The organism is Latilactobacillus sp. VITA-14 (assembly GCF_046580785.1).
Taxonomy (GTDB): Bacteria; Bacillota; Bacilli; order Lactobacillales; family Lactobacillaceae; genus Latilactobacillus; species Latilactobacillus curvatus.
Genome location: NZ_JBJKTM010000002.1, coordinates 1 through 114,975, shown reverse-complemented (window position 1 = coordinate 114,975; position 114,975 = coordinate 1). Strand labels below are relative to the sequence as shown.

The 114,975-nt window shown below is 42.8% G+C and carries 120 protein-coding genes, 2 tRNA genes and 1 other annotated feature (1 of these 123 only partly in view); of the genes, 107 read left to right on the top strand and 15 right to left on the bottom strand.

Annotation, left to right across the window (positions count from 1 at the left end; translation table 11 throughout):
* From ACF1X7_RS01690 to ACF1X7_RS01640, 11 genes are all read left to right on the top strand, one after another.
* Positions 1-1,158, top strand: the 3' portion of a protein-coding gene (locus tag ACF1X7_RS01690) for a phage tail protein (protein WP_411162376.1). The gene continues 357 nt to the left of window position 1, outside the view; the window shows 1,158 of its 1,515 coding nt (coding positions 358-1,515); its start codon lies beyond the left edge, outside the window; it ends in the stop codon at positions 1,156-1,158.
* A complete protein-coding gene (locus tag ACF1X7_RS01685) occupies positions 1,148-1,690 on the top strand; it encodes a hypothetical protein (protein WP_411162375.1) in 543 nt (180 codons plus the stop codon). The genes ACF1X7_RS01690 and ACF1X7_RS01685 overlap by 11 nt, the downstream gene beginning before the upstream one ends.
* Positions 1,687-2,103: a collagen-like protein gene (locus ACF1X7_RS01680; protein WP_411162374.1), complete on the top strand. Its 417-nt coding sequence runs from the start codon at positions 1,687-1,689 to the stop codon at positions 2,101-2,103. The genes ACF1X7_RS01685 and ACF1X7_RS01680 overlap by 4 nt, the downstream gene beginning before the upstream one ends.
* 3 nt (positions 2,104-2,106) lie before the next feature.
* Positions 2,107-2,583 (top strand): hypothetical protein, encoded by a 477-nt coding sequence (locus tag ACF1X7_RS01675; RefSeq protein WP_411162373.1) that lies wholly within the window; start codon positions 2,107-2,109, stop codon positions 2,581-2,583.
* A gap of 11 nt (positions 2,584-2,594) precedes the next feature.
* Positions 2,595-2,951, top strand: coding sequence for a hypothetical protein (locus tag ACF1X7_RS01670; protein WP_411162372.1), 357 nt, complete (start codon positions 2,595-2,597; stop codon positions 2,949-2,951).
* Position 2,952: 1 nt separating this feature from the next.
* Positions 2,953-3,084: an XkdX family protein gene (locus tag ACF1X7_RS01665; protein ID WP_411162371.1), complete on the top strand. Its 132-nt coding sequence runs from the start codon at positions 2,953-2,955 to the stop codon at positions 3,082-3,084.
* A gap of 63 nt (positions 3,085-3,147) precedes the next feature.
* Positions 3,148-3,531, top strand: a complete 384-nt coding sequence (locus tag ACF1X7_RS01660) for a phage holin family protein (protein ID WP_069468380.1) — start codon at positions 3,148-3,150, stop codon at positions 3,529-3,531.
* Complete coding sequence (locus ACF1X7_RS01655; RefSeq protein ID WP_411162370.1) at positions 3,518-4,432, top strand: N-acetylmuramoyl-L-alanine amidase; 915 nt, start codon at positions 3,518-3,520, stop codon at positions 4,430-4,432. Before ACF1X7_RS01660 ends, ACF1X7_RS01655 begins: the two co-directional genes overlap by 14 nt.
* Before the next feature lie 138 nt (positions 4,433-4,570).
* On the top strand, positions 4,571-5,242 hold the full coding sequence (locus ACF1X7_RS01650) for a hypothetical protein (protein ID WP_411162369.1): 672 nt from the start codon (positions 4,571-4,573) through the stop codon (positions 5,240-5,242).
* Between the two features lie 7 nt (positions 5,243-5,249).
* Positions 5,250-6,392 carry a helix-turn-helix domain-containing protein gene (locus tag ACF1X7_RS01645; RefSeq protein ID WP_277851198.1) on the top strand — a complete coding sequence of 381 codons (1,143 nt, stop codon included), beginning with the start codon at positions 5,250-5,252 and terminating at the stop codon, positions 6,390-6,392.
* Positions 6,393-7,258: 866 nt separating this feature from the next.
* Positions 7,259-7,537, top strand: coding sequence for a hypothetical protein (locus ACF1X7_RS01640; RefSeq protein ID WP_076647352.1), 279 nt, complete (start codon positions 7,259-7,261; stop codon positions 7,535-7,537).
* A gap of 198 nt (positions 7,538-7,735) precedes the next feature.
* Here the strand turns inward: ACF1X7_RS01640 and ACF1X7_RS01635 are convergent.
* Positions 7,736-7,807 (bottom strand) — tRNA-Arg (locus ACF1X7_RS01635).
* A 287-nt stretch (positions 7,808-8,094) separates the two neighbouring features.
* Here ACF1X7_RS01635 and ACF1X7_RS01630 point away from each other — a divergent pair.
* From ACF1X7_RS01630 to argR (ACF1X7_RS01585), 10 genes are all read left to right on the top strand, one after another.
* The gene (locus ACF1X7_RS01630; protein ID WP_039098166.1) at positions 8,095-9,132 is read left to right on the top strand and encodes a sugar-binding transcriptional regulator; all 1,038 of its coding nucleotides are present in this window, start codon (positions 8,095-8,097) and stop codon (positions 9,130-9,132) included.
* 40 nt (positions 9,133-9,172) lie between these two features.
* Positions 9,173-10,189 carry a type I glyceraldehyde-3-phosphate dehydrogenase gene (gene gap / locus ACF1X7_RS01625; RefSeq protein ID WP_004270957.1) on the top strand — a complete coding sequence of 339 codons (1,017 nt, stop codon included), beginning with the start codon at positions 9,173-9,175 and terminating at the stop codon, positions 10,187-10,189.
* A 100-nt stretch (positions 10,190-10,289) separates the two neighbouring features.
* Positions 10,290-11,504 (top strand): phosphoglycerate kinase, encoded by a 1,215-nt coding sequence (locus ACF1X7_RS01620; protein ID WP_004270948.1) that lies wholly within the window; start codon positions 10,290-10,292, stop codon positions 11,502-11,504.
* Between the two features lie 25 nt (positions 11,505-11,529).
* A complete protein-coding gene (gene tpiA, locus ACF1X7_RS01615) occupies positions 11,530-12,285 on the top strand; it encodes a triose-phosphate isomerase (protein ID WP_004270956.1) in 756 nt (251 codons plus the stop codon).
* Positions 12,286-12,401: 116 nt separating this feature from the next.
* The gene (gene eno / locus ACF1X7_RS01610; protein ID WP_039098165.1) at positions 12,402-13,697 is read left to right on the top strand and encodes a phosphopyruvate hydratase; all 1,296 of its coding nucleotides are present in this window, start codon (positions 12,402-12,404) and stop codon (positions 13,695-13,697) included.
* A 360-nt stretch (positions 13,698-14,057) separates the two neighbouring features.
* Positions 14,058-14,195: a hypothetical protein gene (locus ACF1X7_RS01605; protein ID WP_004270949.1), complete on the top strand. Its 138-nt coding sequence runs from the start codon at positions 14,058-14,060 to the stop codon at positions 14,193-14,195.
* A gap of 1 nt (position 14,196) precedes the next feature.
* Positions 14,197-15,948, top strand: a complete 1,752-nt coding sequence (locus ACF1X7_RS01600) for a BglG family transcription antiterminator (RefSeq protein ID WP_064777004.1) — start codon at positions 14,197-14,199, stop codon at positions 15,946-15,948.
* A gap of 16 nt (positions 15,949-15,964) precedes the next feature.
* On the top strand, positions 15,965-16,423 hold the full coding sequence (locus ACF1X7_RS01595) for a PTS sugar transporter subunit IIA (protein ID WP_039098163.1): 459 nt from the start codon (positions 15,965-15,967) through the stop codon (positions 16,421-16,423).
* Positions 16,424-16,436: 13 nt separating this feature from the next.
* Positions 16,437-17,843 (top strand): PTS fructose transporter subunit IIC, encoded by a 1,407-nt coding sequence (locus tag ACF1X7_RS01590; RefSeq protein WP_064777005.1) that lies wholly within the window; start codon positions 16,437-16,439, stop codon positions 17,841-17,843.
* Positions 17,844-17,995: 152 nt separating this feature from the next.
* Positions 17,996-18,457, top strand: a complete 462-nt coding sequence (gene argR / locus ACF1X7_RS01585) for an arginine repressor (RefSeq protein WP_004270953.1) — start codon at positions 17,996-17,998, stop codon at positions 18,455-18,457.
* A gap of 114 nt (positions 18,458-18,571) precedes the next feature.
* On the opposite strand, the gene ACF1X7_RS01580 is transcribed toward argR (ACF1X7_RS01585), so the two are convergent.
* Positions 18,572-19,462 (bottom strand): RluA family pseudouridine synthase, encoded by an 891-nt coding sequence (locus ACF1X7_RS01580; RefSeq protein ID WP_052202656.1) that lies wholly within the window; start codon positions 19,460-19,462, stop codon positions 18,572-18,574.
* Positions 19,463-19,616: 154 nt separating this feature from the next.
* On the opposite strand from ACF1X7_RS01580, the gene ACF1X7_RS01575 reads away from it, so the two are divergent.
* The 5 genes from ACF1X7_RS01575 to ACF1X7_RS01555 all read left to right on the top strand — a co-directional run bounded on the left by ACF1X7_RS01575 (position 19,617) and on the right by ACF1X7_RS01555 (position 27,336).
* A complete protein-coding gene (locus ACF1X7_RS01575; protein ID WP_004270952.1) occupies positions 19,617-21,698 on the top strand; it encodes a PBP1A family penicillin-binding protein in 2,082 nt (693 codons plus the stop codon).
* 25 nt (positions 21,699-21,723) lie between these two features.
* Entirely contained in the window at positions 21,724-22,068 is a 345-nt protein-coding gene (locus ACF1X7_RS01570) for a YlbF family regulator (protein WP_004270950.1), read from the top strand.
* A 396-nt stretch (positions 22,069-22,464) separates the two neighbouring features.
* Complete coding sequence (locus tag ACF1X7_RS01565; protein ID WP_039098161.1) at positions 22,465-23,658, top strand: exonuclease SbcCD subunit D; 1,194 nt, start codon at positions 22,465-22,467, stop codon at positions 23,656-23,658.
* A 2-nt stretch (positions 23,659-23,660) separates the two neighbouring features.
* Positions 23,661-26,384, top strand: coding sequence for an AAA family ATPase (locus ACF1X7_RS01560; protein ID WP_411162368.1), 2,724 nt, complete (start codon positions 23,661-23,663; stop codon positions 26,382-26,384).
* On the top strand, positions 26,362-27,336 hold the full coding sequence (locus ACF1X7_RS01555) for a 3'-5' exoribonuclease YhaM family protein (protein WP_039098159.1): 975 nt from the start codon (positions 26,362-26,364) through the stop codon (positions 27,334-27,336). The genes ACF1X7_RS01560 and ACF1X7_RS01555 overlap by 23 nt, the downstream gene beginning before the upstream one ends.
* A gap of 52 nt (positions 27,337-27,388) precedes the next feature.
* On the opposite strand, the gene ACF1X7_RS01550 is transcribed toward ACF1X7_RS01555, so the two are convergent.
* The 3 genes from ACF1X7_RS01550 to ACF1X7_RS01540 all read right to left on the bottom strand — a co-directional run bounded on the left by ACF1X7_RS01550 (position 27,389) and on the right by ACF1X7_RS01540 (position 29,245).
* The gene (locus tag ACF1X7_RS01550) at positions 27,389-28,291 is read right to left on the bottom strand and encodes a peptidylprolyl isomerase PrsA (RefSeq protein ID WP_004270335.1); all 903 of its coding nucleotides are present in this window, start codon (positions 28,289-28,291) and stop codon (positions 27,389-27,391) included.
* Between the two features lie 199 nt (positions 28,292-28,490).
* Positions 28,491-28,814 carry a YtxH domain-containing protein gene (locus tag ACF1X7_RS01545; RefSeq protein WP_004270342.1) on the bottom strand — a complete coding sequence of 108 codons (324 nt, stop codon included), beginning with the start codon at positions 28,812-28,814 and terminating at the stop codon, positions 28,491-28,493.
* Positions 28,815-28,816: 2 nt separating this feature from the next.
* Positions 28,817-29,245, bottom strand: a complete 429-nt coding sequence (locus ACF1X7_RS01540; protein ID WP_004270325.1) for an HIT family protein — start codon at positions 29,243-29,245, stop codon at positions 28,817-28,819.
* A 210-nt stretch (positions 29,246-29,455) separates the two neighbouring features.
* On the opposite strand from ACF1X7_RS01540, the gene ACF1X7_RS01535 reads away from it, so the two are divergent.
* The 4 genes from ACF1X7_RS01535 to trmB all read left to right on the top strand — a co-directional run bounded on the left by ACF1X7_RS01535 (position 29,456) and on the right by trmB (position 33,022).
* A complete protein-coding gene (locus ACF1X7_RS01535; RefSeq protein WP_039098158.1) occupies positions 29,456-30,184 on the top strand; it encodes an ABC transporter ATP-binding protein in 729 nt (242 codons plus the stop codon).
* A gap of 2 nt (positions 30,185-30,186) precedes the next feature.
* Positions 30,187-31,392 carry an ABC transporter permease gene (locus ACF1X7_RS01530; protein WP_411162367.1) on the top strand — a complete coding sequence of 402 codons (1,206 nt, stop codon included), beginning with the start codon at positions 30,187-30,189 and terminating at the stop codon, positions 31,390-31,392.
* A gap of 135 nt (positions 31,393-31,527) precedes the next feature.
* Positions 31,528-32,322, top strand: a complete 795-nt coding sequence (locus ACF1X7_RS01525; RefSeq protein ID WP_411162366.1) for a phosphotransferase — start codon at positions 31,528-31,530, stop codon at positions 32,320-32,322.
* A gap of 58 nt (positions 32,323-32,380) precedes the next feature.
* Positions 32,381-33,022, top strand: a complete 642-nt coding sequence (trmB, locus tag ACF1X7_RS01520; RefSeq protein WP_004270329.1) for a tRNA (guanosine(46)-N7)-methyltransferase TrmB — start codon at positions 32,381-32,383, stop codon at positions 33,020-33,022.
* A gap of 552 nt (positions 33,023-33,574) precedes the next feature.
* Here trmB and ACF1X7_RS01515 read toward each other — a convergent pair.
* Entirely contained in the window at positions 33,575-33,901 is a 327-nt protein-coding gene (locus ACF1X7_RS01515) for a hypothetical protein (protein WP_069468331.1), read from the bottom strand.
* Between the two features lie 122 nt (positions 33,902-34,023).
* Between ACF1X7_RS01515 and ACF1X7_RS01510 the strand changes: the two genes are divergently transcribed.
* The 8 genes from ACF1X7_RS01510 (at position 34,024) to ACF1X7_RS01475 (ending at position 40,565) form a co-directional block, all read left to right on the top strand.
* On the top strand, positions 34,024-34,344 hold the full coding sequence (locus tag ACF1X7_RS01510) for a thioredoxin family protein (protein WP_004270331.1): 321 nt from the start codon (positions 34,024-34,026) through the stop codon (positions 34,342-34,344).
* Between the two features lie 18 nt (positions 34,345-34,362).
* On the top strand, positions 34,363-34,992 hold the full coding sequence (ytpR, locus tag ACF1X7_RS01505; protein WP_411162365.1) for a YtpR family tRNA-binding protein: 630 nt from the start codon (positions 34,363-34,365) through the stop codon (positions 34,990-34,992).
* A gap of 145 nt (positions 34,993-35,137) precedes the next feature.
* Complete coding sequence (gene asnB / locus ACF1X7_RS01500) at positions 35,138-37,042, top strand: asparagine synthase (glutamine-hydrolyzing) (protein ID WP_069468330.1); 1,905 nt, start codon at positions 35,138-35,140, stop codon at positions 37,040-37,042.
* Positions 37,043-37,245: 203 nt separating this feature from the next.
* A complete protein-coding gene (murC, locus tag ACF1X7_RS01495) occupies positions 37,246-38,580 on the top strand; it encodes a UDP-N-acetylmuramate--L-alanine ligase (RefSeq protein WP_081303857.1) in 1,335 nt (444 codons plus the stop codon).
* 97 nt (positions 38,581-38,677) lie between these two features.
* A complete protein-coding gene (locus tag ACF1X7_RS01490; RefSeq protein WP_004270349.1) occupies positions 38,678-39,376 on the top strand; it encodes a Bax inhibitor-1/YccA family protein in 699 nt (232 codons plus the stop codon).
* Between the two features lie 141 nt (positions 39,377-39,517).
* Positions 39,518-39,832: a PadR family transcriptional regulator gene (locus ACF1X7_RS01485; RefSeq protein WP_039098153.1), complete on the top strand. Its 315-nt coding sequence runs from the start codon at positions 39,518-39,520 to the stop codon at positions 39,830-39,832.
* Complete coding sequence (locus ACF1X7_RS01480) at positions 39,825-40,418, top strand: DUF1700 domain-containing protein (protein ID WP_064777010.1); 594 nt, start codon at positions 39,825-39,827, stop codon at positions 40,416-40,418. The genes ACF1X7_RS01485 and ACF1X7_RS01480 overlap by 8 nt, the downstream gene beginning before the upstream one ends.
* Entirely contained in the window at positions 40,419-40,565 is a 147-nt protein-coding gene (locus ACF1X7_RS01475; RefSeq protein ID WP_004270339.1) for a hypothetical protein, read from the top strand.
* A 50-nt stretch (positions 40,566-40,615) separates the two neighbouring features.
* On the opposite strand, the gene ACF1X7_RS01470 is transcribed toward ACF1X7_RS01475, so the two are convergent.
* Together ACF1X7_RS01470 and ACF1X7_RS01465 are read right to left on the bottom strand one after the other, a co-directional pair.
* A complete protein-coding gene (locus tag ACF1X7_RS01470; RefSeq protein WP_069468329.1) occupies positions 40,616-41,128 on the bottom strand; it encodes an acyl-CoA thioesterase in 513 nt (170 codons plus the stop codon).
* 17 nt (positions 41,129-41,145) lie between these two features.
* The gene (locus ACF1X7_RS01465) at positions 41,146-43,557 is read right to left on the bottom strand and encodes a Xaa-Pro dipeptidyl-peptidase (protein WP_069468328.1); all 2,412 of its coding nucleotides are present in this window, start codon (positions 43,555-43,557) and stop codon (positions 41,146-41,148) included.
* Between the two features lie 106 nt (positions 43,558-43,663).
* Here ACF1X7_RS01465 and ACF1X7_RS01460 point away from each other — a divergent pair.
* The 3 genes from ACF1X7_RS01460 to ACF1X7_RS01450 all read left to right on the top strand — a co-directional run bounded on the left by ACF1X7_RS01460 (position 43,664) and on the right by ACF1X7_RS01450 (position 44,600).
* Positions 43,664-43,737, top strand: a tRNA-Arg gene (locus ACF1X7_RS01460).
* Between the two features lie 80 nt (positions 43,738-43,817).
* Positions 43,818-44,144, top strand: coding sequence for a MazG nucleotide pyrophosphohydrolase domain-containing protein (locus tag ACF1X7_RS01455; protein ID WP_004270346.1), 327 nt, complete (start codon positions 43,818-43,820; stop codon positions 44,142-44,144).
* 255 nt (positions 44,145-44,399) lie between these two features.
* The gene (locus ACF1X7_RS01450; protein WP_004270328.1) at positions 44,400-44,600 is read left to right on the top strand and encodes a cold-shock protein; all 201 of its coding nucleotides are present in this window, start codon (positions 44,400-44,402) and stop codon (positions 44,598-44,600) included.
* A gap of 145 nt (positions 44,601-44,745) precedes the next feature.
* Here ACF1X7_RS01450 and ACF1X7_RS01445 read toward each other — a convergent pair whose 3' ends face one another.
* Entirely contained in the window at positions 44,746-45,468 is a 723-nt protein-coding gene (locus ACF1X7_RS01445) for an SDR family NAD(P)-dependent oxidoreductase (protein ID WP_039098149.1), read from the bottom strand.
* A 289-nt stretch (positions 45,469-45,757) separates the two neighbouring features.
* Between ACF1X7_RS01445 and ACF1X7_RS01440 the strand changes: the two genes are divergently transcribed.
* The 18 genes from ACF1X7_RS01440 to ACF1X7_RS01355 all read left to right on the top strand — a co-directional run bounded on the left by ACF1X7_RS01440 (position 45,758) and on the right by ACF1X7_RS01355 (position 65,938).
* On the top strand, positions 45,758-46,195 hold the full coding sequence (locus ACF1X7_RS01440; RefSeq protein ID WP_004270330.1) for a universal stress protein: 438 nt from the start codon (positions 45,758-45,760) through the stop codon (positions 46,193-46,195).
* A gap of 162 nt (positions 46,196-46,357) precedes the next feature.
* Complete coding sequence (locus tag ACF1X7_RS01435) at positions 46,358-47,536, top strand: serine hydrolase (RefSeq protein ID WP_411162364.1); 1,179 nt, start codon at positions 46,358-46,360, stop codon at positions 47,534-47,536.
* A 225-nt stretch (positions 47,537-47,761) separates the two neighbouring features.
* The gene (glpK, locus tag ACF1X7_RS01430) at positions 47,762-49,279 is read left to right on the top strand and encodes a glycerol kinase GlpK (RefSeq protein WP_064777015.1); all 1,518 of its coding nucleotides are present in this window, start codon (positions 47,762-47,764) and stop codon (positions 49,277-49,279) included.
* An 11-nt stretch (positions 49,280-49,290) separates the two neighbouring features.
* A complete protein-coding gene (gene glpO / locus ACF1X7_RS01425; RefSeq protein WP_411162363.1) occupies positions 49,291-51,117 on the top strand; it encodes a type 1 glycerol-3-phosphate oxidase in 1,827 nt (608 codons plus the stop codon).
* Positions 51,118-51,139: 22 nt separating this feature from the next.
* Positions 51,140-51,859 carry an MIP/aquaporin family protein gene (locus tag ACF1X7_RS01420; protein WP_004270345.1) on the top strand — a complete coding sequence of 240 codons (720 nt, stop codon included), beginning with the start codon at positions 51,140-51,142 and terminating at the stop codon, positions 51,857-51,859.
* Between the two features lie 171 nt (positions 51,860-52,030).
* Positions 52,031-52,516: a 5-(carboxyamino)imidazole ribonucleotide mutase gene (gene purE, locus ACF1X7_RS01415; RefSeq protein ID WP_004265509.1), complete on the top strand. Its 486-nt coding sequence runs from the start codon at positions 52,031-52,033 to the stop codon at positions 52,514-52,516.
* A complete protein-coding gene (gene purK, locus ACF1X7_RS01410; RefSeq protein WP_064777016.1) occupies positions 52,500-53,630 on the top strand; it encodes a 5-(carboxyamino)imidazole ribonucleotide synthase in 1,131 nt (376 codons plus the stop codon). Before purE ends, purK begins: the two co-directional genes overlap by 17 nt.
* Positions 53,631-53,645: 15 nt before the next feature.
* Positions 53,646-54,944 carry an adenylosuccinate lyase gene (gene purB / locus ACF1X7_RS01405; protein ID WP_411162362.1) on the top strand — a complete coding sequence of 433 codons (1,299 nt, stop codon included), beginning with the start codon at positions 53,646-53,648 and terminating at the stop codon, positions 54,942-54,944.
* A 110-nt stretch (positions 54,945-55,054) separates the two neighbouring features.
* The gene (purC, locus tag ACF1X7_RS01400; protein ID WP_411162361.1) at positions 55,055-55,780 is read left to right on the top strand and encodes a phosphoribosylaminoimidazolesuccinocarboxamide synthase; all 726 of its coding nucleotides are present in this window, start codon (positions 55,055-55,057) and stop codon (positions 55,778-55,780) included.
* On the top strand, positions 55,773-56,033 hold the full coding sequence (gene purS, locus ACF1X7_RS01395; RefSeq protein WP_004265547.1) for a phosphoribosylformylglycinamidine synthase subunit PurS: 261 nt from the start codon (positions 55,773-55,775) through the stop codon (positions 56,031-56,033). The genes purC and purS overlap by 8 nt, the downstream gene beginning before the upstream one ends.
* Positions 56,030-56,704, top strand: coding sequence for a phosphoribosylformylglycinamidine synthase subunit PurQ (gene purQ / locus ACF1X7_RS01390; protein ID WP_039098143.1), 675 nt, complete (start codon positions 56,030-56,032; stop codon positions 56,702-56,704). The genes purS and purQ overlap by 4 nt, the downstream gene beginning before the upstream one ends.
* Complete coding sequence (purL, locus tag ACF1X7_RS01385) at positions 56,701-58,923, top strand: phosphoribosylformylglycinamidine synthase subunit PurL (protein WP_411162381.1); 2,223 nt, start codon at positions 56,701-56,703, stop codon at positions 58,921-58,923. The genes purQ and purL overlap by 4 nt, the downstream gene beginning before the upstream one ends.
* Complete coding sequence (purF, locus tag ACF1X7_RS01380; protein ID WP_064777020.1) at positions 58,908-60,350, top strand: amidophosphoribosyltransferase; 1,443 nt, start codon at positions 58,908-58,910, stop codon at positions 60,348-60,350. The genes purL and purF overlap by 16 nt, the downstream gene beginning before the upstream one ends.
* Positions 60,347-61,369 (top strand): phosphoribosylformylglycinamidine cyclo-ligase, encoded by a 1,023-nt coding sequence (purM, locus tag ACF1X7_RS01375; RefSeq protein ID WP_411162360.1) that lies wholly within the window; start codon positions 60,347-60,349, stop codon positions 61,367-61,369. The genes purF and purM overlap by 4 nt, the downstream gene beginning before the upstream one ends.
* A 4-nt stretch (positions 61,370-61,373) precedes the next feature.
* Positions 61,374-61,991, top strand: a complete 618-nt coding sequence (gene purN / locus ACF1X7_RS01370; RefSeq protein WP_039098139.1) for a phosphoribosylglycinamide formyltransferase — start codon at positions 61,374-61,376, stop codon at positions 61,989-61,991.
* Positions 61,960-63,501 (top strand): bifunctional phosphoribosylaminoimidazolecarboxamide formyltransferase/IMP cyclohydrolase, encoded by a 1,542-nt coding sequence (gene purH, locus ACF1X7_RS01365; RefSeq protein WP_411162359.1) that lies wholly within the window; start codon positions 61,960-61,962, stop codon positions 63,499-63,501. The genes purN and purH overlap by 32 nt, the downstream gene beginning before the upstream one ends.
* A gap of 17 nt (positions 63,502-63,518) precedes the next feature.
* Positions 63,519-64,772 (top strand): phosphoribosylamine--glycine ligase, encoded by a 1,254-nt coding sequence (gene purD / locus ACF1X7_RS01360; protein WP_411162358.1) that lies wholly within the window; start codon positions 63,519-63,521, stop codon positions 64,770-64,772.
* A 77-nt stretch (positions 64,773-64,849) separates the two neighbouring features.
* Complete coding sequence (locus ACF1X7_RS01355; RefSeq protein WP_004265444.1) at positions 64,850-65,938, top strand: lactate oxidase; 1,089 nt, start codon at positions 64,850-64,852, stop codon at positions 65,936-65,938.
* Between the two features lie 88 nt (positions 65,939-66,026).
* Here ACF1X7_RS01355 and ACF1X7_RS01350 read toward each other — a convergent pair whose 3' ends face one another.
* Entirely contained in the window at positions 66,027-66,263 is a 237-nt protein-coding gene (locus ACF1X7_RS01350; protein ID WP_261384074.1) for a hypothetical protein, read from the bottom strand.
* Positions 66,264-66,522: 259 nt separating this feature from the next.
* Here ACF1X7_RS01350 and ACF1X7_RS01345 point away from each other — a divergent pair, with 259 nt between their 5' ends.
* The 14 genes from ACF1X7_RS01345 to recN all read left to right on the top strand — a co-directional run bounded on the left by ACF1X7_RS01345 (position 66,523) and on the right by recN (position 76,672).
* Complete coding sequence (locus ACF1X7_RS01345) at positions 66,523-67,134, top strand: TetR/AcrR family transcriptional regulator (RefSeq protein ID WP_004265536.1); 612 nt, start codon at positions 66,523-66,525, stop codon at positions 67,132-67,134.
* A 58-nt stretch (positions 67,135-67,192) separates the two neighbouring features.
* Positions 67,193-67,268: a sequence feature (ribosomal protein L21 leader region), on the top strand.
* 13 nt (positions 67,269-67,281) lie between these two features.
* A complete protein-coding gene (rplU, locus tag ACF1X7_RS01340; protein WP_004265609.1) occupies positions 67,282-67,590 on the top strand; it encodes a 50S ribosomal protein L21 in 309 nt (102 codons plus the stop codon).
* A 14-nt stretch (positions 67,591-67,604) separates the two neighbouring features.
* Positions 67,605-67,946 (top strand): ribosomal-processing cysteine protease Prp, encoded by a 342-nt coding sequence (locus tag ACF1X7_RS01335; RefSeq protein ID WP_039098134.1) that lies wholly within the window; start codon positions 67,605-67,607, stop codon positions 67,944-67,946.
* Positions 67,947-67,974: 28 nt separating this feature from the next.
* Positions 67,975-68,262, top strand: coding sequence for a 50S ribosomal protein L27 (gene rpmA, locus ACF1X7_RS01330; protein WP_004265556.1), 288 nt, complete (start codon positions 67,975-67,977; stop codon positions 68,260-68,262).
* A 365-nt stretch (positions 68,263-68,627) separates the two neighbouring features.
* Positions 68,628-69,185, top strand: coding sequence for an elongation factor P (gene efp, locus ACF1X7_RS01325; RefSeq protein ID WP_004265504.1), 558 nt, complete (start codon positions 68,628-68,630; stop codon positions 69,183-69,185).
* Positions 69,186-69,220: 35 nt separating this feature from the next.
* Complete coding sequence (locus ACF1X7_RS01320; RefSeq protein WP_004265607.1) at positions 69,221-69,664, top strand: Asp23/Gls24 family envelope stress response protein; 444 nt, start codon at positions 69,221-69,223, stop codon at positions 69,662-69,664.
* Positions 69,664-70,092, top strand: coding sequence for a transcription antitermination factor NusB (gene nusB, locus ACF1X7_RS01315; protein ID WP_039098133.1), 429 nt, complete (start codon positions 69,664-69,666; stop codon positions 70,090-70,092). The genes ACF1X7_RS01320 and nusB overlap by 1 nt, the downstream gene beginning before the upstream one ends.
* Before the next feature lie 161 nt (positions 70,093-70,253).
* On the top strand, positions 70,254-71,105 hold the full coding sequence (gene folD / locus ACF1X7_RS01310; RefSeq protein WP_081272986.1) for a bifunctional methylenetetrahydrofolate dehydrogenase/methenyltetrahydrofolate cyclohydrolase FolD: 852 nt from the start codon (positions 70,254-70,256) through the stop codon (positions 71,103-71,105).
* Positions 71,098-72,447, top strand: a complete 1,350-nt coding sequence (gene xseA / locus ACF1X7_RS01305) for an exodeoxyribonuclease VII large subunit (protein ID WP_411162357.1) — start codon at positions 71,098-71,100, stop codon at positions 72,445-72,447. Before folD ends, xseA begins: the two co-directional genes overlap by 8 nt.
* A 1-nt stretch (position 72,448) precedes the next feature.
* Positions 72,449-72,679 (top strand): exodeoxyribonuclease VII small subunit, encoded by a 231-nt coding sequence (locus ACF1X7_RS01300; protein WP_004265512.1) that lies wholly within the window; start codon positions 72,449-72,451, stop codon positions 72,677-72,679.
* A complete protein-coding gene (locus ACF1X7_RS01295) occupies positions 72,679-73,551 on the top strand; it encodes a polyprenyl synthetase family protein (protein WP_039098130.1) in 873 nt (290 codons plus the stop codon). Before ACF1X7_RS01300 ends, ACF1X7_RS01295 begins: the two co-directional genes overlap by 1 nt.
* Positions 73,552-73,559: 8 nt before the next feature.
* Positions 73,560-74,390: a TlyA family RNA methyltransferase gene (locus ACF1X7_RS01290; protein WP_089556888.1), complete on the top strand. Its 831-nt coding sequence runs from the start codon at positions 73,560-73,562 to the stop codon at positions 74,388-74,390.
* An 80-nt stretch (positions 74,391-74,470) separates the two neighbouring features.
* Positions 74,471-74,923 carry an arginine repressor gene (gene argR / locus ACF1X7_RS01285; RefSeq protein WP_221276709.1) on the top strand — a complete coding sequence of 151 codons (453 nt, stop codon included), beginning with the start codon at positions 74,471-74,473 and terminating at the stop codon, positions 74,921-74,923.
* Between the two features lie 48 nt (positions 74,924-74,971).
* A complete protein-coding gene (gene recN, locus ACF1X7_RS01280) occupies positions 74,972-76,672 on the top strand; it encodes a DNA repair protein RecN (protein WP_069468312.1) in 1,701 nt (566 codons plus the stop codon).
* Between the two features lie 50 nt (positions 76,673-76,722).
* On the opposite strand, the gene ACF1X7_RS01275 is transcribed toward recN, so the two are convergent.
* Positions 76,723-77,049, bottom strand: a complete 327-nt coding sequence (locus ACF1X7_RS01275; protein ID WP_004265483.1) for a hypothetical protein — start codon at positions 77,047-77,049, stop codon at positions 76,723-76,725.
* A gap of 121 nt (positions 77,050-77,170) precedes the next feature.
* Between ACF1X7_RS01275 and ACF1X7_RS01270 the strand changes: the two genes are divergently transcribed.
* The 12 genes from ACF1X7_RS01270 to ACF1X7_RS01215 all read left to right on the top strand — a co-directional run bounded on the left by ACF1X7_RS01270 (position 77,171) and on the right by ACF1X7_RS01215 (position 89,401).
* Positions 77,171-77,395 carry a YdbC family protein gene (locus tag ACF1X7_RS01270; protein ID WP_004265515.1) on the top strand — a complete coding sequence of 75 codons (225 nt, stop codon included), beginning with the start codon at positions 77,171-77,173 and terminating at the stop codon, positions 77,393-77,395.
* 71 nt (positions 77,396-77,466) lie between these two features.
* Positions 77,467-78,078: a guanylate kinase gene (gmk, locus tag ACF1X7_RS01265; protein ID WP_004265611.1), complete on the top strand. Its 612-nt coding sequence runs from the start codon at positions 77,467-77,469 to the stop codon at positions 78,076-78,078.
* Positions 78,079-78,082: 4 nt separating this feature from the next.
* The gene (rpoZ, locus tag ACF1X7_RS01260) at positions 78,083-78,340 is read left to right on the top strand and encodes a DNA-directed RNA polymerase subunit omega (RefSeq protein WP_039098128.1); all 258 of its coding nucleotides are present in this window, start codon (positions 78,083-78,085) and stop codon (positions 78,338-78,340) included.
* Positions 78,341-78,429: 89 nt separating this feature from the next.
* Positions 78,430-79,632: a bifunctional phosphopantothenoylcysteine decarboxylase/phosphopantothenate--cysteine ligase CoaBC gene (coaBC, locus tag ACF1X7_RS01255; RefSeq protein ID WP_056965826.1), complete on the top strand. Its 1,203-nt coding sequence runs from the start codon at positions 78,430-78,432 to the stop codon at positions 79,630-79,632.
* Between the two features lie 18 nt (positions 79,633-79,650).
* Positions 79,651-82,065, top strand: a complete 2,415-nt coding sequence (gene priA, locus ACF1X7_RS01250) for a primosomal protein N' (protein ID WP_411162356.1) — start codon at positions 79,651-79,653, stop codon at positions 82,063-82,065.
* Positions 82,066-82,083: 18 nt separating this feature from the next.
* Positions 82,084-83,037 carry a methionyl-tRNA formyltransferase gene (gene fmt, locus ACF1X7_RS01245; protein WP_004265521.1) on the top strand — a complete coding sequence of 318 codons (954 nt, stop codon included), beginning with the start codon at positions 82,084-82,086 and terminating at the stop codon, positions 83,035-83,037.
* Entirely contained in the window at positions 83,030-84,373 is a 1,344-nt protein-coding gene (rsmB, locus tag ACF1X7_RS01240; protein ID WP_064777029.1) for a 16S rRNA (cytosine(967)-C(5))-methyltransferase RsmB, read from the top strand. Before fmt ends, rsmB begins: the two co-directional genes overlap by 8 nt.
* 23 nt (positions 84,374-84,396) lie before the next feature.
* Complete coding sequence (locus ACF1X7_RS01235) at positions 84,397-85,143, top strand: Stp1/IreP family PP2C-type Ser/Thr phosphatase (RefSeq protein ID WP_039098125.1); 747 nt, start codon at positions 84,397-84,399, stop codon at positions 85,141-85,143.
* The gene (pknB, locus tag ACF1X7_RS01230; protein ID WP_004265571.1) at positions 85,140-87,164 is read left to right on the top strand and encodes a Stk1 family PASTA domain-containing Ser/Thr kinase; all 2,025 of its coding nucleotides are present in this window, start codon (positions 85,140-85,142) and stop codon (positions 87,162-87,164) included. Before ACF1X7_RS01235 ends, pknB begins: the two co-directional genes overlap by 4 nt.
* Positions 87,165-87,179: 15 nt before the next feature.
* Positions 87,180-88,079: a ribosome small subunit-dependent GTPase A gene (gene rsgA, locus ACF1X7_RS01225; protein WP_064777030.1), complete on the top strand. Its 900-nt coding sequence runs from the start codon at positions 87,180-87,182 to the stop codon at positions 88,077-88,079.
* 22 nt (positions 88,080-88,101) lie between these two features.
* A complete protein-coding gene (rpe, locus tag ACF1X7_RS01220) occupies positions 88,102-88,764 on the top strand; it encodes a ribulose-phosphate 3-epimerase (protein WP_035186087.1) in 663 nt (220 codons plus the stop codon).
* Entirely contained in the window at positions 88,751-89,401 is a 651-nt protein-coding gene (locus ACF1X7_RS01215) for a thiamine diphosphokinase (protein WP_069468308.1), read from the top strand. Before rpe ends, ACF1X7_RS01215 begins: the two co-directional genes overlap by 14 nt.
* Before the next feature lie 150 nt (positions 89,402-89,551).
* Here the strand turns inward: ACF1X7_RS01215 and rpmB are convergent, their stop codons facing one another.
* Positions 89,552-89,737, bottom strand: a complete 186-nt coding sequence (rpmB, locus tag ACF1X7_RS01210) for a 50S ribosomal protein L28 (protein ID WP_004265581.1) — start codon at positions 89,735-89,737, stop codon at positions 89,552-89,554.
* Positions 89,738-90,042: 305 nt separating this feature from the next.
* On the opposite strand from rpmB, the gene ACF1X7_RS01205 reads away from it, so the two are divergent.
* The 14 genes from ACF1X7_RS01205 (at position 90,043) to ACF1X7_RS01140 (ending at position 108,851) form a co-directional block, all read left to right on the top strand.
* Positions 90,043-90,405, top strand: a complete 363-nt coding sequence (locus tag ACF1X7_RS01205) for an Asp23/Gls24 family envelope stress response protein (protein ID WP_004265575.1) — start codon at positions 90,043-90,045, stop codon at positions 90,403-90,405.
* A 64-nt stretch (positions 90,406-90,469) separates the two neighbouring features.
* Positions 90,470-92,140: a DAK2 domain-containing protein gene (locus ACF1X7_RS01200; RefSeq protein WP_054644075.1), complete on the top strand. Its 1,671-nt coding sequence runs from the start codon at positions 90,470-90,472 to the stop codon at positions 92,138-92,140.
* Between the two features lie 109 nt (positions 92,141-92,249).
* A complete protein-coding gene (recG, locus tag ACF1X7_RS01195; protein WP_064777032.1) occupies positions 92,250-94,292 on the top strand; it encodes an ATP-dependent DNA helicase RecG in 2,043 nt (680 codons plus the stop codon).
* A 20-nt stretch (positions 94,293-94,312) separates the two neighbouring features.
* A complete protein-coding gene (gene plsX / locus ACF1X7_RS01190) occupies positions 94,313-95,326 on the top strand; it encodes a phosphate acyltransferase PlsX (RefSeq protein ID WP_035186079.1) in 1,014 nt (337 codons plus the stop codon).
* A gap of 151 nt (positions 95,327-95,477) precedes the next feature.
* Positions 95,478-95,720 (top strand): acyl carrier protein, encoded by a 243-nt coding sequence (acpP, locus tag ACF1X7_RS01185; protein WP_004265480.1) that lies wholly within the window; start codon positions 95,478-95,480, stop codon positions 95,718-95,720.
* Positions 95,721-95,967: 247 nt separating this feature from the next.
* Positions 95,968-97,614 (top strand): peptide ABC transporter substrate-binding protein, encoded by a 1,647-nt coding sequence (locus ACF1X7_RS01180; protein WP_064777034.1) that lies wholly within the window; start codon positions 95,968-95,970, stop codon positions 97,612-97,614.
* A 68-nt stretch (positions 97,615-97,682) separates the two neighbouring features.
* Positions 97,683-98,618, top strand: coding sequence for an oligopeptide ABC transporter permease (gene opp3b, locus ACF1X7_RS01175; protein ID WP_064777035.1), 936 nt, complete (start codon positions 97,683-97,685; stop codon positions 98,616-98,618).
* Positions 98,619-99,632, top strand: a complete 1,014-nt coding sequence (locus tag ACF1X7_RS01170; RefSeq protein WP_039098118.1) for an ABC transporter permease — start codon at positions 98,619-98,621, stop codon at positions 99,630-99,632.
* 190 nt (positions 99,633-99,822) lie between these two features.
* The gene (locus ACF1X7_RS01165) at positions 99,823-100,887 is read left to right on the top strand and encodes an ABC transporter ATP-binding protein (RefSeq protein ID WP_039098117.1); all 1,065 of its coding nucleotides are present in this window, start codon (positions 99,823-99,825) and stop codon (positions 100,885-100,887) included.
* Entirely contained in the window at positions 100,874-101,833 is a 960-nt protein-coding gene (locus ACF1X7_RS01160; RefSeq protein WP_411162355.1) for an ABC transporter ATP-binding protein, read from the top strand. The genes ACF1X7_RS01165 and ACF1X7_RS01160 overlap by 14 nt, the downstream gene beginning before the upstream one ends.
* 170 nt (positions 101,834-102,003) lie before the next feature.
* Positions 102,004-102,693, top strand: a complete 690-nt coding sequence (gene rnc, locus ACF1X7_RS01155; protein WP_004265441.1) for a ribonuclease III — start codon at positions 102,004-102,006, stop codon at positions 102,691-102,693.
* Between the two features lie 54 nt (positions 102,694-102,747).
* Positions 102,748-106,308, top strand: a complete 3,561-nt coding sequence (smc, locus tag ACF1X7_RS01150) for a chromosome segregation protein SMC (RefSeq protein WP_221276706.1) — start codon at positions 102,748-102,750, stop codon at positions 106,306-106,308.
* A 10-nt stretch (positions 106,309-106,318) separates the two neighbouring features.
* Positions 106,319-107,650 carry a signal recognition particle-docking protein FtsY gene (gene ftsY / locus ACF1X7_RS01145; protein ID WP_146955264.1) on the top strand — a complete coding sequence of 444 codons (1,332 nt, stop codon included), beginning with the start codon at positions 106,319-106,321 and terminating at the stop codon, positions 107,648-107,650.
* Positions 107,651-107,711: 61 nt separating this feature from the next.
* Entirely contained in the window at positions 107,712-108,851 is a 1,140-nt protein-coding gene (locus tag ACF1X7_RS01140) for a glycerate kinase (RefSeq protein WP_221276705.1), read from the top strand.
* 40 nt (positions 108,852-108,891) lie between these two features.
* On the opposite strand, the gene ACF1X7_RS01135 is transcribed toward ACF1X7_RS01140, so the two are convergent.
* On the bottom strand, positions 108,892-109,206 hold the full coding sequence (locus ACF1X7_RS01135) for a hypothetical protein (RefSeq protein WP_039099302.1): 315 nt from the start codon (positions 109,204-109,206) through the stop codon (positions 108,892-108,894).
* Between the two features lie 196 nt (positions 109,207-109,402).
* On the opposite strand from ACF1X7_RS01135, the gene ACF1X7_RS01130 reads away from it, so the two are divergent.
* The 8 genes from ACF1X7_RS01130 (at position 109,403) to ACF1X7_RS01095 (ending at position 113,882) form a co-directional block, all read left to right on the top strand.
* On the top strand, positions 109,403-109,744 hold the full coding sequence (locus ACF1X7_RS01130; protein WP_004265612.1) for a putative DNA-binding protein: 342 nt from the start codon (positions 109,403-109,405) through the stop codon (positions 109,742-109,744).
* Positions 109,745-109,767: 23 nt separating this feature from the next.
* The gene (gene ffh, locus ACF1X7_RS01125) at positions 109,768-111,204 is read left to right on the top strand and encodes a signal recognition particle protein (RefSeq protein ID WP_039099303.1); all 1,437 of its coding nucleotides are present in this window, start codon (positions 109,768-109,770) and stop codon (positions 111,202-111,204) included.
* A gap of 92 nt (positions 111,205-111,296) precedes the next feature.
* Positions 111,297-111,572, top strand: coding sequence for a 30S ribosomal protein S16 (gene rpsP / locus ACF1X7_RS01120; RefSeq protein WP_011374423.1), 276 nt, complete (start codon positions 111,297-111,299; stop codon positions 111,570-111,572).
* Between the two features lie 9 nt (positions 111,573-111,581).
* Positions 111,582-111,824 carry a KH domain-containing protein gene (locus tag ACF1X7_RS01115; protein ID WP_039099305.1) on the top strand — a complete coding sequence of 81 codons (243 nt, stop codon included), beginning with the start codon at positions 111,582-111,584 and terminating at the stop codon, positions 111,822-111,824.
* A 66-nt stretch (positions 111,825-111,890) separates the two neighbouring features.
* The gene (gene rimM / locus ACF1X7_RS01110; RefSeq protein WP_039099306.1) at positions 111,891-112,421 is read left to right on the top strand and encodes a ribosome maturation factor RimM; all 531 of its coding nucleotides are present in this window, start codon (positions 111,891-111,893) and stop codon (positions 112,419-112,421) included.
* On the top strand, positions 112,411-113,151 hold the full coding sequence (gene trmD, locus ACF1X7_RS01105) for a tRNA (guanosine(37)-N1)-methyltransferase TrmD (RefSeq protein ID WP_039099307.1): 741 nt from the start codon (positions 112,411-112,413) through the stop codon (positions 113,149-113,151). The genes rimM and trmD overlap by 11 nt, the downstream gene beginning before the upstream one ends.
* A 120-nt stretch (positions 113,152-113,271) precedes the next feature.
* Complete coding sequence (gene rplS, locus ACF1X7_RS01100) at positions 113,272-113,619, top strand: 50S ribosomal protein L19 (protein ID WP_004265472.1); 348 nt, start codon at positions 113,272-113,274, stop codon at positions 113,617-113,619.
* 74 nt (positions 113,620-113,693) lie between these two features.
* On the top strand, positions 113,694-113,882 hold the full coding sequence (locus ACF1X7_RS01095; protein WP_004265465.1) for a hypothetical protein: 189 nt from the start codon (positions 113,694-113,696) through the stop codon (positions 113,880-113,882).
* On the opposite strand, the gene ACF1X7_RS01090 is transcribed toward ACF1X7_RS01095, so the two are convergent.
* Both ACF1X7_RS01090 and ACF1X7_RS01085 read right to left on the bottom strand, forming a co-directional pair.
* On the bottom strand, positions 113,879-114,292 hold the full coding sequence (locus ACF1X7_RS01090) for a hypothetical protein (RefSeq protein ID WP_004265531.1): 414 nt from the start codon (positions 114,290-114,292) through the stop codon (positions 113,879-113,881). The two genes, ACF1X7_RS01095 and ACF1X7_RS01090, sit on opposite strands and share 4 nt — an antisense overlap.
* Positions 114,293-114,380: 88 nt before the next feature.
* Positions 114,381-114,740, bottom strand: coding sequence for a hypothetical protein (locus ACF1X7_RS01085; RefSeq protein WP_039099308.1), 360 nt, complete (start codon positions 114,738-114,740; stop codon positions 114,381-114,383).
* Between the last annotated feature and the right edge of the window lie 235 nt (positions 114,741-114,975).

The window sequence follows — 114,975 nt, the reverse complement described above, 5'->3', positions numbered from 1 at the left end:
TTGAAGTCGTTCTTGCAACACATGATTGATGTGCATAACCGTCAAGTTGATGCGTTTAAAAAAATCAAGCTGGGGCAAGTTACAGTGACTAGCCCGTCTGATAATGTCTACAAGTCGATTGATGACTCAAAGACGACCTACGAGACCATTAAAGATAAACTGATCACGAAGTACGGTGGTGAGATTCGACTGCGCCACGAACCGGACGGGTTATACCTCGACTACATGCCTGAGATTGCCATTCAAAGCAATCAAGAGATTCGATTAGCGAGCAATCTGCTATCCATCAAAAGGACAATTGATCCTAGTGCGATGTATTCGATTATCAAACCCCTGGGCGCACGGGCTGAAACAACGACGCAAGCCGATGAAGGTAATACCGATATTTCACAACCACGATTAACAATCGAGACTGTCAACGCTGGCAGTCCTTTTTTGGTATCACAAAAGTTGGTTGATCAGATAGGTCGTGTGGTGCATCCAGAGGTTTGGGACGACGTAAAAGTCGCGTCAATCCTGAAATCAAAAGGGCAAGCCATGCTGGACAGTCAACGGCTGATCAAAGAGCAGTTCCAAGTGAGCGCGGTTGACCTCAGTCTTTTAACAGATAAGACCATTGATACGTTTGAAGCGGGTAATTACCATCGCACAATTAATCCTTTGATGGGCATTAATGAGCGCTTGCGGATTGTCGGCCAGTCGCTGGATTTGTGTAACCCACTCAGCTCAACACTCTCAATCGGCGACAAGCTGCTAAGTCAGGAAGACTACGAGTTATCAATTAAGTTAAAAAACGAAGTCGCCATTCAAGAGATGAAAGTCAAGGTGGCACTTCAATCTACAAAAGTCACCACCCTAACCAAAGACCTAGCTGAAACCACCACGGAGTTGAACACACTAAAAACCGCCTATGACAAGCTGATCAGCGACATTGGTAACGTCGACTTAGCCACAATCAGCCAGCAATTAACTGCGCTAGAAAAGCAGACGGCCGACATGATCGAAAAGTTTGGCATGATTACCAAGTCTGTTCAGGCGTTGGAAGCATTTAAAAATGAACAAACGGAACTGAACGCAACGCAGAAAACAACTAATGAAGATTTAGTGACCCGCGTTGAAGCACTAGAAAAGAAAGGAGACGCCAAGAATGACGGGTAATTATCGAGATCCCACGCATATTGATGTACCGAATAATATCGATCCAAATCATGTATCAACAGAAGTAAAGCAACTTGCTAAATGGCTTCGGGAAAAAATGTATGGTATTGACGTCCGCGAGGCAATCGCTCGCGCGGTTGAACAAATGTCATCCGACGTCTATGACGATCAGCAAGTGGTTGATGAGTTGGAAAAACTGATTGATGAGTTAAACAAAGAATGGCTTAATACATTAAATGGATTGACCCAGGATGCAGAAGTTAAAAATGCCCGAACTGATATTAAGAATGTTGTATATACAACGTTAAAGGAGCGTCTTGATAGCGAACAAACACACAACATTACTCATCTAACGGTGGCTAATGTTGACGAGCTTCAAACGCTGAGAATCGACGGTTTGACCAAAGCAAGTACACCAGTCAAATATGCAAATGAGAAACAGGTTAATGATGCGCTTAATCCGCGTTCACAAGGATTGATGATCCAAAGTGTGAGCTTAATTAAATTAAAGAAAGTGAGTGATATTGCATGACAGAAATTTCAAAATTGATGCGCACTAATGCTGATGGGACTGAGTCACAGGTTTATCCAGAGACACACCCAGAAGCTGTGGTTGGTTTAGACGGATACATTGCAACACATGGTGGCTCAGGTGGAACTGGTGCTAAAGGAGATAAAGGCGATAAAGGGGACACTGGTTTATCGGCCTATCAAATTGCCGTTCAAGATGGCTTTAAAGGAACTGAAGCCCAGTGGCTTGCTTCATTAAAAGGAGCCACAGGAGCTACAGGTCCTAAAGGTGATACCGGCGCAGTTGGGCCACAAGGTCCAGCTGGATCAACAGCCATCGCAACACAAACCGCTAACGGTTTAATGTCGGCGGTCGATAAGAAGAAATTCGATGGGATGACTGTTATTAAACTAGTAAAAGTAAAGGATGTGTAATCCATGGCAAAATATATTGCTGAAATTCAAGATGCAAGTGGTAATACAGTCTATCCAGCTACGCAATGGGGTGCAATTACTAACCCACCAACAATCCCTGATTTAGGAAATTATTATAATAAGGCTGAGGTTGATACAAAACTTAAGACGTTAATTGCTGATACTGGATGGGTAAAAGTCACTGGTATGAATGGTTGGAAATGTGATATCAGTGTGCGCTTACGAGATGGGGTTATTTATCATAAAGGGAATTTCAGTTCGACAGCCCCGATAGGCGCGATTAGCGCAACTGTTTTTAAATATCCTGATAGTTTCGGAGATATGTCGAGTTTTAATCAGTTTAATGGTGCATGGGCTGCCATCACATCAGATGGGTATACTGATTATGGGTTCATCAAAGGAGCTACTAAAGAGTTCTTTTGCTGGATGAAAGGCACCAATGGCGAGGCATCTGTTTCCAATATTGTATTTAGATTATAGGAGGACTAAAAATGAAAGTAATATATCCAACTAATGGTATCTGGGATGGCAGCTCATCTTTAATTGATACTGATGCTGTAATGCCATCTGGTTTTACAGATGTGCAACCGATTCAGCCAGCATATGCATTAGAATTTAGAGGTGGCCGATGGGTGGAAACTGCAACTCAAGATGAGATTAATCATTGGGCAGAGACGCACAGTGATCCTGATTTCAAGTCAGAACCTAATATGGTTGATCAACTCAAATTAATGGTTGGTAATTTGGTATCTGAAAATTCCAAGAAAGACCAATCTATCAAACAACTACAGACAATGACCGGATCATTAGTGGCGCAAATTGCTGAACTCAATAAAGGAGGAAAATAATATGTATGAAATGATTAAACAATGTTATGAATGGGGCGTTTACACTGCCGAATATGTTAAAAGTTTCTTTGTCGATGAATGTCAAACTATCACGCAAGAACAATATGAACAAATTGTAGCGGCTAAACAATAGTCGCTTTTTATTTTGTAATAAGGAAGTGGAGATGTGCTGGGTTTAGTCAAAGGAGGTGGCATCATGGATATTCTATTTTCAGGTGGGGTGCCAATTATTAATTGGTGGTTCATCCTTGTTGGCGCTGATCTAATTACAGGTTACGCCAAAGCGTTGAAAATGCATAGTTGGAAATCAGCCGTTAACCTGAAAGGGTTAGTCATTAAACTGGCAACGTTATGTACAATCGTGGTTGCATCAGCATTAGATCATGTAGCACCGTATGTTGGTGTAGTGATTCCGATTAATTTAGGGCTGATCTATACGGCGATTCTAATTGCCTATGAAGGTGGCAGTATTTTAGAAAATGCCCATGATTTAGGTATCAATGTTAAATGGTTAATGAAGTATTTGGATGTTTTTACAGAACAGGTAGAGGAAAAGGGGAAAAGTAATGACGAAAAATAACTTAATAAAACTAGTAGTCGCCTTTGGGGCGGCTATTTTAGTTGCATCAAATTTAACAAGCGGCGTACAAGCCTATTCAGTGGATAATACTTATAAGCTTGCAGACAACGAAGGGTCTGCGTACAAGACTAGCAACAATTATATTATTCTGCACGATGTCGGTACCGAATCAAAAGCGTGGGAAAACGCCAGTTATTTAAAACGTGCTTGGCTGTCCACACAATCTTATGTTCAGTATTATGTTGGCGACGGTGGCAAGGTCTATTCAGGCGGTGCAGAAGGTTATCAAGCTTGGGGTGCCGGGGCGGTTGCCAACGCCGCTTCACCTGTTCAAATCGAATTAGCCCACACGTACGACAAGACCCAGTTCGCCAAAGATTATGCAGCTTATGTTAACTTAGCCCGTAACAGTGCGATCAAATACGGTATTCCGCTCACACTAGATGGTAACGGCCGCGGGATTAAGACGCACTTATGGGTCACCAACAATATTTGGGGTAACCACACCGATCCCTACGATTATCTAGCACGGTTCGGGGTGACAAAACAGAAGTTAGCACATGACTTACAGACTGGATTGCCTGAAGATGGCACCGCTGCAGTGCCATCAACACCTAAACCAGCGGTACCTGCGTCAACAAAGCCAAACAATTCTAATGAATGGGCGGAAAACTGGCACTTTACTAACGGCGACCAACCAATCCAAGCCCGCCTTGGCACGCCATCACTAAGCGCACCATACGCTGGTAAGCTACCAGCACGGACAACAATCTACTATGATCGTGTCGCAGTCCGAGACGGTTATGTTTGGTGTCACTGGACAACAGACAGAGGGGACTCAGTTTGGATGCCGGTACATCCAGTCGGCACAGCCAATAATGTTTGGGTATCATTTGACTAACATAGGACATTAAATAAGCCTAACTTACTATGATTGTGGGTTAGGCTTTTTTTGTGAATTATTTTTATGGTATATTGTTGTGAAAATTTCGCTTTCATTGTATAATTGTTGTATAGATTATTGAAAGCCGGTGTATCAGTGCAAAGAGAAGATATTTTTAGAATGCAAAAAGAGAATCCAAGAGAAAAATTAAATGAACTAATTGTCCCATCTAACAAGTTTTTGCTACGTGAAATTGTGGATAAAGCGTACCTTTTGGTAAATAAAACAAGCAAAGACACAGTGTTCATTTCAGAACAAGTAGGAACAAAAGGTTTAAGGTCTAGGATGAAAACTGAAGCGATTAAGTTTTTGATGAAGAAATATTGTGATAAAGGAATTTTACCGTTTTATTATGAAGAGAAGGCAGTTGCGACGGGCAACCATAAATACTTACTTCTGTATGACAAAGAAAGAAAGTTTCATTTAACCATTAATCAATGTAGAAACCTAAATAAACCTGCAATTCCCTCAGGCTATCGTATTCGAGAAAATCAAAATTTTCAGTCTTACTTTGATTTTGGTTCCGGAGAATATAAGACTATGGATGTCGAGGATGATAGTTTATACTTAGAATTGAATCACGGGCATCAGTCTGAAAAACCGATGTTTATTGGGTTAGGTATTCCCAAAAATAATAATGAATGGTATGGAGTTGTAGATTTGGTGAGAGAAACTCCAGTTTTATCACGGAAATTTGCAACGAGCCCTACTGAAATTAAAGGAATAGACGTTGAAACGTTTAAAGAGTCTATAAGTAATAAAGGATGATAATATTATGAATTCACCATTGAGCCAATTTAAAGGCGAAAGGTTGAAACAAGCCAGATTATTAAGAATGCTGACGGGATCTGAGTTAGCTACACTAATTTCTGATGACAGAGAGGTAAAACAACAGCAAATTTCATATTGGGAAGGCAATAAACGAGTTCCAAATTTTGAAGACATTCAAAAGCTATCTTCCGTCTTACAAGTTCCGTATCATTTTTTATTGAAGGGCGATCCACTGAGAGATGAGAATACGGCTAATTTTTTCAGACGGGGTGCTGCAGTTCCAAATAAAAATAAAAATTCCATGGAAGAGTTGATATTTTTATATAGTGATTTTCTAAAGGTTATTGGGCAATACATCAAGTTACCTAACTTTAGAGATAGTGATTTAATAATTAGTAGTGATGAATTTCATCTAATAAGCGCTGATGAAATTGAAGATTTAGTAAAATCTGTTCGTGATAGATACCAATTAGGTATTGGACCTATTTCCAACATAACTCTGTTAATGGAGAAAATGGGAATACATGTTGTATTTACAAAAGAGGGCGTTGAGGGTATAGATGCTTTAACAAAAGTTGTAAACGATCAATTCTACGTCATAATTAATACGAATGATAAGAGTGCTGTTAGAATTCGATTCAGCTTAGCGCATGAATTAGGACATGTATTTTTACATTCGAAATATCCAGAATCCGTTTTAAAATCTAGTGAAAAAAATAAAAGAATTGAAAGTGAAGCGCAGATGTTTGCTAGCCTATTCTTAATGCCAGAAGAAGGAATCTTGATGGATATGATAGCTACAAATCTGGAATTTTTAAAATCTTTGAAGTCGCATTGGTTAGTTTCTGTTCAAGCATTAGCTATGCGTGGTAAACAAATAGGGCTGTTGACTCAAAGCGGAATGACACATCTTTTTCAGCAAATAAGTAGGAATGGATGGAGAAAAAAAGAACCTTTAGACGATACGATTCCAATAGAGTACCCCACGTTCATTAAAACAGCTTTAAAGTACTTAACTTCCAAGGGAGTGAGTGTAGATGATGCTTTGTATCAGGAGGGCTTATCTTTTGAATTTTTGAATTCGCTATATCTTGCTATACAAGACGAGAAAACAGAGAACAAAGGTCCAAATTTAAGGCTGTTATAGTGGTGTTTAAACCATAATTATTTATCAAGTTGCCAATCTCACTAGTTGTGGGGTTGGCTTTTTTGTGTGCTCTCGATTTCAATATTATTAAAGCTAGATTTAGAAGTTTTCGCATAAAAATTAATTGAAAGGTGTGTTATAACCTGGGTACAGAAAGTAGGGGCTTATTGCCCCCCCTTACTCTTTACTTGTTAAGCTTTGAGATGATATCAACTATTTTATCGATTATCTCTAAGATTGTCGCAATCAATCTTAAGATTATTAGATTGTTGATTTCTATCAGGATTTTTTGTTCTAATTATTAAATCCACGACACTCAACAGGTAAGCCACTAGCAAGCAGTTTTTTTAACACGCTCTTGTATTCATCTAAATCATCGAATGGCACTGAACCAAGAGCGTTGCTCTAAGTTGCACCGAATACGTCTTCAAGGGAAAAATTGTAAACATTGTTGAACTTATTTTTGACAGTCAGTAATGAATAATTATGTTTGGGCATCTTCTTATACAAGTATTCAAACTTTACTACGTTCGTTAATAGTCAAACAATCACCTCACCAACATTATAAAATAAATGTTTGACAAAGACGAATGTATGTTCGTATAATATACTTCCAAAGGAGTGGTCAAGATGGAATATGTCAGCCTAAAAGGGACTATCAATAGCGCTGTTAAAGTAATTAGCTTCACACCATATCTTGTTCGGTTTGAACTTCATGTATTTAGCTAAAGAAGCTGCACCAATTTCAATTTTTGGCCACTTTAATAAGCGCAAGCAATTAATAGTCGATAAATACCATGTCAAGAATGTAATTCAAAAATTATCTGTTGTAAGATGAGAACAGAACAAAAGTGGGAGCGAGTCAGATGGAACAATTTGCACCAGCGCGAATCAATGAGCAATATTATTTAACTCTTAATGAGACTGGCAAAGTTGAGCTACACAAAGAGGGTATTGGGGTGGTTGGCAGTATGAGCTACTATTACACTCGGAATGACTTGCCCTTGTTTATCTGTCGGCATGAACCTAGCGCCAATTTAAGGACAATTCATGATATAATGGTGCAACTAGATGAACAGATGCAAAAGATGGTTGAGTGTGGTTGCTTAATGGTTGGCGGTCAAAACGTTGCAGTTCAAAGATAAGCTTTAACCCGTAGAAAAGAGACCGCCTAATTTAGGTGGTCTCTTTTTGAGTATGTAATAGGAAAAGACAATTATTATTGACCACATATGGAGTACAACAAAAAAGACCTGCCAACATAAAATTGACAGGTCTTTTTACATTTACCACACAAGAACCACACAAAGTGATGATAATCGTTGGTATAAAAGGTATATCTATGCGTCACCCGGGAGTCGAACCCGGATCTCAAGAACCGGAATCTTGGGTGCTATCCATTACACTAGCGACGCATTCCGCGTACTCAACAGTACAATATATTATATTAGCGGAGTTAAGCGGAAATTTCAAGTGTAAATTTTGATAAATCGCGATGAATCAACGTTTAAAAAATATTCGGAAAGAAAACGTATTTATCAACCCCAAAGCATTGCATCTGTTTTCTGCACTTGTTATAATGGTCTTGTTCAAAAGGATAAGTTACTAGTTTTAGTAAGTTGCCTTTTATTTTTTGCCAACCATGGGTCGACTAATGACACAGATGGACATTTTATGTCCCACGGAAAGTAGGCGATAGCAATTGCGCGATGAATTATCTGCAATAGAAGCGGTTGCGCCAGATTTCGTCGGTATCATTAAGAAACGTTACCAGGTGTTACAACATATCGATTGGCTCGCGCCAGTTGGCCGACGAACGCTTGCGGAACAACTGAAGATGAGCGAGCGAGTAATTAGGACTGAGACGGATTTTCTGAAAGCACAAGGTTTGCTTAATTCGTCTAAATCAGGTATGGTTTTAACCGTGAAGGGGAATGAAACCCTCGATCAGTTAAGACAAGTAATGGATCAATTCTTAGGGTTACATCAGACTGAACGTCAGTTGAGTCAAGTCTTAGGCATTGAACATTGCTTGATTGTTTCTGGCAATAGTGATGAACAACCAAAAGTCCTCACCGAAATGGGCAAATTAGTCAATAGTACGTTACAATTACTATTACCACAAGGGCAAAGTATTGTGGCAGTGATGGGCGGAACGACGATGGCTGAAGCAGCTCATGAACTTTCAACTGATCTATCGAAACAGCGCAATCTAATCTTTGTGCCAGCTCGAGGGGGAATTGGTGAAAGTGTTGATATTCAGGCCAATGCAGTCTGTGCCGAAATGGCTAAGCAGACAGGTGGTAAGCATCGGGCATTGTATGTGCCTGAACAGGTGAGTGAGAAGACGTACGCGCCTTTGTTAGAAGAACCAAGTGTTCAAGAAGTGTTAAAACTAATTGAACGAAGCCGGGGTGTTTTACACAGTATTGGTGAAGCCATTGCGATGGCTGAACGTCGTGAGATGCCGATTGAAACCATCAAGATGCTTAAAGAAAAGCATGCGGTGGGTGAAGCCTTTGGTTACTTCTTCAATGCACAAGGCGAAGTCGTGTACAAGATTCCGCGAATCGGATTACAGATTCGTGACTTATTGAATATTCCGTGTGTACTGGCGGTTGCAAGTGGTGCTTCTAAAGCCCAAGCAATCCAAGCGTACATGCACCTTGCACCTAAACAGACGTGGTTAATCACGGATGAAGGTGCCGCAAACTCGATTTTACAAGGGGCAACCCTTTAAAATAAAAAATTTTTCATTTCCTAAAGGAGGAAATTCTATTATGACTACAAAAGTAGGGATTAATGGTTTCGGGCGTATTGGTCGTTTAGCTTTACGTCGTATTTACGCAACAAACAGTGATGTATTGGAAGTTGTTGCTATCAATGATTTAACATCACCAGACATGTTAGCACACTTATTAAAGTATGATACAGCTCATGGTCAATTCAACCACGAAGTATCAGCTACAGAAAACAGCATCGTTATCGATGGCAAGAACATTCCAGTTTATGCTGAATCAGATGCACGTAATATTCCTTGGGTTAAGAATGATGGTGTTGACTTAGTTCTTGAAAGTACTGGTTTCTACACATCAGAAGAAAAATCACAAGCTCATATCGATGCTGGTGCTAAAAAAGTTCTTATCTCAGCTCCTGCTGGTGCTGTTAAGACAGTTGTTTACGGTGTTAATGATGACACAATCACAGCTGACGATAACATCATCTCAGCAGCTTCATGTACTACAAACTGTTTAGCACCTTTAGCTAAAGCAGTTAACGATGCTTTCGGTATCAAAGCTGGTACAATGACAACAATCCATGCTTACACAGCTACACAAAAATTACAAGATGGTCCTGATCGTGGTGGTAACGTACGTGCTGCACGTGCTGCTGCTGCTAACATCATCCCTCATTCAACTGGTGCTGCTAAAGCTCTTGGTTTAGTTGTTCCTGACTTGAAGGGTAAACTTGACGGCCACGCACAACGTGTCCCAGTTATCACTGGTTCATTGACAGAATTAGTTGCAACTCTTGACAAAGAAGTTACAGCTGACGAAATCAACGCTGCTGTTAAGAAAGTTACAGAAGGCAACCAATCATTTGGTTACAACGATGATCAAATCGTTTCATCAGATATCATTGGTACAGAATTCGGTTCAGTATTCGATCCTACTCAAACACAAATCGTTGGCGGTGGCGCAGGCCAAGTTGTCAAAGTTGTTGCTTGGTATGACAACGAATCAGGCTTTACTGCTCAAATGATCCGTACATTAGAAAAATTTGCTAGCTTAATCTAATTTCACTTTTGTGAACTTAGGAATGCGATAGCATTTTATAAGGCGGGAGGAGGTAAACTCCTTCCGCCTTTTTTTATGAAAATCTAGGAGGTTTGTCCACATGGCAAAACAAACAGTTGCAGATTTAAAAGATATTAAAGGCAAAAAAGTCTTAGTACGTGTTGACTTTAATGTACCAATCAAAGGCGGCGTTATTGGTGATGATAACCGGATCGTAGCTGCTTTACCAACAATCCAATACATCATCGACAATGGTGGCAAGGCAATCTTACTTTCTCACTTGGGCCGTATCAAGAGTGACGAAGATAAGAAAGAATTGACATTGAAACCAGTTGCTGCACGTCTTGGCGAATTATTAAACAAAGACGTTGCTTTCGTTGCTTCAAACGAAGGCAAAGCATTAGAAGATGCAATCAATGCGATGACTGATGGTCAAGTATTGGTTATGGAAAACACTCGTTTCCAAGACATCGACAACGACTTTGGCAAACGCGAAAGTAAAAACGATCCTAAGTTGGGCGAATATTGGGCATCATTAGGCGACATGTTCGTAAACGACGCTTTCGGTACAGCTCACCGTGCTCACGCATCAAACGTTGGGATTGCAACAGCTATGAAAGCTAATAACAAACCTGCAGTTGCTGGTTACTTATTAGAAAAAGAAATCAAATTCTTGGGCGAAGCAGTTGACGCTCCAGAACGTCCATTTGTTGCTATCTTAGGTGGCGCAAAGGTTTCTGACAAAATCGGTGTTATCGAACATTTATTAGCTAAAGCTGACAAAGTCATTGTCGGTGGTGGTATGACTTATACTTTCTACGCTGCTAAAGGTTTATCAATTGGTAACTCATTAGTTGAAGAAGATAAGATCGAATTGGCTAAAGAATTAATCGAAAAAGCTGGCGACAAATTAGTATTGCCTGTAGATAACGTTGTTGCAGACGCATTCTCAAACGATGCTAAGACAGAAATTGTTGAAGGTAACATTCCTGATGGCTACATGGCATTAGATATCGGACCTAAAGCAATTGCTGACTTCGAAAACGTCCTTAAAGATGCTAAGACTGTTGTTTGGAACGGCCCTATGGGTGTGTTTGAAATGGACAACTTTGCTAAAGGGACATTGGCAATCGGCGAATTCTTAGGTAACTTATCAGGCGCTACAACAATCGTCGGTGGTGGCGATTCAACAGCCGCAGTTAAGAAATTAGGCGTTGGCGACAAGTTAACCCATATTTCTACTGGTGGTGGCGCATCACTTGAATACCTAGAAGGTAAGACATTACCTGGTATCGCTGCTATTTCAGACAAATAATTTAAAATTAAGAGGAGATTTTCTCATGCGTAAACCAATCATTGCTGGTAACTGGAAAATGAACATGAACCCAACTCAAACAACTGAGTTCGTGAATGCTATCAAAGCCAACTTACCTAAGTTTGATCAAACAGAATCAGTTATCGGTGCACCTGCTGTTGACTTACCTGCTTTATTAGAAGCAGCTAAAGGCACAGACTTAAAAGTTGCTGCTGAAAACTGTTACTTCGAAGATGCTGGTGCATTCACTGGCGAAACTTCACCAAAAACATTGAATGAAATGGGTGTTGATTATGTCATCATCGGTCATTCAGAACGTCGTGATTACTTCCACGAAACTGATGAAGATATCAATAAAAAAGCACACGCAATCTTCAAAAACAACATGACACCTATCTTCTGTTGTGGCGAATCACTTGAAACACGTGAAGCTGGCAAAGCTGAAGAATGGGTTTCAAACCAAGTAACAGAAGGTCTTAAAGGCCTTTCAGCTGACCAAGTTAGCTCAATGGTCATTGCTTACGAACCAATCTGGGCAATCGGTACTGGTAAAACTGCTTCTGCTGACCAAGCACAAGAAATCTGTGCTGTTGTTCGTCAAACAGTTGCTAAGTTATACGACCAAACAGTTGCTGACAAAGTTCGTATCCAATACGGTGGTTCAGTTAAACCTGCAAATGTTAAAGAAATCATGGGCAAAGAAGACATCGACGGTGGTTTAGTTGGTGGCGCAAGTATGGAACCTGCTTCATTCTTAGACTTAGTTCACTTTAACGACTAATTTTTAACGCATTCCTGTTTACGAATGGCGTAAAATTAGCTAAAATAGATGTAGGCTTTGCCTGACATCCAAAAAAGCGCTAATGCTTAGCATTAGCCAAAAAAGGAGAAAATTACATGTCAATTATTACTGATATTTTAGGTCGCGAAGTTTTAGACTCACGTGGCAATCCTACTGTCGAAGTTGAAGTTTACACAGAAGATGGCGGCTTTGGTCGCGCAATCGTTCCTTCAGGTGCTTCAACTGGTGAACATGAAGCTGTTGAATTACGTGACGGCGACAAATCACGTTTTGGTGGTAAAGGTGTTTTAAAAGCTGTTGAAAACGTTAATGGTCCTCTTGCAAAAGAAATCATTGGTTTCGACGCTACAGATCAACGCGGTATCGATGCTGCTATGATCCAATTAGATGGTACAGAAAACAAAGGTAAATTAGGCGCTAACGCAATCTTAGGTATTTCATTAGCTGCTGCACGTGCTGCTGCTGACGAATTAGGCTTACCATTGTACGAATATCTTGGCGGCCCTAACGCTCACGTATTACCAACACCAATGATGAACGTTATCAACGGTGGTGCTCACTCAGATAACAAAGTTGATTTCCAAGAATTCATGATTATGCCTGTTGGTGCTAAATCTGTACGCGAAGCTATCCGTATGGGTTCAGAAACTTTCCAAGCATTGAAGAGTCTTTTATCAGCTGACGGTAAAGTTACTTCTGTTGGTGATGAAGGTGGTTTCGCACCTGACTTCGCAAACAACGAAGAACCTTTACAATACTTGATCAAAGCTATTGAAAAAGCTGGTTACAAACCAGGCGAAGATATTTCAATCGCTATCGACGTTGCTTCATCAGAATTATGGAACAACGAAGACAAGACATACAAATTACGTTGGTCAACTGGTGAAGAATTCACAACACCTGAATTCGTTAAATACCTTGAAGGCTTAGTTGCTAAATACCCAATCATTTCAATCGAAGATCCTATCGATGAAAACAACTGGGAAGACTGGGCATCAATCACTAAAGAACTTGGCGAAAAAGTTCAACTTGTTGGTGATGACTTCTTCGTAACAAACACTGATTACCTACGTAAGGGTATCAAGATGGGCGCTGCTAACTCAATTCTTGTTAAAGTTAACCAAATCGGTACATTAACAGAATCATTAGAAGCAATCGAAATGGCTAAAGAAGCTGGCTACACAGCTGTTGTTTCACATCGTTCAGGTGAAACTGAAGATACAACAATCGCTGACTTAGTTGTTGCTACAAACGCTGGCCAAATCAAGACAGGTTCAATGAGCCGTACTGATCGTTTAGCTAAGTACAACCAATTAATGCGTATTGAAGAACAATTAGGCGATACAGCTTCATACAAAGGTATCAACTCATTCTACAATATCAAAAAATAATTGAATATGTTCGTGTCGGCACATTTTGAGGTTTAACAGCCCGCGTTAAAGGATTATGTTTGTAGTCTTTTGACTTAGGGGGTTACCATTGAATATGGCGAGCAAAACATATCTAGTAAGAGCATCTTTTAATTAAGATGCTCTTTTTTTGTGCGATAAATTGACCGGATAAGGTAATGGATTGGATTAGGCTAGCAACTAAATAAACAATCCCCAGCATAACCGGTTGATTAAGAAAAGCTTATGGAGCTGTGCAATAATTACCAGAATAATCTTGCAAATAATTACGTTTGCAAGCGGATACATAAACATTAGACTATAGATAGCGTAGAGGGATTGAAACGAGGAGTTGCGATAAGCATGAACAAACGAGAACATGCTATTATTCAATATATTTTGGCCCAGCATAAAACGTACTATGTCGACATTGCCGCACAGTTACAGCTTTCAGAGCGCACCATTGCAACCACCTTGAATGATATCGAAAGAGCCCTTTAATGTGAAACTCGTTCGAAAACCGAATGACGGTATTTATTTTACCGGGGATGTCGCGACATTAGCCAATCATCTTGAAAAAAAGGCCAATGATCGTCCCCAATCCAAGGAAGAACGCTATCATTGCATTCTGGCTAAATTATTATTAGGTTCAGCATCGATTACGATTCAACAACTTTCTAATACCCTATACGTGAGTCGGAGTACGGTTGAGAATGATTTGAAAAAGGTAAAGCAAAAACTCGCGCAATTCGGTCTTCAATTGGCAATCACGCATACCGGTTTATCCTTAATCGGTTCTGAGCATCAAAAGCGGCAAGCAACGGTGGAGTTAATCAGTCAGTATTGGGGAAAACGGACTGAGGCTAAAGAGTTAAATGGGCAGTTAGTGCGCCATGTTCAATTACCGGATAATCTGAATCAACTGTTTGAACCAGCCTTGATTAAAAACATACTCACAGCTTTAACGGAATTAATTGAAAAAAGTACGCTATCATTTACTGATTACGAGTTTCAGTCGTTAGCGATTCATCTGATGATGCCAGCACCAACTGGTGGAAGCAATGGAGCCCAACCAGTGGTGACACCGTTCATTGCCGAAACACAGCTGTTAGTACAGATTTTAGAACGGCGATTTGAATTGACAATTCCGGATTTTGAACAGGAATATCTCAACCGTCATTTAGTAACGGTCCAATCGAAGGATACATCTGTTCAAACTATCCAGACCGAGTTGCGGCAATCAGTCGGGCTGCCACAACTATTACGGCAACAGCTTGCTCAATTAGCAGTTGATGAGGAATTAATTCAGGGGTTGGCGGTTCATTTAAGTTCGGCACTTCGCCGGCTTGCAATGGGATTGAGTATTAATAACCCATATATTGATGAAATTCGCCAAAATTTTCCGCAAGCCTTTGATCAAGCAGTATTACTAAAGCCGGTGCTTGAAAATCAGTATCAGATTCAAATGAATGAGGACGAATTAGCCTTTATTAGTTTACACTTTGAAGCTTTTTTTGAACGACATTCAGAAGATGCACGCTTGAGTGTTGTGGTGGTTTGTAGTGGTGGCATTGGGACATCGCAATTATTAGGGCAACGGTTGGCCAAAACGTTTGCTCAAGAATTACGGATTACTCGTATTATTGCCTTGGGAGAACTACTTGCAACCCCGATTAAGGAATCGCTAGTCATCAGTACGATTGCGATTAAAGGTTTGTCAGTGCCGGTGATTGAAGTCAGTCCTTTGTTAAATCGGCATGATATTGGAATCATTCGCCAGATGATTACTGAACAACCGACGCCTACCAATCACTTAGTAGCTTTATTGCAACCCGAACTGACAATTGTCACGCAAGAGCAGTTAACGGATCAAGGCGCAATTAAATTAATTGGTCAGCGGCTCATTGATCAAGGGTATGCAAAGCCAACGGTTGTCCAGGCAGCGCTGGCCCGAGAAGCTTTAGCAAGTACGGCACTTGGTCGAGTAGCTTTGCCGCATGCGGATTCACAATTAATTACCAAGCCAGCCATTGGGTTGCTGATTGCACCCCAAAGTATTAATTGGCAACACAACGACAAAGTGCAGCTCGTCTTCTTTATGGCCTTGAACGAAACTGTTCATGGCCAAATGCGGGCGATTTATCATGATTTAGACCAATTGATTGAAACCCCCCGTCTTTTAAAGCAAGTCGCACAAGCATCTGATGGGACGGCTGCCCTCGCCATCTTGGCACAATTGAATCAGAAAAATTAGAATGGAGTGTTACCAGATGAAAGAATTTGATGTTGAAAATATTTTTACAGATATCGTTGTTGGGGATGATAAACCGACGGCATTAGCAATACTAGCGCAATTATTTGCTGATAAGAATAGGTTAGATCGGGTTGCATTAACCGCGGGATTCAATGCGCGTGAAGCTGAGAGCACAACTGGTTTTGGGAATGGGGTGGCGATTCCACACGCGAAAGTGGCGGGATTAACTCAACCAGTTGTCGGAATTGTCACGTTTGAAACTGGTGTTGATTGGGAAGCATTAGATGACGCACCAGTTGAAATCGCGATTGTCCTAATTATGCCACTCGATGACCCTAATAAGACGCATTTAAAAGTGTTGTCGAAGTTTGCGCGCAAGTTGATGGATGACGCTTTTATTCATAATTTGAAGCAAAATCGGCATGATGCAATGGCACTCTACACGTTAGTTAACGATGAGATCGAATTTAACTAGGAGGATTTAGAAGATGAAAAAGTTTGTTGGGATTACAAAATGTCCAGTTGGGATTGCCCATACTTATATGGCAGCTGAAAAACTGCAAAAAGCCGGGCAAGCTCACGGATATGAAGTTAAGATTGAAACACAAGGCGCTTCAGGGGTAGAGGATGAATTAAGCGCCGCAGATGTGGCTGATGCCGATTTCGTGATTATTGCCGCTGACGTTGCCGTTGATGGGGAAGAACGGTTTAATGGCAAGCCAGTACTATATGCGAAGACCGCTGAAGCTATTAAAGATTCTGATACACTGATTGAAAAAGCACTAACGGCAGGTATTTATGGCAAGAATCAGCCGAAAACAGAAGCTAAACAAGAGGACAGTCATGAACAAAGTCCAATTATTAAGCAATTATTAAATGGGGTTTCCCATATGATTCCGTTTGTCGTTGTCGGTGGGTTGTTTATTGCCTTGTCAATCGCGATTGGTGGGCATCCGACTAAAGCAGGAATGGTGATTCCACCACATACCATTTGGAGTAGTATGAATCAGATTGGGACGATTGGTTTTACCTTGATGATTCCAATTCTCGCTGGTTATATCGCTTATGCTATTTCGGGGCATGCAGCTTTAGCACCCGCAATAATCGGTGCAATGGTCGCCAACAATACAGACATCCTTGGTACAAAAGCCGGGACTGGATTTATTGGTGCGATTATCGTTGGTTTTGCGGCTGGTTACTTGGTTAAATGGTTTAATTCATGGCCCGTACCAAAAGATTTACGGCCAGTCATGCCAATTTTTGTCATTCCGTTATTAGGGGTTGGGATTATCTCAGCCGTTTTAATTCTCGTTTTAGGCGTACCTATTTCATGGTTGATGACGGCACTACAAGATATGTTAACGGCCCTTTCACAAAATCCAGAAACGAGTGTGATTCTTGGCGTTGTGATTGGTGCGATGGTCGCGATTGATATGGGTGGCCCAGTTAATAAAGTGGCCTTCTTATTCGGGGTGGCATCGATTACGGCTGGACATCCACAAATCATGGGTGCTGTTGCTTGTGCCGTTGCTGTTCCATCATTGGCATTGGGGATTGCAACATTTGTTCGTCGCGATCTTTATACAGAAGAAGAAAAATCAGCTGGGATTCCAGCTATCTTAATGGGCTTGATTGGGATTACTGAAGGCGCCATTCCATTTGCAACAGCTAACCCAAAACAAGTTTTCCCAAGTATCATTGCTGGTTCAGCAGTTGCTAGTGCAGTCGGGATGGTCTTCAAAATCACCGATGCAGTGCCACATGGTGGCCCAATCGTTGGGGTGTTAGGTGCAACCAATAATATTGGTTTGTTCTTCCTCTCAATTTTGGCAGGGGTTGCTGTTGCGGTCGCAATTTTAACCACATTTAAAGTACGAAAAGCACGGAAAGCTTAATCTCAAAAGGGCGCACGAGTAATCGGCGCTCTTTTTTTGTGGGTAAAAAAGTTATGAACATGCGCTTTTTTGAATTATATAAAGCGCTGTCTATCGAATTTTGATAAAAACTGGTATAATAGAGCCAATTAAGGTAAAAAGGGGTGGCAGTCGTGAAAAAAGGAGATCGCCAAGCACGAATCGAACAAATCATTAATCAGCAAGTTATTTCGACGCAAGAGGATTTATTAGCAACGTTGAAACAAGATGGGATTGATGCAACGCAAGCGACCATTTCACGTGATATTCGGGAGATGCAAATCGTTAAGGCACGGGATGTGAACGGTGAGCTCCGCTATACGATTTTTCACGATGACGAACGCACCCAAACTCAGAAATTAAAAGATAAACTGCGTGAAGTGGCCTTGTCCATTACACAAGTGCAAATGTTAAACGTAATTAAGACGCTCCCAAGTAACGGGAATTTATTAGCAGCCTTAATCGATGATTTGGGGTACCCAGAAGTTGTCGGGACGCTGGCGGGTCACGATACGATTGTTATCATTAGCCCTAGTGAGGAACTAGCAGCCGAATTAAACGAACGTTTCGCACAACATCTAGCAACAGCGAGATAAGCAAACAAATAAGGCGTTGCGACAAAAGTAATTTTTTGTCGCAACGCCTTATTTTGTTGAGCTAAACATGTTCTGTGTTAATCCTCAGGAGATATCCGGCTGATAACTCACTCTTTAATCTACATACTGGTTAAAAATGTCTGGGATGGGGGCTGTTACTGTTCTTTGTTCATCCGTGAAGGGCTCTGTGTAGCGCAACGTTTGCCCGTGGAGTAGTAGGCGCTGTGTTGAATCGGTTGGAAAGTACAACGGATCACCCAAAATGGGATGACCATCAGCCGCCAGGTGCAAGCGAATTTGATGTGTTCGCCCTGTTTCGAGGTTGACTGCCAAGGTTGCTGCAGGTCCTTTTCGATGCAGTAATTGGTAATGGGTCACTGCGGATAAACCTGTGATGTAATCAATCGTGCGTTTGCGCTTATTGTCTGGATCGACACCAATTGGGAGGTTAATCGTTGCATGTTCCAAGAGTGTTTGTTCCGGATCGTTAGCAATAGCGATGTATTGGCGCGACATTGTTTTTTGACTAAGCTGTCGGTTTAAAATGCCGATGACGATTGGGGTTTTACCAATCAAGAGCACGCCACTGGTTGCTTGATCGATGCGGTGGACCATGTAGGCCTTTTTATCTTGTTTAGCAAGATAGGCCGCCACTTGGTTCATTAGGGTGAAGTTTTCACCAGGACCGTTCGGATGGGTTTTAATCCCCGCCGGTTTATTGACGACCAGTAAATCATCATCTTCGTATAAAACGGAAAAAGATTGCCGTTCATCAAGTTCGTAGTCTTGGACCTTAACGGAAACTTCTGAGAAGTTCATCGTAATTTGATCGCCAGCTTCAACGTGTCGGTTGAAGGCGAGATAATGTCCGTTGACCAAAATATCTTGATTAATCCGCAAGAAATGTTGCATTTTTTGCGGCACTAACCAGTGATTCAGCAGGCCGCGGACAGACATCGGACTAAAGTCGGGCGCTAAAGTCACTTTTTTTTGGTAAATTATCATTAGAGTTCAACCACCTTTAAGCTATTAGTTTAGCGAAAATTGGTGTAAAAGTAAATTTTAAAAGATTGTTAATGTCTTCGATTGGCATCAGTGTCAATTGACGAATATGCTACAATTAAACAAGATTAATTTTGACCGTAAGAAGAGGGATCGCATGAACAAGCAAGCTTCGCCGTTTTGGTTGGCGATTAAACAATTTATGAAACGCGTCTGGCGCGTGATTCGTTATGTCTGGTATCGACTACAATTGACGAGATGGCTGATTCTCGCTGTTTTAATTCTCATTTTCGCGATGAGCAGCTGGCTCACGTTTAAAGCGAAGACGGCTAACGTCGGTGAGATTAAGGCCAACTTACAAACCCCAACGGCGCTTTATGACATTAAGGATGAACGCGCGGGGACGTTATATTCGCAAAAAGGGACTTATGTCGATCTTGATAAGATATCGCCGCAGATTCAAAATGCTGTTTTGTCGACTGAAGATCGGACCTTTTATACCAATCATGGATTCAGTATTAAAGGGCTAGCACGAGCAGCAGTTGGGTTAGTGATTCATCATGGGCAGATTACCGGTGGTGGGAGTACGATTACCCAACAACTTGCCAAGAATGCCAAGTTGAGTCAGAAGCAGACGTTCTCGCGGAAGTTTGAGGAATTATTCTTAGCTGTTCAGATTACCAAGGTCTATTCCAAACAGGATATCTTAGCGATGTATTTGAATAATGCCTACTTCGGTAACGGGGTGTGGGGCGTTCAGGATGCGTCAAAACGGTATTTTGGTAAGAATGCGAGTGAATTAGATGCTAGTGAAGGCGCCGTGATTGCAGCGATGTTGCGGAGCCCTAGTTTCTATAATCCGGCTGACCATTTAGATAATGCGACTGCGCGGCGGAACTTAATTCTCGGCTTGATGGTCGATAATAACAAGTTGACGCAAGCACAAGCCGACGCTGCTAAGAAAGAGCAACTTGTCGTGACGAATACCTATGAGCAGTCGGATGGGTATCGTTATCCGTATTACTTTGATGAGGTTGTGAATGAAGCCATTAACCGCTTTGGGTTGAAAGAAGAAGACCTCGTTAAGAACGGATACAAGATCTATACTGCCCTCGACCAATCCCAACAAAGTAAGATGGAAACCACCTTTAAACAAAATTGGTTGTTCCCTGATAACGCTGCGGATGACACCTTAGTTCAAGGTAGTTCAGTTGCAATTGATCCGAAAACCGGCGGGGTATCAGCCGTCGTTGGTGGTCGTGGTGAGTATACAATCCGTGGTTATAGCCGCATTACACAGATGAAGCGTCAACCGGGATCAACCATCAAGCCATTGGCGGTTTATACGCCAGCCTTAGAAGATGGCTACCACTATGATTCATCACTTGAAGATAAGAAGCAAAGCTATGGGACTAACCACTATACACCAACGAACCCGGATAACGTTTATACCGGATCGATGCCAATGTATCAGGCGCTAGCCAACAGTACAAATGCGCCGGCGGTTTGGTTATTAAATCAAATCGGCCTCAAACGCGGCATTAAGTCGGTCGAAAAATTCGGTATTTCAGTACCCAAGAGTGACCAAAACTTGGCGATGGCTCTAGGTGGTTGGCAAGGTGGGGTTTCACCTTACCAAATGGCCAGTGCTTATACGGCTTTTGCGAATAACGGTGAATTGTCTGAAACACATTTTATTCGGAAGATTGTTGATGCGAGTGGCGCCGTGATTGTTGATAATACCGAACCATCCAAGACACGGATTATGAGCCAAAAAACAGCCAAAGAAATGACTAGCATGATGTTGGGCGTTTATAATAATGGGACTGGGCGTTATGCGAAACCCAACGGCTATCAAGTCGCAGGGAAGTCTGGTAGTACTGAAGTGCCTGATAGTTATGGCTTTGGGACCAAAGATCAATGGTTAGTCGGTTATACGCCGGATATTGTTGTTGCGACTTGGATGGGGTATGACAAGACGGATCAAGATCACTTTATGAAGAACACTAGCATTGACGGTTTAGCACCAATCTTTAAATATGAGATGCAACAACTCTTACCAACCACAGCACAGACGGACTTTGATACTGAAGATGCTCAATCGTTGGCGAAAAAAGAACAGAGTGGGACATCGAACGAATTAGTCGATTCAATTGAATCGGGCTTTAAAGATGGGATAAATAAAGCGAAAGATACAGCCAATCAATGGTATAATAATTTGAAAGGTTTTTTCAATTAAATACATGGAAAAAGGAGTCAGTACAATGACAGTTAATATTTATGATGATGCCAACCAAATGGCAACGCACTTGCAAGAATTACCACAATTTTTAGGCTTACAAAATGCCTTTGCAGCATTGAAAAAAGACGATATTGCCTTCACAATGTTTAAGAAATTCCAAACGCAACAAATGACACTTCAACAAAAACAAATGCAAGGTCAAGAATTAACGGACGACGAAATTAAAGAAATCCAAGAACTTGCTCAAAAAATTGGGGACATCGACGCAATCAAGAACTTGATGGAACAAGAACGTCAATTAAGCCAAACAATGGATGAATTAAACCAAATCATCTCAAAACCAATCGCAGATATCTACCAAGCATAGAATGCGTTTGAAACGGGTTTGGCTTTGAGGATTAACCTAAAAATGAGACTGATGGCGTATTTTGTCATCAGTCTTATTTTGTAGTTAACTGGAAAAGTCAGTTTCAAAAAGCACGTTTCAAATAAGAGTGTGACTGATTGCGGTCAGCAACTGAGCATTAATACAAAAATCGCGTTAATCCAGGTTCTAGGATTAACGCGATTTTTAAATTAAGCGGAAGTTGTTGCAACCAGAAGCACGTTTCAAACGGTGAATCGATTGATTTCGATTCACCGCTTTTTTATTGCCTAAAAACAGAACGTTTGTTCTAATCGCCTTTATCACACCGCGTGGCAATGGTATAATGAAGCTTATCTAAGCTGGTTACGACCGGCCAAAAGAATGGGGTTTTTCAAGATGAAATTTATCCATGCAGCTGACGCCCATATCGACAGTCCGTTTGTCGGATTAAAACAAGCACCGACAGCATTGTGGGAAACAATCCATGCGTCAACTTTCACGGCGTTTAAAAAATTAATTCAGACAGCCATCGATGAAGCCGTCGATTTTGTATTATTAGTTGGTGATTCATTTGATCAAGAAGCGCAGAGTTTGCCAGTTCAGAAATTTTTAAAACAACAATTTGAACGTTTGGCAGATGTCGACATTCCGGTCTATCTGAGTTACGGGAATCATGATTACTGGGATGCCAATCAAGTGCATTTTGAATTGCCCGCCAATGTCCATGTTTTTGGAGCACAAGTAGAGTCGTTTGAACTGACTACCAAAGGACATGAGAGTGTGACCATTGTAGGGTTCAGTTATGATCAACGGTGGTTGTCAGCTGATCGAGTGGTTGATTTTCCACAACGTGCCAGCACAACTTACACGATTGGGACGTTGCACGGTAGTCAAAAAGCAACGGCCGATACAGATCACTACGCACCATTTACGATTAGTGAATTGAACGCTTGCCATTACGATTATTGGGCATTAGGTCACATTCATAAGCGCCAGATTCTCCAAGAACGACCAGCGATTGTTTACCCGGGGAACTTACAAGGGCGGCATAAGAATGAACCTGGTGAAAAAGGCTTTTATTTAGTGGACACCAAAGATGGTCAGTTCGATTTAACGTTCAAACCAACGACGGTCATTGAGTGGCAACGTCAACAGTTTGAGGTGACACCTGACATGAGCTTAACTCAATTGCAAACGGCTTTGAGTGCCCAATTGATGCAAAGTGATCATGCTAGTTTAGTGGCGCTAGAGCTAACACACGCGGAGCGATTATCGAGTGACTTATTGCAACGGATTAATAATGGTGAATTATTGGCAGTCTTACAAGACCAATTGGAAAATAGTGAACCACTGCATTGGCCATACGCGTTGAAGTTGCGGTTTGCAGCACAACAGCAATTTAGTCAGATTGACCAAGCCTACTGGGACCAAGCGGCTGAAGCTATCTTGACACCGGACAATATTCTGGAAAAAGCAAAGCCGTTAATGAAGGAAAACTTTATCCGGGAAGCAATTGAAACACCAGAATTTCAAGCGGATCTCAAGGACTTAGTCACGACAATTCTACAAGAGAAGAAGATGGGGGATTAGCCATGCGAATTAAGACAATCACCATTTTGGGCTTCGGTAAGTGGCATGATCAGACGATTGATTTGAATACCGACTATCAAGTCCTTTATGGTCAAAACGAGGCGGGGAAGACAACCCTTACAGCCTTTATTAAAGGCGTGTTATTCGGCTTTGCGACCGCTAAACAACGGTATGAACAATATGTGCCCAAAAACGGCGCGCAATACGGTGGTGAATTACTGGTTAGCTATCATGATCGCGATATTGTGATTCGGCGGCTTTCCGGTAAGTTTGGGGGCGACGTAACGGTCATCGATCAAGGCCAAGAATTTGGCGCTGATTACTTAGCTGACCTCTTGGCACCAGCGGATGAAGCTTTGTTTACGCAGATTTTTGAAACGAACCAACAGGATTTAAATCAGATATTTAATCTAAAACAGGCTGATTTTTTGCAGCATTTATTGACGATTGGTGCGGTGGGGAGTCATGAGTGGCTCGACTTTGCCAAGGAACTGGATAAGGACAGTCAGAAAATTTTCAAACCCTCTGGGCGTAAGTGGCCATTGAATGTTGCTTTGAAGAATTATCCAGAGTTAGCGCAATCCGTTAACGAAGCTAGTCGTGGTTATCAAGAATATGAAACGAACGCACGTCTATTGCAGAGTACCGTTGCGACAATGACGGAACACCAAAAGCAAGTGGCTGAATTAAAACAACGCCAAGCGCAGTTGCAACATTTGCTTGATCGTTGGCCAAGTTATGCGGAATGGCAAGCACTTCAAACTAAACTTGAAAAGGCAACGCCGTTTGACTTAACGATTGACGAACAATACCAAGCATTAGTGGTCGAACGAGAACGCAATGCAAAGGCGTTAGCAGAAGCAAAATCCGAGGTAGCAACTGTTCAAGAAACATTGGATCAAACAGGTGAATTTCGATTTTATCAAGCTAATCAAGAGACGTTGGTGCCATTGTTTGAACAATTAAATGAACAGCAAAAACAAATTCAATTACTTGGATTACGGCAAAACCAAAGCGCACAACTCGCTAGCGAAAAAGCCCAATTAGCAGCGCAGTATCAATGGCAAACGGATCAACTACCAAATCCGTTGACAGATGAGCAACGCGCACAACTAGAACAAGCCGAAGCTGAAATGAATGGGGCAACCACGACCAGTCAAGTGCTGACCAAGCAACTGGCTGATTTAGAGGCGCAATTAGCCACGCAAAACGCGGCAGTTAGTCAGGTTGAACCACAAGAAACGCCAACGGCTGATGGACGTGCCAGTCAATTGAGTATGCTGATTGGCGTAGTCATATTCATGATTGGTCTTTTCTTGCCGGGCGCTCTGAAAGTCATTGCGGTCGTTGGACTAGCCGCACTTGGCTATGGTGGTTACATGATGTGGCAAAATAAACAATCTGACCATGACCAACCAGTGCAAAAACAAGCTTGGCAACAAGCGCTCGCTAAGTTGGATGTGTTGCAGGCTGAAAAGCAAACCAAGACAGCTGCCTTACAAGCACAACAAGCAATATTGCAGACGATGCACGAACAAAGCGCGGTATTATTGGCGCAAACTGGCTACGAAACGGCGATGCCAATCAGTCAAGTTTTAGCGATGCAGCATGCTTTAAGCCGGATGACTCAATTGACCATGGCACTCAAACAGCAACAAGCCGAGAATCAAGCAATCGAAGCGGCACTAAATATGTATTGGGATGCGTTTGCTTTTGCCCGTGATTGGGTGGGGGCGTTACAGGGAAGTCATGAAAAGAACTTGTCCCAGGTGAGCCAATTCAAAGCCCGGATTACCCAACTCACACAAGACCTTGCACAAAGCAACGAGAGTTACCGGTATTATCAACAACAAGTGACACGCTTAACAGACGCGATTAAAGAACAAGACGCTGCACAAACAGCATTGCTAGCAAAGGCTAACTTAACAATCGCCGCAGAATTAGCCAGTTGTGTTGCTAATGAGCAACAGCGCCGTGCTAATGAACAACGTCAAGCTGATTTAAAACGCGAATTGGCAACGGACTTGCCGGCTTTACAAGCAATCGCTAGTCAAGAACAGCTTAAGCAACAAGCCGCTCAAATTACAGAACAAGTGGCAAGTTTGACAAGTCAGTTACAAGAACAGCAACAAGCTGTTGCGCAACTACGCGTGACGCAAGCGCAACTTGTCGATAATGACAGTTATCAACAACAGCGACAGCGACAATTACAAGAACAGGCTAAGATTACTGATTTAGCCCAAGAGTGGCTCGCTAAGCAGTTAGCAATTGATTGGATTCAAGCGACACTGAAGGCCGCTTCACAAGAACGGTTCCCCCGTTTATTGGAAAAGGCAACGCAGTATTTTGCAATTCTAACCCAGAATCGGTATATTAAGATTAACTTCGATGACACACTGATGACGGTTTTACGGGCGGATCAAGTGCTTTTTGAAGTCGGTGAATTATCACAGGGGACTGCAGAGCAGTTATACATTGCGCTACGCTTTGCGTTTGCAGAAGAGGTAGCTGACGTAGTCTCATTACCTTTATTGGTGGATGATGGCTTTGTCAACTTTGATGATCAACGCCAAATCGCCGTTTGGACATTACTCCAACGACTCAGTGCGGCCAACCAAGTGATTTATTTAACGGCCAATCCGCGGACGCAAGCGCACTTTGAAGCGGATCATTGGTTAAATCTAGAGGAAGTGGGGCTGACACATGACAGCAAAGAAATTATTTGATTACCAAAACGACGAGAATCTGGATTTATTTGTACTAATTAAAACGGCGGACGTGCGGATTGCTAAAAACGGCAAGCAATTCATCGCGTTTACGTTCCAAGATCAATCGGGACAAATCGGTGGTAAATACTGGGATGCTTCTGATGAAGACGTTGCTAAATTTACGGCGGGTCAGGTGATTCATTTACAAGGTAAGCGGGAATTATACCAAAATAATCCGCAAGTTAAGATTTATAAACTGCGCTTAACGACGGGGGACGAACCGCAAACAATTGACCAGTTTATTCCTAAAGCACCGGTGCAAGTAACCGAGATGCAAGATGAATTTGGTGCGATGTTATTCGAGATTACAAACCCAAATTGGCAACGTTTGGTCCGACATTTAATGCAAAAACATCAAGCGGAATTCTTCAGTTTTCCAGCGGCTAAGACCAACCACCACGCGTTTAGTGGCGGCTTGGCCTATCATACACTTTCAATGTTGCGTTTAGCTAAGACGATTGCTGCCCAATATCCACAAATTGATGAGGCATTGCTATATGCTGGTGTTATCTTGCATGATTTAGGTAAAACGCTAGAATTGTCCGGTCCTGTTTCAACGGAATACACGGTTCGTGGCAATTTGATCGGTCATATTGTACTGGTTGATGAAGAGATAGTGCGGGCTTGTGATACATTAAAGATCGACGTGAATGCTGAGGATATGTTGCTATTGCGGCATGTTATCTTGGCCCATCATGGTTTAATGGAATATGGTTCACCTGTCCGGCCACAAGTTCTTGAAGCAGAAGTTCTGCATCAAATTGATGAATTAGATGCAAGTATCACGATGATGACCCAGTCATTACAACATGCGGAAGCAGGTCAGTTTACTGAACGGCTCTTCGCAATGGATGGGCGGCGTTTCTATCGCCCAGTCGAAGATCCTAATTTAGATCAACCAACAGAATAAATGTACAAAAAGACCCCCGCTGCTGTCGCAGCGGGGGTCTTTTTGTTAATGCTTATTTAGATGATGATTTTGAAGCTTTGCTGTTAACGCCGTAGCTTGAAAGGATGTCTGATAAATCTTTGTCCTTGATAGATACGTTAGCGTTCTTAAGTACCTTAGTGATGACTTTGTTCATCACTGTTTGGTCTTTAAGCCATGAAGCGTAAACGATGTCTGTTAATTCTTTCTTGTGATCAGCCATCTTACCTTTACCAGGGTTCTTGATCATCCGGATAACGTGGTAACCATAAGTTGTCTTAACAGGGGTTGTTGTGTATTCGTTTGTCTTTAATTTGAAAGCAGCAGTCTTGAATGTTGAGTCAAGTGATGTATCAGTACTATCGAAGACAGGTAATTTACCGCCATCTTTCTTTGTACCAGTATCAGTTGAATATTTCTTAGCTAATTCATTGAAGTTCTTTGTTGAGTTGTCTTTTGCAAGTGCATCAATGACTTCTTGAGCTGTTTCTTTCTTTTCAACTAAGATATGTTGAACTTGGACTTTTGGTTCGTATGATTTCCATTGTTTCTTCAAGTCAGCATTGGTTACTTTTTTGTTATCTTTTAGTGCTGCTTGTGTTAAGTATTGTGTTTTGATGCTGTTCTTAAATGATGTAGGTGTCATACTGCTTTGTGCAAGCACAGAGTTGAATGATGAACCGTATTGTTTTTTGTAACCATCATAAGTTTTCTTAACTTTTTTATCGATGGCTTTTGAGCCGTATTGGTTTTCAAGCGCTTTTTGCAAGATCATTTGTTGCAATTGTTGCTTGCCGGCAGATGTTTCCTTGATTTCTTTATAGTATTCGTCTTGAGTGATTTTACCACCCTTTAGGCTTGCGATAGTCTTGCTACCACAACCTGCTAGTGAAACTACCATTAATAAACTGGCAGCGGCTAATAGCCATTTCTTCATTGTATGACACATCCTTATCAAAGTATTTATGAATAAATTCGTAGTGAATTCACCAAATAATATAACACATAAACTAACTAAATTGAACGAATCGTCTAAAACTTCACAGAACTTTCAAATTTAGGTTTTACGCTAAAAACGCGAGAATCGTTGATATACTTAACCTTATCGCTTGCATACAATCTAATTTTTGGTGAATTTATTTTTTTAAGTTTTGTGTCAAACGATCAACTGATTCTTCGATTTGAGCAATTCGTGGTGCTGCTTCAAATGAAAATGTTTGCAATGCATCACTGATACCACCAAGTGATGTGACTGCAGTTGTTTTGAGTTCATTTGATAAATTTTGCGAAGCTGTTTGCAATTGAACAGCACTTTGTTGAACATCAGTTGAACTTTCTGAGAGCTCGTTTAAATAGCGGGCAATCGCTTGTTGTCGTTTGGGGCCGGTTGTAGAAGCGGTGAGAAGGGCATAAGCCGTCCCTAATAAGCCACCAACTAGTAATCCTTTTGAAAATGACATGATTAGTCCTCCAATTGTGCGTGAATACCATCTGCGATCGCTTGTAGTTGGTCAGCAGTGTAATCAGCGCTATTATCACCGAATTGCATTGCAAATGAATCATCCGCTGTGTAACGTGGAATAAGATGAATATGAGAATGAAAAACGGATTGATAAGCCACCGCACCGTTATTATTGCAGATGTTCATTCCTTGGATGGCTGGATTGCTAGCTTTAATAGCCTTAGCAATCTTTGGAATGCGACTAAAAACGGTCGCAGCTAAATCAGCATCGTATTCAAAGATGTCCGCCACGTGTTTTTTGGGTACCAACAAGGTATGACCGGGTGTCACTTGTGTGATGTCCAAGAAGGCTTTGACATCGTCGTCTTCATAGACCACTGTGTTCGGAATTTCATTTCGAACGATTTTGCAAAAGATACAATCATCCATTAATTATGCCTACTTTCTCTTATTTGAAGTCTCAATACAGCTTAATGCTATCATAAACAAGGGCTTTTCGCTACTGCCATCAGCTTTGTAAGCGGATGGAAAAATATTGAGTGGGGCATACACTCGCAGTTTACTTCGTGTTAAGATATGATATGAAAAAGGATTCACTAAAAAAGTAGTTTTAAAAACCAAAAAACGAGGCTATTGATTATGAGTTTAGAGATTAACCAATTAACGGGGGGCTACGCGCACGTCCCCGTTTTAAAAGAGGTCAGCTTTACTGTGCCAAACAATCAAGTGGTTGGTTTAATCGGTTTAAATGGGGCCGGCAAATCAACAACTATTAAACACATCATTGGATTATTGACACCACAAAAAGGCACAATTACTTTAGACGGTGTGACGTTACAGTCGAATCCCGACCAATACCGCCAAAAAGTAGCCTATGTGCCAGAAACGCCTGTCTTATACCCTGAATTGACTTTAAAGGAGCATTTAGAATTAACAATGATGGCTTATGATTTAAACGTTGAAGAGACGTGGGTTAAAGCCAATGCATTGTTAAAACGATTCCGATTAGACAATAAGTTAGACTGGTTTCCGGTTCACTTTTCAAAAGGGATGCGGCAAAAAGTGATGATCGTCAATGCATTTATGACGAATGCTGACTTGTTTATCATCGATGAACCCTTTACTGGACTGGATCCATTGGCAATTCATGATTTATTAGAAATCATTGCTGAAAAAAAAGCACAAGGAGCTGCAATTCTAATGTCGACCCATATTCTCGCAACGGCGCAACAATATGCTGATTCATTTGTGCTTTTAAATCAGGGTCGCGTACGAACGACTGGCACGCTTGAAGAATTAAAGGTTGAATTTAACATGGCTGACGCCGATCTCGACGATATTTATCTGCAGATGACGAAAGAAGGTTAACCATGCAAGCATTATGGCAAAAACGCGTGCAAAAACATATTCAAGAACAAGTGAAGTATTTGCGCCTCGTTTTCAATGATCATTTCGTGATTGCGATTATCTTTTTATTAGGAGCGTTGGGCTACACATATGCTAACGCCGTCAAAGGACTGGATCCACGAGCTTGGTGGCTAAAACCTGTATTGAGTTTAGTATTACTTGCGGCAGTTAGTTTTGGCCGCTTAGCAACACTATTAAAAGAAGCGGATAGTGTCTTCTTATTGCCAAAAGAAAGTGGCCTTGTGACGTATTTGAAATCAGCACGTTTATATAGTAGCTGGTTACCATTAATTGCAATGGCTTTTGTGACGCTTCTAGTGGCGCCACTCTTGTTAATTACTAAGACGGTCCCGGCATGGCACATAGCCGTTGCCTTGATTACATTGGTAATCATCAAAGACCGCCGCTTTTCAATCCAGTTGCGTCAGTGGTACCAAGCGGATGAAACCCAGGCAACAAAAGGGCTTTCGCTAATCCTTGATTTGGCAATAATTGCCAGTCAATTATATCAGTGGCTAAATTTAGTCGGAGTGCTTGTAGCGCTTGGACTAGCCTATTATCAGCGACAACAATTGGTGCGTGTTCAAAAGACACAGTTATTCGATTGGTTAGTGGCAGTTGGTGCAGAAGATTCTCGAATGGGACGAATTTATCGCCTCTATAACCTCTTCACGGATGTGCCAGGGCTCAGTAGTCAGGTTAAGCGTCGTCGCTATTTAGATGGCTTATTAAAGCTAATTACGGCTAAACCAGCCAATACTTACCTCTATTTATATGCGCGTGGCTTTTTGCGGGGCACAGAATTCAGCGGGTTATATATCCGGTTAGTTGTTTTAGGGGGCATCATTCTGTGCTTCAGTCACATATGGTGGTTGAGTTTGGCACTCGGACTTCTATTGATTTATCTAGTTGGTTTTCAATTATTACCGTTTTACAATCAGTATGATCAAATTATTTTCACTCATCTATACCCAGTACCAACGACCAAACGAATTCAAGCGTTCAGCCAATTAATGCGGACTTTATTATTGCTTCAGGCGTTACTCTTTAGTGTCATTTTATTAGTGACACTAGGGATGACGATTCAAGTTGGTTTAAGTGTTTTAGCATTGTTCGTGCTCGTGATTGGCTTTGTTCAATTCTATTTGCCTAAACGGTTGGGGGCATAGTCCCTGTGACACGCATGCTTTCCTACTTGACGACTACTGGCTAATTATTATATGATACCTTTAGTTATTAGACAGTTGAAGCAACGTGAGCGCTGTATTTTGGCGCTGTATTTTATTGAAGAGGAGTCGAGGCTGATGAATTTTGACCTGGATACTGGCTGGCAAGTTCGTCCGGCCGGTGGTGATACGGGCGCTGCATTTTTAGGCGTTCGCGCGTCAGAAAAGATTTTCCTAAAGCGCAACACATCACCATTTTTAGCGGCGCTCTCGGTAGAAGGCATAACACCACGCTTAATCTGGACGAAGCGGATTTCGAGTGGGGATGTCTTAACCGCACAAGAGTGGCTCAATGGCCGAACCTTGAAACGTGATGAGATGAATAGCCCACAAGTCGCTAAGTTATTAGCACGGGTGCATCAATCCCAACTATTGAAACGAATGTTACAAAAAGTTGGCGGTCGTGTCTGGTCAGCAAACGAAATGTTGCAAGCCTATTTTTACGACTTACCGCAAGATTTACGGCAACACCCATTTTTAGAACAAACAGCTGATTATTTGAAGCAAACGTTACGTCAATTACAAGCACCTTCTGCAGAGGTGTGCCATGGCGATTTAAGCCATAAGAATTGGTTGTTATCGGATATTAATCGACTCTACTTAGTGGATTGGGACTCGGCAATGTTAGCCGACCCTGCAGTCGATTTCGGAATGATTTTATTTCAATATGTTCCACGTCAAGAATGGCACGAGTGGCTTGAGAACTACGGCCTAGAGGTGACGCCTGAATTAATGATGCGCGTCAACTGGTACGGCAGTTTGAACCTACTCCAAAGCATTAAGCACCATTATCAACGTGGTCGTTTTACTGAAATGAACCGTGACATATTGCGCTTAGAAGCAGTGATTTCTGAAATAATTAATAAAAATTAAATGCCAAAGGTTGGGCAAGTGTCCAACCTTTTTGATTGGCATCAACAAGGAGAACATAATGCGTTTAAGAAATAAACCTTGGGCGGCGGACTTAATTGCGGCCAACCCCAGCATGATTTTAGTGAGTCCGGAAGATATCGCCGGCAAGTGGCAAACACGTTTTGCCAAAGAACAACCCATTTACATCGAAGTGGGTTCAGGTAAGGGCCAATTTATCACTCAGATGGCACAAAAATATCCAGACCGGAACTTTATCGCAGTTGAAATCCAAGAATCAGCGATTGCCGTCATTTTACAAAAACAAGTTGAATTGAAATTGCCAAATCTCCAATTATTATTGGGTAACGGCGCAGCCTTAACAACTTTCTTTGCTGAAAACGAAGTGGCAGGGGTGTACTTAAACTTCTCTGATCCATGGCCTAAGACGCGTCATGAAAAGCGCCGATTGACATATAAGTCATTCTTAGCGGAATACCAACAAATCATGCAACCAACGGGCTACTTACGTTTCAAGACTGATAACCAAGGTCTATTCGAATACTCATTGATGAGCCTGAATGATTATGGGATGGTTTTTGACGACATCTCACTCGATTTACACAATAGTGAACTTGCAGAAGACAACATCCAAACGGAATACGAAGAAAAATTCAGCAAGCGCGGCCAAGTGATTTACAGATTAGAGGCACACTACAAGTAGAGTGTTTTCAAAGCTGGTCAGCACCCGAGCAATAGCCTAGTCTGGTGAATAACCAATGCAATTGGTTGTTTACCGGACGTAGCTATGCACAGGGTGCTAGCTTTGAAAGCACGTTTTAGATAAGAGTGCACTTGACGCTCGGTCAGATTTTGAGCACTAACATAGGCTGGCGAATGAGTGATATAATCGCTAATTTGACAGGTATAGTTAGGCGCAGAAATCTAGCGTTAATAGCACGTTTCAGCAAGAGTGTTTTTATCGCACGGGTTGGCTTTGAGGATTAGCCTAAGAAAGGGATTGATGGGGGTTCTTTACCATCGATTCCTTTCTGTAGCTAACCGGAAAAGACAGCGTGATAAAGCACGTTTCAACTCAAAAAGGTACGTTATCCAGATTTTATCTAGGATAGCGTACCTTTTTAATTATAATATTGGTTGAAACGTGCTCCGCGCGGTATGTTCCTGTGGTTAGCAACGTCAGTCAAGCGACCAATAAATTGGTTACTCGTCTGACTAAGCTAATCCTCAGAACATGCCCACCGCGCTTCGCACTCTAAATTTGTGAGAATTCAATCACGACGCCGGTTCTTACGTCTACCTTGAATCGAAATTGGTTTGTACCATCTTCACGCTCGCAGATGATGCCACCTTGATAGACTGGAAAGGTCCGTTTGTTTTGTGAGAATAAGTGGGGACTTTCTTCAATCCAAGAACCCACAATCTGACCTTCATGGTTTAAGCCGGCTTTAACATCTTCTAAAATTTGGTTTAATTTAATCATTCTTTGTTGCGCCCGATATTGCTTCGCACTGGCAGCCGCCGCCAGCGCAAAACCGATACCGGTTAATAAATATTTAAACGTGTGCCCATTTTTTTTCAAAGAAAAACTCCTCAGTCGTTTTTGTCTTTAAATAGTATAGCATAATTTTTGGCCCTAAGGAGTGGACATTTACGGACAAACCGCTTATATTAAAACGAGTAGTAAAATTGAAGGGGTGCATAATGAAAGAATTAGCAGCGATGACAGATACGAATCTGACTCATCTGATTACTGAAGGGAAACATGTTTTATTTTTTACAGCAACTTGGTGTAGTGATTGCCGGTTTATTAAACCAGCCATGCCAGAAATTGAAGCTGAATTCCCGGAATACGACTTTATTGAAATCGATCGGGACCAATTTATCGATATTTGTGAAGAATGGGAAATCTTTGGGATTCCTAGCTTTGTTGTGATTGATAACGGTAAAGAAATCGGCCGTTTTGTCAATAAAGATCGGAAAACAAAACGCGAAATTACTGGATTTATTCACTCATTGAACTAACCTTGAAGGAGTCATTAAATGTTAATTGCAAGTATGAACCAAGCGGCTTTTCCCAACATCTTAGTGGTAATGACCCAACCTGATGTTGAAAAGCAAGTGACAACTGAAAAACAATCAATCGTACGGATTAGTGATCAGGCAGATCAAACCATCGGCTATAATTTCTTAGCGGTGAATGAGTTATTGCCCGATTTACAATTCAACGGTGTTCAAACACTAACTGAACAGCAAGTTGCTGTTTTAAATGAAGCACTTGTAGCAGCTGGTTTCACCCGTGATTTAGTGGCTGATGAAACACCACACATTGTCGTTGGTTATGTCCAAGAATGTGATGTGCATCCTGATTCAGACCATATGCACGTTACTCAAACACAGATTGCACCTGATCAAACCGTTCAAATCGTTTGTGGCGCTGCTAATATCGCACAAGGACAAAAAGTGATTGTGGCGACGGTGGGCGCTGTCATGCCAGAAGGTAAAATTATCTGGCCTGGTCAACTCCGCGGTGTTCAAAGTGACGGCATGATCTGTGCAGCCCGTGAAATCGGGGTTGCTGGTGCTCCTGCTAAAGGGATTATGGCCTTGCCAGATGATTGGGAAGTCGGTCGTGAAGTGACAGCAGATGCAGTCGCAGCCTTACTAAAATAATCCATCTTACGATTTTGTTATGGGATTATTAAAATTAAAATAGTATGATAATAGATAGCAATTAATTGGTTAAAGACAAACCCTTTAATTGTTATTTCGTTTTGCAGTCAATTAAGCAGTAAAACACAAAAGAGGGGTTAAACATATGTGTGGGATTGTCGGATTTGCTGGTGGATTATTTGATTTACCAAAGAAAAAAGAAGTATTGAACCAACAAATGGACGTCATTAAACACCGTGGACCAAGTGGTGATGGTGATTTTATCGATGATAAAGTCGCATTAGGCTTTCGGCGTTTATCAATCATTGATTTAGCAAAGGGTGATCAACCCATTTATAATGAAGACCACACTAAGCTAGTCTTTTTCAATGGTGAAATTTATAATTATCGTGAAATGCGGACTGAATTGATCGCACTTGGTCACGACTTTAAAACAGATTCAGATACTGAAACCATTTTGCATGCTTACGAAGAATGGGGTAAAGAGGTTGTTACAAAATTGCGTGGGATGTTTGTCTTTGTCATCTATGACTTACAAACTAAGCAATTATTTGGTGCTCGTGATTTCTTCGGCATTAAGCCCCTTTATTACACGACTTTAGCAGATGGGACTTTCATGTTCAGTAGTGAAATTAAAACTTTCATGCGCCATCCAGAATTCAAACCAGAACTAAATAAGACAGCCTTAAAATCATTCATGATGAATCAATACAATGATTTACAAGAAACGTTCTTCAAGGGTGTTTTCAGATTCCCAGCAGGCCATTATTTCACTTATCAAGATGGCCAATTGGACATCGAAAAATATTGGGATATGTCATTTAATCCTTCAAACTTATCTTTCGAAGAAGAAGTGGCTAAGATTGATGCTGCAGTCGAAGAATCCGTTAAAGCCCATACTGTGGCTGACGTACCAGTTGGGGCTTTCTTATCAGAAGGGGTCGACAGTAGTTATGTCACAAGTATTTTGCAACCGCAAGAAGTCTTCAGTGTTGGGTTTGATGATCAAACCTATAATGAAGTCACAGCAGCCCGGGCGCTTGCCGATGAATTAGGCTTGAACTTCAATGAAAACAAAGTGAATGCCGATGATGCGTTTGCTGAATTCGACAAAATCCAATATTACTTGGACGAACCAGATGGGAACCCATCATGTGTGCCATTATGGTTCTTGTCACGCTTTGCCCGTGAAAAAGTAACGGTTGCCTTGTCTGGTGAAGGGGCCGACGAATTATTCGCTGGCTATGTCAACTACGGCATGCATTCCCACAATTCAACAATTAAGGCCTTCACTTCTGGCTTGAAGAAATTACCTAAGGGTGCGCGTGCCAGTTTAGCCAAAGCCGTTAAGAAGATGCCAGCCTTCCCAGGTCGCGTCCATTTATACACGAATTTGGCGAACCCGCGTGAATTCTATACGGGTCAATCTGTGATTTTTGATATCGAAAATCCAAGTATTTTTGGGGCAGATGAAGCCAATACTTTCTTGAAACCCGCTTATCAAAATGATGGAACGATTCAAGCAAACTATCAAGCTGATTTTGATAACGTTGCGGATGCTGATCCAGTCTCACAAATGCAATATATCGACTTACATCACTTCATGTTAAACGATATTTTGCAAAAGGCTGATAAGATTTCAATGGCGCACAGCTTAGAATTACGCGTGCCATTCCTGGATCCTAAGGTGGCTAAGGCCGCTGGTGAAGTCCCAACTAAATACTTAATCAATAGTCATGATACGAAATACGCTTATCGTCAAGCTTCTGCTAAACACTTACCAACAGCCTGGGCCAACCGACCTAAGTTAGGTTTCCCAGTGCCAATTAAGCAATGGTTAGAAGATGACAAGTATTATGAAAAAGTCAAAGCACTCTTTAGCGAAGATTTCGTTGCAGAATTCTTTGATCAAGATAAGTTATTGGCCTTGTTAGACGCCAATAAAGAACAACGCATTAACGGCCGTCGGAAGATCTGGACCATCTTTACCTTCTTAACATGGTATAAAGTCTACTTCCAAAATGTCGAAGATTATTTAGCATTAGGCTAGAGTGTGACCTATAGAATCCGTTTAAATGCAGCCACAAAATTAATTTTTGTGACTGCTTTTTTTGCGTTTTAGAGATCAATCAATTGATAACAGAGAAAAATAAACATTCATTATTTAGCTCAAACCCGCATTATGGTAAACTATAAGGGATTAGTTTAATCATATAGATAATTGTGATTTATTGAAAAGAGGACGTTTAAAAGATGATAACAAATGACACAGTTTACCATTTTGTTGGGATTAAAGGTTCAGGAATGAGTGCTCTTGCACTTGTTTTAAACGACCTAGGCTATCAAGTACAAGGCTCAGATATCGATCAATATACGTTTACACAACGCGATTTAGAACGAGCAGGAATCAAAATTCTGCCATTCTCAGAAACTAATTTACACGAAGGCTTAACGGTGATTGCCGGGAATGCTTTCCAAGATGACCAAATTGAAATTAAAACAGCCCTTGAAATGGGCTTGCCAGTCGTTCGTTATCACCAATTCTTAGGTGAATTATTGAAAGGCTATACAAGTATCGGCGTGGCCGGTGCGCATGGTAAAACAAGTACGAGTGGCTTATTAGCTCACGTTTTAAGTGGTGTGGCTAAGACGAGTTACTTAGTCGGTGACGGGACAGGTAAAGGGATTAAAGATGCACAATTCTTCGCATTTGAAGCCGATGAATATCGCCGTCATTTCCTAGCTTATTCACCAGATTATTTAATCATGACGAATATCGACTTTGATCACCCTGATTATTACACAGGCTTAGATGATGTGTTTGACGCGTTCCAATCAGAAGCTTACAAAGTTCAAAAAGGGATTTTTGCTTGGGGTGATGATCCTGAATTACGGAAAATCAAAGCCAATGTGCCCGTCTATTATTATGGGACACGCGAAGATGACGATTTCCAAGCCCGCAACATCCAACGGACGGTGCAAGGTTCAGAATTCGATGCTTACTATCATGGCGAAAACATCGGCCATTACCACGTCCCACTTTACGGTGAGCACAATGTCTTAAACAGTTTAGCCGTAATTGCTGTCAGTCATTTAGAAAAAATTGATGGCAAAGAAGTGGCACGTGAATTGGCAGACTTCAAGGGTGTTAAACGCCGCTTTACAGAAAAGAAAGTTGCTGACGTGACAATCATTGATGATTACGCGCACCATCCATCAGAAATTAAAGCCACATTAGATGCAGCACGGCAAAAATATCCAGACAAACAAATTGTAGCGGTTTTCCAACCCCATACGTTCACACGGACAATTGCGTTAATGGATGATTTTGCAGCAAGCTTAAACCTTGCGGATGAAGTCTTCTTAACGGATATCTTTAGTTCAGTGCGTGAAAAAGCAGGAAAGGTTTCAAGTGCTGACTTAGGTGCGAAAATCACTAAAGGTGGCCGCGTCTTGAAATTAGACAATATGTCACCGCTCTTAGACTTCGACCAACCAGTCGTTGTCTTCATGGGCGCTGGTGATGTGCAAAAATACGAATATGCTTACGAAGAATTATTGAGTAATTTAAGTCCTAAAGATAATTAAGATTTAGGCATTTTGATTGTCTTTCTGGATGGATTTGTTACAATATTCCTAATCGGGTGATTATGGGCCCGTTTAGAAATATAAGAGGTGAATATTCATGGAAGAAAGACGCGTTGTGAATGTCGACAGCGAAGCCCGCTTTTTCAGTAAAGTGTATGGTTTGATGGCTGTCGGTGTCGGAATTTCAGCACTGATTGCTGTTTTAATGGTGACTGTGTTTAAAGCACAAACTTACACAATCCTATCAAGTGGTAGCTCGTGGATGGTTTGGGGCTTGATGATTGCAGAATTAATTTTAGTCGTTCAGATTAGTCGGCGTTCAATGAAGAATCCAACGGCCTCGTTAGCCATGTTTGTGGCATATGCGGCGTTGAACGGATTGACGTTTACGGCCGTTTTACTGGTGTATAACATTGGTGAAATTGGGGCAGCTTTCGCATCAAGTGCTTTAGTGTTCATTGCCATGTCGATTTATGGTCGCATGACAAAGAATAACTTAAGCGGCTTTGGCAAGTTTGCAATGATGGGATTAATCGGTGTGATTATTGTCTCATTGGTTAACTTCTTCATGGCATCAGCTGCAATTAGCTACTTCTTGTCATATGCTATGTTAATTATTTTTATCATTTTAACAGCATGGGACAATCAAAAGTTAAGTATGATGTACCGTCAATACGGCGCAACTGGTGAAATTTCGGTTTCTGGTTTAGCTGTTATGGGCGCATTAACCTTGTACTTAGACTTTGTTAACTTATTCCTCACAATGCTCCAAATTTTTGGCGGCGGAAGAGATTAAGGGTTTGATAACAGTCGGGATATGACTATTATCAAACGTTTCAAAAGAACGGTTATCAGGTAAAACTGATGGGCGTTCTTTTTTTATGCTTGACACAATACTATGCATAATATAGTATTAACTTTCGAAAGGGTGATCGGTTTGAATCCACAATTAAAGAAAGGCCTCTTGGAATTTTGTGTGTTAGCAACGCTTAAGAAAGAGGATTCATATGGCTACCAAATTATCAAAGATACATCGAGTGTCGTTGAAATTTCGGACTCAACATTATACCCAATCTTGAAACGGCTCGAGGCGCAGGGTGAACTTGAAAGTTATCGGGTCGAACATAATGGACGCTTGCGTAAATATTTCCATTTAACATTGGCGGGACAAGCATCGATTGATAGTTTTTTGGCCGATTGGCCGGCAGTGATGGGCATTTATACTTACATAAGGGAGTGTAACAATGACTAAGAATCAATTTATTAAACAGCTTGCGGCAGAATTAACGCGGTATGGGATTAGTGATGCAGCCAACACGATTGATTATTACGATGAATTAATCGATGATCGACTGGAAGCGGGTGAAACGGAAGCGGAGATTATCGCGAGTTTAGCAACGCCAGCTCAGATTGTAGCGCAATTAGCTACACCAGATAAACAGGTTCGCCAAAAGAAGATGGCACCGATGTTGATTATTTTAATCAGTATCTTGTTAGTCTTAGGGTCACCGTTATGGAGCACGTTGTTATTGACCGCCATCATATTAGTGGCACTTGGTTATTTCTTGATTTGGTTAGGCCCGTTTCTGGGGGCAATCTTTGCTGCTGCCGGCATTCTGGGTGGGAGTGTCAGCTTAGTTTTATCGTTCTTTGTTGGCTTACAAGAAGGCTGGATAATTGCGGTGATGCAGCTTGGAATTAGTTTTGTGATGGTTGGTGTGGGGCTGATTTGTGCAGGGGCGACCTGGTACATGACGAAATACTTAATTCGTTTCTCGGTTGGAATCACACGCTGGCTAGTTGGGATGTTCCGTAGTCGATTAAAGGTGGTGGCGTAGATGTTGAAAAATTGGTTGAAGATTAGTTTATGTATGATTCTTGTGGGAATTATTTTAATGACCGTTAGTTTTGGGATGGCGGGTTTTAAAAGCCAACCATTCCAATATCGTGGCACACATGAATGGAGCCGGACGTTTAACTTTTAAGATAAATAAAAAGAGGTGCCGATGATGATAATCGACACCTCTTTTGTTCGTTATTGACCGTTCCATGGATAATCGGTACTGATATTTTGATTGAAATGTTTTTGACTTTGAAAATTTGCGAGACGGTGGGCTTTTCGTTCCTCATAACCGGCACAGATGAACTGTTCTTCCGGTGATTCGGGTTGAATGTTAGGAAGGGCCGGACCTTTTTCCATTGTGACAAAGGTTAAGAAGGCAGTTAGCCCGAGGAATCGTTCGCCGGTCTTGAGATGTTCACCGATAATCTTAGTAAAGATTTCAATGGAACGGGTGCCGACACCGGCAACGTAACTTTCGATGCACAAGGAATCTTGCATTTTGAATGGTTCAATGAAGTTCAGTTGGTCGATGCTGGCGGTGACGGTTTCGACGCGCGCTAAGCGGCTAGCTGAAATGGACGCCGAACCATCCAAGAGTTCAAGCAAGCGTCCGCCATAGACCGTTTCATGTTCGTTCAAATCATTGACGAAGACGCGATGGTTACTGATGGAGAGGGTTTGACGACAGGTGATGAGATTTGACATTATAAAAAGACTCCTTATTAATCATTTAGATGGGGGACAATCAGTTGGCTAGCTGCCAAGTCGACTTGGTAAACGAATGCTTGCTCTTCACGGATCGTCATTCCCATATCAGTCGCGTAGACTAACAGACCGAGTTGATGTCCCGCTGTTAAATCATAATGGGTGGGTTGTAGGTCGAGCGTGATATCATAGAACTCGTTTGGGGTGACCGCGTCGGTTTGATAACTATTGTGGCGATTTTGGAGATTGATGTGTCCTTTAGTGATGACTTGATAATTGCTTGGTCGATTGAGCTTAAATTCCTTTAAATCATCATAGCGCCACTGATAGCCGAGTTGTTGGCCTTTAGCAGCTAATACAGCAGGTGTGGTGCCTAAACGGTTGAATTGACCATAGTCAATAACCAGCACGCTCAATAGCCCACGTTCGGTATTGACAGCGACCCTTGTTCTAAACTGAATTCGACCATCAATAATGAGCGGTTCGGTAAGCGGGAAGCCTAAGAAACGCAACCGGTTGCCAGTGAAACTTGATTGATCTGCGATTAAGGCATCTTGCCAAGCGGTTGTACTGATTTTTTGGGCTCTAAAGGCCGCAACACCGTCATCTTTAAAAGTCGTCAGTGGGGCATTTTCGGTAGCATTAGTGCTTAATGTTTGTTCGTTTAGCCAGAAAGTTGTAGTTGGATTGTTAGGGGCTAGCCAATCCGCCTGGGTCGTCCAAGTGGCTTCTTGTGCGTTGTCTTGAATTGTAACAGCCGGTAATTTTGTGACAGCCTGATTCTCAATGCCGAGTAATTGATACGTGAACCATAAGTTCATCATATCGGTGAAATCGATCGACTGAATGTTATTCATATAGATATGTTCACCTTGGTGTAAGAAAAGCTTCTTATTAACCGGTTGATCGCGCAATAAATCCCACAAGGCGCCGGCATTTTGTAGTTTAACGTTCCAATCATTTAATCCGTGGACTAAGATGACGTCACAATTCAGGTTGGCGAGATTGTCACGATAGTTACGGGCTGCCCAGAAGGCGTTGTAATTGCCTGTGATGCGATCTTGACCTTCTTGTAGGGCTTTGAGTTGGTCGGCGAAGAAAGTGCCAGAGAGCGCGTGATCAGCGGCATCTTTTTGGCGGGTTTGGCACAACTTCGCTAAGACGTCGGCATCTTCACCCTGACAATCAATTGGGGCGACCACTAAGCCGTTTTCGCGGTAGTAATCGTACCAACTGGAAATGGCGGCTTCAGCTACAATGGTTTTCAGGCCTTCAACGCCAGTTGTTGCAGCAGCAGTGGCTAAAGTACCAAGGTAGGATTTACCAGTCATTGCAACTTGGTGATTACACCACCAAGCTTTAATTTCAATGCCATCGGTGCGGTTGGTGAAAGCTCGTCGATTGCCGGCTAACCACTCGATGATAGCCGTGGTTGAAGCTGTTTCTTCAGGTGAGCCACAAGTCCGGACGCCGTCGGAACCGCGTGTGCCAATGCCGCCAGCGTAAACGTTCGCAAATCCGCGCGCCAGAAAGTAATCATTTAAACTGTAATTGCTGTCATCTGTTGCGTTTAATTCAGTTGTCATACTTGTGCCATTAACGGCGCGAGGTTGAGGAAGCGGTGCAGTGGTTGGCGTTTGGGTTAAATCAGCTAAGTTTGGTTGTTGAACGGGTTTAGTCGCAATTGTAGTATCAACATTGTGCAAATCAGCATCGACGTCGTTAATCCCCTTATAGTAAGGACTGGCAGTGTAGAGTGCCGGAATTTTTAAGCCCGCTTCAGTTTCGCGTGGTCTGAAGATAGTCGTTTCTAATAAGTCGCGTTGGCCGTCTTGATCAGTATCTAGGCTCGATTCAACATAAACGACTTCTCGAATTAAATGGCTGGTATCGAAAACGGGTTGTACCTTACCATTGAAGATGAGAAATTGGGGCTGATCACTTTGCCAGTCTGCAAAAAAACCACGGTTAGCCAATTGATCCAGATAAAGTAACCCAGTTTGGCTACGCGTCGTTAATAGGAGATAAAGGGCTTCGATGAAAGTGGTCTGATCAAATGCCGCTTGATCGATAAATGGGAGTTTTGTGGCGGCCATAAAAGCAGTGGGTTGATCAAGTTCAAAATCGGTTGTCATTTCAAAACCCAAGAGTTGGAGGACGACATTATAGAAGACAACTTGATCGAATGAAGTATCAATGGTTTCAAGGTAGGCGGTTAGATTTAATTCGGTTGTGGCTTGTAATAAACTAAGTTGCCCGCTCTGGGTTGATTGACTATGTGCTTCTGGGAACAGCCGTTGAAAAATATCTTGGGCAAGGACTTGGAAGGGGAGCTGGGTGAAATCCTTTGGGAGTAAATGAATGCGCTGTAATTCCGTAATTTGTTCAGATTGAGATTTAGTTAAGCGTGCAAACTGATTTAATTGCATGTTTTTTCCTCATTTCTGCGAATTTTAATTGACAGTGACTACTTCAATTACTTATAATATAGCATGTTGTACGGTATTCTGACAGCAAAAACCGTCAATCAATGAGGTCATAGTAGCTCAGCTGGATAGAGCAACGGTCTTCTAAACCGTAGGTCGCGAGTTCGAATCTCGCCTGTGACATTCAATAATTCTTGGAGACATCTAATTTCGCACATTGCTTGCGAGGTTAGGTGTTTTTTTAATGATGGAGTGAATGTAAAATGCAAGATTATTTAAAAGCGCATCAAACATGGTTAGTTGATTTTTATCAACAACGGAATTGGTATCGATTTTCACCATTAATTCGGTTGAACTTCTTGAGTGAAGAACTTGGGGAATTGTCACGGGCCGTTAGAACGATTGAACTTGGGCGTGATCACCCAGGGAAAAAAGTTAAAAACGACGTTGAAAAGCAAGCTAACTTAAAAGAGGAGTTAGCCGATTGCTTCGACCAACTGCTCATTATCTGTTCGAAATATGAAATTGAGCCTGAGGAATTGATGGCACTTAGCGAGGCAAAGTTTACAAAACGGTTCGAAAATGATTAGAAATTAAATATTTAAATAAAAAGTTTATGCGCTTTAAAGCCTATTTTAATAGCCTTTTGCGAATGAATTGCGAGCGATTTAGTCGATAGTTTTGGGATGCGGGTTGCTAATTAGAAAATGCCATGCTATACTGTTCAAGTAATCAAATTTTGAAACGTAATTTGAGTTTTGGATGCACAATACCTTCCTCTTTTACCTATCAATAATTTATTGCAACAAAAAACGTACATTGATATGTATCAGGAGGAAATTATTATGAACAACGGCACAGTAAAATGGTTTAACGCAGACAAAGGTTTTGGTTTTATCACTGGTGAAGACGGCAAAGACGTATTTGCTCACTTCTCAGCTATCCAAGGTGACGGTTACAAGTCATTAGACGAGGGCCAAGCAGTATCATTTGATGTTGAAGACAGCGACCGCGGTCCTCAAGCAACAAACATCGTTAAACTTTAATATTTGTGCCCCGCATCCGCGGGGTTTTTTTATACAATCAAATAAGTAAGGACCTGAGACAAAAACTGTCTCAGGTCCTTTTTTAGTTTAGTGGAAAATAATATTCTCATGTTGCCACTAATGATAAGCGATTTTATAGTCTCAATTACTCTGTTAAATACTGTAACAAATGCTTTTCGGCATTATCATAGTTGTATTGCCGAGCATTGAGTAACACCAAGTTGCGATCATTATCAAAAAAATTACCGGTGCTCTGCGTTAGATCGGGATGGAGTGCTAAGTATTTTCCAACTGGCACTTCAGTATGCAGCAATGTTTGGGAATAATGCGGTAGCTCATCCGTGACATTCCCTGGGAAAAATGAATTGACCGTAATCTCTTTTTCGGCCAGAAGATAACTGAGAAAGAGGGTTAATAAAGCTTTATGGGTTAATAACCACCTTGCACGTTGTAAAGTAGTCTCCTGTTCTTCGCAAATGCTGAGTTGTTGAATGATTTGCGGATCACCGGTTACGATAAGGACGCGACCGCCAGTTAATCGGTCTGCTAAGCCCATTGTTAGCTGATAATGGGGGACTAAATTAGCCTTAATATTTTCTTCTGTTGAGCTGGGGAAAACACCGGCAGTGTGCACTAGAACGTGTATTTTATCCACTTTATATTTGATGCTTGCCAGTGCTTGGTTGCGTCCTGATTTGGTCGCTAAATCGGCTTGGATAAAAAAGGCCGCTTTTCCAAGTTGGGCCACAGAAGCCCGGCCTTTTTCCGCATCCTGTCCAATGATAATGACTTGATGGCCTTCTGCAATGAGATCTTTGGCAATGCGATAGCCAATCCCAGATGTCCCACCGGTTATGACAATATCCATATGTGACAGTCCTTTCTTTTTCAAATTATTATTTAAGTTGATTGATTTAGAAATGAGTGCATGAGATAGCTATTAAGTGCTTTCGTTAATTAACTTAGGGTCAGTATATATTAGGCTTTTTAGAGATGCCAATTCTTTAACTCGAATTCGTGCACCATCGACGGTACTATAGCTATTAACTATATGTCTTTTGTTTAGGCAGTTAAATTGTCAAGGTCCTATTGGGTTCAGTATGATGAACATATAATTAGGATTCGCATTCATTTCATTAATAGGAGGGTGTTGCTAAATGATTACAACGTATAAGAAAATTTTAGTCGGGGTCGATGGATCTGACTTAGCGAACAAGGCATTTATGGAAGCTGTTGAAGTTGCGAAAAGAAATGATGCTGAGCTTTATGTGGCTCACATTATTCCAAGTACAGTCTATGTTTCACCGGACGCTAGTGTCTATGCCAAGATGACGGCGATGGAAAAAGATCGTGTGAAGGAGCAACTAGCGGCTAATATTCGTTACGCGAATAATCATGGGCTAACGAAGGTCACCCCGATTCTGGAAGTCGGCTCACCGAAAAAAGAAATTGCGATTCGCATTCCTGAAGAATATGGGATTGATTTAATCATGTTGGGGATTACGGGGAAAGGGGTCATTGAACGAATGATGATGGGATCGGTTGCCCAATATGTTAGTGCCCATGCTGCAACGAATGTTTTATTAGTTAAATAAGAACGTCTGGTTCCAAAAAAGCGGTCACGACATTTTTTGTCGCGACCGCTTTTTTGCGTGTGGTTAGATGACAATAATGTCACTGTTCAAATCCAAAAGCGTATTGTACATTAATATTGTAATAAATTAATGGATAGATTAGAAATTTCGGAGGGACAGTTGATGTCAAAAAAAGGGCGTCAAATTGGTGGTGTCATTGGTATTATGGTCATATTCGGTCTGGTAGCGGGCGGAATTGTGGTTCAGCGACAACATCACCAACGAGAAGTAAAAATCGCGCAACAACAAGCCAAGATTAAGCGCCAACGACAAGCGCAAGAAGCAAAGAAACAGCGCGAATCACAAAAAGTCGCTGCTGCTAAAGCAAAGGAAGAACGACTTAAAGCAGAAAGCCAACCGACAATTGTTGCAGAACAAGCGTTAGATGACTACTTAAAGCAAATTGGCTTTTCAGGTACCGCGTTAATTGTCCGCGATAAGCAAGTTTTGTTGGATAAGGGGTACGGCAGTGCTAATCGGGCCAAGCAGTTGGTGAATACGCCAGATACGCTATATGCGATTGGTTCAACTGAAAAAGCGTTGATTGCAACGAGTTTATTGCAGTTACAAGAACAAGAAAAGCTAAACGTCAACGATCCAATCAGTCGGTACCTCCCGGACTTTCCGAATGGGCAGCAGATTAAACTGACTGATTTTTTACATCATACATCAGGCATTGTCGGTCGGGACCAAGATAATCAGATGAAGACTCTCGACCAATTAATCGAAGAAATTATTAAAAATGGGATTAAGGAACAACCGGGCAAGTGGCACTATATGGATGCGAACTATATTGTGCTGACGAAGGTTTTGGAAAAAGTGAGTCATCAAGATTACAAAACGTATCTAAAAGAAAAAATTCTAAAACCAAGTAAAATGGCGCACACTGGTTTCATGACGGATCAATATTCGCGATTACCAGCGGCTTCCATTGGCTATCTGGCAAATGGCGCTGCGGGACAACTCCCCAATTTCACGCAACTACCAGGGGTCGGAGATATGTATATGACGGCGACTGATATGTACCGTTTTGACCGCGCGTTGTGGACTGGAAAATTAATTAATGAACAGAGTAAGGCTCAAATGTTCCAACCAGGGAGTACGTCCCACTATGGAATGGGCTTTTACAATGATCCAGCACTCATTATTAACCGTGGTTATTTGTCAGGCTGGAATGTGTCGAACGGATTTAGCCACGGTGGTCGAATCTATATCGTGTTATTTTCAAACGAAAAGAACGAAAAGGTTTCGCTCAGCAAGATGAACGGTGAATTATATACTAAAATAACTGCAACGATTTAAGTAAAAAAACGGGTTTAATGATTCAGATGAAGGACTTTAATTAGTGTTGATCTGAGATTATTGACCCGTTTTTTAATTTTGGATGTGCTACAAATGCCGAATTGGTAAGGATGTTAAATTGTGTAAAATTTAATTTGGGAAAAACGCTTTCTTTTTGGACATCGGTAATCTATAATAGTTTTCGAGGAAACGTTTTCCTAACATTGTTGTTAAAGGAGGATTAAGATGACTGAAAAATACATTTTGGCGATTGATGAGGGAACAACCAGTACTCGTTCAATCATTTTTGATCACAATGGTCAAAAAGTCGCCGATGCACAGCGTGAATTCCCCCAGTACTTCCCCGAACCGGGCTGGGTAGAACATAATGCAAACGAAATTTGGAACGCTGTTTTATCGACGATTGCAAACGCTTTTATATCATCGGGGATTCAACCCCATCAAATCGCGGGGATTGGGATTACCAATCAACGTGAAACAACTATTATTTGGGATAAGGAAACTGGTTTACCAATTTATAATGCGGTTGTTTGGCAATCAAGACAAACAAATGACATTGCCGAACAATTGAAGAAAGATGGGCATGAAGAATTATTCCATCAAAAGACGGGGCTATTAATTGATGCTTACTTCTCAGCGACTAAGATTCGTTGGATTTTGGATCAAGTGCCAGGTGCACAAGAACGAGCCGAAAAGGGCGAACTCCTCTTTGGAACCATCGATACTTGGATTACATGGAAGTTAACAGGTGGCGCTTCACACGTTACCGACTATACAAATGCAAGTCGGACAATGTTGTTTAACATTCACGATTTGGATTGGGACGACGAAATCCTCAAGATTTTAAACATTCCACGGGCCATGTTACCTGATGTTCGGTCAAACTCTGAAATTTATGGTGAAACAGCACCTTATCATTTCTATGGTAGCACGGTACCAATTTCAGGGATGGCAGGGGATCAACAAGCCGCATTATTTGGTCAATTAGCTCTCCAACCAGGGATGGTTAAGAACACCTATGGGACAGGTTCATTTATTGTGATGAATACTGGCGAAAAACCAACAATGTCAGCAAACAACTTGCTAACGACAATTGGTTATTCAATCAATGGTAAAGTCAACTATGCACTTGAAGGCTCAGTCTTCGTTGCTGGTTCAGCCATTCAATGGTTGCGTGATAGTATGCAACTGGTTGAAAAATCATCAGATTCAGAAGCAGCCGCTAAGGCTTCAACCAGTTTAAATGAAGTTTATGTTGTGCCTGCCTTTACAGGTTTGGGTGCACCATACTGGGACTCAGAAGCACGTGGTTCAATTCTAGGGATTACGCGTGGGACGAATCGACAAGACGTTATTAAGGCAACACTGCAATCATTAGCTTATCAAACTCGGGATGTCGTTCAAACCATGCAAAAAGATACTGGCATTGATATCAAAGTGCTCCGCGTTGACGGTGGTGCTGCAAACAACAACTATTTAATGCAATTCCAAGCAGATATTTTGAATAGCTCGATTGAAAAGGCAGCTAATTTAGAAACAACTGCAATGGGGGCTGCATTTTTGGCTGGTTTAGCAGTTGGTTTCTGGCAAGATACAGACGAATTGGCGCATATTTTCTCAGTTGGGCAACGTTTCGAACCAGAAATGTCTGAAGAAGAACGGGAAGATCTCTATGCTGGTTGGCAACAAGCAGTTGAAGCAACAAAGGTTTTCAAACATCGACCATATAAAATGCGTGAATGAGGAGGATTATAATGACATTTTCATTAGAAGGACGTCAACAAGTAATTAATAACTTAAAGAACGAACAACTTGATTTATTAGTAATCGGTGGCGGGATCACTGGTGCTGGGGTTGCTATTCAAGCGGCTACATCAGGCATCAAAACCGGTTTGATTGAAATGCAAGATTTTGCTGAAGGGACTTCATCACGTTCAACGAAGTTAGTTCACGGTGGTATCCGTTATTTAAAGACTTTCGACGTTGGGGTTGTTGCAGATACTGTTAGTGAACGGGCCGTTGTTCAAGGGATTGCACCTCACATCCCACGGCCTACACCAATGCTTTTACCAATCTATGATGAACCTGAAGCAACTTACGACATGTTTAGTGTCAAGATTGCCATGGATTTATACGATAAATTGGCAGGGGTAACTGGTACACAATATGCCAACTATACAATTGATCGTAAAGAAGTACTCCAACGCGAACCTGGCTTGAAGTCAGACCGTTTGATGGGTGCTGGTGTTTATTTAGATTTTGTCAATAATGATGCGCGCTTAGTCATCGAAAATATTAAAGAAGCTGACGAATTAGGTGCATCAATCGCAAGTCACGTTAAAGCAGTCGGAATGACTTATGATGCAAACGGTCGCGTAAATGGTTTGAAAGCACACGATGAATTAACGGATGAAACATTCGATATTCATGCCAAATTAGTCATTAATACTGCTGGCCCTTGGGTGGATAAAGTAAATGCTTTAAACACGGAAGTCAAAGCACAAGAAACACTTCGTCCTACTAAAGGGATTCATTTAGTTGTTGATAGTAGTCGTTTATCAGTGCCACAACCAACTTACTTCGATTCAGGCTTACATGATGGTCGGATGATTTTCGTTGTGCCACGCGAAGGTAAGACGTACTTCGGGACAACTGATACTGATTACACAGGCGATTTCAAACACCCACGTGTTGAACAAGCAGACGTTGATTACCTCTTAAAAGCAATCAACAATCGCTATCCTAGCGTTAATATCGCTTTAAACGATATTGAAGCTAGCTGGGCAGGTTTACGACCATTAATTTCTAATAACGGTAGCTCCGATTATAACGGTGGTGGTGCTAATAGCGGTAAGGTTTCAGAAGAATCATTCAACAACTTAATCAAGACAGTTGATGATTACGAAAACAAAACAGCTGCTCGTGCAGATGTTGAAAAAGCAATCAGTCAATTAAGAACGGCGCATGCTGAAGAATCAGTCAACCCATCACAAGTTTCTCGTGGTAGTGATTTGAAAGTGGCTGAAAACGGCTTAATCACTTTATCAGGTGGTAAGATTACTGATTATCGTAAGATGGCAGCCGGTGCGCTTGAATTAATCCGGGATATCTTGAAGAAAGATTTCAATGAAACAGTTCGTGAAATCGATTCTAAGAAATTACAAGTTTCAGGTGGGCACTTCGATCCAAATAACGTGGATGATACCCTTAAATTCTATGCAAAAGTTGCGATGAACAAAGGGATTGATGAAGAAGATGCGATTGATTTAGCAAACCGCTTCGGTTCAAACGTCAGCCGGGTTGTTTCATACGCGGACCAAGGTGCTGCTGAAGGCTTGAACTTGAAAGAAACAATCAGCTTAAGATACTCAGTTAACGAAGAAATGACATTAACACCAGTTGATTATCTTTTAAGACGGACAAACTTCATCTTATTCCACAATGATCAATTAGCAGCCATCAAACAACCAGTTGTTGATGAAATGGCGCGTTTATTGAACTGGGACGACGCTGAAAAAGCACGTCAAACAGAATTATTGGATTCAGCAATTGCTGAAGCACAATTAGACTATTTAAAATAGGACTTAACTTGGAGGAAATCTCATGGAACATTCAATAATGGTTCAGGCGCTTGGTGAACTTGTTGGGACGTTTATCCTTGTTCTTTTAGGGGATGGCGTTGTAGCGGGCGTTAGCTTAGCAAAAACAAAAGCCAACGGTGCTGGCTGGGTTGCTATCACGCTTGGTTGGGGCTTTGCGGTTACTTTAGGGGTATATACCTCTGCATTTATGGGACCTGCACACTTGAACCCAGCGGTGACGATTGCTTTTGCAATGATTGGCAAGACCCCTTGGGCAGCGGTGGTACCATTCATTATCGCCCAAATGATTGGGGCGTTCTTAGGCGCAGTTGTCGTTTGGATTCAATACTATCCACATTGGCAAGCTACTAAAGATCAAGCAGCAATCTTAGGCACTTTTGCAACTGGCCCTGCGATTCGCAGCCCATTTGCCAATTTAATGAGTGAATTGATTGGGACATTCGTCTTAATCTTCGCTTTATTAGCATTAACACGTGGTGAATTAACAGCCGGTTTGAACCCATTAGTGGTTGGGGTGGTTATCACAGCAATCGGTCTATCACTTGGTGGGACGACTGGTTACGCGATTAACCCGGCTCGAGATTTAGGCCCACGGATTGCCCATGCAGTCTTGCCGATTGCCAACAAGGGTGATTCAGACTGGTCATACAGCTGGATCCCAGTTGTCGGTCCAATCATCGGTGGGATTTTAGGTGCATTACTCTTCGTTGTATTGCCATAACGATAAAAAAACGATTAACCAACAGGTTAATCGTTTTTTTTTGTGTATTTATGATTTAAATACGAATTATTAAATGTATTTATGTAAAATAGTTCGTGAAATATTTTGACATATCAGATGAAGATTGTTAGAATCAAAGCATAATCAACAACGAGAAAGTGGGCAAAGAATATGAGTGATGTGGCACTTGTTATGGGCTCTATATCAGATTGGGGAACAATGGAACAGACCGCTTCTGTATTATCGGAGTTGGGCGTGAGTTATACGAAACAGATTATTTCTGCTCATCGGATGCCGGATGAAATGTTCGCCTTTTCAAAAGAAGCACAGGCGAACGGGTATCGTGCGATTATTGCTGGTGCGGGTGGTGCCGCACATTTGCCGGGGATGATTGCTGCCAATACAGTCTTACCAGTCATTGGCGTGCCAATTCAAAGTAAGGCACTTAGTGGGCTGGATTCTTTATTATCAATTGTGCAAATGCCAGGTGGCGTACCAGTGGCGACGGTTGCGATTGGTAAAGCGGGGGCCGTTAACGCTGGTATTTTAGCGACACAGATTTGTGGCTTGCAGGTCCCAGCTTATCAAGTGGCACTGCAACAGTATCAAGCACGGATGCATGCAAAGGCGGTGGCAAGTAATGCAGACTTTGACTAACCAAATTTTACCAGGGCAAACGATTGGGATTGTTGGTGGCGGTCAGTTAGGTCAGATGATGACATTAGCGGCTAAAGAGATGGGGTTTGCAGTGATTATCTTAGATCCGCAGGCAGACTGTCCAGCCGGACAAGTCGCGGATGATCAAATTGTGGCAGCTTATGATGATCAGGCACAAATTATGATGTTAGCGCAACGTGTCGATGTGTTGACATATGAATTTGAAAACGTCGATGCTAAGACGATTGAAGCTGCCCGAGAATATACATGGATTCCTCAAGGGACGAAGGCGCTACGGATTGCTCAAGACCGATTGTTGGAGAAACAATTTCTTGTTGACCAACAGCTACCACATGCCACCTTTGAGATTGTAACGACCCCTACAGAATTAATACCAGCTGTTAAAAAAGTTGGTTTTCCTTGTATCTTGAAGATCACGCGCGGTGGATATGATGGTAAAGGACAAGTCATTCTACGGTCCGCAATGGATATGGAGGTGGCTCAACGGTTGTTAACCGCTAGTGTTTGTGTATTAGAAGCGATGGTCCATTTTGATCAAGAAATTTCGGTCATAATTAGTCAGAATTCAGCTGGGCAACAAGCCGTTTTTCCCGCAATCGAGAATCAACACCGAGATAACATTTTACATATCAGCATCTGCCCGGCGCGCATTTCAGCGGCGTTAGCGGCACAAGCGGAATCGGTTGCGGCAAAAATTGCCACGCAGATTGAATTAGTCGGCACGTTAGGTGTCGAGTTTTTTGTCGGCCATGACGGGCAACTCTACGTTAATGAGATTGCACCGCGGCCGCATAATTCAGGTCATCTAACGATTGAAGCGTGTGACTTTTCTCAATTTGCAACCCACATTCGGGGCGTCTGCAACTGGCCACTCCAAACACCACAATTGTGGCAATCAGCGGTAATGGTCAATATTCTTGGGCAGCACTGGCAAGCAGCGCTAACAGCCAGTCGGCAGTCAGCAGATTGGCATTATCACGACTATGGCAAAGTGGTTCAAAAGGTCAACCGCAAGATGGGCCACGTCACGTTATTAACGCCGGCTGTTGATGAAACGTTAACGGCAATTAAAAAGACTAAAATTTGGGACTAGAGGGGACGCTAATAAATGATTGAACGGTATACAAATCCTGAAATGGGTGCGATTTGGACGGACCAGAATAAATATGAGGCATGGCTGGTAGTTGAAATTTTAGCGGATGAGGCTTGGTCAGAACTCGGACACATTCTGGCTGAAGATGTTGCGAAAATTCGTGCCAATGCGATGTTCTCAATTCCACGGATCTTAGAAATCGAACAGGAAACGCGGCACGATGTTGTCGCCTTCACCAGAGCAGTTTCTGAATCACTTGGAGATGAACGCAAGTGGGTCCACTATGGTTTAACATCGACCGATGTGGTGGATACGGCGTATGGTTATTTGTTGAAACAAGCCAACGCCATTTTGCGGGCCGATATCGATGCGCTATTGGCGGTGATTGCCAAACAAGCCAAACGTTACCAAGATACGGTCATGATGGGCCGAACGCATGGTGTTCACGCTGAACCAACGACGTTTGGGTTGAAGCTAGCACTATGGTATTCGGAATTAAAACGACATAAGGCACGTTTTGAAGAAGCTGCAAAAGGCGTTGAAGCCGGTAAAATTAGTGGGGCGGTGGGCACGTTTGCCAATATTCCACCGTTTGTCGAAGCCTATGTGTGCGAACATTTAGGAATTCGCGCCCAAGAAATCTCAACACAAGTCTTACCACGGGACTTGCATGCTGCCTACGTGGCTGAAATGGCGTTACTAGCAACTTCAATCGAGAAGTTTGCGACTGAAATTCGGGGTCTCCAAAAATCTGAAACCCGCGAGGTCGAAGAATTTTTCGCGAAAGGCCAAAAAGGCTCATCAGCAATGCCCCATAAACGGAATCCGATTGGTTCTGAAAATATTACGGGCTTGGCACGCGTGATTCGCGGACACATGGTAACGGCGTATGAAGACGTTGCACTCTGGCATGAACGTGATATTTCGCATAGTTCTGCCGAACGCATCATCTTACCGGATACTACGATTTTGTTGGATTATATGCTTCGACGGTTCACCAAAATTATGACGGACTTGACAGTCTTCCCAGAAAATATGAAGCGTAATATGGGGCGGACTTTCGGGTTGATTTACAGCCAACGGGTTCTTTTGAAGTTAATCGATCATGGGCTTTCGAGAGAAGCGGCTTATGACTTGATTCAACCTAAAACGGCCCAAGCTTGGGATCAACAAACTGATTTCAGACCGTTGTTAGAAGCGGATGACCGGATTATGAATGTGTTGACGCCCGCTGATTTAGACGACGCGTTTGATTACCATTACCATATTCGCCGCGTCGCAGAAATCTTTGACCGCGTTGGTTTGGGCGAATAATGATGAAAACTTTGAAATGAGGTTATTTCAAAGTTTTTTTACACCCTAATGTAACGCGAACGATTATTTTAATTTTAAATAAAATGTATGTTATTTGGAGGAATTCAAGCATGAGTGAGACGTTGTTTTATTCTGGAAAAGCGAAAGATGTTTTTACAACTGACGACCAAAATGTGTTGAGAATGGTCTATAAGGACCAAGCAACGGCGTTAAATGGCAAACGCAAGGAACAGATTACGGGAAAAGGATTATTGAATTATCAGATTTCGAAATTAATTTTCAAATACTTGATGGCAAATGGTATTGAAACGCATTTAATCGAGAATATTTCAGCAACTGAACAGCTCGTCAAGAAAGTGACGATTGTGCCCCTAGAAGTAGTATTGCGCAACGTGGTGGCAGGGAGTTTTGCCCATAAGTTTGGTCAAGCACCGGGCAAACGATTGGCTACGCCGATTATCGAATACTATTACAAAAATGATGCACTAGATGATCCAGCCATCAATATTTCGCAAGCCACCGCGCTTGGAATTGTGACACCGGCGGAAATTGAAGTGATTGAAAAACAAACTAAGCAGATCAACCAGCTGCTAATCGATTTATTCGACCGTGCGGATATCGATTTAATCGACTTTAAGTTGGAATTTGGCCGGTATGACGGTCGCTTGATTTTGGCGGATGAATTTTCCCCAGATAACTGCCGTCTGTGGGATCAAACGACGCATGAATCGCTAGATAAGGATGTTTTCCGCTGGAACAAAGGGGATTTAGTATCGGTGTACGATGTCGTATTACGACGATTAGAAAAAATTTTAGGGGGTTCTACAGATGTTTAATGTGCGTGTGCAAGTGACTTATAAAGATTCGGTGCTAGATCCACAAGGCCAGGCTGTCCAAAAAGCTATCGAACGACTTGGCTTTGATGGTGTGAGCGGCATGCGCATTGGCAAGTCCTTTGAAATGCAAGTGGCTGGCGATGACCAAGCCGCAGTTGAAAAAAAGGTCGCACAAATCTGTGATCAACTCTTAGCCAATCCTAATATGGAACAATACCACTACGACATACAAAAGGTGGCGACGAATCAATGAAATTTGCCGTATTAGTTTTCCCAGGTTCCAATTGTGACGCTGATTTATATCATGCAATTGAAGATGTTTGTCATGAAAACGCTGAGTATGTCCCGTACACAGCAACTAGCTTGGCAGGTTTTGATACCGTATTAGTGCCCGGGGGCTTTTCATACGGCGATTATTTACGCAGTGGTGCGATTGCCAAGTTGGCACCGATTATGACGGCAGTTAAGACGTTTGCGGCTGCTGGTAAACCGGTTATCGGTATTTGCAACGGGTTCCAAATTTTAACGGAACTCGGGTTATTACCAGGCGCTCTTTTGCCGAATCGACAAACCCATTTTATCTGTGACACAGTCGCGTTGAACGTGACCAATGCCGGTACGATGTTCACCCAACACTATATGCCGAACGAACAAATTCGGTTGCCGATTGCTCATGGTGAAGGGAATTATTATTGCGATGCAGAGACACTGGAACGGTTAAAAGTGAACCACCAAATTGCATTTACTTATCAAAATGATGTGAATGGTAGTTTAGCAAATATTGCGGGCGTTACGAATGAAGCCGGCAATGTCTTAGGGATGATGCCCCATCCAGAACGCGCAGTCGAAACCTTATTAGGTAGCGATGATGGGCAACGTTTATTTGCAGCATTAATCACATCGATTCGAAAAGGAGGGCAATAACCGTGTTAAAGCAACCAACAGCGGCAGAAATCCAAGCCACCAAGCTTTATCAGCAATGGGGGTTATCAGATGATGAATATGAATTGATTCGTACTAAAATTCTAAAACGGTTGCCGAATTATACGGAGACCGGGTTATTTTCAGTGATGTGGAGTGAACATTGCTCATATAAAAATTCGAAGCCGGTTTTGAAAAAATTTCCAACAAGTGGTCAGCACGTGTTGCAAGGCCCAGGTGAAGGCGCTGGGATTTTGGATATTGGCGATGGTCAAGCAGTGGTCTTTAAAGCTGAAAGCCATAACCATCCCTCAGCAGTCGAACCCTATGAAGGGGCGGCCACCGGTGTCGGCGGTATTATTCGGGATATTTTTTCGATGGGCGCGACGCCGATTGCGCTTTTGAACAGTCTGCGCTTTGGTGAATTGACGGATGACCACACGAAATACCTTGTTCAAGAAGTTGTGGCTGGAATCGGCGGGTACGGTAATTGTATCGGGATTCCAACGGTCGGTGGTGAAATCGGATTTGATCCATGTTATCAGACCAATCTACTCGTCAACGCGATGTGCGTTGGTGTCATCGACCAAAAGGATATTCAGCAAGGTAAAGCGCGTGGTGCTGGCAATAGTGTGTTCTACGTCGGGGCTAAAACCGGCCGCGATGGGATTCACGGGGCCACTTTTGCATCGGATGAATTTGCAGATGGCAAGGCGACCCAACGATCAGCAGTCCAAGTGGGTGATCCGTTTATGGAAAAACTATTGATGGATGCTTGTTTGGAATTAATTTTGAAGCATCCAGATTGGCTAGTCGGCATCCAGGATATGGGTGCGGCGGGCTTAGTTTCTTCAACAGCGGAAATGGCTGAAAAGGCAGGTACTGGGATGATTCTTAATCTTGACCTTGTGCCACAACGAGAAACAGAGATGTCCGCTTATGAAATCATGCTTTCTGAATCGCAAGAACGGATGGCGCTTTGTGTTAAAGCTGGTCATGAAACAGATGTGGTTACCTTGTTTGAACGATATGATCTGGATGCGGTCCGGATTGGTGAAGTGACTGAGAGTCAACAATATCAATTGTGGCATGGTGGGCAATTAGTGGCCGATTTGCCAGTGGCGGCTTTAACGAGTGATGCGCCGATTTATCATAAAGCACAAACTGAACCAGCACGCATCGCTGAATTTAAAGCGATGGCGCCTTATCAGCCGGTGATTAATGATGTTAAACGAACATGGCTCGATTTATTGGGCCAATCCACGATTGCTGACAAACGCTCGCTATACAGCCACTATGATGCACAAGTGAAGACCAATACCGTCGTTTTACCAGGAAGCAATGCGGCGGTCGTCCGAATTCGTGGGACTAAAAAAGCGCTCGCGATGACGACGGATTGTAACGGGCGTTACTTATACCTCGATCCAAAAGTCGGTGGGCAAATGGCAGTTGCCGAAGCAGCACGGAATATCGTTGCGGCAGGGGGCCAACCACTGGGAATTACGGATTGTTTGAACTACGGCAATCCGGAAAAGCCAGAGGTATTCTGGGAATTTGATCAAAGTGCCCAAGGAATTGCGGCGGCCTGCGAGGTTTTCGATACGCCGGTCATCTCTGGTAATGTTTCTTTTTATAACGAATTCAATGGCGAAGCGATTTATCCAACACCGATGATTGGGATGGTCGGTTTGATTCGAGATACAGCCGACATCACGACGCAAGATTTTAAGTCAGCGGGGGATTTAATCTACCTCGTTGGCCAGACGGATACGAATTTAGCGGGTTCGGAACTCCAAAAGATGTTGACGGGCAAAGTTGCAGGACGATTAAGCGGCTTTTCGTTAGCCACTGAAAAAGCGAGTCAAGATTGCGTCTTAGCAGCGATTCAAAAGGGCTGGGTGACTAGCGCACATGATTTATCAGAGGGTGGTTTTGCGGTTGCGTTAGCCGAAATGACTTTTAAAGAACAACTCGGCTGCCGCGTGCAAGTCCCCCTTAATCAACAACAGTTATTTGTTGAAACGCAATCCCGCTTTATCATCACGGTTCGGCCAGAAAATCAGACGGCGTTTGAAGCGTTCTGTCAAGATCAGGCGCAATTAATTGGGACGGTCTCGGCCACGCCAATTATGCAAGTGCAAACGACTGAATCAACTGTTGAGTTATCGGTGACTGAAGCAAAGTTAAGTTGGGAGACGGCGATACCATGTCAAATGAAATAAAAAGTTTAAATGAAGAATGTGGTGTTTTTGGGATTTGGGGTAGTCCAGAAGCAAACCAAATGACTTATTTTGGCTTGCATAGTTTGCAACATCGTGGGCAAGAAGGTGCCGGTATTGTCACTAATGATCACGGGCACTTAATGGGTTATCGCAATCGTGGTTTGTTGGCGGATGTTTTCCGCAAACCGGAGCACTTAACCCAACTAACCGGGGACGCGGCAATCGGTCATGTCCGTTATGCGACCGCTGGTAGTCACGGTTTAGAAAATATTCAGCCGTTCCTATTCGATTTTGCAACCGATCAATTCGCACTTGCACACAATGGTAATTTAACCAACGCGGTCACACTGCGCCGCATGCTTGAACAATCGGGGGCCATCTTAAAATCGAGCTCTGATTCTGAAATTCTGATGCATCTGATTCGACGTGCAGAAGGGCCTGATTTGCACGCGCAAATTAAGACGGCCCTTCAACAAATTCGTGGGGGCTTTGCCTACCTATTATTAACGCAAGATTCATTGATTGCGATGCTTGATCCCAACGGCTTTCGACCACTCTCGATTGGACGTTTAGCAAACGGGGGCTACGTTGTGGCCAGTGAAACCTGTGCGCTCAATACCGTTCAAGCAACTTTTATCCGAGATGTGCAGCCAGGCGAAATTGTGACGATTGATGCGGACGGGTTACATTCTGACTTCTTCACAACCGAAACCACGCATTCAATCTGTTCAATGGAATATATCTACTTTGCTCGCCCGGATTCTGATATCTGTGGGATTAACGTCCATGCGGCCCGCAAACGAATGGGGAAACAGTTAGCACGTGAAACCGCAGTTGAGGCGGATATGGTAATTGGGGTGCCGAATTCATCGTTATCGGCCGCTAGTGGCTATGCCGAGGAAAGTGGTTTGCCGTATGAAATGGGCCTCGTTAAAAATCAATACGTGGGGCGGACGTTCATTGAACCAACGCAAGCCCTTCGTGAACAAGGGGTAAACCGCAAACTCGCCGTGGTTAAAAGTGTTGTGGCTGGTAAACGAATCGTTTTAGTGGATGACTCGATTGTGCGTGGGACGACCAGCAAGCACATCGTGAAACGTTTGAAAGAAGCGGGCGCATTATCCGTGCATTTGCGGATTGCGTCCCCACCATTGAAGTACCCTTGTTTTTATGGGATTGATATTCAAACACGTGATGAACTGATTGCCGCGCATCAAAGTATTGCTGAGATGTGTGCCACGATTGGCGCGGATTCACTTGGCTTTTTGAGTGAACAGGGATTAATCGACGCGATTGGGTTACAGCAAGATGCGCCGTATTCCGGATTATGTATGGCGTATTTCAACGGCGACTATCCAACGCCACTTTATGACTATGAAGCTGCCTATCAGGCAAGTTTAAAAGCAGATAAGGAGCAACAATCATGACAAATGCTTACCAAAAAGCCGGGGTGGATGTGACAGCCGGTTACGAAGTGGTTCGTCGGATTCAAAAGCAAGTCGGCGCAACCAATCAAAATATTGGTCGCTTCGGTGGTCAGTTTGCCTTAGCGATGGGGCAGTATGAAAATCCGGTGCTCGTTTCAAGTACCGATGGGGTCGGGACCAAGTTGATGGTTGCTTTTGCAGCTGATGCACACGCGACCATCGGGATTGATTGTGTCGCGATGTGTGTCAATGACATTGTTGCCCAAGGCGCTAAGCCACTTTATTTCTTAGATTACTTAGCGGCTGGTCAAACGCAGCCGGATAAGATCGAACAAATTGTCAGCGGCGTTGTTGCAGGCTGCCAAGCTGCTGACATGCTGTTAATCGGTGGTGAAACGGCCGAGATGCCGGGTATGTATGCTGAAAAACATTATGATTTAGCGGGTTTTGCAGTCGGAATTGCTGATCAAGCTCAATTAATTACTGGTGAAACGATTCAAACAGGGGATGTATTAATCGGAATCGCGTCCAGTGGGATTCATTCGAATGGCTACTCACTTGTGCGCCAAATTTTCTTCGAACAACATGGGTTGTCTGTCGACAGTTACTTACCCGAATTGCCTGGTCAGACACTCGGTGAATGGCTATTAACACCAACGCGGATTTATACACAAGCATGTCAGCCGTTGATCGAACAAGGCTTTATTAAGGGCGCGGCCCACATTACTGGTGGAGGCTTTATTGAAAATATACCGCGGATGTTGCCTGACAACGTGATGGCCGAAATTCAATTGGGAACATGGCCAAGCTTACCGATTTTTGCGGCACTTAAACAATATGGGCAATTGGATGCACTCGAGATGTATAACATTTTTAACATGGGGATCGGGATGGTCTTAGCCGTCGCACCAGAAAAAGCGGCACAAGTCCTCGCCCAATTGAACGCTGAACAAGAACAGGCTTACCGAATTGGGTCGGTTAAACCGCGACAAGAAAATGCAATAGAATTGGTGGGTTGATGAGATGAAAGTGGCGATTTTTGCTTCTGGAACGGGTTCTAACTTTGAAGTACTTGCAGATGATGACGCCTTAAAAAAAGCGGGCATGGAGATTATGAATTTAGTGTGTGACCAGCCGGGCGCACCGGTGATTGAAAAAGCGCGCCAACGAAATGTACCGGTGACGGTCATCCGCTTAAGTGACTATGATGATCGACAACACTATGAAGCAGCAATTGTCGCGCTGTTGGCACCGTTACAGTTGGATTATATATTGCTAGCGGGTTATATGCGGGTGATTACCCCAGTATTGTTGCATGCCTACCCACAACGGATTATCAATATTCATCCGTCGTTACTACCGGCCTTTTCTGGGTTACGAAGTATTGAACGGGCCTATGCGGCACAAGTGGCTGAAACGGGCGTTACGATTCACTACATCGATGAAGGTGTCGATAGCGGTCCGATGATTGTCCAAGCAAAAGTACCATTGTTGCCTGGCGATAGTTTAGCCGCATTGGAACAACGCGTGCACGATACAGAGCACGCGATTTATCCGCAAGTTGTTGCTGAATTAATTAAAAACCAAAATAGAAGGAGTAATTCAATCAATGAAAAGAGCGTTGGTCAGTGTTTCAGATAAAACAGGAATTATTGAATTTGCTAAAGGATTAGTAGCAGCTGGTTACGAGGTGATCTCAACAGGCGGGACATTCAAGGTATTACAAGAAGTGCAAGTACCAGTAATTGCGATTGATGAAGTCACTCATTTTCCAGAAATGTTGGATGGACGGGTTAAAACACTTCATCCCAATATTCATGGTGGCTTGCTTGCCAAACGCGACGAACCAACACACATGGCCGCTTTAGCAGCCCATGACATCCAGACAATCGATTTAGTTTGTGTCAATCTGTATCCTTTTAAAGAAACAATTCAAAAACCAGGGATTACTGAAGCGCAAGCTGTAGAACAAATTGATATTGGCGGACCTTCAATGTTGCGTTCTGCCGCTAAAAACTTCAAATCAGTGTACGTGGTCGTTGATCAACAAGATTACGCGCAAGTCCTCGAACACGTCGTCGATGAGGGGCAAGCTGCGGTTGATTACCGTCGTTATTTAGCAGCCAAGGCATTCCGCCACACGGCAGCTTATGATAGCTTAATTGCCGGTTATTTAACCGAAGCAGTCGGCATCGAATTCCCTGAAAAATTAACACGTTCATACGACTTTAAACAAGCGTTGCGCTATGGGGAAAATGCCCATCAAAAAGCAGCGTTCTATCAAAGCAGTTTACCAACGGCTTTCTCGATTGCCTCAGCGGTACAATTACACGGGAAAGAATTATCGTATAACAACATTAAAGATGCGGATGCGGCGGTTAAAGTGGTCGCAGAATTCAGCGAACCTTGTGTGGTTGCGATGAAACATATGAATCCGTGTGGCGTCGGCTTGGGTGCAACCATCTATGAAGCTTGGCAAAAAGCCTACGCGGCCGATCCAGTATCGATTTTCGGGGGGATCATTGCCTTGAATCGTGAAGTGGATGTTCAAACAGCCGAAGAATTACACAGTTTATTCTTAGAAATTATCATCGCACCAAGCTACACCCCAGAAGCGTTAGCCATTTTAGAAAAGAAGAAGAATTTACGCGTCATGACGCTTGATTTTGAGGCTGCTAAGCAAGCGGATCGCTTCGAAATGGTTTCTGTTTTAGGCGGCTTACTCGTGCAAGAACGTGATCGGGTGACTGATCAAGCATCTGAATTGAAGGTTGTGACGGACAAAACACCAACGGCTGATGAACAAGCTGCGATGTTATTTGCCCAACGTGTGGTTAAACACGTTAAGAGTAATGCCATCGTGGTCGCAACAAAGGACCAAACCCTCGGCATTGGTGCGGGGCAAATGAATCGGGTGGGCTCTGTGAAGATTGCAATCGAACAAGCGGAAGCCAATGGATTAAAAGCACCGTTCGTCTTAGCATCTGACGCCTTTTTCCCAATGGATGACAGCGTTGAATACGCCGCAGAACATGGTGTGACAGCTGTTATTCAACCTGGTGGTTCGATTAAGGATCAAGATTCAATCGACATGGCCAACCAAAAAGGAATCAGTATGGTGACGACTGGTCGCCGTCATTTCAAACACTAGCCAATAGGAGGCAAATCATGGATCTATTAGTAATCGGTAGCGGCGCGCGTGAACACACGATTGCGCGTGCGCTACAGCAGAGTTCAACTGTTGCAACGGTCTATTGTTTGCCGGGCAATCCGGGGATGCAATTGGATGGGATTAAAACAGTTGCGATTGAGATGACTGACTTTGTAGCGATGATTGCCTTTGTGCAGGCCAAAAAGGTCGCCTATACGATTGTTGGGCCTGAACAACCGTTAGTGGCTGGCGTAGTGGATGCTTTTCAAGACGCTGGATTAGCGATCTTTGGACCGCGTAAAGCAGCTGCGGCATTGGAAGGGTCTAAAACTTTCGCCAAAGAAATTATGGCGGCCGCGCATGTGCCAACGGCGGCTTATCAAGCCTATCAGACTGTCCAAGCGGCACTGGATGCCCTCGATGACGTTCGTTATCCCGTTGTGATTAAAGCGGATGGTTTAGCGGCTGGCAAGGGCGTCGTCATCGCTCAAAATGACGTGAGCGCGCGGCAAACTGTTCAGGCGTTCTTTGAACAGGGCGTGCCCCAGTTATTGATAGAAGATTATCTCGAAGGTGAAGAGTTCTCGCTGATGGCGTTGGTGGCGAATAATCGCGTCTATCCATTACCGGTTGCTCAAGATCATAAGCGCGCCTTTGACGGGGATCGTGGGCCTAATACAGGTGGGATGGGCGCTTATTGTCCAGTACCCCAGATTAGTGACCAATGCGTTGCAGAAGCGGTAACGACTATTTTAGAACCGATTGTGGCAACGATGGCTGAACGTCAAACGCCTTTTACCGGTGTCTTGTATGCGGGCTTAATTGCCACACAACACGGGGTGAAAGTGATTGAGTTTAATGTGCGCTTTGGTGATCCTGAAACACAAGTGGTGCTACCACGGATGACGGGCGACTGGGCCCAAGTTTTTGCACAATTATTGAAGGGGGAAACCCCAACGTTACAGTGGCAATTATCAGGCATTACGTTAGGTGTTGTGGTGGCTTCAGATGGTTACCCGACACAATCGACAACGCCGTTTGTTTTACCCACTTTGCAACAATTTGCAAAACGCAACAGCACATTTAGTTTCGCTAGTGTCGCAGAACAAGCCAATCAATTGGTCAGCGCTGGCGGGCGTTTGTACACCGCTAGTTATTCTGCTGAGACGCTAGGCCGAGCTAGTCAACAGGTCTATCGGGATTTAGCGCAACTCGCTTTATCGACGACTTTTTACCGGCAAGACATTGGATTTCGAACGCAAGTGAAATAACCGAGTATAAATGTTTGCTTACTTTTGATAAGAGAACTATGATAAAGGTATTCAATTATTGAAAGAAGGAATCTATCATGGGATATCATACAAGTGAAGCGGAAAATCCAATCGATATTTTAAACTTAGCGTCGTTAGAAGGACGCGTGAAAGAACGAATGGAAGCTGGCGCGTTTGGCTATATCCGTGGCGGTGCTGAAGACGAATGGACGATGGCTGCTAATACCAGTGCTTTCAATACTAAAAAAATAATGCCCCGTGTGTTAAAAGGCATCGATCATGCTGATTTACATACTAAATTATGGGATATTGATTTAAAAACGCCGATTATTCAAGCCCCCTCAGCAGCCCAAGGGTTAGCACATGAAAAAGGGGAAGTCGACACTGCTAAAGGGGTCGCAGCGGCTGGTTCGATTTTCTCAATTAGTACCTATGCCAATACATTGGTGGAAGATGCAGCCGCAGCGGCTCCTGATGCCCCCCAATTTTTCCAACTCTATATGAGTAAAGATGATCAATTCAATGAGTTCTTATTGAAAAAAGCCGTTAAGGCAGGTGTAAAAGCCATTATTCTCACCGTCGATTCAACATTGGGTGGTTATCGTGAAGCGGACATCGAGACGCAATTCCAATTCCCACTACCAATGCCTAATTTAGCAGCTTATAGTAATTCTGACGGTGCTGGGAAGGGCATCTCTGAAATTTATGCTGCCGCTAAACAAGGATTAGTACCAGAAGATATTCAAAAGATTAAACAAATCACAAATTTGCCAGTCTTTGTTAAAGGCATTCAATCACCAGTGGATGCTGAAATTGCCATTCAAGCTGGTGCAGATGGCATCTGGGTTTCAAATCACGGTGGGCGTCAATTAGATGGCGGGCCTGCTTCATTTGAAGTGTTGCCTTTAATTGCGCAACAAGTCGCAAAACGCGTCCCAATCGTTTTTGATAGTGGTATTCGCCGTGGTGAACATGTCTTTAAAGCACTCGCAAGTGGGGCTGATTTAGTGGCCATTGGTCGGCCAATTATTTATGGTTTAAATTTAGGTGGCGCCCAAGGGGTACAATCTGTTTTTGAACACTTAAACCATGAATTATCGATTACCATGCAGTTGGCTGGTACCAAGACAATTGATGAAGTGAAAGAAACAACCTTACTTGATTAATATGGTATACTGAGAGTCCTTGGCAGGGGCACTAAAAAAAGCGGTTCAACTCAATGATGAGTTGGACCGCTTTTTGACGTTAACCTAATTATTTAAGATGGGGGAGTTCAGCTAATAATAATTCGCTAGCGACTAATCCGAGTAGGCTGACAATAACGTACACCCAGTGAGAACCACTACCCCAGCTGAATAGATAAGCATCAACACCAACTAAAATGATAAAGAGCACGCAATTTGTGATTAAGCCGATTTTGAAAGTCAATTGACTAGCAATGACGGTGAATAAAACGATTGAAATGAAAATAATGAAGAATGCAGAAATCAAAGTGACGACCACCTAACGCTATCCGATTTGAAATACTACGCTCATTTTACTATAACCGCAGACGAACAACAATTAAATTTGTGGGGGATAAAGTTTACTTTTTGGGTGTTCGTTAACAGAATCTTCAAATTTACAGTGTACACTAGGGGATATTCAACTGATCAAGGGCCGTTATCAAGCCGGTTAATGGACAGACTTTTCACTGAGCGGCTATACTATTGACAGGTGAATTTAATTAAAAGATTGGGGGAACTATCAGATGGTTCGTGAGACAGATTTACGAGCGCAAGATCCACGTGTTCAACGAACAAAGCAACAATTACGTCAAGCCCTCATTATCTTGCTGAAAGACAGTACGCCAAAGGGGATTTCGATTCAAGCAATCACCAAGCAAGCGGCAATTACTCGCGGGACCTTTTATCTCCATTATGAAGATAAAGTGGATTTCATCCGAACCGCGGTGGCCGATTTGGTGGCCGATTTTTATCAGCAAGTGACTGTAGTGGTCGATCAGACATATCGTCAGGTCAGTTTACAGGCACTTTTTGAATATGTTGAACAACAACAAGCTGCTTTTAAAGTGTTCTATAAAAATGAGGCGACGCTTCACTTTCAGGCACAACTGACTGAATCAATGCGCCAATTAATGCAGGATTACGTGGCTAAGCGCTATAATCAGACTTCACAGGCTGATCAAATTGAGATGAGTATTACGATTGATTATTTAGCGGGGGCCAGTTTAGCGTTGGTCTTTAAGTGGGTCAATGACGGGCTTGTGTATTCACCACGCTACATGGCTAAGATGTTATACCAATTGGTACAAACACCTAATACGACGTTCGATGTCGCACAATTTTTTGTCGAGGCGTAATAAAGCATTGACTCGCCCTGTGATATTCGATATAATATGAACGTTGTAATTGTGAGCTCCACAGCTGCAACCGCGCATACTAAGGCATTAAGTACTATGATTAGTCACCTTAGTTGGCGAGTCTAAGAAAAAATAGGAGGTGCACACATGTACGCAATTATCAAAACAGGTGGCAAACAATATAAGGTAGAAGCTGGTCAAGCAATCTACGTTGAAAAGTTAGCCGCAGAAGCTGGCGAAAAAGTAACTTTTGATCAAGTTATTTTAGTTGGTGGTGAAACAACTAAGGTTGGTACACCAAACATTGATGGTGTTACTGTTGATGGTACTGTTGAAAAACAAGGGCGCGAAAAGAAAGTTGTTACTTTCAAATACAAACCTAAGAAACACAGTCATCAAAAGAAGGGTCATCGTCAACCATATACTAAAGTGATGATCGACGCTATCAACGCCTAATTGAGGGAAATAAGATGATTCAAGCTGACTTTACGGTCAATGCCGATTCGAAAATTATTTCTTTTCAAATTACGGGTCATGCCGACTCGGGTCCTTACGGGAGTGATATCGTCTGTGCAGCTGTTTCTGCTGTCTCAATCGGGACAATCAACAGTTTGCAAAAGCTTGCTGGTTTTGAACCAGAGGTAGAAGCAGATAACCTGAATGGTGGTTTGTTAACTTGTCAGATTCCGGCAACGGTTTCGGGCCAAGCTTTAGCGACAGCTCAGATTCTCTTGCAGAATTTGCAGTTGACGCTTGAAGATATTACGCAACAATACGGGCAGTACATTCAAGTACAAACAAAACGTAAATAGACAGTTAATAAACAGGAGGTGCATTTAGATGTTACAAATGAATTTACAATTCTTCTCTCACCATAAGGGTGGCGGTTCAACAACTAACGGCCGTAACTCTGCAGGTCGTCGTTTAGGTTCTAAACGTGCTGATGGCCAAACTGTAACAGCTGGTTCAATTCTTTACCGTCAACGCGGTACAAAGATTCATCCAGGTGAAAATGTTGGTCGCGGTGGCGATGACACATTATTTGCTCTTATCGAAGGTGTCGTTCGTTTCGAACGCCTCGGTAAAAACAAGAAAAAGGTTTCTGTATACGCTGCAGAAGCTAAATAATTTTTTAAACACCCACTTTGTGTGGGTGTTTTTTTGTGCGAGAGAAGCGGGGCTGTCGTCACATTCTAAACGTGTTCCATCAGTCATATCTCTCCGGTTAACCCAGACTGATGTCACACTCTGTTTGTGTAAATCCAGTTTTACTGGTATACTAATTACTCAGGCAACAAACTATTGACAATCTAAAAGTGAGTGTTCAGATCGACTTTTGCTCGATTGAATACGCTAAAAGGGATTGGCGGGTGCCGGTCCCTTTTTTTATAGCTACTTTTAGGGATAAAAGGCTAGAAATACTTGCTTTTGAGCCTGATTTCTTGCTATGATTAGGACAATGGCATACTTATATAATGCTCGGAGGATAAACAATGTTATCAGTAAATGATTTTAAAAATGGCTTGACCATTGAATTTGACAACAACCTATGGCGGATTGTTGAATTCCAACATGTTAAACCAGGTAAGGGTGGCGCTTTTGTCCGCTCAAAACTTAAGAATTTAAGAACAGGTGCCAATCAAGAAAAGACATTCCGTTCAACTGAAAAAGTTGAAAAAGCAATCATTGATACAAAATCAATGCAATATCTTTATGCAGATGGTGACAACCACGTCTTCATGGATACTGAAACTTACGAACAATTAGAATTACCAGCAGCACAAATCAATGATGAATTGAAATACTTGAAAGAAAATATGCAAGTTTCTATCATGATGTATGGTAGTGAAACCTTAGGGGTTGAATTACCAAACACGGTTGATTTAGCAGTGGCTGCAACAGAACCTGGTGTTCGTGGTGATACATCTTCGGGTGGTACTAAACCAGCAACACTTGAAACTGGCTTAGTGGTCCAAGTACCGTTTTTCGTTAACGAAGGTGATTTGTTAACGATTAACACATCTGATGGGAGTTACATCTCACGGGCATAGGCTAAATTAGCAAGAACTTGTTAGGAGGGGTTTCGATGGCAGAAGAAACAAATATTGTACTTGATACACAAGAAAATGCATTGGGCAAGATTCAAATGGCACCTGAAGTTGTGGAAGTGATTTTAGGGATTGCAGCAAGCAAGATTGATGGGGTCCACCAAATGCGAGGGACGTTATCATCATCCATTAACGAATTGTTTGGTCGTTCGAATCACGGTAAAGGGGTAACTCTTAAGGTGATTGATGGCAAAGTGAATGCGGATGTTTATGTTTATCTGAACTATGGTGTTTCTGTGCCGAAGGTTGCCCTTGCGATGCAAGAAGCCCTTAAAGAACAATTATTGTTCATGACTGATTTAGAACTAGCAGAAGTCAACGTACACGTGGTGGGCGTTGTCACTGAAAAAGCACCAAAAATTATTGATCCAGATGACTTATTTAACGATGAAACACCTGATCAAAATGGAGACCAATCTTAATGCCTAATTTTAACCGACACCAAATTCGCCAAGCTGCATTTCAAGTGTTGTTTGCGTTAAATGCTAATGACACATTAGAATTGGCAGATGCTTACCAAGCCGTTTTAACCATGGATCAATTCGATGCTGAAGAAGTTGAAGAAGTTGCTGTTCCAGACTACCTTGCCTTCTTGGTAACGGGCGTCACAGAACATCAAGCAGAATTAGACGCCGCTTTAACGCCATACTTGAAGAAGGGCTGGCAACTATCACGGTTAGCCAAACCGGATTTAATTATCTTGCGTTTAGGGTTGTTTGAAATGCAAAATTCAACAGAAGCACCCGATAAAGTGGCGTTGAATGAAGCGCTCGAACTTGCTAAACAATTTACAGATGATCAAGAAAAAGGCTTTATCAACGGCGTTTTATCTAAATTCGTTGAAGCTTAATTAGTAAAATACGAACGAAACCACTTAAAACACGTTAAAAAGTATTTTTTTAGCGTGTTTTTTTGAATTTAAACGGTCATTATCAGCTGATAACCCGGAATTAACCGATTAACTATGCTAAAATAGAAACATCAAATATCGATAAATAGGGGTTGTTAACTTTGGAATTACTAGATGGTCGAGCACTTGCAAATGAATTAACACAAGCACAACAAATGACGGTGGCAACACTCAAACAACAAGGGGTAACCCCAAAATTAGTGGTCGTCATGGTGGGTGATGATCCAGCAAGTGCGATTTATACGCAAAGCAAGCAAAGAAGAGCGACTAAAATTGGCATGGCATCTGAGTTAAAACGCCTGTCTGCTGAAACAACGGAAGCTGATTTATTAGCGGTTGTTCGCCAACTAAATACGGATGAAACCGTTGATGGTATTTTAGTCCAATTACCATTACCAAAACAAATTAATGAAGACCATATTATCCGGGCGATTGACCCACAAAAAGACGTTGATGGTTTTAGCCCAGTCAATATTGGGCGATTATGGCTTAATCAACCGGGCTTAGTGGCCTGTACACCAAACGGGATTATGCGCTTATTGGCAGCTCACGATATTGACGTGGCTGGCAAAAATGTCGTGATTGTTGGCCGGAGTAACATCGTTGGTCGGCCATTGGCAGCTTTAATGCTCAATGCCAATGCCACGGTCACGATTGCGCACAGCAGAACGGCAGACTTAAAAGCCCTAACGAAAACAGCCGACATCTTAGTGGCGGCCATCGGTAAACCACACTTCTTCGGCATTGAGGATGTCAAAGAAGGGGCGGTTGTTGTCGATGTCGGCATTAATCGGCTTGAAGATGGAACAGTCACCGGTGATGTCGATTTTGAAGCCCTTAAATCACATGTTAGTGCGATGACGCCAGTTCCGCGTGGCGTGGGGCCAATGACGATTACGATGCTCATGGATCAAACGATTGAGATTGCAAAGGAACGTGCTAAACGTGGTTAAACCAACAGACTATTTAACAGTCACCGCATTAACGCAGTATTTAAAGGCTAAATTTGAACGCGATCCGTATTTGGATCGGGTTTATTTAACCGGCGAAATTTCAAACTTCCGCTTACGATTGAATGCGCATCAATATTTTAGTTTAAAAGATAATAAAGCTAAGATCAGTGCCATTATGTTCAAGTCCGCTTTTGAAAAGATTAAGTTCACTCCTGAAGAGGGGATGAAAGTGCTTGTTGTGGGCCGGATTTCCTTGTACGAAGCAACTGGAAACTATCAGATCTATGTGGAACGGATGGAGCCAGATGGTCTTGGTGCATTGTATCAAGCCTATGAACAGCTAAAAGCTAAATTATCGGCTGAAGGCTTGTTTGATGCACCAAAGCAACTATTGCCGCGCTTTCCAAAACGGATTGCGGTGATTACGAGTCCTTCTGGGGCTGTTATTCGCGATATTATAACAACGACGCAACGTCGGTATCCAATTGCCCAACTCGTCTTATTCCCAGCGGTGGTTCAAGGTGACGGTGCGGCTGATATTTTAGTCGATCGACTGAATCAAGTTAATCAACAAGGGGATTTCGATACAATTATCATTGGTCGTGGTGGTGGTTCGATTGAAGATTTATGGCCGTTTAATGAAGAACGCGTTGCGCGCGCGATTGTTGCCAGTCAGATTCCGGTGATTTCATCAGTTGGTCATGAAACGGACACGACTATTGCTGATTTAGTGGCGGATGTCCGGGCAGCGACACCAACAGCAGCAGCTGAATTAGCAACACCGGTTTTGACGGACGAAGTGTTGAAGTTGCAACAACAACGTTTGCGGTTATATCAGGCATTTTCGAAAACATTGGCATTAAACAAAAAGCAATTGGTCCACTTACAGAACAGTTACGTCTTAAAACAGCCGCAACGCTTGTATGACGGCTATTTACAAAATGTCGATCAGTTGCACCGTCGTTTATTGTTGGCGCAACAACAACGCTTACAGACTAGTCAACAGAATGTACAACTCTTGCAGCAACGCCTGCAGTCGCAATCACTAAGTGGTGCGATTCAACAAGCACAAAGAATGTTGACTGATACCGATCATCGTTTGAAACGAGCAATCGAGAGCCTTGTCCAAAATCGGCGGCAACAGGCTGGACAAGCGGTGGCGGCCTTGGATCTCGTAAGCCCGTTGAAAATTTTGGGACGCGGATTTGCTTATGTAACGGATGATAACCAAAATGTAATGAAAAAAATGACCGATTTTACGGTCGACCAATCAATCGAGTTACATGTCCAAGATGGCCTCGTGAACGCGCGTATCACGGCCACTCATAAAGGAGACGAATAAGATGGCAGAAAAGAAATTAACATTTGAAGAGAACTTAGCACAATTGGAAGCAATTGTGAATGAACTGGAAACGGGCGATGTGCCACTTGAAAAAGCGATGACTGCTTTTCAAAAGGGTGTTAAATTAAGTCAAACATTAGAAGAAACCTTAAGTAAGGCTGAAAAAACGATGGCCAAAGTGATGGCAGATAATGGCGAAGAAGTCCCATTGGATGCTGAGGCACAAGAATAATGGTTGATTTCAAAACGTTTGCGCGCCAACAAGTGCCCGCATTTGAAACCTATTTGACTGAGCAACTTGCTCAGATTGAAGAACCAACCTTGCAAAAAGCGATGACCTATTCAGTGATGGCTGGCGGGAAACGTCTCCGGCCACTTTTGGTATTTGCGGTGCTTGCAAGTGCGGGGCGACCGATTAATCAAATGGCGTATCGCGTAGCGGGGGCATTGGAATTAATTCATAGCTACTCATTGATTCATGATGATTTACCGGCGATGGATAATGATGACTTACGGCGCGGTCAACCTACGAACCATAAGGTTTTTGGCGAGGCGCAAGCTATTCTAGCCGGCGACGGGTTATTGACACTTGCATTTGAATGGTTAACGACGACCGATTTGACGACTGATCAGCAGAGCCGCGCTGTTCGATTATTGGCGCAAGCAGCCGGTCCAAGTGGCATGGTTGCTGGTCAGATTGAAGATATCGAAGGACAAACTAAAACTTTATCGTTAGTTCAATTGAAACAAGTCCATCAGCTCAAAACGGGCCGTTTGATTGAATGCGCGGTCGGCTTAGGTGCGATTTTGGCTGATTTATCCGATGAACAAATGGCTAGTTTACAGCTTTTTGCGCAAAATTATGGGTTGGCATTTCAGATCCAAGATGATATTTTAGACGTGACAAGCACTACAGAAGCGATGGGCAAGGCGGTCCATAAGGATGCTGACGAACATAAGAATACTTTCCCAGGCTTATTGGGCTTAGCCGGTGCAAAAGACGCGTTGGATGAGACTTATCAGGCCGCGCAAACTGCTTTAACGGATTTATCCGGGTTAGATAAAGCACTATTAAATAGTTTTTTAAACTATTTTAATGAATAGGAGAACAGATGAAAAAAGAACGGGTAGACGTATTATTAGTCCAACAGGGATTATTTGATTCCAGAGAACAAGCAAAACGGTCTGTGATGGCTGGTGAAGTGTACGGTAAAAATGATGAACGAATCGACAAACCGGGCGAAAAAATCGACGCTGAAACTGTCTTAAGTGTCAAAGGGCGTAAGATTCCGTATGTTGGCCGAGGGGCTTTAAAATTGGCGAAAGCGGTCGAGGTTTTCAACATCGATTTACAGGATAAAATCGCACTTGATATCGGTTCTTCAACAGGGGGCTTTACTGATGTGGCGCTTAGAAATGGGGCCAAACTCTGTTACGCACTAGATGTTGGTTATAACCAACTAGCATGGAAATTGCGCGAAGATCCACGCGTCGTAGTGATGGAACGGGTTAATTTTCGTTACAGTCAACCAGAAGATTTCACCAATGGTCAACCAGATTTTGCCATGACGGATGTTTCGTTTATTTCGTTACATAAGATTTTGGTGCCGTTGAAACCCATCTTGAAACCGGACTGCGAAGCGGTTGCTTTAATTAAGCCGCAATTCGAAGCCGGCCCTGAAAATGTCGGTAAACACGGGATTGTGCGTGATCCGAAAGTGCATAAGATGGTGGTTAAAGATATCGTTGATTTTAGTTTAGCGACGGGCTACGACGTGCTAGGGTTAGATTTTTCACCAATTAAAGGTGGTGAAGGCAATATTGAATTCTTGATTCATCTACGGAATACGACGGCTGAGACTGGAACGATGGCCCCAAACGTGAATATTGATACGGTTTTAGAGAATGCCTATGCTGCTTTGAAACGACCAACGGGAAAATAGTGTATAAAACTTTGTATTTTATGTATAAATGCGCTATCATTGAGGAATAGAATAATTTCTCACATGAAGAGGGTGTTTTAATGCGCAAGGTAGATCGGCAACGACTGTTAAAAAATTTAATCCAGACCCATGAGATTGAACGACAAGAGGATTTTGTGAAGCTGTTACAAGCGGAAGACATCGATGTTACGCAAGCCACGATTTCGCGGGATATTAAAGAAATGCAGCTCATTAAAGTGCCAAATGCGGACGAGGGCTATCACTATAGCCTACCGCCTGAAAAGAAATTAGACGTTAAAGAAAAGTTGCGCCGGATTTTACGCGACGCCTATATTACGCATAAACAACAAGACTATTTTGTCGTGATTAAAGCCTTACCGGGTAACGGGACGGCAATTGCTAATCTTTTGGATCAAATGCAGCTCAGTGGTGTATTTGGTACAATTGGCGGCGACGACACCGTGTTGGTGATTTGTAAATCAGAAGAAAATGCTAAACAGTTTACGAAGTTTATTGAAGACTTGCTAAAGTAATTTGGCAAGTTTTTTTAGCATCAAGAGAAACGAAAGGGGGATGATCAGATGTTACAAGAGTTGGTCATTCACGATTTTGCAATTATCGATCAGTTAGCAATTAGTTTTGAAGAAGGGATGACGGTGCTCTCGGGGGAAACCGGAGCCGGTAAGTCAATTATTATCGATGCAGTCGGGTTACTCGCTGGCGGCCGGGGTTCACAAGACTTTATCCGGACTGGTGCTAAAAAAGCGACCCTTGAAGGCTTATTTACGATGACGCCTAATGGCACAACCGCCGCAGTATTAGACCAGTTTGGCATTGAACACGACGAACAAACCGTCTTGTTACAGCGCGATTTAGCCGTTAATGGACACAATGTTTGTCGGGTCAACGGTCATTTGGTCAATACAACCACTTTGAAGCATATTGGAGAAACCTTAGTTGATATTCACGGTCAAAATGAACACCAAGAATTAATGTATCCAGATCGCCACTTGGGGTTGTTGGATGAATTTGCGCATCAAAAGTTAACAACCGCGAAGGTAGCCTATGCCGAAACTTATGCTGCCTATCGTAAAACACAGCGTGCCTTGAAGCAAAAACAGCAAAATGAACAAGAATGGGCGCAACGCTTGGATATGCTGAAATTTCAAACTAACGAAATTGATGCAGCCCAATTACAGGCTGATGAAGAAAGCAAGTTAGTCGAAGAACGAGCCAAACTAATGAACTTTCAAAAAATTAACCAAGCATTGCAAGCCAGTCACACGATTTTAGCAGGAGAAGACGGGAATGCGTTAGACCAAATCGCAGTTGCAATGAATCAGATGCAAGAAATTGCTGAACTCGATCCAGAATTCAAGCGTATTGCGGACAGTCTGCAGACTGGTTATTACACGTTGCAAGATAGTAGCATTGATATTAGTCGGGAAGTTTCAAACTTAGAATGGGATGAAGCACGGTTAGATGAAATCGAACAACGGCTAGAAACTATTAATAATTTGGAACATAAGTATGGTGATTCAATTGCCGAAATTCTCGCTTATGGTGAAAAAATCGGGGCTGAACTAGCAGCGATGCAAGCAACTGAAGCGAACGCAAGTGAGTTGGAGCAGCAATTCACGCAACTTGAACAACAACTTAGGACAAACGGACAAACGTTGACGCAATTACGCCAAAAAGCAGCTAAGCAACTTGAAAAAGCGGTTCATCAACAGTTAAAAGCGTTATACATGGAAAAGACGGTCTTTAAAGTTGAATTCTTGCCAAATGAACAGGAACAGTTCATGGCTTCCGGGATGGACAAAGTTGAATTTTACATTCAACCCAACCCTGGTGAAAAACTACGGCCGCTCGCTAAAATTGCTTCTGGTGGGGAATTATCGCGCTTGATGTTAGCCCTTAAAACGATTTTCTCCGAATCACAAGGCGTTACTAGCATCATCTTTGATGAAGTTGATACCGGAGTGAGTGGGCGTGTGGCCCAAGCGATTGCCAATAAGATTAGTGAAATTGGCCAACATTCGCAAGTGCTCTGCATTACGCATTTGCCGCAAGTCGCAGCAATGAGTGATCATCAATATCAAATTCAAAAACAAGTGAAACAAAATCGAACAGAAACGTCCGTTCAAAAAGTAACCGGTAAACAACGGATTGCTGAACTGGCACGGATGTTAGCGGGGACTGAAGTAACAGAGTTAACTTTAGAACATGCCGAAGAATTGGTGGCATTAGCGGAAACGGCTAAGCAAAGTCGCCGACATTAAAATAAGGGTGCAGCCAAAATATTTTTTTGGCTGCACCCTTATTTTTTTGCTTAATTTTTCTTTTGAATGTAACGAATTTGATTGCAAAGGACAATCTTGTAGAGGTTCGAACGACTCTCTTTTAGCAGATACTTGTTCGCACTGAGTTGTTTAACCAAGCGCCCGGTCACTTGTTCGAGATGATCGTTAACATTGAATTGCACCGCAACATGGTAGTGGCGTTCAAACGCTTGGGTCATAAATAATTGAATCTGAGCAGGTTGCATTTGGGGTTGTTCAACAAAAGCAGTCGCTTCTGGTGTAAGTTCAAAAAAGCGGTGATATTGTTTAACCAATTGTTGACTGAGTCCGCTAACCGTTGCTTGTTTAAATTCCATGATTTCATCCTCCGAACACTTGTTTGTGTTTTCATTATACGAACGAACGTTCAGAATTGCAAGCGGCATTTTTTGATTTTTTTCGTGTATAATAGGATGAACTGATAGAAAGGGTGATTTGATGGGCAAAATTGAATATGAAATTATGGCAGAAATCGGTGTGTTGAGTGAAAATCCAGCTGGTTGGCGTAAAGAATTGAATTTAATCTCTTGGAATCAACGTGCACCAAAATTTGATTTGCGAGATTGGGCACCGGATCATGCCAAAATGGGTAAGGGTGTGACGCTGTCAAACGACGAAATTGCGTCCTTAAGGTTAATTTTAAATGAGATGGAAACAAAGTAGACTTGAAATTTCCCGCCAAATAGTGCAGAATAGACTTTAACTATTTTATAAAAGAAGAGGGAATTACGTAGATGTCCAATCGAGGAATGTTGATCGTTTTATCAGGCCCATCAGGGGTCGGTAAAGGAACTGTCCGTCAAGCAATGCTAGAAGATGAATTTCGTGATTTTCACTATTCAGTTTCGATGACGACGAGAAAGCCAAGACCAGGCGAACAAGATGGTGTTGACTATTATTTTGTGAGCAAAGAAGAATTCGAGCAAGAAATTGCAAATGATGGTATGCTAGAGTATGCACAGTACGTGGATAATTATTATGGCACACCGATGAAGTATGTGAATCAGACACTAGACTCAGGGCGCGATGTTTTATTAGAAATCGAAGTCCAAGGCGCAATGCAAGTGCGCGAGAAGTGTCCCGATGGCGTCTTCATCTTCTTGACACCACCCGATTTATTAGAATTGCGGAATCGAATTCAAAAACGCGGCACAGACGATCAAGCAACGATTGATAAGCGGATGCAAAAAGCAGCCGACGAAATCAAGATGATGGAAAATTACGATTATGCTGTTGTCAACGACGAAATTCCAAATGCGGTTCAACGAATCGAAAAGATTATCGAAAGTGAACACTTACGAGTGCCACGTGTGATCGACCAATACAAGAAAATGATAGGGGAATAATAATATGATTGTATATCCTTCAATTGATAAGTTACTAGAAAACGTGAACTCACGTTACTCATTGGCTGTTTTAGCTAGCAAGCGGGCCCATGAAATCGAAGCCGGTGATATTAAGATGTTATCTGAATACAAATCACCTAAAACGGTTGGGATGGCAATGGAAGAAATTGCTGCTGGCAATGTCATTATTGATCCTGATTCATTGATGCTTGAAAAAGATGCTGAAAAAATGGATAAGCTCGCTCAAAAAGACAGCGAATAAGAATAATTAAAGAACCTGCATGTTTAGTTTATTCATCGATGGATGTTTAAATTAAAGTGCAGTTTTTTTAGTTCTAGGGGGTTTTGAAAGTGGATTTAACGAATAAACGAATTGCAGTTTATGTGACAGGTGGCATTGCCGTCTACAAAGTGGCTAATTTGGTGCGTGGATTGATTAAAGCAGGTGCTGAGGTCCAAGTGGCAATGACTCAGGCGGCAACCGAATTTGTCACGCCACTGACGTTTGCCACATTAACGCGTAAACCCGTGTTAACTGATTTGTTTAATCAAGACCAACCGGATCGGGTTGCCCATATTCACTTAGCGGATTGGACTAATCTGGCGGTGATTGCTCCGGCGACTGCTAATCTAATCGGGAAACTCGCTAATGGGATTGCTGACGACTTTGTCTCGACCGCCTTGTTAGCCACTACCGCGCCTAAATTAATTGTGCCGGCGATGAATGAACATATGTGGTTTAATCCAGCTACCCAACGGAATTTAACCCAACTTAAAGCAGATGGCTATACTGTCATGGAACCGGATACCGGCTTTTTAGCGGAAGGCTATGCTGGTGTCGGGCGGTTCCCTGAAGAAACCGCGATTATGGCAGAAGTTGCGCAACAATTCGGACCGCAACGGTTAAGTGGGCAGAACGTGGTGGTGACTGCCGGTGGGACACAAGAACCAATTGATCCGGTACGCTACATTGGCAACCGATCTTCTGGTAAAATGGGGTATGCAGTGGCCCAAGCAGCCGTGGCGATGGGGGCGAATGTGATCCTCATCAGTACGCGTCCAGAATTGCCAGTGCCGGCTGGTTTGCACAAAATAATTTACGTTGAAACGGCGGCGCAATTACAAGGCACAGTTAGCAGTGTCTTTGAAGGGGCCGATGTTGTGGTGATGGCTGCGGCGGTTGCCGATTTTAAACCGGCCCAATATGTCACGCACAAAATCAAAAAACAACCGAACACAACTGAGATGCAGTTAACTTTAGACCGCACCCCAGATATTTTGGCGACGCTTGGGCAACAGAAGACGCATCAATTCTTGGTCGGTTTTGCGGCAGAAACAGATGATTTACTACAACATGCCCAAACCAAACTAGCAGCTAAAAATGTTGATTTACTCGTGGCGAACGATGTCAGTCAGCATGATCGGGGCTTTGGTGTTGATCAAAATGCGGTTACGCTTTTACAACCGAATGCAGTACCGGAAACATTAGCGTTGGCGGATAAAAGTGTGATTGCGACTCAAATTCTAGAACGAGTTGCTGAGTTGTTAGCTTAACTAAAAAGGAGGATTCAGATGCCACAAATCGCAAAAGTGATTGTCGATGTGCCGACGATGCAAACTAATCGGCCATACGATTACCAAGTACCGGATACTTTATTAGACAGTATTCAACCTGGGATGCGTGTGGCGGTTCCTTTTGGCAAAGGTGATCGATTAATTCAAGGTTTTATCTTGTCCATTCAAGATCAAGCCAATTTTGAGGGGCAATTAAAGCCGATTACGGCGGTCATTGATTTACAACCGGCTGTGAATTCAGAATTACTTCAATTATCAAGTTGGTTGGCAGAGCGGACCTATGCCTTTCAGATTACGTGCTTACAAACGATGCTCCCAAGTGTGATGCGTGCTAAGTACTCTAAGACCGCGCAACTAGTTGATGAAATTGATCCAGCCTTACAAGCAAGCCTGTTCAATGGTAACGACGAATTAACGTTTGACCAGTCGCTAGATCCCGAAAAGTTAAAACAATTGATGCAGTTACAACGCCAAGGGAAAATCGAAGTGGTCTACCATGTCGATGATCGCGCCCGCGTGAAGCAATTAACGGCGATTGAACCGGCATTATCGTTTGAACAGTTAGAAGAAGCGCGGACCGGCTTACGTAAGTCAGCGCAAAAGCAGAGTCAACTCATTAGTTATTTACAAAGTTTAATTGATCAACCCAATCCCTTATTAAAGGATGTTTTGACCAAGACGACTTTTACCCGGGAGAATATCAAGACAGGCGCCGACAAAGGTTGGTTACGCCAAGTTAAAGTTGAAGCTTATCGAAATCCTTATCCTAAAACCGTCACGACGACGCAAAAAATGGCGTTGACTGATGAACAGGCTGATGCGGTAGAAGCCGTTGTGGCGGCTACTAAGGTCCAATCTGATCGGGTTTTTCTAGTCGAAGGGATTACGGGCAGCGGTAAGACCGAAGTTTACTTGCAAACGATTGATGCGGTCTTGCAACAGGGGAAAACTGCATTAATGTTAGTCCCTGAAATTGCTTTGACCCCGCAGATGGTCAAACGCGTGAAGGGTCGCTTTGGTGATCAAGTTGCCGTTTTACATAGTGGCTTATCCGAAGGTGAAAAGTATGATGAATGGCGGCGAATTGAACGCAAAGAAGCCAGCGTTGTCGTTGGGGCGCGGTCAGCCGTTTTTGCACCATTGGAGAATATCGGTGTGATTATCATGGATGAAGAACATGAAGCTTCCTATAAACAAGATGAAAGTCCGCGCTATCATGCCCGCGATGTTGCCATCTGGCGGAGTCAGTACCATCATTGCCCAGTGATTCTCGGGAGTGCAACACCGTCGCTTGAATCGCGTGCCCGCGCCCAAAAAGGCGTCTACCAACTCTTGCGCCTGACGCAACGGATTAATCAACAGCCATTACCGGCAGTTGAGTTGGTTGATATGCGCGAGGCGATGAAGCAACAAGCCAGCAGCAACTTTTCACCTGCACTATTAGATGCGTTGAAGGATCGGTTGCAAAAAGGCGAACAAAGTGTCCTCTTGTTGAACCGGCGCGGTTTTTCATCCTTTATCATGTGTCGCGATTGTGGCTTTGTCTTGCAGTGTCCCAACTGTGATATCTCACTCACGTTGCATATGGATACGCACTCGATGAAGTGCCATTACTGTGGTCATGAAGAAGCAATTCCGCGGACTTGTCCAAATTGTCAGAGTCGCCAGATTCGCTATTTTGGAACGGGAACACAAAAAGTCGAAGCAGAACTCCAAGAGCTGATTCCAAATGCTCGTATTCTACGCATGGACGTTGATACAACCCGCAAAAAAGGTGCGCACGCTAAATTACTCAAACGCTTTGGCGACCACGATGCCGATATTTTATTAGGCACGCAGATGATTGCCAAAGGGCTTGATTTTCCCGATGTAACGCTTGTCGGCGTGATTAACGCCGATACCGCTCTTGGGTTACCTGATTTTCGGGCAAGTGAGCGCACGTTTCAATTATTGACGCAAGTCAGTGGCCGTGCTGGTCGTGCCGATAAAATCGGTGCGGTTATCGTCCAATCTTTTAATCCGGAAAATTACGCCATCCAATTTGCCAAGCAACATGATTATGAAGGCTTCTATCAATATGAGATGGCAGTCCGCCATCGGGGCGGCTATCCGCCGTATTATTTTACGGTACAGTTAACGATTAGCCATCCTGAAGAAGCGTTGGCAGCCAAGAAGAGTTTCCAGATTGCCCGTCAATTACGGCCCGTCTTATCCGACCAAGCGATTGTGCTGGGTCCGACGCCGAAGTCGATTGCGCGGATTAATAATCGTTATTTCTATCAAATTGTGATTAAATATAAACAGGAACCACAACTTCAGGCGAAACTCGCCGAGATTCTCGAAACGACCCAAATTGATACCCGTCATGGTTTCAAGATTGGGTTGGACAATGAACCCCTACAATTTACTTAAAGTGAGCGTGATTGATTAATGACATCCATCGTATTTATGGGGACTCCCCAATTTTCAGTACCGATTTTAGAAGCCCTTGTGGCACACGATTATCAAGTCCTAGCCGTTGTGACCCAACCAGACCGGAAAGTTGGCCGCAAGCAAGTCTTACAACAAACACCCGTTAAAGAAGCGGCTGTTCGCTTAAACCTGACTGTTTTTCAACCTGAAAAACTCAGTGGTAGTCAAGAATTAGCGGACGTGATGGCCTTGCAACCAGATTTAATTGTGACGGCAGCATATGGTCAATTCTTGCCAACGAAGTTATTAGAAGCCGCTAAGATTGCAGCCATCAATGTGCATGGTTCACTCTTGCCAAAATATCGTGGTGGTGCACCCATTCAATATGCTGTGTTAAACGGCGATTCAGAAATTGGGATTACCATCATGCATATGGCTAAAAAAATGGATGCCGGTGATATGATTGAACAAGCCAGCATTCCAATTGAAGCTTCAGACGACACCGGGACTTTATTTGATAAGTTAAGTTATGTCGGTCGAGATCTATTATTGAAGACATTACCAAGCATTATCGATCAAACCGCGCCCCGGACACCACAAGATGAAGCACAAGTAACGTTTGCTTACAATATTACTAAGGAACAAGAACAATTAGATATCGAGCAACCAGCAACGCAACTGGTCAACCAGATTCGTGCGTTACGGCCACAACCAGGCGCTTGGTTGCCAATTAATGGTCAACGGACAAAATTATGGCAAGCAACTGTTGCTGAAACAACGACGGATCAACCAGCCGGTGTGATTGTCGCTATCAACAAAAAGGATTTCGAATTAGCAGCCGGCAATGGCAGTGTTTTGAAGATTACCGAGATTCAACCAGCTGGTAAGGCTAAAATGCCGGTCCAATCTTTCTTAAACGGGGTTGGCAAACAACTCGCAGTCGGACAACAAGTGGTGGTGCAAGATGCCTAAAAAGACACCACGCTATTTAGCTGTTGAAATTTTAATGGCGGTTGCCAAACAAAACAGTTATTCAAACTTGGCCCTCGACCAAGTGATTAAACAAAACCACTTGAATCCCCAAGATGCTGGTTTTTTAACGCAGCTCGTGTATGGTGTGATTCAACATGAAATGACACTCGATTATTACCTAGCCCCCTTTATTCAAAAACCAGCTAAACTGGCAACTTGGGTCCGCCAAGTCTTACGGACGGCAGTTTTTCAACAGGTTTATTTGGATCGTGTTCCTGAACATGCGATTTTTTATGAAGCAACTGAGATTGCCAAACAAATGGGCCATGCTGGCACGGCTAAGTTGGTCACCGCAATTCTACGGAACCAACAACGGACTGGATTGCCTGATTTAGCAGCAATTGCCGATCCAATCGAACGCCTAAGTGTGACTTACAGTATGCCGCAGTGGTTAGTGGCGAAGTTCCACCAAGAATTAGGGCAATCAAAATTGGAACACTTATTGGCAACGATTAACCAACCAGCGAATGCGTCCATTCGAGTCAATACCCGTGTTAATTCAGTTGATGCCGTTTTGGCAGACTTACAGGCTGACGGGTTAACGATTGAACCGAGTGTAATTGTAGCCGCTGGATTAGTTGCCCACGGCGGTCACTTAGCCAGCGGTGAATTGTTCGAACAAGGCGCGTATATAATTCAAGATGAAAGCTCGATGTTAGTGGCACCAAGTTTGCAACTACAACCAAGTGATCGGATCTTGGATGCTTGTGCAGCCCCAGGTGGGAAAACGACACATATGGCGACTTATTTGGATGCCAGTCAAGGGGGGCAAATTACTGCCTTAGACATTCATGAACATAAAGTCCGCTTGATTGAGCAAAACGCTAAGCGTTTGCATGTTGCAGACGTCATTGATGCGCGGGCGCTCGATGCACGCAAAGTCGGTGAACAATTTGAACCTGAAACATTTGATAAGATTTTAGTCGATGCACCATGTTCTGGCTTAGGCTTAATGCGACGTAAACCGGAAATCAAGTATGGTCGCCAAGCAGCAGACTTATTGAACCTTCAAAAGATTCAATTGGCGATTTTAGAAGCCGTTGCACCAACCTTAAAAGTGGGTGGTCAATTGACTTACAGTACCTGTACGATTGTCCCAGAAGAAAATCAACAAGTTGTTGCGGCTTTTGTGGCCAATCATCCAGAATTTGAAATCGTACCAGTAGCACTCGACAAACCATTGCCAGCCAATCAAGCGACACCGTTTGTCCAAATCTATCCCGATGATTATCAAACAGACGGCTTTTTCATCGCTTGTTTAACACGACGGGCTTAAATTATTAATTGAGGTGAATTCTTATGGAAGTTGCTTTTCAAACCGATGTCGGCCAACAACGCCAAAATAATCAGGACTATGTCGGCTTTTATACCAATAAAAGCGGTGCGCAGTTTGCGATTGTTGCTGATGGGATGGGCGGTCATTTAGGCGGCGATGTTGCTTCAGAAATGGCGGTTTCCCATATTGGGTACGAGTTCGAACGAACTGATGATACCGACATTGAATCCATGGTTAAATGGTTAATTTTCGAATTACAAAAAGAAAACAAACATATTTTAGCGAAGGCTAATCAGTATGATGATTTGTTTGGGATGGGCACCACGCTCGTCGCAGTACTGATTTCAGGTGCCAATTACTTAGTTGCCAATATTGGCGACAGCCGAGTGTATCGCTTCCGGAATAACGAACTCCGCCAATTAACAGAGGACCATTCCTTGGTAAATGAATTGGTGAAACAAGGGGAGTTAACCGAAGAAGCGGCAAAGCATCATCCGCAAAAAAACATCATTACGCGCACATTAGGCGTTTCGCAAGATGTCGATGCCGATGTAACAATTTACGAATTTGAACCAGATGATTATCTATTATTATGTACAGATGGGCTAACCAATATGGTCGATGATGAACAAATTAAGACCACGCTGATGACACCGACATCGCTGGAAGAAAAATGTGCGGCATTAATTCAACAAGCAAATGATGCCGGTGGCTTAGATAATATTACGGCGTTAATCTTACATCAAACTGGTGAGGAGGGTGCGCGATGATGGAGACAGGCTACGCGGTCAATGGCCGCTATCAGATTATCCGTCCAATTGGAGAAGGTGGCATGGCCAACGTTTATCTGGCCCAAGATCTGATTTTGGATCGCCAAGTGGCGGTCAAGGTGCTGCGACTTGATTTACGGAACGATCCGAACACGGTACGTCGCTTTAAACGCGAAGCACTTGCCACAACTGAATTGAACCACCCCAATATCGTCAGTATCTATGATGTTGGTGAAGAAAACAGCATGCAATACATCGTGATGGAATATGTGAAGGGAACAGATTTAAAGAAGTATATCGTTGAACACTTCCCGATTCCTTATCAACGCGTCGTCGATATTATGACGCAGATTTTATCAGCGGTCGAAAATGCCCACGCGCACGATATTATTCATCGTGATTTGAAACCACAGAATATCTTGGTCGATGAAGCAGGTAACGTTAAGATTAGCGATTTTGGGATTGCGATTGCGCTCAGTGAAACCGCGATGACCCAGACCAATACATTACTCGGATCAGTGCATTATTTATCACCAGAGCAAGCACGGGGTTCAATGGCAACGAAACGTTCAGACATCTATTCACTCGGGATTATTCTGTATGAAATGTTAACGGGTATGGTGCCATTTGAAGGTGAATCGGCTGTTTCCATCGCGATTAAACATTTTCAAGATGCTGTACCACCCGTTCGAGATTATGATCCGCGGATTCCACAAGCTTTGGAAAACGTTGTGTTAAAAGCAACTGCCAAAGATCCGGACGAACGCTACAGTGATGTTGGGCAAATGACCACTGATTTGAGTACCTCATTATCAGCTAGTCGGGCGCATGAACCGAAATTCGTGCCCTCACAAGGTGATATGGGTGAAACAAAGGTGATTCCGGCTCTCGACCCAGAAGGGATTACACGCCAAAACGATGCGCCAGAAGCCAAACCCAAAGATGAGACTGAAGTAAAAGACGATCAGAAAAAGAAACAGCCCCATAAGAAGTCGAAGCGGAAATGGTGGTTTGTGGGGCTTGGCGTAGTCTTGTTAGTGATGCTCGGGGTCTTCGCTGCGTACGCAATGCAAGGCAGTGAAGTGACTGTTCCAGATGTGACAGACATGACGCAAGAAAACGCGACTGCAGCATTAACCGCAGATAAATTAAAAGTTGGTAAGATTCAAAAAACTACTAGCAATAAGTACAGCAAAGGGCATGTGATTTTATCGACGCCTGGTAAAGGAATGCATGTTAAATCGGGCAGTACGGTTGATCTAACAATCAGTACGGGTCGTAAAAAGTATGAGATCGAAGATTATACGGACAAACCGTTCACAGATGTCAGCACGTTATTAAAACAAAAGGGATTGACGGTTGTGCGCAAATATCAGAGTTCACGCAGTGTTGCTTCGGGACTGATTTTAGACCAAAGCATTGCCGCAGGTGAAAAAGTTGTCCCAAGTAAGACGACGATTACCTTGACTGTCAGCAGCGGCAAGCCAAGCATTACTTTACGCAATTTGAGTAATTACACGAAACAGGCTGTTCAAGACTATGTTGATGACGTTGGTTTGACGGTTACTTTTTCAGAGGATTACTCCAATACGATTGATGAAGGGTTAGTCATTAGCCAATCACCTGGTAGTGGTGCATCTATTCAAGAAGGCGCCAATATTAACGTGGTACTTTCTAAAGGTAAAAAAGCGCCCGCTACCAAGAGTTTTACAAAGTCGATTACGATTCCGTTTGATAATTCCTTAGCAACTTCACAAAGTAGTACAAGCAGCTCGAGCGAATCGGGTGACAGTAGTAGTACGAGCTCTAGTTCAAGTAGTACTTCAACGGCTACGACGAATAAGATTACGATTTATTTAGAAGATAGCACGCATTCAATAACGAGCGTTTATAAAGAAATGACGATTACCGCGGATACAACCGTTGAATTGCCATTTACGATTAAAGCGGACCAAGCCGGCCGTTTCCGGATTTTGAGAAATGGTCAAGAGATTCTATCTGATGACCATGTGACAAACTAATTGGGAGGTGACCTATTGCAGACAGGACAGATTATTCGCGCCCTCAGTGGGTTTTATGATGTACAAAGTGAAGGCAAAATTTATCGAACGCGTGCGCGTGGTAATTTCCGTAAACGGAAAATTACGCCACTTGTCGGCGATTTTGTCGAATTCGAGAGTGAAAGTGAAACAGAAAGTGGCTATATTCTTGAGATTTTAGATCGTAAAAATGAGATGATTCGACCACCAGTCGCTAATATTGATAATGCTGTCGTAATTGTTTCGGCGGTGGAACCAGCATTCTCCTTGAATTTGTTGGATCGTTTCTTGATTTATATTGAATCGCTGCACATGCAAGGGTTAGTTTATTTAACCAAGACCGATATGATTAGTGATCAACAATACCAAGAAATTAGTGATTACTTGGCGTATTACGCGAAGATCGGCTATCAAATTTTTGCACCGCGGACCGCCTTTACGCCGGCGATTATTACGGCAATTGAAGACACGTTCCCGCATAAAACAACCGTCTTTACAGGACAAACGGGGGCCGGCAAGTCAACCTTGTTAAACCACATTGATCCAAGCTTGAATATTGCGACTGCTGAAATTTCGCAGAGTTTAAATCGTGGGAAACATACAACCCGGCATATTGAACTGATTCCGTTGAATGATGGGTTAGTTGGTGATACGCCTGGCTTTTCATCACTTGGTTTATTAAACGTCACGATTGAAACCTTGGTTGACCGATTCCCAGAGTTCAGAGAAATCGGGCAAGGATGCAAGTTTAGAACGTGTCAACACGTGATGGAACCGAAATGTGCCGTGAAAGAAGCTGTCGACAGTGGCGAAATTATGCAAAGTCGTTATACGAATTATTTACAGTTTAGAGCAGAATTAAAGGATATTCGGCCAGTTTACAAGAAGTCAAAATAAAAATGTGATCGGAGTTTTGATGATGAAACAAATCGCACCTTCAATTTTAAGCGCAGACTTTATGAACTTACAAAGAGACGTCCAAAACCTTGAAAAGGCGGGCGCTGATCTATTGCATGTGGATATCATGGATGGGATGTTTGTCCCCAACATGTCGTTTGGCCCCCAAGTAGTAACTGGCTTGCGGCCATTGACAACGTTAGGCTTAGATGTCCATTTAATGGTCGAACAACCAGAACGCTACATCGAACAATTTGCAGCAGCTGGTTCAGACTTAATCATGATTCATGCCGAAGCAACGCAACATCTCTACCGTGGTCTTCAGATGATTAAAGATGCTGGTGTTAAAGCAGGTGTGGTGATCAATCCAGGGACACCAGTCAGTGCGATTGAACCAGTCTTATCATTGGTTGATCAAGTCTTAGTAATGACGGTTAATCCCGGTTTTGGTGGGCAGAAGTTTATTCCAGCGATGTTGGATAAGGTCACTGAATTAGCGACTTATCGCGATCAACATGCTGATGCAGATTATACGATTGAAGTCGATGGTGGGGTTAACGACCAAACCATCGGTGCGTGTGCCAAAGCAGGCGCAGATGTTTTCGTTGCCGGTTCATATACGTTTGCCGGTGATTTAGCAACCCGGATTGCAACTTTAAAGCAGGCTGCTCATGACGCGGATTAATGTGTTGGTGGGAGGACCAGTCAGTGAGTGGGCCCCCGAATTGGCGCAGCCAGAAATGATTGATGGTCAATGGGTGACAGCAGACCGTGGTACGTGGCGCTTATTGCAAAAAGGCGTAACACCTGTCGTGTCAGTCGGCGATTTTGATTCATTGACGGCGGCTGAGCGGACCACCGTTCAATCAGCAGTAAAGGATATTCGCTCTGTGCAAGCAGAAAAAGATGATACCGACACTCAGTTGGCATTATCAATTGCGCTAACTGAATTTAATGCGGATCAAGTTGTGCTTTATGGCGCAACAGGCGGTCGGTTGGACCATTTTCTTGCTAATCTCTTTATGCCCTTAGAAACACGTTTTAAGCCGTTTTTAGACCGCTTAGAGATGCGCGATCGGCAAAATACGATTCAGTTCTATGCACCAGGGACGTATCAATTACAAAAAGAAGCCGATAAACGGTATCTGGCCTTTGTGCCATTAGTTCCCACAACTGGTTTAAATTTAATTGATGAAAAATATCGCTTGGTGGATTACCAAACGCAAGTCCCGATTTCATGGGCTAGTAATGAGTTCATCGGTGAGACCGGCCAATTCAGTTTTGAAACTGGGGTGGTTGCGGTGATTCAAAGTAAGGATTAAAAAGACGGCTCGGATAAAATTATTTTATCCGAGCCGTCTTTTTGGTTGCCATAAACGTGTTCGATCAGTCATCTCCCGAGGATTAGCCGACTTATCTCGTACTCTTTGCCAAAAAAAATAGACCGCCAACTGGCGGTCTATCAATTGAAATTATACACGAGTTACTTTGCCTGATTTCAAAGCACGGGCTGAAACCCAAACACGTTTAGGTTTGCCATCAACTAAGATACGTACTTTTTGTAAATTTGGCTTCCAAGAACGACGAGATGCGTTCAAAGCGTGTGAACGCTTGTTGCCAAATGATGTTTTACGGCCGGTAATAACGTCTTTTGCCATGGTCTTATTCCTCCTTTAAGTAAAGCCGGTAGAATTAACGAGAAACATAATATGATTCAGTTAGTCTTAATAGTTGCATGCATGCACACCGGCTTATACAATTCACTTAAATAATTTACCATAATAGTTTGGGGAATGCAAGAGCTCTTTCAAGGAAATTTACTTGACAGTCCAAAATAAGTTGTTTAAACTCATTAAAGTCCAAAAATAAGCCGTATTTTAAGAAGAATTCATCACCAGTTGCTTTGCAACTCTTCTCCGCTATGCTAAAATAACAATAAGTATGGCACAAGGAGGCTATTTTAATGGCTGTTAAAATTAAAACACAATATGGCGACATTGATATTACCAATAACGTGATTGCAACCGTCGTTGGTGGCGCTGCAACAGATATCTACGGAATTGTTGGGATGGCAAGTAAGAATCAAATCCGTGACAATTTAAACGATATTTTGAATCGTGAGAATTATAATCGGGGTGTCGTAGTCCGTCAAGAAGACAATGGCGTTGCGATTGATGTCTATATTATTGTTGGTTACGGCATTAAGATCTCTGAAGTTTGCCGTAACGTCCAGAGTAAAGTGAAGTACAATCTTGAAACAATGTTGGGTGTCAGTGCGAACTCAGTGAATATTTATGTTCAAGGTGTACGGGTATTAGAAGACTAAAACTAATTAGCGGAGCTGGCCACTAGGTCCAGTTCTATTTGTTTTTGTTCAAGGAGGAACATTCGTGAAAGTTACTGAAATCACAGCAGCAGAATTCCAAGCAATGATGCGGGTTGCTGCACATCGGCTTACTAAAAATGCAGAATTTGTCAATTCATTAAACGTCTTTCCAGTGCCTGATGGGGATACTGGGACCAATATGAGTTTAACGTTTCAAAGTGGGGCCAAAGCAGTTAATGAAAACAACGCGCAATCTGTCGGTGAATTATCTAAGAGTTTAGCCAAGGGGCTTTTGATGGGCGCTCGGGGTAACTCCGGGGTTATCAGTTCACAAATTTTCCGTGGTTTTTCTAAGAGCATGGCTGAAAAAGAAACATTGGATGCACAAGATTTGGCTGACGCATTCACAAATGGTGTTCAAACGGCTTATAAAGCAGTAATGAAACCCGTTGAAGGCACGATTTTGACGGTTGCCAGAGAAGGCGCCAAAGCTGGTGCCAAGGTTGCCGGTCAAACTGATGATATCGGTGCAGTTATCGAAGCTGTTGTTGAGGGTTCTAAGAAGGCCTTGTTGAAGACCCCTGAATTACTCCCTGTCTTAAAAGAAGTCGGCGTTGTCGATTCTGGTGGTCAAGGATTGGTCTTCATCTATGAAGGTTTCTTAGAAGGTTTAACAGGCCAAGCACCTGCAAAAGATCTTTACACACCTGATGAAGCGGAAATGGATGAAATGGTCAATGCCAATCATCATCAAACCGCTCAAATGGGTACAGAAGATATTGAAAATGGTTATTGTACTGAAATCATGGTCGCCCTTGGTGACGGGACAACTGTCGATCGCGAATTTGATTATGATGAATTCCGCAATCATTTAAACGGTGTTGGTGACTCTCTCTTAGTGGTAGCCGATGAAGAAGTGGTGAAGGTCCATGTGCATACAGAACATCCAGGGACAGTCATGGCTTACGGCCAACACTTTGGTTCATTAGTGAAGATTAAAGTCGATAACATGCGTTTACAACATGATACGATTGTTGAAAACGACCAACAAGCTGCTGCCCCTGTGCAAGCAGAACCTGTTGAAAATGGGATTATCGCGATTGCGGCCGGTGATGGGATTGCTGAACTCTTCAAGAGTTTAGGGGCTACTTATATCTTAAGTGGTGGTCAAACCATGAATCCAAGTACGCAAGATATTTTAGATGCGATTAAAGCAGCCAATGCTAAACAAGTGATCTTATTACCAAATAATAAGAACATCTTCTTAGCCGCTGAACAAGCTGCCGAAGTGGCTGATATTCCAGTTGCAATCGTGCAAAGTCGGACGATTGCTCAAGGGATGACCGCTCTCTTATCATTTGACCCATCTGCTGAATTGGCTGCTAATCAAGAAGCCATGACAGAGGCGTTAGATACCGTGATTAGTGGTCAAGTAACGCAATCAATCCGGGACACGACTTTAGATGGACTTGAAATTAAGAAAGACGATTACATGGGGATTATCGATGGTAAGATTAAGGTCTCAACGGCTGAACGTTTAACAGCAGCCATTGAAATGGTCCAAACAATGCTTGATGAAGACAGTGAAATCGTCACAATTATTATCGGGGAAGACGGCGATGCAACAGAAGCTGAACAAATCAGTGATGCAATTATGGCCCAAGACCCAGAATTAGAAGTTGAAGTACACGAAGGGAATCAACCAGTTTACCCATACTTGATTTCAGTTGAATAGTTAATCAAATAAAACGGGAATGAGGTTGAATATACCTGGTTCCCGTTTTTTAGTAGAAGTACGTTTAACCTTGGAATATGGTTAAAAAGCACGTTACAGGAGGCTGTCAATGTTAAGTTTAACGGATTCTGTTGCTGTGTTAGCTGGCGTCGGCCCGAAACGTCTGACAGCCCTCGATCAGCTTGGCATAAGGACCATTAGTGATTTATTGTATTATTTTCCGTTTCGTTACGAAGATTTGAAGGTCAAGGATTTATCCGAAGCGGCAGATCAGGAAAAGGTGACGTTAAAAGGAACGGTCGTCGCTGATCCGGTCATCAGTCGTTGGGGACCAGGGAAGACCCGGCTGAATGTACGGCTCTTGATTGAACATGACGTTGTGATGGTTACTTTTTTTAATCAACCCTATCTTAAGGACAAGTTTGAAGCCGGGGTCGATGTCGCTATTTATGGCAAGTGGGATGCTAAACGTCATACATTGACGGGGATGAAGGTCCTAGCGGTTCAATCGGCTGAGAATCCATCGTTTGCGGCCATCTATTCCGTTAATAAAAGTGTGCGTCAAGGGACACTGGTCAAGATGATTCAAGAAGCCTTTGATTTGTATCAAGACGTTATTCCCGAATTGATCCCAGAGGATATTCGCACGCGCTATAAGTTAATGAACGAACGCGACTTAATTGCTGGCATGCATTTCCCTAAAACGTATTCTGAAGCAAAGCAAGCACGCCGAAGCGCTATTTTTCATGAGTTCTTCCTATATCAGATTCAATTACAAGCCATTAAACAGGCTGATCGGCATGTGGCAAACGGTTTAGCTTTGCAGTACCAAAATGAAGCACTTAAAGATTTTATTCAAACCTTACCGTTTGATTTAACCGATGCACAAAAGCGAGTGGTGAATGAAATTTGTCTTGATTTAAAATCACCAGCGCATATGAATCGCCTTCTCCAAGGGGATGTTGGTTCTGGGAAAACGATTGTGGCGGCGATTGCGCTGTTCGCGGCAGTGACTGCGGGTTATCAAGCCGCATTGATGGTGCCAACGGAAATTCTGGCGGAACAACACTATCAAAGCTTGCAACGCTTATTGGCACCAATGAACGTGACTGTTGGCTTATTGACCGGTTCGACGACGGCTAAAGAACGGCGGACGTTGTTGGCAGACATTGAATCCGGGCGCATCAATATTATTATTGGCACCCATGCCTTGATTCAAGATGCAGTGGTCTATCATAAGTTAGGCTTTGCTGTAATTGATGAACAACATCGTTTCGGGGTCAACCAACGGCGAATTTTGCGTGAAAAGGGGTTACAGCCTGATATTCTTGCAATGACGGCGACCCCGATTCCGCGGACGCTGGCGATTACCGCGTATGGCGAGATGGACGTTTCAACGATTGATGAATTGCCAAAAGGACGGATTCCAATTGAAACCAGTTGGGTGCGTAGTAATCAAGTCGAACAAGCCCTCAGCTTTGTCCGTAAACAACTTGCAAACGATTCGCAAGTCTTTGCGATTACACCGTTGATTGCCGAATCTGAACAGATGGATTTAAAGAATGCCGAGGAGATTTACGCAACGATGGTGGAACAATTTGAACCTGATTACCATGTTGCATTGTTGCATGGCCAGTTAAAAGATGATGAAAAAAATCAGATTATGAACGCTTTTTCTGAGAACAAAATTCAATTACTGGTTTCAACAACCGTCGTTGAAGTTGGTGTCGATGTGCCAAACGCGACGGTGATGCTCATTTTTGATGCGGATCGGTTCGGGTTGGCGCAATTACATCAATTACGGGGCCGGGTTGGCCGAGGTAAGAAAAAGGCATACTGTATTCTGGTGGCTGATCCGAAGAACCAACAAGGTGTTGACCGGATGACGATTATGACTGAAACCACTGATGGATTCGTCGTTGCGCAGAAGGATTTAGAATTGCGCGGGCCAGGGGAAGTCTTTGGTGATCGTCAATCTGGATTGCCCGTCTTTAAAGTTGGCGATCCAGTAGCCGACTTTGCGAGTTTACAAGTCGCCCAACAAGAAGTGCAAAAAATCTTCACGCTTGATCCTGAGTTGGCAGCACCGGACCATACGCCACTCAAAACATACTTACAACAACAAAAGCAAAATTACCTAACGTTAGATTGAAAACGGAAAGAGGAATGATGATGAAAATTGCAGTAGACGCAATGGGCGGCGATTTTGCACCCCAATCAGTAATTGAAGGTGTGTTACAAGCCCGCTCAGAATTAACAGATGTTGAATTTACGTTGTATGGTGATGAAGCACAAATTAAACCGTTGATTGATGATATGACGCGGTTAACGATTGTGCATACCACCGAAAAAATCACCAGCGAAGATGAACCAGTGCGTGCGATTCGGCGTAAAAAGCAAGCTTCAATGGTTCTGGCGGCGCAGGCAGTTAAAGATGGGGAAGCAGACGCACTCTTTTCACTAGGGAATACTGGTGCGCTCTTAGCAGCCGGATTATTCGTGATTGGTCGGATTAAAGGGATTGATCGTCCAGGTTTAATGCCTACCCTACCAGCCATTAATTCAGATTTAGGCTTCAATATGTTAGATGTTGGGGCCAACGCCGAAGCAAAGCCGGAGCATTTGCATCAATATGGCTTAATGGGGAACTTCTACGCACAAGACGTCCGTGGCATTCAAAAGCCGCGAATTGGTTTGTTGAATAATGGGACTGAAGCTGGCAAGGGTGATGAGTTGCATAAGGCAGCACATCAACTACTGGCAGATGATCTAACGTTAAACTTCATTGGTAACGTTGAAGCAAGTGAACTCTTAAAAGGGGTTGCGGATGTCGTGGTCACAGATGGGTTTACCGGCAATGCGACGCTTAAAGCAATTGAAGGGACTGCCACAATCGTGATGTCGCAAGTTAAACATGCGATTATGGATGCTGGTGTCAAAGAAAAAATCGGTGGTTTACTCTTGAAAAAGAGTGTTGGTGGGATTCGTGATAAATTCGACACATCTGTTTATGGCGGGGCTGTTTTATTAGGCTTAAAAGCCCCTGTTGTTAAGGCGCACGGTGCTGCAGATGGCCGCACGGTTTACTACACTGTTCGCCAGATTCATGCAATGCTGGCGAACCAAACGATTCAAAAAGTAATCGATTATTTTGACCAACAAAATAGCCCAAAAGAAACCGATTAAAATAGGTGGACAATGTGTTCCAAAGGCGCTACAATATACTTCGCAAGTCTGATTTGATTTACTTGAATTGAGTTGCGAAGTTATGTATAATCACTGGATACCCAAAGTGTTAAGTACGTAGGTAAGGGTTTCAATTTGGAGGTTTTTAATTATGAATGAACAAGAAATCTTTGATAAGATTGCGGCTATTATTGGCGATCGATTTGAGTTAAATAAGGATCAGGTAACAGACGAATTGAACTTCAAGGAAGACTTGGATGCTGATTCAATTGATATTGTGGAATTTGTTTTGGAATTAGAAGACACTTTTGGTGCCGAAATTCCGGATGAAGAAGCTGAAAAGATCGGTACGGTAGCTGATGCCGTTGCTTACATTAAAACAAAAATCAAATAATAACCTTAAAAACGAGCCTGTTGGTTGTGAGTATTCGCGACCGACAGGCTTATTTTTTGCATTTTAAACAGTTTGTGAAAATGAGATTATTCACATAATAATCATTTGCGGATGCGTTATAATATTAGAATGATTCTTATAATGGCTCTGCATCAATGAAAATAAATTAGAATATTTTAATCTTTATTATTTACTTTTCATTTTTAATCATGTATTATTATCTTTAATAACTGAAGGGAGTGTCCATATGAAACGAGAAAAGAGTTTGGTATTAGGTATAACAACAGTGGCGGTCACATTATTATTAGCAGCTTGTGGTAACTCAGGTAGCAAGGAAGCCGTTAAGACTGACACAGCCAGTTTTGCAACTGGGGATGTCATTTCGACAATGGATTCAGCGTTAAATACGGATGTGATCGGTGCACAGGCTTTAACCGATACGATGGAAGGTCTTTACCGCTACGAGGGTAAAGAAATTAAACCGGCGATTGCGACTAAAGTAGTCAAACCAACTAATAACGGTTTAACATATACATTCCCATTAAGAAAAGACGCGAAGTGGAGCAATGGTCAACCGGTCACGGCAGAAGATTTCGTTTATGCTTGGCGCAGAGTCGTTGATCCAAAGGTCGGTTCACAATATGCTTATATCTATGAAGGCATTAAAAATGCAGCAGACATCACGACTGGTAAGGAACCGGTTAATTCATTGGGTGTAGTAGCTAAGGATAAACACACCTTAGAAGTCACCCTTGAAAAACCAATTCCATACTTCAGTCAATTGATGACCAGTTCAACATTCTTCCCCCAATATCCAGAAGCGGTCAAGAAAGCTGGCAAGAGTTACGGGACAAATTCTAAAACATTAGTTTTCAACGGCCCTTATAAATTAGAAAATTGGAATGGCCCAGATAGCTCATGGAAAGAAGTTAAAAACACCAATTACTGGAATGCGAAAGCAGTTAAGGTTAAGACGTTGAAGTATCAAGTGGTTAAAGATCCATCAACAGCTTTAAACCTCTTCCAAAGTAATAAATTAGATCGGACGGCGATCAGTGGTGACACAGCTAAACAAATGAAAAACGATCCACATTACTCAACCTTACAAAAATCAGCAACATTCTACATGCAAGTCAACCAAGAAAAGAATCCAATCTTTAAAAATGCGAAGATTCGCCGAGCAATTTCAATGACAATTAATCGTAAAGAATTAGTCGCACAGGTTCTAGGTGATGGTTCAAGTCCAATTGCTTCTGTGACACCAAAGAATATGTCATTTGACCCAACAACTAAGAAAGATTTTGTTGATGATTTAGACGCAGCGGGTAAGAAAAATGTAAGTTACAACCCTAAAGAAGCAACAAAACTTTGGAACGAAGGCCTTGCTGAAACTGGGCAAACAGGCAAAACATTCAATTACACATTACTTGGCGATGATACGGATACTGCCAAGAAACAATCCGAATATCTCCAAAACACATTACAAAAGAACTTACCAGGTTTGAAAGTCACATTAGCGAACGTGCCATTTAAGACTCGTTTAACACGTTCAACGAACGGTGATTTCGACATGGTGGTTAGTGCTTGGAACGCTGATTTCCCAGATCCAGTCACATTCTTAGACTTGTTTGTAACAGGCGGCGATAACAATAATGGCCATTGGAGCAATGCCGAATACGATGCACAGATCAAGGCAAGTAAAGTTGACAACGCCAATGATCCTAAAGCAAGATGGCAAAACCTTGTTAAGGCACAAGATATTATGAATACAGAGTCAGGTGTCATTCCACTGTATCAATCAGGTGTGGCGTACTTAACTAACCCAAGCCTTAAAGGTTTAGACTACGGCCCTTCAGGAAGCTACAATAATGTCTCACTTTATTTAAAAAAATAAACTGACTTTATAAAGATGGGCTTCAGCGTTGAAAAACAATGAAGCCCGTTTTTGTTAGGAGCGAACTTATGAGTAAATACCTTATTAAACGAATATTCTATTTAGTGCTAACCCTATTCATTGTCGCTTCTGTGACCTTCTTCATGATGAAGTTGATGCCAGGGACGCCATATACGAATCAGGAAAAAATGAGTACTGATCAATTACGGATCATGAATGAACAGTACGGTTTGAACAAACCATTAATTCAGCAATATTTCATCTATCTAGGTGGCTTGTTGCATGGTGATTTTGGCACATCCTTCCAGTTCAACAATCAGCCCGTCTTGAGCCTAATCATGACACGTTTAGGACCTTCATTACAAATCGGGGCACAAGCGATGATTGTCGGCTCATTACTGGGTATTTTACTAGGGGCAGTGGCGGCCATTCGCAAGAATACATGGGTCGATGGCGTTGCAACGTTCTTTTCAATCGTTGGGATTTCAATTCCGAACTTTGTGTTGGCGGTCTTACTCCAGTTTTTCCTTGCCTTTAAATTACAATTATTCCCAATTGCGTTATGGGACGGCTGGTCATCTAGTGTCTTACCAACATTAGCACTAGCGGTTGCACCATTGGCGAATACGGCCCGGTTCATGCGGACTGAAATGGTCGATGTTTTAAACAGTGATTACATCGAACTCGCTAAAGCCAAAGGCAATTCAAAATGGCAAACAGTGGCAAAGCATGCCTTACGAAATTCAATGATTCCAGTTGTTACGATTATCGGGCCGATGGCAGTCAACTTGATGACTGGGTCACTAGTTGTTGAAAATATTTTCTCGATTCCCGGGATTGGGGAACAATTTGTGAAGTCAATTATGACGAATGATTATCCAACAATCATGGGCTTGACCATTTTCTATTCATTCTTATTAACAGTGATTATTCTAGTCGTCGATATTCTTTACGGGATTATTGATCCACGAATTCGATTAAGTGACAGTCAGGGGGCGCACTAAATGGCGGATATTAAAATACCAGCGGGCTCATTCAAGCCCCTTACACAAGACACGCATGAAGCACAAGAAAAAATTAGTGCACCATCATTGACGTTTACACAAGATGCCATTCGGCGCTTAAAGCAAAATAAAGTTGCGGTGGTTTCATTAGTTGTCCTCTTGATTGTGATGTTGGCTGCTTTATTGGCACCAGTGATTGCACCACAAAGTCCAAATACACAAAATGTGGCGTACGCTAACCTACCCCCTAAAATTGGATCGGGGAATATCCCTGGTTTTACCGGTAAGATGGACGTTTCCGGTGTTAAAGTTGATAAATATCAACAAGCGGGCGTTCCCAAAGGTAAAACGTTTATCTTAGGGACGGATTATCTCGGTCGTGATTTATTATCACGAATTTTATACGGGACACGCTTATCCTTATTAATTGGGATTCTAGCGACATTGGTCGATTTATTAATCGGGATTCCATATGGGATTGTTTCCGGATGGCGTGGTGGCCGTTTGGATATGTTCATGCAGCGGGTAATTGAAATCATTTCATCAATTCCAAACTTAATTGTGGTTGTCTTGATGATGTTGGTACTCCGTCCAGGTTTATTGTCAATCGTCATCGCGATTGGGTTTACCGGTTGGATTACAATGGCCCGGTTGATTCGGGCTCAAACGTTCCAACTTAAGGAACAAGAATTCGTGCTCGCCGCACGGACGTTGGGTGAAAGTTCCACCAAGATTGCTTGGAAACATCTGATTCCGAATTTATCCTCAACGATTATTATTCAAACGATGTTTACAATTCCGAGTGCGATTTTCTTCGAAGCATTCTTGAGCTTTATCGGGATTGGGATTCCAGCGCCGAATGCTTCATTAGGGACGTTATTATCAGATGGGCAAAAAGCTTTCCGTTTCTTGCCATATCAAATGTGGTATCCAGCAGCAGTCCTCTGTGTGATCATGATTGCCGTCAACTTACTAGCAGACGGATTAAGAGACGCATTCGATCCAAAATCATAGCGTGTGTAAGTAGGCGGTTATCTTTCGCGGATTAGCATAGTCTGGCGAATAATCAACTTGTTGATTATTTGTTAGACGTAGCTAACCATAAAAAGCAGTTAATGAAAGCACGTTTAGAAGCAGAGTCAGTTTCAAAAAGCATGTCAATACAAGGCCGTTTCCACGCGGTTTCATCATTGGAGGTCGTCAAATGGCAAATATTTTAGAAGTTAAACATTTAAGTATCGATTTTAAAACCTACGCAGGGAACGTCCATGCTATTCGCGATGTCAGTTTCAACTTGAAAAAAGGCGAAACACTAGCGATTGTTGGTGAATCAGGTTCAGGTAAGTCGGTAACGGTCCGTAGTATTATGGGCTTGTTAGCGGGCAATGCTCAAATTAAGGGTGGTACAATCAAGTATCACAATGAAGATCTCTTACAAAAACCAGAACAGGAAATGAATGCCTTACGTGGTAGCGATATTTCCATGATTTTCCAAGATCCGATGACGTCATTGGATCCAACGATGCCGATTGGTAAACAAGTTGCTGAACCTTTGTTGATTCATAAAACAATGAATAAGGAAGAAGCAATGAAACGTGCACAGAGTGTTTTAGAGTTGGTGGGTATTCCGAATGCCAAAGCACGGATGAAAGATTATCCGCATCAATTTTCTGGTGGGCAACGGCAACGAATCGTGATTGCGATTGCGATTGTTGATTATCCACAAATCCTGATTGCCGACGAACCGACAACCGCGCTTGATGTGACAGTGCAAGCACAAATTATCGATTTGATGAAGGAATTGCAACGCAAGATTGAAACCTCAATTATTTTCATTACGCATGATTTAGGTGTTGTGGCAGGGATTGCCGATCGCGTAGCGGTAATGTATGCTGGTAAGATTATCGAATATGGGTTGGTTGATGAAATTTTTTATCAACCCAAGCATCCATATACGTGGGGCTTATTGAACTCAATGCCAACACTTGATACTTCTGGCCGTCTTGAAGCCATTCCAGGGACCCCACCAGACTTGTTGGATCCACCAAAAGGGGATGCCTTCGCACCGCGTAATCCATATGCTTTACAAATTGATGTGGAACAGGAACCGCCATTTTTCCAAGTGTCGAAAACGCATTTTGCGGCAACTTGGTTGTTGCATCCAGATGCACCAGCTGTAGAACCACCAGCAGCCGTCCGTGCAATGATGGCTAAGTATCAGGCGACACAAGTTCAAGAGAAAGTAGGGACAATTGATGGACAAGGATAAAAAAGTATTAGTGTCGGTTAAACATTTAAAGCAATATTTTAGCCAAGGAAAAAAATCCGAAGTCAAAGCCATTGATGATGTCTCATTTGAAATCTATGAAGGCGAAACGTTTGGCTTGGTGGGTGAATCTGGTTCTGGGAAGAGTACAACTGGGCGGAGTATCATCCGGCTGTACAACCCGACAGATGGTGAAATTCTATTCGATGGCCGTGACATTAGTAAGATTAAAAATCATAGTCGTGAAATGAAGGCGTTCCGGAAAGAGATTCAGATGATTTTCCAAGATCCCTACGCGTCATTGAATCCACGGATGAAAGTCAAAGACATCATCGCTGAGGGCTTGCATATCCATCATTTGGTTAAAAATGATGCAGAATGTGATGCACGCGTCAACGAACTTTTGGAATTAGTTGGTTTGAATAAAGACCATGCAACGCGTTATCCGTATGAATTCTCCGGTGGGCAACGCCAACGTATTGGGATTGCCCGCGCGCTTGCGGTAAAACCTAAATTTATCATTGCGGATGAACCGATTTCGGCGCTTGACGTATCGATTCAAGCACAAGTGGTTAACTTGATGAAAGAAATTCAAGAACAGCAAAACTTGACGTATTTATTCATCGCACATGATTTATCGATGGTGAAATACATTAGTGATCGGATTGCGGTGATGCATAACGGTAAAATTATGGAATTGGCATCAGCCGATGACATTTATGATCGACCATTGCATCCATATACGCAAAGTCTATTGTCTGCTGTGCCGTTACCTGATCCAAAGGTCGAACGGCAACGTCGGCGAATTGCTTATGATAGTTCAATTGAGGCAGATAATGAAGGCCGTCAATTGCGCGAAGTGGCCGATGAACACTATGTCTATGCAACTGAAGCTGAACAAGCGAGTTATCAAACCGCTTTAGCAGCAATGACAACGCCATCTGCATAAAGCAACGCCTGTTTTGAAATATTCGTTTGCGTGTTACAATGAATACTTCAAAACAGGCGTTTTTTAGTGATTAATAAAAGAAACGGTTTGCTAGGAACGACGCTGTTTTTTTAAGCGTATAAACGGTATAATAGTGAAAGATTAAACAGTTGAAATGGGGTAATTTAATTTTGGATGCAGCACTAGTGAGCGAGCTTCGAGCCCGCTACGGCATTGAATTTCAGAATTTAGCACTATTGGACGAAGCCTTTACACATTCGTCATACGTCAATGAACACCGGGAGTTGGGTCTTCGTGATAACGAACGGCTCGAATTCTTGGGTGACGCGGTGATGGAAATTACGGTTTCAGAATACTTATATAAAAAATATCCGGACTGGCCAGAAGGCAAACTGACACGCTTACGGGCGGCAATCGTCTGCACGAAGAGTTTCAGTAGTTTTGCCAAAGAAGCGCACTTTGATCGATACATTCGCCTTGGTAAAGGGGAAGAAAAAAACGGTGCGCGGGCACGAGCAACACTTTTGGAAGATTTATTTGAAGCGTTTAACGGCGCTTTGTTCTTAGATCAAGGGCGTGGCGCAGTTGTTAAATTCATCGAACAAGTTGTCTTTCCCAAGATTGAAGCCGGTGAATTTTCAGACCAAACGGATTATAAGACCAATCTGCAAGAGTTCTTGCAACAAGATGGTGAAGTTGAGATTGAATATAAGTTATTGGCAGAAGTGGGACCATCACATGCCCGTCAATTTGAAGTGGATGTGATGATGGGCGATCGCGTCTTAGGTTCAGGTGTTGGCCGGAACAAAAAAGCAGCCGAACAAGCAGCTGCTAAAGTGGCGCTTGCCAAACTGAAATAAAGAAAGAAGCAAACGACAGTTGAAACCAACCGCCGTGTGTAGGGAGTTTAGTGCATGCAGTTAAAGTCATTGGTTTTATCAGGGTTTAAATCATTTGCTGATAAAACAGAAATCAATTTTTCAGAAGGTTTAACGGGCATCGTTGGACCAAACGGGAGCGGTAAAAGTAACGTCACAGAAGCAATTCGGTGGGCGATGGGCGAACAATCAGCCAAGAGCTTACGGGGCGAAAAGATGCCCGACATCATTTTTGCCGGGACTGATATTCGACCACAGATGAATAAGGCAGAAGTGACGCTGGCTTTTGATAACAGCGATCAATATTTGAAACAAGAACAAGCCAACGTCACGATTACGCGGCGTTTATTTAGAAATGGCGATAGTGAGTTTTATTTGAATCAAAAGAGTTGTCGGTTAAAAGACATCGTTAATTTATTTATGGATTCTGGCCTTGGGCGAGAATCTTTTTCGATTATTTCGCAAGGTCGGGTTGAAGCAATTTTCAACAGTAAACCAGAAGATCGGCGGAATATTATTGAAGAAGCGGCCGGTGTTTTGAAATATAAACAACAAAAGAAAAAGGCTCAATCTGAATTAGATCAAACAGATGAAAATTTGAGTCGGGTCACCGACATTCTTCATGAACTACGGGGACAAGTTGAACCGTTGAAGGAACAAAGCAGTATTGCGCAGGATTACTTGGATCAAAAAGCGCAATATGATGCGTTGCACCAACAATTATTGGTGATTGAAATTGATCAATTAGTGGCTGATCAAAAGACGTACAAAGAAAAGGCGCAAACCCTTGCGCAAGCGTTGCAAGAGATTGAAGCGGACATCACTAAGACGACGGCTGCCCAAACCGAGAATCAGGCAACCTTAGCCCAGTTGGAACAACAAATAGAACAAGATAATCAGACGTTGTTAGAAAAGTCTCGCTTGGCTGAAAGTCTATTAGGCCAAGAGAACGTTTCAAAAGAGCGCGCTAATTATACGGATGCGAACCGCCAAAGTTTAGTCGAACAGATCGACACATTAAAACAGCAATTAACGGCGGAACAAGCCAATCAATCTGAATTAAAGGCAAGTTATGAAGAAAAAGTGACGGCATTAAGGGCGTTGAAGACGGAGTTAACCACCCTTAAACGCCAAGCGTCTGGTAGTGAAGCGGAACTGAAAGCGAAGATTGAACAAATTCGTCAAGAATACATCGATCAGATGCAAGCCCAAACGACCAATCATAATGAACAACAATATTTAGAAAAGAACTTGTTACAAACTAAAACGCAACTTGCACGGCAAGATAGTGCAGTCGATGAGACATCGACGCAATTGGCACAAAAAAAGGCAGAACAAGCGGCCCAAAAAGCCCAACTTAAAACACTCAAAGCGCAATACGAAACGTTGTCCAATGAGTTGGCCGAATTACAAACGCAAATTAACACGGACCAAGCGGCTTACCAAAATCAACAAAATAGTTGGTTCCAAGCGTCTGGTATTTTACAAAAAGCGAAAGCAAAACAAGCCAGTCTTGCGGAATTAAATGAGGACTACGCCGGCTTTTATCAAGGGGTTAAGGCTGTCTTGAAGCAAAAACAACAGTTCCCTGGTTTATTAGGGGCTGTAGCGGAATTGATGCAAGTGCCCAGTGAGTATCAACAAGCGATTGAATTAGCATTAGGCGCACAGCTACAACAAGTTGTGACACGGGATGAACAGACGGCCAAACAAGCGATTGAGTATTTGAAAACCAATCGGATTGGGCGGGCAACTTTCTTACCCAATAACGTTGTCAAACCACGTTTACTACCAAGTAGCTTAGTTCACCAATTACAACAGCAGCCTGGATTTATCGGAATTGCCAGTGAGCTTGTGCAGTTTGATGAACAAGTGCGACCGGTGATGAACCATTTGATGGGCAATTTGATTGTCGCGACTGAGTTGGAGCCGGCGATTAAATTGAGTCAATTGACGGGGCATCGTTACCGAATCATTACGTTAGCAGGGGATATTTTAAGCCCGGGTGGTTCGATGACTGGGGGCCATAATAACCGACAAAACAATGGTGGGCTACTTGCGCGTAAGCAAACCTTGACTGATTTAGAAGGTCAAATTGCCAAGATGCAGGTCGCTTTGGATCAAAAGCAAGCCAGTGTCCAAGCCGCAAAAGCTCAATTAACGGCACGCCAAGCAGAATTAAATACGAAACAAGCGGCATTGGAAACCGCTAAGAATCAATATCAAGCTGCCCAAAATACGTTAGCCTTGACTGACGAACGTTTGAGTCAGTTTGAACGGCAACAACAAGCAACCGATTATCAAGTGCAACAACAACAACAAGCTTATGAGGCAGATTTAAAACGCCAGGCAGAATTAGTGGCAGCCGAAGCTGAAATTGTTGCGTCGATTGCACAGCTGCAAGCAGATCTCGAAACAGCTAATGAGCAATTACAACATTTTGATGAGAGTCAAAAACAAATTGCGCAACAACAAACAGCCCTCGAAACCAAGTTGGCTGTCGCTCAAGCTGAACAAAAGAATGTTCAGGAGAAATTAACGGTTGCTACTCTCAATAGCAACGACCTGGCAGCCCAGTTGAAGGCCAGTCAGGATAAACTAGCTGCGCTAAAACAAGCGGATCAAGAAGACGCTTCGAGTCAAAAAGAACGACGAGCACTGCTAAAGGCAACCAATGCTTTGATTGAGAAAGTCCAAGCGAAGTTAGCCACTGAACGCGCGCAAAAAGAAACGCTGAAGGCGGAACAACAAACGCTTCAAGCCAATGCCACACGCGTCTACCAATTACAAAAAAATAGTTTAGCTGAGCAAGAACAAAATGCTGTCGGGCTCAACCGGGTTAAAATTAACATTGATCAACGCTTAAATACATTGAGCGAAGATTACCAATTGACTTACGAAGCCGCCAAGGCCGCTTTGGCCGCATCAGACTTAACCGACGATCAATTGCGGTCTAAGTTGAAATTATTGAAACTCGGCTTAGCTGATTTAGGAACGGTCAACTTGGCGGCCATTGATGATTATCAACGCGTTAAAGAACGTTACGATTTCTTGATGCAACAAGATGCCGACTTGATGGACGCTAAGCGCCAATTATTAGCATCGATGGCTGAAATGGATACGGAAGTTGAAAAGCGGTTTAAGGAAACGTTTGAACAAACTGCCGCTGCTTTTGAAACCATCTTCCCGATCATGTTTGGTGGCGGCCATGCCAGCTTAACGTTGACGGATCCAAGCGCACTATTAACGAGTGGGATTGACATTATTGCGCAACCACCTGGTAAGAAACTACAACGCTTGAGTCTTTTATCTGGTGGTGAACGCGCATTGACGGCGATTACGTTATTGTTTGCCATCTTAAAAGTACGCCCAGTGCCGTTTTGTATTTTGGACGAAGTCGAAGCTTCATTGGACGAAGCCAACGTTGATCGTTTCGGTCGTTTCATGAAACGTTATGAGAGTGATACACAATTCATCGTGATTACCCACAGAAAAGGGACGATGACCCAAGCCAATCGCTTATACGGGGTGACAATGGCGGAATCTGGAATCTCGAAGATTGTTTCCGTTTCATTAGAAGAACACGCAACAGCCTAGGAGGAAAACCATGGGATTATTTGATCGTATTAAAAAAGCATTCTCAGCCGAACCAGAAAAAGAAACACCGGTTGAACAAGACCAAGCGATACCGGAAACACCGGTTGAATCAGACGCTACGCCGGTTGAATCGCAAACCCCTGCAGAAACTGCGGCAGCTGAGAAAACTGAAACCGATGAACCAGCCAGTTTAGCAACTGAAGATGATTCAGAAACGGTATCACCGCTTGACACACCAACGGCGGCACCCGTAAACTCAGAACCAGAACCAGTTGAAGCGTCGGCAGTAACTGAAGAATCCGATGCGATTGAAGAAGTGCCGGAAACAGAAGCAGTAACTGGCGACATGCAAGCTGCTGAAACGAAGAAGTATGATGATGGATTAGAAAAATCCCGGCTCACATTTGGGCAACGCTTAAATGCGTTGTTCGCTAACTTTAGAAGTGTTGATGAAGCCTTTTTCGATGATGTTGAAGAAATGTTAATTGAAGCCGATGTTGGCTACGAAACAGCGATGAAGATTGCTGACGAATTACGTGACGAAGTGAAGTTGCGTAACGTTAAGAAACCGGAAGCGGTTTCACAAGCGATTGTTGAAAAGCTAGTTGATTTGTACGGTCAAGAAGGCCAAGCAGAAGATAATCAATTGCATTTCGCTCCACAAGGCGAATTAACTGTCTTCTTATTCGTTGGTGTCAATGGTGCAGGGAAAACAACCTCAATCGGGAAGTTTGCCCACCAATTAGAAAAAGCGGGTAAGAAGGTCTTATTAGCGGCTGGTGATACCTTTAGAGCGGGCGCCATCGAACAATTACAAGAATGGGGTCGCCGGGATAATGTCCCCGTGGTTGCTAGTGCAGCAGGGAGTGATCCAGCGTCAGTTGTCTATGACGCGGTTAAGCGCGCTAAAGAAGAACAATTCGATATTTTATTAGTTGATACGGCCGGTCGTTTGCAAAACAACGTCAACTTGATGAAGGAATTGGAAAAAGTGAAACGCATCATCACACGTGAAGTGCCAGCTGCACCGCAAGAAGTGTTGTTGGTCTTGGATGCAACAACCGGACAAAATGCTTTAGTCCAAGCTAAACAATTCAAGCAAACAACCGATGTAACTGGGATTGTCTTAACTAAATTAGATGGTTCAGCAAAAGGGGGTATTGTGTTGGCTGTTCGCACAGAACTCCACTTACCAGTCAAAATGGTTGGTCTGGGAGAACAAATGAACGACTTACAACTCTTTGATCCCAACCGATTTGTTTATGGCTTGTTCAAGGACATCATTGTCGGCGATGGGCCACAAAAAACAGCTGATACAGATGTTAGTCAGGCGATTAAATAGCAAAAAGGCTAGGACAAATAATTTGTTCTAGCCTTTTTTTAGAAGAAAGAGAGATTAACAGATGAAAATTGTGTTAGCACCAGATTCATTTAAAAATGCTGTTACCGCAAAAGAAGCGGCTCGTGCAATGCGGAAAGGATTCGAAAAAATCCTACCAAGCGCGTCCTATGTCGAAGTGCCAATGGCAGATGGCGGCGAAGGGACTGTCCAAGCGCTTGTCGATGCGACCAATGGCCGGTTCTTAACCGCACAAGTGCAAAATGCATTGGACCAAACGGTATCAGCACAATATGGCATCTTGGGTGATGGCAAAACGGCGGTGATCGAGATGGCAGCTGCTAGCGGGATTCAGTATGTTGATGCGCAAACGCAAAATCCGTTGATAACAACGACTTATGGCACCGGTCAGTTAATGGCGGCCGCACTAGCACAAGGTGTGCAAACAATTGTGATTGGTTTGGGCGGCAGTGCGACCAATGATGGCGGTGCTGGAATGGCACAAGCACTTGGGGTGCGTTTGTTAGATGTTGACGGACAGGTGTTACCACTGGGCGGTGGGGCGCTTGCGCGTTTAGCACGGATAGATACGACGCATATGATACCGGCACTATCAAGGGTTAAGGTTGTGATTGCATCAGATGTCACAAATCCGCTTGTTGGCCCGAATGGCGCATCAGCCGTGTTTGGTCCACAAAAAGGAGCAACCCCAGCAATGGTCGCGCAACTTGATCGGAATTTAACGCACTTTGCTGCGGTGATTGAACGTGATTTAGGGAAATCTGTTGCGCAAATACTAGGTGCGGGTGCTGCTGGTGGCTTAGGGGCTGGTTTATTGGCGTTTACGGATGCGCAGGTTCAACCTGGTGTTGAGATGGTCGTGGCGCAAACTGGGTTAACTGAGATTGTCCGAGATGCGGATATCGTCGTCACTGGGGAGGGCGGAATCGATTCTCAGACACAATATGGTAAGACGCCAATTGGAGTCGCCAAAGCGGTTAAACAAGTTAATCCACAGGCGACGGTGATTGCGATTGCCGGATATATTGGAGCGGGGATTGATGTGCTTTATGAATTAGGAATTGACAGTATTTTCTGCACAACACCTGGCGCAATGTCATTAGCAAAAGCAATTGAAGCTACTGAAGTTAATTTAACGCAAGTCAGTGAAAATATCGCGCGATTAATCGCTAAACAACATTAGAAAAGAGGACCGACAAACGTGTCGATCCTCTTTTTTAGCATTAAGCTGTTTTGGCTTTTGGTTCGCGTCCCAAAATCACTTGGGCGATAATTAAGACGACATAGGCGATTAAAACGCCACCTAGTAGACTGTTGGTTGCGGTTGCTTTAACCAACCAGTATTCTTGCCAAGCGTGATTGTTGAAGACCCACCAGAATAATAGCCCGAATAATAAGGTTAAGATGTTTAAAATGGCGAAGAACCAAAGATTACCATTTTCCTTGTTCTTTAAATAGACGACTGAGAAGATTAAGTTCCAAATCCCCCAACCGATTAATGCGAATATAACGCCCCAATAGATAATTGTTGCTGCCATCATACAACCTCCATAGAAATTCCAATTTAAGTTATGAAAAAGCTTACAGTTCTATTTTAGCATGATTTTTCGTTTATACCAGTGAAAAGATAATTAATGCACAAACTTCTAGTTAAATCGCGCAATAAAACGTTGACTAAGCCCGTTAAAATCGGTACTCTAATACTTAGGTCAAACTAAGTCTAGGAGGCGTCAAATGGAACTCGCACAAAACGCACGCATGAATTCGTTGTTCGAATTTTATGGCGCACTTTTAACGGCAAAACAACATAGTTATATCTCTTTATATTATGGGGATGATTTTTCCCTCGGTGAAATTGCTGCTGAATACAATGTTAGTCGGCAAGCGGTCTATGACAACATTCGCCGGACTGAAAAAATCTTAGAGGGTTACGAAGAAAAGCTACATCTTTACCGTAATTATGAACAGCAAAATGCCAGTGCAGATACGCTACAAAAGTATATTCAAGCGCACTATCCAGACGATCAAGAACTGATGCGCTTGTTGGCTGACTTACTGAATTTAACCGAACAATAATTAACTTAAAGGACTGATAAAAAATGGCATTTGAAGGGCTAACAGAACGACTACAAGGCGCATTGAGTAAGCTTCGGCGTAAAGGGAAGATTACCGAAACAGACGTCAATCAAGCGATGCGCGAAATTCGGCTGGCATTATTAGAAGCCGACGTTAACTTTAAAGTGGTTAAAGACTTTATTAAAGTCGTCAAGGAACGCGCCATCGGGGCAGAAGTCCTTGATAGCTTATCACCTGCACAACAAATTGTAAAAATCGTTGATGAAGAATTAACGAAGATGATGGGTGAAACGGCTGTGCCGTTGAATAAATCACCACATATTCCAACAATCATTATGATGGTTGGGTTACAAGGGGCCGGGAAAACAACCACGGCCGGGAAATTAGCAAAATATTTAATCCAAAACGAAAAAGCACGGCCATTGATGATTGCCGCCGATGTTTATCGGCCAGCTGCGATTGAACAATTGAAGACCGTCGGCAAGCAAGTTGACGCACAAGTCTTTGAAATGGGGACGGATGTCAACCCAGTTGAAATCGTCCGTCAAGGGTTAGCACAAGCGGCCTTACAAAAGAACGATTACGTCTTAATTGATACGGCTGGTCGTTTACAAATTGACGAAGCCTTGATGCAAGAATTGGCTGATATTAATGAGCTAGCCCATCCAAATGAAATCCTCTTAACGGTCGATGCCATGACTGGGCAAGCCGCTGTCGATGTTGCTGAAGGCTTTAACAGTCGTTTAGATGTCACCGGGGTCGTTTTAACCAAGTTAGATGGCGACACACGTGGTGGGGCAGCCCTCTCAATTCGTGCAGTCACCGGCAAACCAATTAAGTTCACTGGTCAAGGTGAAAAACTTGATCAACTCGACATTTTCTATCCAGATCGGATGAGTAGCCGAATCCTTGGGATGGGTGACATGTTGAGCTTGATTGAAAAAGCGCAACAAGATTATGACGAGCAAAAAGCAGCTGATATGGCTGAAAAGATCAAAGAAAATAGCTTTGATTTTAACGATTTCTTGGATCAGATGGATCAATTGCAGAGCATGGGACCTTTGGAAGATATCATGAAGATGATTCCAGGGATGGCCAATAACCCACAACTCAAGAACATCAAGATGGATCCGAAAGACATGGCGCATATGAAGGCCATCGTTCAATCAATGACGCCACAAGAACGGGAAAATCCTGACTTATTGAATCCTAGTCGCCGTCGTCGTTTAGCGGCTGGTGCTGGTCGCCCAATCGTTGAAGTTAACCGGATGATCAAACAATTCAATCAATCGAAAAAGATGATGAACCAAATGTCAAAGGGCAACTTTAACGGCATGGAAGGTTTAATGGGCAACGGTATCAAGGGTAAAATGGGTAAGATGGCCATGAATTCAATGATGAAAAAACAAAAGAAAAACAAGAAGAAACGTCTCAAGAACGCGCGTCGTTTTAAATCTTAAAAAAATTTGTCCTGTAAAGAAAAAACACTTTACACGGCGTTTAAAATTTGGTATATTATGACATGTTAAAGAATTAATAGGAGGTGGCATTAATGTCAGTTAAAATTCGTATGAAACGTATGGGTTCAAAGAAACGCCCATTCTACCGTATCGTTGTTGCAGATTCACGTTCACCACGTGATGGTCGCTTTATCCAACAAGTAGGTTACTACAATCCATTAACAGAACCAGTTGACTTGAAGTTAGAAGAAGAAGTTATCATGGATTGGTTACAAAAAGGCGCACAACCTTCTGATACTGTTCGTAATCTTTTATCAAAACAAGGGATTATGCAAAAATATCACGAAGCACGCTTCGCTAAAAAGTAGGGATTCGTTATGACAGACGTGAAGGAACTAATTATTGCAATTGTTCAGCCACTTGTCGAACATCCGGAAGACGTCAAATTGACTGAACATGAGACAGAACGTTTTATGGAATTTGACTTACAGGTTAATCCAAGTGATATCGGTCGCGTCATTGGCAAGCAGGGACGGGTTGCACAGTCCATCCGTACCATTGTCTATAGTGTGAAAGCACCATACCAAAAACGGATCCGTTTAAATATTGTAGATGCCTAACAAAAACGTTTAAATGAAGCAGAGATGTTTTATTTAGGCGTTTTTTGTCGATTAAGGAGAAATTAAATGCCAGAAAAATACTATCAAGTTGGTAAAATTGTCAATACCCACGGCATCCGTGGTGAAGTGCGGGTCATTGCGACGACTGACTTTACGGATTCACGATTTAAAAAAGGCGTGCAACTGGCCGTCGAAATGCCCAATGGCCTTGTTGATGTTAAAGTGGCGGCAATGCGCCAACACAAGCAATTCTATCTATTACAGTTCGAAGGAATGGGCAATATCAACGATGTTGAACAGTTCAAGGGTCATAATTTAAAGATTGCTGCAAGTCAACGCGAAGATGATTTGGAAGATGATGAGTTTTACTACGGTGATATTATCGGCTTAGAAGTGGTTGAAGAAGCCGATGGAACCAGCTATGGGAAAGTCTCAGAAATCATCGATCCAGGGCCCAACGATGTCTGGGTAATCAAGCGCCGTGGCCGTTCAGACTTACTCTTACCATTTTTGAAGTCAGTCGTTAAGAAAATTGATATTGAAGCGGGTAAAGCCTACGTTGAAGTACCAGAAGGATTGATTGATAATGAAGATTGATGTCTTAAGTTTATTTCCAGATATGGTTCAAAATGGGTTATCCCAATCAATTATCGGTAAGGCAATTGATCGTGACTTAATTGATTTAGAAGTGACGGATTTCCGTGATTTTTCAGTCAATAAACACAATTCGGTTGATGATGCGCCGTATGGTGGAGGTGCGGGGATGTTGCTCCGACCACAACCGATTTTTGAGGCGATGGATCAAGTGAATGCCAAGAATCCGGGGCACAAACGGGTTATTTTGCTCGATCCAGCTGGGGTAACGTTTAACCAAAAAGTTGCCGAAGAATTTGCTCAAGAAGACCACTTGGTTTTTATCTGTGGGCATTACGAAGGCTATGATGAACGGATTCGCACGCTAGTCACTGATGAAGTCTCATTGGGCGATTTCGTCGTCACTGGAGGCGAATTGGGCGCAATGGTGATGATCGATGCCATTTCGCGGCTTGTACCTGGCGTCTTGGGGAATGAACAATCAGCGGTTACGGATTCTTTTTCGACCGGCTTATTGGAACATCCACAATATACGCGACCACCGGAATACCGCGGTTTAAAGGTACCTGAAGTCTTGATGAACGGGAATCATAAGCTCATTAACGAGTGGCGCGAGAAGATGTCCTTGAAACGGACATATGAACGGCGTCCGGACTTACTAGAGAAGATGACGTTGACCAAGGATCAGTTGCACTGGTTACAAGAAATTAAGCAAGAAGCGGCTGAAAAATAAGGCTTTTATTCTCAGTTGAATTATGCTAAAATTAAAAATTGTGATGATTAGTCACAAAACAACGGTATTCCGCTGGCGCAAGACGTTAATGAATATCTGTGGAAAAAGGAGAGATTCAAAATGAATCCATTAATTCAAGAAATTACTAAGTCTCAATTACGTTCAGATATTCCTGACTTCCGTCCTGGGGACAACGTACGTGTTCACGTGCGTGTTGTCGAAGGTACTCGCGAACGTATCCAATTATTCGAAGGTGTTGTTATCAAACGTCATGGTGTTGGCGTGAGTGAAACTTACACAGTTCGTAAAATCAGTAGCGGTGTGGGTGTGGAAAGAACTTTCCCATTACACTCACCACGTGTTGCTCAAATCGAAGTTACTCGTCATGGCCGTGTACGTCGTGCTAAGTTATACTACTTACGCGCATTACGTGGTAAGGCAGCTCGTATCAAAGAAGCTCGTCGTTAAGATGACATTAAAAAAGGCCGACTCATTACGAGTTGGTCTTTCTTTATGTGGATTACAAAGTTAGGTGATGACAGATGAATCAATGGATCTACGTTGTTTTATATCAAGCAAACCCACTTTATTATGATAAAAGTAAAATGATCCGGGCGTTTAGTTCGGAACAACGGGCCCAAGAATATGTGGCGTTGCTCAATGAGACGCCATATGCGAATCAATCACTAAAAGAGGGCCATTATACTTATCAAAAGTTGAACTTAAACTAATCTAATAAATGCCACTTATAAGGCGCAATCTGATGCTTCTGTGGAGTATGGGATTGTGCCTTTTTGGGTTGCGGCACTTTCTTGAGGGTCATTAGGAGTGCAAGTAGTGGTTCTAATAATAGAATAAAGACGGTAAATCCAAGAAATCCAGCTACGGCGTAGAATGCTTCAGGCGCAAGTGTGAGTTGATTAAAGAACCGTTCGCAGCGGTGGTTGAAGGCGTTTAATTTTTGTTCACTGCCATCACGATCGACTGCGTGGTGGACCTTTGGATGCCGACAAACTTCAAAGCGGATTGGATTTTTTTGATGATTACTAGAAAAGCGCATGCCTTTGCCGAAGAAGTAAGGGCTTACAAAAGGCAGTAAACAAAGTACCAATAAAGATAGAATCGCAGTTAGTCGTTTCATTACTAGAACCTCTTTTGTCTTAATTTCAAACTAATTATACCATAAATTAAATGGGTTAGCGCATAAAAAAATAGCCCTCCGACGAGGACTAAGCAGGTGTTCGATAATGGAAATGATAGACTTTAAATGAAATGATCAAGCTAACCACTAACAAGAAAAGGGCAACTAGTAATAAATTAGGGACTAAAATCAAGATGATGTAAGCGACGATTGCACATAAGTATGCCAGTAAAATCAAATTCTGATCGAGTGATAATAAATAAGCAACAATATGCAAAATAATAGCAATAATGCACAACCACCATACTTTCGCCATGGCATCCATATAAGTGGGGATGAATTTCGTAACGTGGGGGTTAACCACTAGAATGATCAAAGATTGTAAAACCGTTACAACTAAGAAAATTAAGTTGAATAAAAACGGTAGTTTGCGATAAGAAATCTTCATATTAATAAACCTCTATCATTTAAGATTCTTTAAGTATAACGAATTTTTTTATAAAAAGAAATATGATTCAATAAATTTAATAATTGGTCAATTGGTAGATTGTAAAATTAATCCGAACGCTGTTCGGACAAAAAAGATCAGCTTCCTTTAAAATGGTGTTTACCACAAACCCATCTTTTAGGAGCTGATCTTTTGTCTAGTATAACCTATTCCGAACGAATTAAAATCGAAACCT

Excerpts from the sequence above, each read along its gene's own strand:
- rpsP (WP_011374423.1), top strand. The coding sequence starts at position 111,297 with ATGTCAGTTAAAATTCGTATGAAACGTATGGGTTCAAAGAAACGCCCA.
- ACF1X7_RS01275 (WP_004265483.1), bottom strand. The coding sequence starts at position 77,049 with ATGGAATTTAAACAAGCAACGGTTAGCGGACTCAGTCAACAATTGGTT.
- ACF1X7_RS01180 (WP_064777034.1), top strand. The coding sequence starts at position 95,968 with ATGAAACGAGAAAAGAGTTTGGTATTAGGTATAACAACAGTGGCGGTC.
- ACF1X7_RS01685 (WP_411162375.1), top strand. The coding sequence starts at position 1,148 with ATGACGGGTAATTATCGAGATCCCACGCATATTGATGTACCGAATAAT.
- ACF1X7_RS01205 (WP_004265575.1), top strand. The coding sequence starts at position 90,043 with ATGGCTGTTAAAATTAAAACACAATATGGCGACATTGATATTACCAAT.
- ACF1X7_RS01160 (WP_411162355.1), top strand. The coding sequence starts at position 100,874 with ATGGACAAGGATAAAAAAGTATTAGTGTCGGTTAAACATTTAAAGCAA.
- purQ (WP_039098143.1), top strand. The coding sequence starts at position 56,030 with ATGAAATTTGCCGTATTAGTTTTCCCAGGTTCCAATTGTGACGCTGAT.
- ACF1X7_RS01165 (WP_039098117.1), top strand. The coding sequence starts at position 99,823 with ATGGCAAATATTTTAGAAGTTAAACATTTAAGTATCGATTTTAAAACC.
- ACF1X7_RS01085 (WP_039099308.1), bottom strand. The coding sequence starts at position 114,740 with ATGAAGATTTCTTATCGCAAACTACCGTTTTTATTCAACTTAATTTTC.
- ACF1X7_RS01295 (WP_039098130.1), top strand. The coding sequence starts at position 72,679 with ATGGTTGATTTCAAAACGTTTGCGCGCCAACAAGTGCCCGCATTTGAA.
- ACF1X7_RS01675 (WP_411162373.1), top strand. The coding sequence starts at position 2,107 with ATGGCAAAATATATTGCTGAAATTCAAGATGCAAGTGGTAATACAGTC.
- ffh (WP_039099303.1), top strand. The coding sequence starts at position 109,768 with ATGGCATTTGAAGGGCTAACAGAACGACTACAAGGCGCATTGAGTAAG.
- ACF1X7_RS01655 (WP_411162370.1), top strand. The coding sequence starts at position 3,518 with ATGACGAAAAATAACTTAATAAAACTAGTAGTCGCCTTTGGGGCGGCT.
- purN (WP_039098139.1), top strand. The coding sequence starts at position 61,374 with ATGAAAGTGGCGATTTTTGCTTCTGGAACGGGTTCTAACTTTGAAGTA.
- asnB (WP_069468330.1), top strand. The coding sequence starts at position 35,138 with ATGTGTGGGATTGTCGGATTTGCTGGTGGATTATTTGATTTACCAAAG.
- ACF1X7_RS01440 (WP_004270330.1), top strand. The coding sequence starts at position 45,758 with ATGATTACAACGTATAAGAAAATTTTAGTCGGGGTCGATGGATCTGAC.
- glpO (WP_411162363.1), top strand. The coding sequence starts at position 49,291 with ATGACATTTTCATTAGAAGGACGTCAACAAGTAATTAATAACTTAAAG.
- ACF1X7_RS01660 (WP_069468380.1), top strand. The coding sequence starts at position 3,148 with ATGGATATTCTATTTTCAGGTGGGGTGCCAATTATTAATTGGTGGTTC.
- ACF1X7_RS01545 (WP_004270342.1), bottom strand. The coding sequence starts at position 28,814 with ATGTCATTTTCAAAAGGATTACTAGTTGGTGGCTTATTAGGGACGGCT.
- ACF1X7_RS01565 (WP_039098161.1), top strand. The coding sequence starts at position 22,465 with ATGAAATTTATCCATGCAGCTGACGCCCATATCGACAGTCCGTTTGTC.
- rplU (WP_004265609.1), top strand. The coding sequence starts at position 67,282 with ATGTACGCAATTATCAAAACAGGTGGCAAACAATATAAGGTAGAAGCT.
- ACF1X7_RS01140 (WP_221276705.1), top strand. The coding sequence starts at position 107,712 with ATGAAAATTGTGTTAGCACCAGATTCATTTAAAAATGCTGTTACCGCA.
- tpiA (WP_004270956.1), top strand. The coding sequence starts at position 11,530 with ATGCGTAAACCAATCATTGCTGGTAACTGGAAAATGAACATGAACCCA.
- purF (WP_064777020.1), top strand. The coding sequence starts at position 58,908 with ATGTCAAATGAAATAAAAAGTTTAAATGAAGAATGTGGTGTTTTTGGG.
- ACF1X7_RS01235 (WP_039098125.1), top strand. The coding sequence starts at position 84,397 with ATGGAAGTTGCTTTTCAAACCGATGTCGGCCAACAACGCCAAAATAAT.
- ACF1X7_RS01665 (WP_411162371.1), top strand. The coding sequence starts at position 2,953 with ATGTATGAAATGATTAAACAATGTTATGAATGGGGCGTTTACACTGCC.
- rsmB (WP_064777029.1), top strand. The coding sequence starts at position 83,030 with ATGCCTAAAAAGACACCACGCTATTTAGCTGTTGAAATTTTAATGGCG.
- ytpR (WP_411162365.1), top strand. The coding sequence starts at position 34,363 with ATGTTAATTGCAAGTATGAACCAAGCGGCTTTTCCCAACATCTTAGTG.
- purK (WP_064777016.1), top strand. The coding sequence starts at position 52,500 with ATGCAGACTTTGACTAACCAAATTTTACCAGGGCAAACGATTGGGATT.
- ACF1X7_RS01645 (WP_277851198.1), top strand. The coding sequence starts at position 5,250 with ATGAATTCACCATTGAGCCAATTTAAAGGCGAAAGGTTGAAACAAGCC.
- ACF1X7_RS01555 (WP_039098159.1), top strand. The coding sequence starts at position 26,362 with ATGACAGCAAAGAAATTATTTGATTACCAAAACGACGAGAATCTGGAT.
- ACF1X7_RS01090 (WP_004265531.1), bottom strand. The coding sequence starts at position 114,292 with ATGAAACGACTAACTGCGATTCTATCTTTATTGGTACTTTGTTTACTG.
- purM (WP_411162360.1), top strand. The coding sequence starts at position 60,347 with ATGACAAATGCTTACCAAAAAGCCGGGGTGGATGTGACAGCCGGTTAC.
- ACF1X7_RS01525 (WP_411162366.1), top strand. The coding sequence starts at position 31,528 with ATGAATTTTGACCTGGATACTGGCTGGCAAGTTCGTCCGGCCGGTGGT.
- ACF1X7_RS01455 (WP_004270346.1), top strand. The coding sequence starts at position 43,818 with ATGCAAGATTATTTAAAAGCGCATCAAACATGGTTAGTTGATTTTTAT.
- recN (WP_069468312.1), top strand. The coding sequence starts at position 74,972 with ATGTTACAAGAGTTGGTCATTCACGATTTTGCAATTATCGATCAGTTA.
- ACF1X7_RS01335 (WP_039098134.1), top strand. The coding sequence starts at position 67,605 with ATGATTCAAGCTGACTTTACGGTCAATGCCGATTCGAAAATTATTTCT.
- gap (WP_004270957.1), top strand. The coding sequence starts at position 9,173 with ATGACTACAAAAGTAGGGATTAATGGTTTCGGGCGTATTGGTCGTTTA.
- ACF1X7_RS01095 (WP_004265465.1), top strand. The coding sequence starts at position 113,694 with ATGAATCAATGGATCTACGTTGTTTTATATCAAGCAAACCCACTTTAT.
- argR (WP_221276709.1), top strand. The coding sequence starts at position 74,471 with ATGCGCAAGGTAGATCGGCAACGACTGTTAAAAAATTTAATCCAGACC.
- ACF1X7_RS01605 (WP_004270949.1), top strand. The coding sequence starts at position 14,058 with ATGAACAAACGAGAACATGCTATTATTCAATATATTTTGGCCCAGCAT.
- rpmB (WP_004265581.1), bottom strand. The coding sequence starts at position 89,737 with ATGGCAAAAGACGTTATTACCGGCCGTAAAACATCATTTGGCAACAAG.
- nusB (WP_039098133.1), top strand. The coding sequence starts at position 69,664 with ATGCCTAATTTTAACCGACACCAAATTCGCCAAGCTGCATTTCAAGTG.
- ACF1X7_RS01290 (WP_089556888.1), top strand. The coding sequence starts at position 73,560 with ATGAAAAAAGAACGGGTAGACGTATTATTAGTCCAACAGGGATTATTT.
- gmk (WP_004265611.1), top strand. The coding sequence starts at position 77,467 with ATGTCCAATCGAGGAATGTTGATCGTTTTATCAGGCCCATCAGGGGTC.
- rpoZ (WP_039098128.1), top strand. The coding sequence starts at position 78,083 with ATGATTGTATATCCTTCAATTGATAAGTTACTAGAAAACGTGAACTCA.
- priA (WP_411162356.1), top strand. The coding sequence starts at position 79,651 with ATGCCACAAATCGCAAAAGTGATTGTCGATGTGCCGACGATGCAAACT.
- trmB (WP_004270329.1), top strand. The coding sequence starts at position 32,381 with ATGCGTTTAAGAAATAAACCTTGGGCGGCGGACTTAATTGCGGCCAAC.
- recG (WP_064777032.1), top strand. The coding sequence starts at position 92,250 with ATGTTAAGTTTAACGGATTCTGTTGCTGTGTTAGCTGGCGTCGGCCCG.
- plsX (WP_035186079.1), top strand. The coding sequence starts at position 94,313 with ATGAAAATTGCAGTAGACGCAATGGGCGGCGATTTTGCACCCCAATCA.
- rpmA (WP_004265556.1), top strand. The coding sequence starts at position 67,975 with ATGTTACAAATGAATTTACAATTCTTCTCTCACCATAAGGGTGGCGGT.
- ACF1X7_RS01470 (WP_069468329.1), bottom strand. The coding sequence starts at position 41,128 with ATGTCAAATCTCATCACCTGTCGTCAAACCCTCTCCATCAGTAACCAT.
- ACF1X7_RS01170 (WP_039098118.1), top strand. The coding sequence starts at position 98,619 with ATGGCGGATATTAAAATACCAGCGGGCTCATTCAAGCCCCTTACACAA.
- ACF1X7_RS01490 (WP_004270349.1), top strand. The coding sequence starts at position 38,678 with ATGGAAGAAAGACGCGTTGTGAATGTCGACAGCGAAGCCCGCTTTTTC.
- ACF1X7_RS01320 (WP_004265607.1), top strand. The coding sequence starts at position 69,221 with ATGGCAGAAGAAACAAATATTGTACTTGATACACAAGAAAATGCATTG.
- ACF1X7_RS01550 (WP_004270335.1), bottom strand. The coding sequence starts at position 28,291 with ATGAAGAAATGGCTATTAGCCGCTGCCAGTTTATTAATGGTAGTTTCA.
- ACF1X7_RS01445 (WP_039098149.1), bottom strand. The coding sequence starts at position 45,468 with ATGGATATTGTCATAACCGGTGGGACATCTGGGATTGGCTATCGCATT.
- ACF1X7_RS01535 (WP_039098158.1), top strand. The coding sequence starts at position 29,456 with ATGAGTTTAGAGATTAACCAATTAACGGGGGGCTACGCGCACGTCCCC.
- purD (WP_411162358.1), top strand. The coding sequence starts at position 63,519 with ATGGATCTATTAGTAATCGGTAGCGGCGCGCGTGAACACACGATTGCG.
- ACF1X7_RS01300 (WP_004265512.1), top strand. The coding sequence starts at position 72,449 with ATGGCAGAAAAGAAATTAACATTTGAAGAGAACTTAGCACAATTGGAA.
- ACF1X7_RS01450 (WP_004270328.1), top strand. The coding sequence starts at position 44,400 with ATGAACAACGGCACAGTAAAATGGTTTAACGCAGACAAAGGTTTTGGT.
- ACF1X7_RS01595 (WP_039098163.1), top strand. The coding sequence starts at position 15,965 with ATGAAAGAATTTGATGTTGAAAATATTTTTACAGATATCGTTGTTGGG.
- fmt (WP_004265521.1), top strand. The coding sequence starts at position 82,084 with ATGACATCCATCGTATTTATGGGGACTCCCCAATTTTCAGTACCGATT.
- ACF1X7_RS01420 (WP_004270345.1), top strand. The coding sequence starts at position 51,140 with ATGGAACATTCAATAATGGTTCAGGCGCTTGGTGAACTTGTTGGGACG.
- pknB (WP_004265571.1), top strand. The coding sequence starts at position 85,140 with ATGATGGAGACAGGCTACGCGGTCAATGGCCGCTATCAGATTATCCGT.
- ACF1X7_RS01570 (WP_004270950.1), top strand. The coding sequence starts at position 21,724 with ATGACAGTTAATATTTATGATGATGCCAACCAAATGGCAACGCACTTG.
- ACF1X7_RS01510 (WP_004270331.1), top strand. The coding sequence starts at position 34,024 with ATGAAAGAATTAGCAGCGATGACAGATACGAATCTGACTCATCTGATT.
- murC (WP_081303857.1), top strand. The coding sequence starts at position 37,246 with ATGATAACAAATGACACAGTTTACCATTTTGTTGGGATTAAAGGTTCA.
- purE (WP_004265509.1), top strand. The coding sequence starts at position 52,031 with ATGAGTGATGTGGCACTTGTTATGGGCTCTATATCAGATTGGGGAACA.
- ACF1X7_RS01435 (WP_411162364.1), top strand. The coding sequence starts at position 46,358 with ATGTCAAAAAAAGGGCGTCAAATTGGTGGTGTCATTGGTATTATGGTC.
- ACF1X7_RS01560 (WP_411162368.1), top strand. The coding sequence starts at position 23,661 with ATGCGAATTAAGACAATCACCATTTTGGGCTTCGGTAAGTGGCATGAT.
- ACF1X7_RS01640 (WP_076647352.1), top strand. The coding sequence starts at position 7,259 with ATGGAACAATTTGCACCAGCGCGAATCAATGAGCAATATTATTTAACT.
- acpP (WP_004265480.1), top strand. The coding sequence starts at position 95,478 with ATGAATGAACAAGAAATCTTTGATAAGATTGCGGCTATTATTGGCGAT.
- purB (WP_411162362.1), top strand. The coding sequence starts at position 53,646 with ATGATTGAACGGTATACAAATCCTGAAATGGGTGCGATTTGGACGGAC.
- opp3b (WP_064777035.1), top strand. The coding sequence starts at position 97,683 with ATGAGTAAATACCTTATTAAACGAATATTCTATTTAGTGCTAACCCTA.
- ACF1X7_RS01475 (WP_004270339.1), top strand. The coding sequence starts at position 40,419 with ATGTTGAAAAATTGGTTGAAGATTAGTTTATGTATGATTCTTGTGGGA.
- ACF1X7_RS01540 (WP_004270325.1), bottom strand. The coding sequence starts at position 29,245 with ATGGATGATTGTATCTTTTGCAAAATCGTTCGAAATGAAATTCCGAAC.
- purC (WP_411162361.1), top strand. The coding sequence starts at position 55,055 with ATGAGTGAGACGTTGTTTTATTCTGGAAAAGCGAAAGATGTTTTTACA.
- ftsY (WP_146955264.1), top strand. The coding sequence starts at position 106,319 with ATGGGATTATTTGATCGTATTAAAAAAGCATTCTCAGCCGAACCAGAA.
- efp (WP_004265504.1), top strand. The coding sequence starts at position 68,628 with ATGTTATCAGTAAATGATTTTAAAAATGGCTTGACCATTGAATTTGAC.
- ACF1X7_RS01580 (WP_052202656.1), bottom strand. The coding sequence starts at position 19,462 with ATGATAATTTACCAAAAAAAAGTGACTTTAGCGCCCGACTTTAGTCCG.
- ACF1X7_RS01130 (WP_004265612.1), top strand. The coding sequence starts at position 109,403 with ATGGAACTCGCACAAAACGCACGCATGAATTCGTTGTTCGAATTTTAT.
- trmD (WP_039099307.1), top strand. The coding sequence starts at position 112,411 with ATGAAGATTGATGTCTTAAGTTTATTTCCAGATATGGTTCAAAATGGG.
- ACF1X7_RS01270 (WP_004265515.1), top strand. The coding sequence starts at position 77,171 with ATGGGCAAAATTGAATATGAAATTATGGCAGAAATCGGTGTGTTGAGT.
- ACF1X7_RS01575 (WP_004270952.1), top strand. The coding sequence starts at position 19,617 with ATGAACAAGCAAGCTTCGCCGTTTTGGTTGGCGATTAAACAATTTATG.
- glpK (WP_064777015.1), top strand. The coding sequence starts at position 47,762 with ATGACTGAAAAATACATTTTGGCGATTGATGAGGGAACAACCAGTACT.
- ACF1X7_RS01135 (WP_039099302.1), bottom strand. The coding sequence starts at position 109,206 with ATGGCAGCAACAATTATCTATTGGGGCGTTATATTCGCATTAATCGGT.
- purH (WP_411162359.1), top strand. The coding sequence starts at position 61,960 with ATGAAAAGAGCGTTGGTCAGTGTTTCAGATAAAACAGGAATTATTGAA.
- ACF1X7_RS01355 (WP_004265444.1), top strand. The coding sequence starts at position 64,850 with ATGGGATATCATACAAGTGAAGCGGAAAATCCAATCGATATTTTAAAC.
- ACF1X7_RS01670 (WP_411162372.1), top strand. The coding sequence starts at position 2,595 with ATGAAAGTAATATATCCAACTAATGGTATCTGGGATGGCAGCTCATCT.
- ACF1X7_RS01680 (WP_411162374.1), top strand. The coding sequence starts at position 1,687 with ATGACAGAAATTTCAAAATTGATGCGCACTAATGCTGATGGGACTGAG.
- ACF1X7_RS01215 (WP_069468308.1), top strand. The coding sequence starts at position 88,751 with ATGACGCGGATTAATGTGTTGGTGGGAGGACCAGTCAGTGAGTGGGCC.
- ACF1X7_RS01115 (WP_039099305.1), top strand. The coding sequence starts at position 111,582 with ATGACAGACGTGAAGGAACTAATTATTGCAATTGTTCAGCCACTTGTC.
- ACF1X7_RS01465 (WP_069468328.1), bottom strand. The coding sequence starts at position 43,557 with ATGCAATTAAATCAGTTTGCACGCTTAACTAAATCTCAATCTGAACAA.
- purS (WP_004265547.1), top strand. The coding sequence starts at position 55,773 with ATGTTTAATGTGCGTGTGCAAGTGACTTATAAAGATTCGGTGCTAGAT.
- rimM (WP_039099306.1), top strand. The coding sequence starts at position 111,891 with ATGCCAGAAAAATACTATCAAGTTGGTAAAATTGTCAATACCCACGGC.
- ACF1X7_RS01480 (WP_064777010.1), top strand. The coding sequence starts at position 39,825 with ATGACTAAGAATCAATTTATTAAACAGCTTGCGGCAGAATTAACGCGG.
- ACF1X7_RS01590 (WP_064777005.1), top strand. The coding sequence starts at position 16,437 with ATGAAAAAGTTTGTTGGGATTACAAAATGTCCAGTTGGGATTGCCCAT.
- smc (WP_221276706.1), top strand. The coding sequence starts at position 102,748 with ATGCAGTTAAAGTCATTGGTTTTATCAGGGTTTAAATCATTTGCTGAT.
- ACF1X7_RS01530 (WP_411162367.1), top strand. The coding sequence starts at position 30,187 with ATGCAAGCATTATGGCAAAAACGCGTGCAAAAACATATTCAAGAACAA.
- rpe (WP_035186087.1), top strand. The coding sequence starts at position 88,102 with ATGAAACAAATCGCACCTTCAATTTTAAGCGCAGACTTTATGAACTTA.
- rplS (WP_004265472.1), top strand. The coding sequence starts at position 113,272 with ATGAATCCATTAATTCAAGAAATTACTAAGTCTCAATTACGTTCAGAT.
- ACF1X7_RS01620 (WP_004270948.1), top strand. The coding sequence starts at position 10,290 with ATGGCAAAACAAACAGTTGCAGATTTAAAAGATATTAAAGGCAAAAAA.
- eno (WP_039098165.1), top strand. The coding sequence starts at position 12,402 with ATGTCAATTATTACTGATATTTTAGGTCGCGAAGTTTTAGACTCACGT.
- ACF1X7_RS01345 (WP_004265536.1), top strand. The coding sequence starts at position 66,523 with ATGGTTCGTGAGACAGATTTACGAGCGCAAGATCCACGTGTTCAACGA.